The organism is Ruegeria hyattellae (assembly GCF_041537925.1).
Taxonomy (GTDB): Bacteria; Pseudomonadota; Alphaproteobacteria; order Rhodobacterales; family Rhodobacteraceae; genus Ruegeria_C.
In genome coordinates, this window is sequence record NZ_JBGOSH010000001.1 from 112,990 (window position 1) to 227,199 (window position 114,210).

Annotated in this window: 107 protein-coding genes and 2 pseudogenes (2 of these 109 cut by a window edge); 47 read left to right on the plus strand and 62 right to left on the minus strand. The window is 61.0% G+C overall.

The window, feature by feature from the left end; all coding sequences use genetic code 11:
* Positions 1–1,106, minus strand: the 5' portion of a protein-coding gene (gene mnmA / locus AB1E33_RS00535) for a tRNA 2-thiouridine(34) synthase MnmA (RefSeq protein WP_372575305.1). The gene continues 40 nt to the left of window position 1, outside the view; 1,106 of the gene's 1,146 nt are visible here — the first part of the coding sequence; the start codon lies at positions 1,104–1,106; its stop codon lies off the left edge, out of view.
* Between the two features lie 129 nt (positions 1,107–1,235).
* Between mnmA and sciP the strand changes: the two genes are divergently transcribed.
* The 4 genes from sciP to recG all read left to right on the plus strand — a co-directional run bounded on the left by sciP (position 1,236) and on the right by recG (position 6,784).
* Positions 1,236–1,526, plus strand: a complete 291-nt coding sequence (gene sciP / locus AB1E33_RS00540) for a CtrA inhibitor SciP (protein WP_372575306.1) — start codon at positions 1,236–1,238, stop codon at positions 1,524–1,526.
* An 87-nt stretch (positions 1,527–1,613) separates the two neighbouring features.
* Positions 1,614–2,330, plus strand: a complete 717-nt coding sequence (ctrA, locus tag AB1E33_RS00545; RefSeq protein ID WP_372575307.1) for a response regulator transcription factor CtrA — start codon at positions 1,614–1,616, stop codon at positions 2,328–2,330.
* Between the two features lie 114 nt (positions 2,331–2,444).
* Positions 2,445–4,697 (plus strand): NAD-dependent DNA ligase LigA, encoded by a 2,253-nt coding sequence (gene ligA / locus AB1E33_RS00550; protein ID WP_372575308.1) that lies wholly within the window; start codon positions 2,445–2,447, stop codon positions 4,695–4,697.
* Positions 4,694–6,784, plus strand: a complete 2,091-nt coding sequence (gene recG, locus AB1E33_RS00555) for an ATP-dependent DNA helicase RecG (RefSeq protein WP_372575309.1) — start codon at positions 4,694–4,696, stop codon at positions 6,782–6,784. The genes ligA and recG overlap by 4 nt, the downstream gene beginning before the upstream one ends.
* Positions 6,785–7,335: 551 nt before the next feature.
* Here recG and AB1E33_RS00560 read toward each other — a convergent pair.
* Both AB1E33_RS00560 and AB1E33_RS00565 read right to left on the minus strand, forming a co-directional pair.
* Positions 7,336–7,977, minus strand: a complete 642-nt coding sequence (locus AB1E33_RS00560) for a MarC family protein (RefSeq protein WP_372575310.1) — start codon at positions 7,975–7,977, stop codon at positions 7,336–7,338.
* Between the two features lie 56 nt (positions 7,978–8,033).
* On the minus strand, positions 8,034–8,486 hold the full coding sequence (locus tag AB1E33_RS00565; RefSeq protein ID WP_372575311.1) for an iron-sulfur cluster assembly scaffold protein: 453 nt from the start codon (positions 8,484–8,486) through the stop codon (positions 8,034–8,036).
* Between the two features lie 67 nt (positions 8,487–8,553).
* Here AB1E33_RS00565 and hisI point away from each other — a divergent pair, with 67 nt between their 5' ends.
* Complete coding sequence (gene hisI, locus AB1E33_RS00570; protein WP_372575312.1) at positions 8,554–8,913, plus strand: phosphoribosyl-AMP cyclohydrolase; 360 nt, start codon at positions 8,554–8,556, stop codon at positions 8,911–8,913.
* A gap of 5 nt (positions 8,914–8,918) precedes the next feature.
* Here the strand turns inward: hisI and gluQRS are convergent, their stop codons facing one another.
* From gluQRS to AB1E33_RS00590, 4 genes are all read right to left on the minus strand, one after another.
* Positions 8,919–9,758 carry a tRNA glutamyl-Q(34) synthetase GluQRS gene (gene gluQRS / locus AB1E33_RS00575; protein WP_372575313.1) on the minus strand — a complete coding sequence of 280 codons (840 nt, stop codon included), beginning with the start codon at positions 9,756–9,758 and terminating at the stop codon, positions 8,919–8,921.
* Positions 9,755–10,369, minus strand: a complete 615-nt coding sequence (locus AB1E33_RS00580) for a class I SAM-dependent DNA methyltransferase (RefSeq protein WP_372575314.1) — start codon at positions 10,367–10,369, stop codon at positions 9,755–9,757. The genes gluQRS and AB1E33_RS00580 overlap by 4 nt, the downstream gene beginning before the upstream one ends.
* Positions 10,370–10,391: 22 nt before the next feature.
* Positions 10,392–11,747 carry a methylenetetrahydrofolate--tRNA-(uracil(54)-C(5))-methyltransferase (FADH(2)-oxidizing) TrmFO gene (trmFO, locus tag AB1E33_RS00585; RefSeq protein WP_372575315.1) on the minus strand — a complete coding sequence of 452 codons (1,356 nt, stop codon included), beginning with the start codon at positions 11,745–11,747 and terminating at the stop codon, positions 10,392–10,394.
* Between the two features lie 260 nt (positions 11,748–12,007).
* Positions 12,008–12,793: an enoyl-CoA hydratase gene (locus AB1E33_RS00590; RefSeq protein ID WP_372575316.1), complete on the minus strand. Its 786-nt coding sequence runs from the start codon at positions 12,791–12,793 to the stop codon at positions 12,008–12,010.
* Between the two features lie 57 nt (positions 12,794–12,850).
* Between AB1E33_RS00590 and AB1E33_RS00595 the strand changes: the two genes are divergently transcribed.
* Complete coding sequence (locus tag AB1E33_RS00595; protein ID WP_372575317.1) at positions 12,851–13,294, plus strand: PaaI family thioesterase; 444 nt, start codon at positions 12,851–12,853, stop codon at positions 13,292–13,294.
* 57 nt (positions 13,295–13,351) lie between these two features.
* On the opposite strand, the gene AB1E33_RS00600 is transcribed toward AB1E33_RS00595, so the two are convergent.
* Complete coding sequence (locus AB1E33_RS00600; protein ID WP_372575318.1) at positions 13,352–13,579, minus strand: DUF1127 domain-containing protein; 228 nt, start codon at positions 13,577–13,579, stop codon at positions 13,352–13,354.
* Positions 13,580–13,676: 97 nt separating this feature from the next.
* Here AB1E33_RS00600 and AB1E33_RS00605 point away from each other — a divergent pair, with 97 nt between their 5' ends.
* Entirely contained in the window at positions 13,677–15,089 is a 1,413-nt protein-coding gene (locus AB1E33_RS00605) for an aminotransferase-like domain-containing protein (protein WP_372575319.1), read from the plus strand.
* Positions 15,090–15,093: 4 nt separating this feature from the next.
* On the opposite strand, the gene AB1E33_RS00610 is transcribed toward AB1E33_RS00605, so the two are convergent.
* A complete protein-coding gene (locus AB1E33_RS00610; protein ID WP_372575320.1) occupies positions 15,094–15,459 on the minus strand; it encodes a nuclear transport factor 2 family protein in 366 nt (121 codons plus the stop codon).
* A 239-nt stretch (positions 15,460–15,698) separates the two neighbouring features.
* On the opposite strand from AB1E33_RS00610, the gene rplM reads away from it, so the two are divergent.
* The 4 genes from rplM (at position 15,699) to AB1E33_RS00630 (ending at position 18,267) form a co-directional block, all read left to right on the plus strand.
* Positions 15,699–16,157, plus strand: coding sequence for a 50S ribosomal protein L13 (gene rplM / locus AB1E33_RS00615; protein WP_372575321.1), 459 nt, complete (start codon positions 15,699–15,701; stop codon positions 16,155–16,157).
* A gap of 6 nt (positions 16,158–16,163) precedes the next feature.
* Positions 16,164–16,649: a 30S ribosomal protein S9 gene (rpsI, locus tag AB1E33_RS00620; protein WP_372575322.1), complete on the plus strand. Its 486-nt coding sequence runs from the start codon at positions 16,164–16,166 to the stop codon at positions 16,647–16,649.
* A gap of 188 nt (positions 16,650–16,837) precedes the next feature.
* On the plus strand, positions 16,838–17,206 hold the full coding sequence (locus AB1E33_RS00625) for a group I truncated hemoglobin (RefSeq protein ID WP_372575323.1): 369 nt from the start codon (positions 16,838–16,840) through the stop codon (positions 17,204–17,206).
* Positions 17,203–18,267, plus strand: coding sequence for an adenylate/guanylate cyclase domain-containing protein (locus AB1E33_RS00630; RefSeq protein ID WP_372575324.1), 1,065 nt, complete (start codon positions 17,203–17,205; stop codon positions 18,265–18,267). The genes AB1E33_RS00625 and AB1E33_RS00630 overlap by 4 nt, the downstream gene beginning before the upstream one ends.
* A 24-nt stretch (positions 18,268–18,291) precedes the next feature.
* Here the strand turns inward: AB1E33_RS00630 and AB1E33_RS00635 are convergent, their stop codons facing one another.
* Genes AB1E33_RS00635 through metA form a run of 5 tightly spaced genes read right to left on the minus strand, consistent with a single transcriptional unit; the run spans position 18,292 to position 22,583 of the window.
* Positions 18,292–19,143, minus strand: coding sequence for a hypothetical protein (locus tag AB1E33_RS00635; protein ID WP_372575325.1), 852 nt, complete (start codon positions 19,141–19,143; stop codon positions 18,292–18,294).
* Positions 19,144–19,164: 21 nt separating this feature from the next.
* Complete coding sequence (locus tag AB1E33_RS00640; protein ID WP_372575326.1) at positions 19,165–19,779, minus strand: TetR/AcrR family transcriptional regulator; 615 nt, start codon at positions 19,777–19,779, stop codon at positions 19,165–19,167.
* On the minus strand, positions 19,772–20,641 hold the full coding sequence (ppk2, locus tag AB1E33_RS00645; RefSeq protein WP_372575327.1) for a polyphosphate kinase 2: 870 nt from the start codon (positions 20,639–20,641) through the stop codon (positions 19,772–19,774). The genes AB1E33_RS00640 and ppk2 overlap by 8 nt, the downstream gene beginning before the upstream one ends.
* 49 nt (positions 20,642–20,690) lie before the next feature.
* The gene (locus AB1E33_RS00650) at positions 20,691–21,638 is read right to left on the minus strand and encodes an alpha/beta fold hydrolase (protein ID WP_372575328.1); all 948 of its coding nucleotides are present in this window, start codon (positions 21,636–21,638) and stop codon (positions 20,691–20,693) included.
* Between the two features lie 6 nt (positions 21,639–21,644).
* On the minus strand, positions 21,645–22,583 hold the full coding sequence (gene metA / locus AB1E33_RS00655) for a homoserine O-acetyltransferase MetA (RefSeq protein ID WP_372575329.1): 939 nt from the start codon (positions 22,581–22,583) through the stop codon (positions 21,645–21,647).
* 130 nt (positions 22,584–22,713) lie between these two features.
* Between metA and AB1E33_RS00660 the strand changes: the two genes are divergently transcribed.
* A complete protein-coding gene (locus tag AB1E33_RS00660) occupies positions 22,714–23,292 on the plus strand; it encodes a hypothetical protein (RefSeq protein WP_372575330.1) in 579 nt (192 codons plus the stop codon).
* Between the two features lie 12 nt (positions 23,293–23,304).
* On the opposite strand, the gene AB1E33_RS00665 is transcribed toward AB1E33_RS00660, so the two are convergent.
* The 4 genes from AB1E33_RS00665 to guaA all read right to left on the minus strand — a co-directional run bounded on the left by AB1E33_RS00665 (position 23,305) and on the right by guaA (position 28,101).
* Positions 23,305–24,162 (minus strand): ATPase, encoded by an 858-nt coding sequence (locus AB1E33_RS00665; protein ID WP_372575331.1) that lies wholly within the window; start codon positions 24,160–24,162, stop codon positions 23,305–23,307.
* A 239-nt stretch (positions 24,163–24,401) separates the two neighbouring features.
* Positions 24,402–25,511, minus strand: a complete 1,110-nt coding sequence (locus AB1E33_RS00670) for an OmpP1/FadL family transporter (RefSeq protein ID WP_372575332.1) — start codon at positions 25,509–25,511, stop codon at positions 24,402–24,404.
* Between the two features lie 137 nt (positions 25,512–25,648).
* Positions 25,649–26,473 (minus strand): DMT family transporter, encoded by an 825-nt coding sequence (locus tag AB1E33_RS00675; RefSeq protein WP_372575945.1) that lies wholly within the window; start codon positions 26,471–26,473, stop codon positions 25,649–25,651.
* A gap of 53 nt (positions 26,474–26,526) precedes the next feature.
* On the minus strand, positions 26,527–28,101 hold the full coding sequence (gene guaA / locus AB1E33_RS00680; RefSeq protein WP_372575333.1) for a glutamine-hydrolyzing GMP synthase: 1,575 nt from the start codon (positions 28,099–28,101) through the stop codon (positions 26,527–26,529).
* A gap of 81 nt (positions 28,102–28,182) precedes the next feature.
* Here guaA and AB1E33_RS00685 point away from each other — a divergent pair, with 81 nt between their 5' ends.
* On the plus strand, positions 28,183–28,620 hold the full coding sequence (locus AB1E33_RS00685; RefSeq protein ID WP_372575334.1) for a GNAT family N-acetyltransferase: 438 nt from the start codon (positions 28,183–28,185) through the stop codon (positions 28,618–28,620).
* A gap of 9 nt (positions 28,621–28,629) precedes the next feature.
* Here the strand turns inward: AB1E33_RS00685 and AB1E33_RS00690 are convergent, their stop codons facing one another.
* A complete protein-coding gene (locus AB1E33_RS00690; protein WP_372575335.1) occupies positions 28,630–29,331 on the minus strand; it encodes a DUF2270 domain-containing protein in 702 nt (233 codons plus the stop codon).
* A 150-nt stretch (positions 29,332–29,481) separates the two neighbouring features.
* Here AB1E33_RS00690 and AB1E33_RS00695 point away from each other — a divergent pair, with 150 nt between their 5' ends.
* Positions 29,482–31,026 (plus strand): trimethylamine methyltransferase family protein, encoded by a 1,545-nt coding sequence (locus tag AB1E33_RS00695; RefSeq protein ID WP_372575336.1) that lies wholly within the window; start codon positions 29,482–29,484, stop codon positions 31,024–31,026.
* A 13-nt stretch (positions 31,027–31,039) separates the two neighbouring features.
* On the opposite strand, the gene AB1E33_RS00700 is transcribed toward AB1E33_RS00695, so the two are convergent.
* Positions 31,040–31,333: a DUF6477 family protein gene (locus AB1E33_RS00700; protein WP_372575337.1), complete on the minus strand. Its 294-nt coding sequence runs from the start codon at positions 31,331–31,333 to the stop codon at positions 31,040–31,042.
* Positions 31,334–31,571: 238 nt separating this feature from the next.
* Between AB1E33_RS00700 and AB1E33_RS00705 the strand changes: the two genes are divergently transcribed.
* Positions 31,572–32,693 (plus strand): DUF6456 domain-containing protein, encoded by a 1,122-nt coding sequence (locus tag AB1E33_RS00705; RefSeq protein ID WP_372575946.1) that lies wholly within the window; start codon positions 31,572–31,574, stop codon positions 32,691–32,693.
* 70 nt (positions 32,694–32,763) lie between these two features.
* Here AB1E33_RS00705 and AB1E33_RS00710 read toward each other — a convergent pair whose 3' ends face one another.
* Positions 32,764–33,312: a peroxiredoxin gene (locus tag AB1E33_RS00710; protein ID WP_372575338.1), complete on the minus strand. Its 549-nt coding sequence runs from the start codon at positions 33,310–33,312 to the stop codon at positions 32,764–32,766.
* Positions 33,313–33,562: 250 nt separating this feature from the next.
* Between AB1E33_RS00710 and lipA the strand changes: the two genes are divergently transcribed.
* Complete coding sequence (gene lipA / locus AB1E33_RS00715; RefSeq protein WP_372575339.1) at positions 33,563–34,519, plus strand: lipoyl synthase; 957 nt, start codon at positions 33,563–33,565, stop codon at positions 34,517–34,519.
* Here the strand turns inward: lipA and AB1E33_RS00720 are convergent, their stop codons facing one another.
* The gene (locus AB1E33_RS00720) at positions 34,520–34,726 is read right to left on the minus strand and encodes an alpha/beta hydrolase family protein (RefSeq protein WP_372575340.1); all 207 of its coding nucleotides are present in this window, start codon (positions 34,724–34,726) and stop codon (positions 34,520–34,522) included. It abuts the gene before it with no gap.
* Between the two features lie 266 nt (positions 34,727–34,992).
* On the minus strand, positions 34,993–35,532 hold the full coding sequence (hpt, locus tag AB1E33_RS00725) for a hypoxanthine phosphoribosyltransferase (protein WP_372575341.1): 540 nt from the start codon (positions 35,530–35,532) through the stop codon (positions 34,993–34,995).
* 74 nt (positions 35,533–35,606) lie between these two features.
* Between hpt and AB1E33_RS00730 the strand changes: the two genes are divergently transcribed.
* On the plus strand, positions 35,607–36,053 hold the full coding sequence (locus AB1E33_RS00730) for a type II toxin-antitoxin system RatA family toxin (protein WP_372575342.1): 447 nt from the start codon (positions 35,607–35,609) through the stop codon (positions 36,051–36,053).
* A 36-nt stretch (positions 36,054–36,089) separates the two neighbouring features.
* Positions 36,090–37,385 (plus strand): MmgE/PrpD family protein, encoded by a 1,296-nt coding sequence (locus AB1E33_RS00735; protein WP_372575343.1) that lies wholly within the window; start codon positions 36,090–36,092, stop codon positions 37,383–37,385.
* Positions 37,386–37,451: 66 nt separating this feature from the next.
* Here the strand turns inward: AB1E33_RS00735 and AB1E33_RS00740 are convergent, their stop codons facing one another.
* From AB1E33_RS00740 to AB1E33_RS00755, 4 genes are all read right to left on the minus strand, one after another.
* Positions 37,452–38,633: an ammonium transporter gene (locus AB1E33_RS00740; protein ID WP_372575344.1), complete on the minus strand. Its 1,182-nt coding sequence runs from the start codon at positions 38,631–38,633 to the stop codon at positions 37,452–37,454.
* A gap of 180 nt (positions 38,634–38,813) precedes the next feature.
* Complete coding sequence (locus AB1E33_RS00745; protein WP_372575345.1) at positions 38,814–39,293, minus strand: CinA family protein; 480 nt, start codon at positions 39,291–39,293, stop codon at positions 38,814–38,816.
* Positions 39,290–39,787, minus strand: a complete 498-nt coding sequence (locus AB1E33_RS00750; protein ID WP_372575346.1) for a phosphatidylglycerophosphatase A family protein — start codon at positions 39,785–39,787, stop codon at positions 39,290–39,292. The genes AB1E33_RS00745 and AB1E33_RS00750 overlap by 4 nt, the downstream gene beginning before the upstream one ends.
* A complete protein-coding gene (locus tag AB1E33_RS00755; protein WP_372575347.1) occupies positions 39,784–40,917 on the minus strand; it encodes a bifunctional 2-C-methyl-D-erythritol 4-phosphate cytidylyltransferase/2-C-methyl-D-erythritol 2,4-cyclodiphosphate synthase in 1,134 nt (377 codons plus the stop codon). The genes AB1E33_RS00750 and AB1E33_RS00755 overlap by 4 nt, the downstream gene beginning before the upstream one ends.
* A 238-nt stretch (positions 40,918–41,155) precedes the next feature.
* Between AB1E33_RS00755 and dusB the strand changes: the two genes are divergently transcribed.
* The 5 genes from dusB (at position 41,156) to ntrX (ending at position 48,324) form a co-directional block, all read left to right on the plus strand.
* Positions 41,156–42,085: a tRNA dihydrouridine synthase DusB gene (gene dusB / locus AB1E33_RS00760; protein ID WP_372575947.1), complete on the plus strand. Its 930-nt coding sequence runs from the start codon at positions 41,156–41,158 to the stop codon at positions 42,083–42,085.
* Entirely contained in the window at positions 42,082–43,164 is a 1,083-nt protein-coding gene (locus AB1E33_RS00765; RefSeq protein WP_372575348.1) for a two-component system sensor histidine kinase NtrB, read from the plus strand. The genes dusB and AB1E33_RS00765 overlap by 4 nt, the downstream gene beginning before the upstream one ends.
* Complete coding sequence (locus AB1E33_RS00770; RefSeq protein WP_372575349.1) at positions 43,164–44,531, plus strand: response regulator; 1,368 nt, start codon at positions 43,164–43,166, stop codon at positions 44,529–44,531. Before AB1E33_RS00765 ends, AB1E33_RS00770 begins: the two co-directional genes overlap by 1 nt.
* Before the next feature lie 99 nt (positions 44,532–44,630).
* Positions 44,631–46,916: a sensor histidine kinase NtrY-like gene (locus AB1E33_RS00775; RefSeq protein WP_372575350.1), complete on the plus strand. Its 2,286-nt coding sequence runs from the start codon at positions 44,631–44,633 to the stop codon at positions 46,914–46,916.
* The gene (gene ntrX / locus AB1E33_RS00780; RefSeq protein ID WP_372575351.1) at positions 46,909–48,324 is read left to right on the plus strand and encodes a nitrogen assimilation response regulator NtrX; all 1,416 of its coding nucleotides are present in this window, start codon (positions 46,909–46,911) and stop codon (positions 48,322–48,324) included. The genes AB1E33_RS00775 and ntrX overlap by 8 nt, the downstream gene beginning before the upstream one ends.
* Before the next feature lie 14 nt (positions 48,325–48,338).
* On the opposite strand, the gene AB1E33_RS00785 is transcribed toward ntrX, so the two are convergent.
* The gene (locus tag AB1E33_RS00785) at positions 48,339–48,824 is read right to left on the minus strand and encodes a hypothetical protein (protein ID WP_372575352.1); all 486 of its coding nucleotides are present in this window, start codon (positions 48,822–48,824) and stop codon (positions 48,339–48,341) included.
* 96 nt (positions 48,825–48,920) lie between these two features.
* On the opposite strand from AB1E33_RS00785, the gene trkA reads away from it, so the two are divergent.
* The 4 genes from trkA to hflX all read left to right on the plus strand — a co-directional run bounded on the left by trkA (position 48,921) and on the right by hflX (position 53,473).
* Positions 48,921–50,297 carry a Trk system potassium transporter TrkA gene (gene trkA / locus AB1E33_RS00790; protein ID WP_372575353.1) on the plus strand — a complete coding sequence of 459 codons (1,377 nt, stop codon included), beginning with the start codon at positions 48,921–48,923 and terminating at the stop codon, positions 50,295–50,297.
* Positions 50,297–51,832: a TrkH family potassium uptake protein gene (locus AB1E33_RS00795; protein WP_372575354.1), complete on the plus strand. Its 1,536-nt coding sequence runs from the start codon at positions 50,297–50,299 to the stop codon at positions 51,830–51,832. The genes trkA and AB1E33_RS00795 overlap by 1 nt, the downstream gene beginning before the upstream one ends.
* 130 nt (positions 51,833–51,962) lie before the next feature.
* The gene (gene hfq, locus AB1E33_RS00800) at positions 51,963–52,202 is read left to right on the plus strand and encodes an RNA chaperone Hfq (RefSeq protein ID WP_008204623.1); all 240 of its coding nucleotides are present in this window, start codon (positions 51,963–51,965) and stop codon (positions 52,200–52,202) included.
* Complete coding sequence (hflX, locus tag AB1E33_RS00805) at positions 52,202–53,473, plus strand: GTPase HflX (RefSeq protein ID WP_372575355.1); 1,272 nt, start codon at positions 52,202–52,204, stop codon at positions 53,471–53,473. The genes hfq and hflX overlap by 1 nt, the downstream gene beginning before the upstream one ends.
* A gap of 155 nt (positions 53,474–53,628) precedes the next feature.
* Here the strand turns inward: hflX and AB1E33_RS00810 are convergent, their stop codons facing one another.
* The 4 genes from AB1E33_RS00810 to hemB form a co-directional block, all read right to left on the minus strand.
* A complete protein-coding gene (locus AB1E33_RS00810; RefSeq protein WP_372575356.1) occupies positions 53,629–54,024 on the minus strand; it encodes a nuclear transport factor 2 family protein in 396 nt (131 codons plus the stop codon).
* Between the two features lie 67 nt (positions 54,025–54,091).
* Positions 54,092–56,554 (minus strand): penicillin acylase family protein, encoded by a 2,463-nt coding sequence (locus AB1E33_RS00815; RefSeq protein WP_372575357.1) that lies wholly within the window; start codon positions 56,552–56,554, stop codon positions 54,092–54,094.
* Positions 56,555–56,687: 133 nt separating this feature from the next.
* Positions 56,688–57,260 (minus strand): lipid-binding SYLF domain-containing protein, encoded by a 573-nt coding sequence (locus tag AB1E33_RS00820; RefSeq protein ID WP_372575358.1) that lies wholly within the window; start codon positions 57,258–57,260, stop codon positions 56,688–56,690.
* 138 nt (positions 57,261–57,398) lie between these two features.
* Entirely contained in the window at positions 57,399–58,397 is a 999-nt protein-coding gene (gene hemB, locus AB1E33_RS00825) for a porphobilinogen synthase (RefSeq protein ID WP_372575948.1), read from the minus strand.
* A 126-nt stretch (positions 58,398–58,523) separates the two neighbouring features.
* Between hemB and AB1E33_RS00830 the strand changes: the two genes are divergently transcribed.
* Together AB1E33_RS00830 and mfd are read left to right on the plus strand one after the other, a co-directional pair.
* On the plus strand, positions 58,524–59,045 hold the full coding sequence (locus AB1E33_RS00830; RefSeq protein WP_372575359.1) for a component of SufBCD complex: 522 nt from the start codon (positions 58,524–58,526) through the stop codon (positions 59,043–59,045).
* Positions 59,046–59,066: 21 nt separating this feature from the next.
* Positions 59,067–62,525, plus strand: coding sequence for a transcription-repair coupling factor (mfd, locus tag AB1E33_RS00835; RefSeq protein WP_372575360.1), 3,459 nt, complete (start codon positions 59,067–59,069; stop codon positions 62,523–62,525).
* A 12-nt stretch (positions 62,526–62,537) separates the two neighbouring features.
* Here mfd and AB1E33_RS00840 read toward each other — a convergent pair whose 3' ends face one another.
* From AB1E33_RS00840 to AB1E33_RS00855, 4 genes are all read right to left on the minus strand, one after another.
* Complete coding sequence (locus tag AB1E33_RS00840; protein WP_372575361.1) at positions 62,538–64,205, minus strand: tetratricopeptide repeat protein; 1,668 nt, start codon at positions 64,203–64,205, stop codon at positions 62,538–62,540.
* Between the two features lie 51 nt (positions 64,206–64,256).
* Entirely contained in the window at positions 64,257–65,465 is a 1,209-nt protein-coding gene (locus tag AB1E33_RS00845; protein ID WP_372575362.1) for a multidrug effflux MFS transporter, read from the minus strand.
* Between the two features lie 75 nt (positions 65,466–65,540).
* Positions 65,541–66,203 carry a DsbA family oxidoreductase gene (locus AB1E33_RS00850; RefSeq protein ID WP_372575363.1) on the minus strand — a complete coding sequence of 221 codons (663 nt, stop codon included), beginning with the start codon at positions 66,201–66,203 and terminating at the stop codon, positions 65,541–65,543.
* Positions 66,200–67,708 (minus strand): class I adenylate-forming enzyme family protein, encoded by a 1,509-nt coding sequence (locus tag AB1E33_RS00855; protein WP_372575364.1) that lies wholly within the window; start codon positions 67,706–67,708, stop codon positions 66,200–66,202. Before AB1E33_RS00855 ends, AB1E33_RS00850 begins: the two co-directional genes overlap by 4 nt.
* A 64-nt stretch (positions 67,709–67,772) precedes the next feature.
* Between AB1E33_RS00855 and AB1E33_RS00860 the strand changes: the two genes are divergently transcribed.
* A complete protein-coding gene (locus tag AB1E33_RS00860; RefSeq protein WP_372575365.1) occupies positions 67,773–68,396 on the plus strand; it encodes a helix-turn-helix domain-containing protein in 624 nt (207 codons plus the stop codon).
* Between the two features lie 6 nt (positions 68,397–68,402).
* On the opposite strand, the pseudogene AB1E33_RS00865 reads toward AB1E33_RS00860, so the two are convergent.
* Positions 68,403–68,630: pseudogene (locus AB1E33_RS00865) on the minus strand (aquaporin family protein); the annotation flags it as partial.
* 36 nt (positions 68,631–68,666) lie between these two features.
* Positions 68,667–70,484 carry an extracellular solute-binding protein gene (locus AB1E33_RS00870; protein ID WP_372575366.1) on the minus strand — a complete coding sequence of 606 codons (1,818 nt, stop codon included), beginning with the start codon at positions 70,482–70,484 and terminating at the stop codon, positions 68,667–68,669.
* 399 nt (positions 70,485–70,883) lie between these two features.
* Between AB1E33_RS00870 and AB1E33_RS00875 the strand changes: the two genes are divergently transcribed.
* Together AB1E33_RS00875 and AB1E33_RS00880 are read left to right on the plus strand one after the other, a co-directional pair.
* Positions 70,884–71,657: a 3-hydroxybutyrate dehydrogenase gene (locus AB1E33_RS00875; RefSeq protein WP_372575367.1), complete on the plus strand. Its 774-nt coding sequence runs from the start codon at positions 70,884–70,886 to the stop codon at positions 71,655–71,657.
* A 57-nt stretch (positions 71,658–71,714) separates the two neighbouring features.
* Entirely contained in the window at positions 71,715–72,740 is a 1,026-nt protein-coding gene (locus AB1E33_RS00880; RefSeq protein WP_372575368.1) for a patatin-like phospholipase family protein, read from the plus strand.
* Here AB1E33_RS00880 and AB1E33_RS00885 read toward each other — a convergent pair whose 3' ends face one another.
* From AB1E33_RS00885 to AB1E33_RS00900, 4 genes are all read right to left on the minus strand, one after another.
* Complete coding sequence (locus AB1E33_RS00885; protein ID WP_372575369.1) at positions 72,741–73,421, minus strand: DUF502 domain-containing protein; 681 nt, start codon at positions 73,419–73,421, stop codon at positions 72,741–72,743.
* A gap of 77 nt (positions 73,422–73,498) precedes the next feature.
* Positions 73,499–74,413 carry a pseudouridine-5'-phosphate glycosidase gene (locus AB1E33_RS00890; RefSeq protein ID WP_372575370.1) on the minus strand — a complete coding sequence of 305 codons (915 nt, stop codon included), beginning with the start codon at positions 74,411–74,413 and terminating at the stop codon, positions 73,499–73,501.
* Positions 74,410–75,303: a PfkB family carbohydrate kinase gene (locus AB1E33_RS00895; protein WP_372575371.1), complete on the minus strand. Its 894-nt coding sequence runs from the start codon at positions 75,301–75,303 to the stop codon at positions 74,410–74,412. Before AB1E33_RS00895 ends, AB1E33_RS00890 begins: the two co-directional genes overlap by 4 nt.
* Positions 75,304–75,352: 49 nt before the next feature.
* Positions 75,353–76,150 carry a DUF4198 domain-containing protein gene (locus AB1E33_RS00900; RefSeq protein WP_372575372.1) on the minus strand — a complete coding sequence of 266 codons (798 nt, stop codon included), beginning with the start codon at positions 76,148–76,150 and terminating at the stop codon, positions 75,353–75,355.
* Between AB1E33_RS00900 and AB1E33_RS00905 the strand changes: the two genes are divergently transcribed.
* The gene (locus AB1E33_RS00905; protein ID WP_372575373.1) at positions 76,149–77,303 is read left to right on the plus strand and encodes a HupE/UreJ family protein; all 1,155 of its coding nucleotides are present in this window, start codon (positions 76,149–76,151) and stop codon (positions 77,301–77,303) included. The two genes, AB1E33_RS00900 and AB1E33_RS00905, sit on opposite strands and share 2 nt — an antisense overlap.
* A gap of 2 nt (positions 77,304–77,305) precedes the next feature.
* Here AB1E33_RS00905 and AB1E33_RS00910 read toward each other — a convergent pair whose 3' ends face one another.
* Positions 77,306–77,926 carry a thiamine phosphate synthase gene (locus AB1E33_RS00910; protein ID WP_372575374.1) on the minus strand — a complete coding sequence of 207 codons (621 nt, stop codon included), beginning with the start codon at positions 77,924–77,926 and terminating at the stop codon, positions 77,306–77,308.
* A 172-nt stretch (positions 77,927–78,098) separates the two neighbouring features.
* Here AB1E33_RS00910 and AB1E33_RS00915 point away from each other — a divergent pair, with 172 nt between their 5' ends.
* From AB1E33_RS00915 to AB1E33_RS00925, 3 genes are read left to right on the plus strand one after another with little or no spacing between them, the layout of a single operon-like run.
* On the plus strand, positions 78,099–78,845 hold the full coding sequence (locus AB1E33_RS00915) for an RNA methyltransferase (protein WP_372575375.1): 747 nt from the start codon (positions 78,099–78,101) through the stop codon (positions 78,843–78,845).
* Between the two features lie 60 nt (positions 78,846–78,905).
* Positions 78,906–80,051, plus strand: a complete 1,146-nt coding sequence (gene ctaA / locus AB1E33_RS00920; protein WP_372575376.1) for a heme A synthase — start codon at positions 78,906–78,908, stop codon at positions 80,049–80,051.
* 2 nt (positions 80,052–80,053) lie between these two features.
* Positions 80,054–81,523, plus strand: coding sequence for a carboxypeptidase M32 (locus AB1E33_RS00925; protein ID WP_372575377.1), 1,470 nt, complete (start codon positions 80,054–80,056; stop codon positions 81,521–81,523).
* A gap of 140 nt (positions 81,524–81,663) precedes the next feature.
* Here the strand turns inward: AB1E33_RS00925 and AB1E33_RS00930 are convergent, their stop codons facing one another.
* Positions 81,664–81,882, minus strand: coding sequence for a DUF1059 domain-containing protein (locus AB1E33_RS00930; RefSeq protein ID WP_372575378.1), 219 nt, complete (start codon positions 81,880–81,882; stop codon positions 81,664–81,666).
* Positions 81,882–82,211 (minus strand): annotated as a pseudogene (locus AB1E33_RS00935) (GFA family protein); the annotation flags it as partial. The gene AB1E33_RS00930 and the pseudogene AB1E33_RS00935, both read right to left, overlap by 1 nt.
* Positions 82,212–82,434: 223 nt before the next feature.
* Here AB1E33_RS00935 and AB1E33_RS00940 point away from each other — a divergent pair.
* Together AB1E33_RS00940 and AB1E33_RS00945 are read left to right on the plus strand one after the other, a co-directional pair.
* Positions 82,435–83,325: a LysR family transcriptional regulator gene (locus AB1E33_RS00940; RefSeq protein WP_372575379.1), complete on the plus strand. Its 891-nt coding sequence runs from the start codon at positions 82,435–82,437 to the stop codon at positions 83,323–83,325.
* A 267-nt stretch (positions 83,326–83,592) separates the two neighbouring features.
* A complete protein-coding gene (locus AB1E33_RS00945; protein WP_372575380.1) occupies positions 83,593–83,937 on the plus strand; it encodes a hypothetical protein in 345 nt (114 codons plus the stop codon).
* Positions 83,938–83,967: 30 nt separating this feature from the next.
* Here the strand turns inward: AB1E33_RS00945 and AB1E33_RS00950 are convergent, their stop codons facing one another.
* Together AB1E33_RS00950 and gyrA are read right to left on the minus strand one after the other, a co-directional pair.
* Positions 83,968–84,855, minus strand: coding sequence for an AEC family transporter (locus AB1E33_RS00950; protein WP_372575381.1), 888 nt, complete (start codon positions 84,853–84,855; stop codon positions 83,968–83,970).
* A gap of 140 nt (positions 84,856–84,995) precedes the next feature.
* Positions 84,996–87,722 (minus strand): DNA gyrase subunit A, encoded by a 2,727-nt coding sequence (gyrA, locus tag AB1E33_RS00955; RefSeq protein ID WP_372575382.1) that lies wholly within the window; start codon positions 87,720–87,722, stop codon positions 84,996–84,998.
* Positions 87,723–87,915: 193 nt separating this feature from the next.
* Between gyrA and AB1E33_RS00960 the strand changes: the two genes are divergently transcribed.
* Positions 87,916–88,185 carry an usg protein gene (locus AB1E33_RS00960; protein ID WP_372575383.1) on the plus strand — a complete coding sequence of 90 codons (270 nt, stop codon included), beginning with the start codon at positions 87,916–87,918 and terminating at the stop codon, positions 88,183–88,185.
* A gap of 10 nt (positions 88,186–88,195) precedes the next feature.
* On the opposite strand, the gene AB1E33_RS00965 is transcribed toward AB1E33_RS00960, so the two are convergent.
* Together AB1E33_RS00965 and AB1E33_RS00970 are read right to left on the minus strand one after the other, a co-directional pair.
* The gene (locus AB1E33_RS00965; RefSeq protein WP_372575384.1) at positions 88,196–89,758 is read right to left on the minus strand and encodes a caspase family protein; all 1,563 of its coding nucleotides are present in this window, start codon (positions 89,756–89,758) and stop codon (positions 88,196–88,198) included.
* A gap of 111 nt (positions 89,759–89,869) precedes the next feature.
* Positions 89,870–90,823 (minus strand): radical SAM protein, encoded by a 954-nt coding sequence (locus tag AB1E33_RS00970; RefSeq protein WP_372575385.1) that lies wholly within the window; start codon positions 90,821–90,823, stop codon positions 89,870–89,872.
* Positions 90,824–90,994: 171 nt separating this feature from the next.
* On the opposite strand from AB1E33_RS00970, the gene zwf reads away from it, so the two are divergent.
* The 8 genes from zwf (at position 90,995) to AB1E33_RS01010 (ending at position 102,126) form a co-directional block, all read left to right on the plus strand.
* On the plus strand, positions 90,995–92,446 hold the full coding sequence (zwf, locus tag AB1E33_RS00975; protein ID WP_372575386.1) for a glucose-6-phosphate dehydrogenase: 1,452 nt from the start codon (positions 90,995–90,997) through the stop codon (positions 92,444–92,446).
* Positions 92,443–93,114, plus strand: coding sequence for a 6-phosphogluconolactonase (gene pgl, locus AB1E33_RS00980; protein ID WP_372575387.1), 672 nt, complete (start codon positions 92,443–92,445; stop codon positions 93,112–93,114). Before zwf ends, pgl begins: the two co-directional genes overlap by 4 nt.
* Positions 93,115–93,123: 9 nt before the next feature.
* Entirely contained in the window at positions 93,124–94,728 is a 1,605-nt protein-coding gene (pgi, locus tag AB1E33_RS00985; protein ID WP_372575388.1) for a glucose-6-phosphate isomerase, read from the plus strand.
* A gap of 169 nt (positions 94,729–94,897) precedes the next feature.
* Positions 94,898–96,517, plus strand: coding sequence for a long-chain fatty acid--CoA ligase (locus AB1E33_RS00990; RefSeq protein ID WP_372575389.1), 1,620 nt, complete (start codon positions 94,898–94,900; stop codon positions 96,515–96,517).
* Positions 96,518–96,794: 277 nt separating this feature from the next.
* Entirely contained in the window at positions 96,795–97,763 is a 969-nt protein-coding gene (locus AB1E33_RS00995) for a TAXI family TRAP transporter solute-binding subunit (RefSeq protein ID WP_372575390.1), read from the plus strand.
* Positions 97,764–97,864: 101 nt separating this feature from the next.
* A complete protein-coding gene (locus tag AB1E33_RS01000) occupies positions 97,865–100,477 on the plus strand; it encodes a TRAP transporter permease (RefSeq protein WP_372575391.1) in 2,613 nt (870 codons plus the stop codon).
* Positions 100,474–100,905 carry a universal stress protein gene (locus AB1E33_RS01005; protein ID WP_372575392.1) on the plus strand — a complete coding sequence of 144 codons (432 nt, stop codon included), beginning with the start codon at positions 100,474–100,476 and terminating at the stop codon, positions 100,903–100,905. Before AB1E33_RS01000 ends, AB1E33_RS01005 begins: the two co-directional genes overlap by 4 nt.
* A gap of 75 nt (positions 100,906–100,980) precedes the next feature.
* A complete protein-coding gene (locus tag AB1E33_RS01010; protein ID WP_372575393.1) occupies positions 100,981–102,126 on the plus strand; it encodes a fatty acid desaturase in 1,146 nt (381 codons plus the stop codon).
* 4 nt (positions 102,127–102,130) lie between these two features.
* Here the strand turns inward: AB1E33_RS01010 and AB1E33_RS01015 are convergent, their stop codons facing one another.
* The 13 genes from AB1E33_RS01015 to AB1E33_RS01075 all read right to left on the minus strand — a co-directional run.
* Entirely contained in the window at positions 102,131–103,840 is a 1,710-nt protein-coding gene (locus AB1E33_RS01015; RefSeq protein WP_372575394.1) for an ABC transporter ATP-binding protein, read from the minus strand.
* On the minus strand, positions 103,837–104,799 hold the full coding sequence (locus tag AB1E33_RS01020) for an ABC transporter permease (RefSeq protein WP_372575395.1): 963 nt from the start codon (positions 104,797–104,799) through the stop codon (positions 103,837–103,839). Before AB1E33_RS01020 ends, AB1E33_RS01015 begins: the two co-directional genes overlap by 4 nt.
* Positions 104,796–105,773, minus strand: coding sequence for an ABC transporter permease (locus AB1E33_RS01025; protein WP_372575396.1), 978 nt, complete (start codon positions 105,771–105,773; stop codon positions 104,796–104,798). The genes AB1E33_RS01020 and AB1E33_RS01025 overlap by 4 nt, the downstream gene beginning before the upstream one ends.
* A gap of 48 nt (positions 105,774–105,821) precedes the next feature.
* Complete coding sequence (locus AB1E33_RS01030; RefSeq protein ID WP_372575397.1) at positions 105,822–106,427, minus strand: hypothetical protein; 606 nt, start codon at positions 106,425–106,427, stop codon at positions 105,822–105,824.
* Positions 106,424–106,813: a hypothetical protein gene (locus AB1E33_RS01035; RefSeq protein ID WP_372575398.1), complete on the minus strand. Its 390-nt coding sequence runs from the start codon at positions 106,811–106,813 to the stop codon at positions 106,424–106,426. The genes AB1E33_RS01030 and AB1E33_RS01035 overlap by 4 nt, the downstream gene beginning before the upstream one ends.
* Positions 106,814–106,898: 85 nt before the next feature.
* Positions 106,899–108,464 (minus strand): ABC transporter substrate-binding protein, encoded by a 1,566-nt coding sequence (locus tag AB1E33_RS01040; protein ID WP_372575399.1) that lies wholly within the window; start codon positions 108,462–108,464, stop codon positions 106,899–106,901.
* A gap of 128 nt (positions 108,465–108,592) precedes the next feature.
* Positions 108,593–109,321 carry an amino acid ABC transporter ATP-binding protein gene (locus tag AB1E33_RS01045; RefSeq protein ID WP_372575400.1) on the minus strand — a complete coding sequence of 243 codons (729 nt, stop codon included), beginning with the start codon at positions 109,319–109,321 and terminating at the stop codon, positions 108,593–108,595.
* Positions 109,321–110,157 (minus strand): amino acid ABC transporter permease, encoded by an 837-nt coding sequence (locus AB1E33_RS01050; RefSeq protein ID WP_372575401.1) that lies wholly within the window; start codon positions 110,155–110,157, stop codon positions 109,321–109,323. The genes AB1E33_RS01045 and AB1E33_RS01050 overlap by 1 nt, the downstream gene beginning before the upstream one ends.
* Before the next feature lie 7 nt (positions 110,158–110,164).
* Positions 110,165–110,980: an ABC transporter substrate-binding protein gene (locus AB1E33_RS01055; RefSeq protein ID WP_372575402.1), complete on the minus strand. Its 816-nt coding sequence runs from the start codon at positions 110,978–110,980 to the stop codon at positions 110,165–110,167.
* Between the two features lie 25 nt (positions 110,981–111,005).
* Complete coding sequence (locus AB1E33_RS01060; protein WP_372575403.1) at positions 111,006–111,539, minus strand: DUF4329 domain-containing protein; 534 nt, start codon at positions 111,537–111,539, stop codon at positions 111,006–111,008.
* Between the two features lie 61 nt (positions 111,540–111,600).
* Positions 111,601–113,181 (minus strand): ABC transporter substrate-binding protein, encoded by a 1,581-nt coding sequence (locus tag AB1E33_RS01065; RefSeq protein WP_372575404.1) that lies wholly within the window; start codon positions 113,179–113,181, stop codon positions 111,601–111,603.
* A gap of 148 nt (positions 113,182–113,329) precedes the next feature.
* The gene (locus tag AB1E33_RS01070; protein ID WP_372575405.1) at positions 113,330–113,881 is read right to left on the minus strand and encodes a pyridoxamine 5'-phosphate oxidase family protein; all 552 of its coding nucleotides are present in this window, start codon (positions 113,879–113,881) and stop codon (positions 113,330–113,332) included.
* A protein-coding gene (locus tag AB1E33_RS01075) for a lipocalin-like domain-containing protein (protein ID WP_372575406.1) crosses the window boundary here: on the minus strand, positions 113,874–114,210 show its 3' end. Its footprint extends 701 nt past the window's final position; the window shows 337 of its 1,038 coding nt (coding positions 702–1,038); its start codon lies beyond the right edge, outside the window; the stop codon is at positions 113,874–113,876. Before AB1E33_RS01075 ends, AB1E33_RS01070 begins: the two co-directional genes overlap by 8 nt.

Here is a 114,210-nt window from a genome sequence, read left to right on the forward strand (position 1 = left end):
CTGCCACCGGTTTTATAGAACACACAGGCCTGACCCGGCGAGATACCTTCCTCGGCGCTCAGCAATTCGACCTCGGCGGTGGTGTCGCTCAGCGGTCGGATCACCGCCTCGCGCGGGGGGCGGGTCGAGCGGACCTTGACCGAGACATGCCATTCGTCGCGGCTGGTGAACGGTTCATCCCCCAGCCAGTTGATCTCGCGCACCGGCACCGTGCGGGTGGCCAGCAACTCTTTCGGCCCGACGACGACCTGTTTGGCATCCACATCCAGCTTGACCACGTAAAGCGGTTCGCTGAGGCCCCCAATGCCCAATCCCCGTCGCTGACCGATCGTGTAGTGAATGACACCCTCATGGCTACCCAGCACCCGGCCATCGGCATGCACGATCTCGCCCGGTTCCGCGGCGCCGGGGCGCAGCTTTTCGATCACGCTGGCATAGTTGCCATTGGGCACGAAACAGATGTCCTGACTGTCGGGCTTGTCAGCCACGGCCAGACCATACTGGGCTGCCATCTCGCGCGTGGCATCCTTGGAGGGCAGGTGGCCCAGTGGAAAGCGCAGATAGTCCAGTTGCTCGGGCGTGGTCGAAAACAGGAAATAGGACTGATCGCGGTTGGCATCCTCAGCACTGTGCAGTTCCGGCCCGTTCGGTCCCATCTTGCGCTGGATATAGTGACCGGTGGCCATGCAGTCGGCCTCAAGATCCTTGGCGGTTTCCAGCAGGTCCTTGAACTTCACACGCTCATTGCAACGGATACAGGGCACCGGCGTGGCCCCGGCAAGGTAGCTGTCGGCGAACTCGTCGATCACCGCGTCCTTAAAGATGTTCTCATAATCAAGAACGTAGTGGGGAAAGCCGCGTTCCTCGGCCACCCGGCGCGCATCGTGAATGTCGATGCCCGCACAGCAGGCACCTTTTTTGGCCAAGGCCGCGCCGTGGTCATAAAGCTGCAGCGTCACGCCCACCACGTCATAGCCCTGATCGGCCAGATAGGCAGCCACGACCGAGCTGTCGACACCGCCCGACATGGCCACGACCACCCGTGTTTCCGAGGGCGGTTTGGCGATGCCAAGCGAATTCAGTTGTGTGTCGTTGTCCAGCGCCATCGGGCGACTCCTGCGGATCGGTGGAAGACCGGCAGAATATAGGAAAATCCTAGATACTCTCAAGAGGTGGTTTCATGCGCCGTTAAGTATGCTGCGCGACAGTTTATGGGCCAAAAAGGGGATAAGGTGATGTTTCTACGCAAGGTTGAAGGACCGAACTCGGTCACGCTGCCGGACGGCTCGATCATGACACGGTCCGATCTGCCGCCGGCAAATACCAGCAGATGGGTTGCATCCCGCAAATTCGCGGTCGTGCGGGGCGTGCTTTATGGTCTGATCACGCAATCGGAGGCGCAGAAAGCCTATGGGTTGAGCGAAGAGGAATTCAATGGCTGGGTTGCCGCCGCAGCAACCCACGGAGAGGACGCTTTGAAGGTCACAGCATTGAAAAAATATAGACAACTTAAGGTTGATACATGATAGTTTTATTATCGGTAACGTTGGATTAACCATTTTTGTCCACGGTGAACCCGAGAGCGAGTTTCTGTAGAACACGGAGAGCAGTGCATGCGCATACTTCTGGTCGAAGATGACCCAACAACTTCGAAGAGCATCGAACTGATGCTGACCCACGCCAACCTGAACGTCTATGCGACGGATCTGGGTGAAGAAGGGATCGATCTGGCCAAGCTCTATGATTACGATCTGATCCTGCTGGACCTCAATCTGCCCGACATGGAAGGGCATGAGGTGCTGCGGCAGCTGCGCATGGCACGGATCGAAACGCCGATCCTCATCCTGTCCGGTGCCGATGACACCGAAAACAAGATCAAGGGCTTTGGCTTTGGAGCGGATGACTATCTGACCAAACCGTTCCACCGCGAAGAACTGGTGGCACGCATCCACGCGATCATCCGCCGGTCCAAGGGGCATTCGCAGTCGATCATTCAGACCGGGCGAATCGCGGTCAACCTGGATGCCAAGACGGTCGAGGCAGATGGTCAGCCGGTTCATCTGACCGGCAAGGAATACCAGATGCTGGAACTGCTGAGCCTGCGCAAGGGCACCACGCTGACCAAGGAGATGTTCCTCAACCATCTCTATGGCGGAATGGATGAGCCGGAACTCAAGATCATCGATGTTTTTATCTGCAAGCTGCGCAAAAAGCTAAGCATTGCGACCGATGGCGAGAATTACATCGAAACGGTCTGGGGCCGCGGCTATGTGCTGCGCGATCCGCAGAATGACAGCCTGACGGAATCGAAACTGGCCGTCGGCGCCTGAACATCCCCCGGCCGCCCGTCCAGAGCGGTCCCACCACTCACACGCAACGTCTGGACCTGACGATGGCCTCGTCCTAACACTTGTGACCGAAACCACAAGCGGCGGGGCGGGGCCATGTCCGATACACAATCAGTCGACACGCTGACACAAAAACAGGCGCGTGATGAACTCGCGCGGCTCGCCCGGTTGCTGGAGCGTGCGAATCAGGCCTACCATGTCTCCGACGCGCCCGAGATCAGCGATGCGGAGTATGACGCGCTCAAACACCGCAACGCTGCGATCGAGGCGCGGTTTCCCAAGCTTAAACGCAAGGACAGCCCCTCGGATCAGGTTGGCGCGCGTCCGGCAGAGGGGTTTTCAAAGGTCCCCCATGCGGTGCGGATGTTGTCGCTGGGCAATGCTTTTGATGACGAGGATGTGAGCGGCTTCGTTGCATCGATTCGAAAATATCTGGGGCTGTCGGGTGACACTCCGCTGAGTTTCACCGCCGAGCCCAAGATCGACGGGCTATCGTTGTCGCTGCGCTACGAAATGGGCAGGCTGGTTCAGGCGGCAACGCGTGGCGATGGTGAGGTCGGCGAGAATGTTACCGCCAACGCACTGACCATTGAGGATATTCCCGCGACCGTCACCGGCGCGCCGGATGTGCTGGAAGTGCGGGGCGAGGTCTACATGACCCATGCTGATTTCGATGCGTTGAACGCCCGACAGGAACAGGAAGGCGGCAAACGCTTTGCCAACCCGCGCAACGCCGCAGCGGGCTCTCTCCGGCAACTGGATGCGAAGATCACCCGCGCCCGCCCCCTGAAGTTCTTTGCCTATGCTTGGGGCGAGATTTCGGCGCCCCTCGCTCAGACGCAAATGGCGGCGATTGAACGTCTGCAAACGCTTGGGTTCCAGACCAACCCGCTGACCCGGCTCTGCCGGTCAGTGCCTGATTTGATCGCCCATTACCGCGAAATCGAAGCGCAGCGCGCAACGCTGGGCTATGACATCGACGGTGTGGTCTACAAGGTCGATGCGCTGGATCTGCAGGCGCGGTTGGGGTTCCGCTCGACCACGCCTCGTTGGGCGATTGCGCATAAATTTCCCGCCGAACTGGCCTGGACCCGGCTTGAGGCGATCGACATTCAGGTGGGTCGCACCGGCGCGCTCAGCCCGGTCGCACGGCTGCATCCAGTGACGGTGGGTGGCGTGGTGGTCTCGAACGCGACCCTGCACAACGAGGACTATATCGCGGGCCGCGATGCCACCGGGGGCGAGATCCGGGGTGGCAAGGACATTCGTGTTGGCGACTGGGTGGAGGTCTATCGCGCCGGGGACGTGATTCCGAAAGTGGCCGATGTTGACCTGAAGAAGCGCTCGAAAGCTGCTGTAAAATATCAATTTCCTACACAATGCCCCGAATGTGGCAGCGAGGCGATACGCGAGGAAGGCGACGCGGTGCGCCGCTGCACCGGGGGGTTGATCTGCCCCGCTCAGGCCGTTGAAAAGCTGAAACATTTCGTGTTGCGAAAAGCCTTCGATATCGAAGGCCTGGGCGCCAAGCAGGTCGAAATGTTTCATGGTGACGAGACCCTGCCGATCAACACGCCTGCCGACATCTTCACGCTTCAGGCCCGCGATGCGCAGAACCTCGGCAAGCTGAAGAACCGCGATGGTTGGGGGGACACTTCGGCCAAGAACCTCTTTGCTGCGATCGAGGAAAAGCGCACCATCCCGCTGGCGCGGCTGATCTTTGCCCTCGGCATCCGCCATGTGGGCGAGGTCGGCGCACGTGATTTGGCGCTGCATTACCGGGACTGGGACGCGATGGCCGATGCTGTCGACACGGCGCGCCCGGCGGCGCTGGCCCATCGCGCCGCCAATGCCGCCGAAGAGGCCGAGCGGATTATCGCGATGGACGCTGGACGCCGGGCGCAGATCAAACAGGCCCGCGATGCCGCAACGGCCAGATGTGATGTTCCGGACGCAGCCGCCATCGCCTGGGGTGATCTGACCGGGATCGACGGTATCGGTGCCACCCTGGGCCTGTCGCTTTCCGATGCATTTGCCAACACCGAAGAACGTTCCGCATTCGACGACTTGCGGGCGCATTTGACCATCGTGCCACCCGAAGCCCCCGCCGCAGAAAGCCAGGTCGCGGGCAAGACCGTGGTCTTCACCGGCACGCTGGAGAAAATGACCCGAGCCGAGGCCAAGGCGCGGGCCGAGGCGCTAGGGGCCAAGGTCTCAGGCTCGGTCTCGGCCAAGACCGATCTGCTGGTGGCGGGGCCGGGGGCCGGGTCAAAGGCCAAGAAAGCCGCCGATCTAGGCATCGAGACACTGGACGAGGATGGCTGGCTGCACCTCATTGGCGACGCATGAGCGGGCGCCCCGAACAGCTGTTCCCGCTATTTGCGGGGCTTGAGACCCTAGAGGGTGTTGGGCCCAAAACCGCGCAACTACTGACACAGGCCGAGATCACCGCGCCGCGCGATATCCTGTTCTCGCTGCCTTATGCGGTGGTGGACCGCAGGCGGCGCAACAGTATCAAGGGGATCGATCTGCCCGCGACACTGACCGTCGAAGTGACCGTTGGAACGCACCGCGCTCCGCGCAGTCGCGGTGGGGCGTACCGTGTGCATGTCGAGGACGAAAAGGCGGACTTCCAGCTGGTCTTCTTCCACGCGCGCGGCGATTACCTGAAACGGGTGCTGCCGACAGGATCGCGCCGGGTGATCTCGGGCAAGCTGGAACTGTTCGACGGAATGGCGCAGATGGTGCATCCCGACCATATGCTGCCGGTGGAAGAGGCAGGAGATATCCCCGATTTCGAACCGGTCTACCACCTGACGCAGAGCATCACGCAAAAGACCATGTTCAAGGCCACCCGGGCTGCGCTGGAACGCGCGCCGCACCTGGATGAGTGGATTGATCCGGGTTTGAAGGAACGTGAGGGCTGGAGTGACTGGCATGCCGCGATCGAGGCCGGGCATGCCCCGCGCGGGCTGGATGACATACTGCCGCACGCCCCCGCAAAGGCACGGCTGGCTTATGATGAGCTGTTCGCCCATCAGATGACGCTGGCGCTGGCCCGTCGGCGCGAGCGCAAGGGGCGCGGTATTTCCAGCATCGCCACCGGCGCGTTGCAGTCGCGTGTGCTCGCTAGCCTGCCGTATAGGTCTACTGATGCGCAGACCCGCGCCATCGCCGAAATCTCGGAGGATATGGCGGCAGAGATTCGGATGAACCGGCTGCTGCAGGGCGATGTGGGTGCGGGCAAGACGCTGGTGGCCTTCATGGCGCTGCTGGTCGCGGTCGAGGCGGGCGGGCAGGGTGTGATGATGGCCCCCACCGAAATCCTTGCCCGCCAGCACTTGGAGGGGCTGCGCCCGTTGGCCGAAGAGGCGGGCGTGGTTCTGGAGATTCTTACCGGACGCGATAAGGGGGTGGACCGGCGCGGCAAGCTCGACGCGCTGGCGCGGGGCGACATCCAGATCCTGGTCGGCACCCATGCGGTGTTTCAGGAGGATGTGCGCTTTGCCGACCTGCGCCTGGCGATTGTCGATGAACAGCACCGGTTCGGCGTGCGTCAGCGGATGGAACTTGCAGAAAAGGGCTTGGGCGCGGATGTGCTGGTGATGACGGCAACGCCGATCCCGCGCAGCCTGTCGCTGGCGCAATATGGCGACATGGATGTCTCGATCCTGGATGAAAAGCCGCCCGGTCGCAAACCGATCAAGACCGCCGTCATAAGTACGCAGAACTTGGATGCGGTGGTTGACCGGCTGCGGCAGGCCATCGCCGAAGGGCGGCAATGCTATTGGGTTTGTCCGCTGGTCGAGGAATCGGAACTGGTCGATCTGACCTCGGCTGAAGACCGGTTCAAACGCCTGCGCGCGGTGCTTGGCGAAGGGGTTGTCGGCCTTGTGCATGGTCAGATGCCGCCCGCCGACAAAGACGCGGCCATGGCGGCGTTTCAAAGTGGCGAGACCAAGGTGCTGGTGGCCACCACCGTGATCGAGGTGGGGGTCAACGTGCCCAATGCAACGATCATGGTGATCGAACGGGCCGAGATTTTCGGTCTGGCACAGCTGCACCAGCTGCGCGGCCGGGTTGGGCGGGGTGAGGCCGAATCGACCTGCCTGCTGATGTATCAGGCTCCGGTCAGCGAAAGCGGACGGCGCCGACTGGAAGTGCTGCGCGAGACTGAGGACGGTTTCCGCATCGCTGAAACCGATCTGGAGATGCGCGGCGCGGGTGACCTGATCGGCACCGCGCAATCGGGGCTTCCAAAGTTCCGCATCGCCGATCTGGAACGGCAGGCGTCTCTGATGGCGATTGCGCAGCGGGACGCACGTGCGTTGCTGGAAGCAGACCCGGAGTTGGCAAGCGATAGAGGGCAGGCGGCGCGGGTTCTTCTGTGGCTGATGCGGCAGGATCAGGCGATCCGATTGATATCGGTTGGGTAAGCCCCGTCCCTGAAACCGTCCGGGGGACGGTTTCAGGGGCGAATGGGCGGAGCACCGGAAGCGGGCCGAGTTTGCAAACTCCAAAACATCATGGTTTCAATGAGTTGGTGAATTCTTTCACAAAATGTTCGCGAATGTTCTCATAAAGTTCTTTACAAAGACTTTCAGAAATGAGAACAAAAGGTCAACAAATGCCTGAGAACTGAGCCGGAGGTGACCCATGCTGACCCAGATCAAAACTGCGCTGACCCGTTCCCGCAATACCATCCTGCAAGATGCGTTGGGTGCGGCCTCGCTGGTTGTGATGCTGATGGTCGCCTTGCACATGCCCGGCCTCTGAACCCTATCTGCCTGCGATCTCGTGCCGAGGCCCCTGCATCCTGTTCGATCCCGATGCAAAGGGTGACCTGCCTGTCCTTTACCCTATAGGGGGATGTCCCGTTCCCCTGCCGGGCGCTTCGGTCCCAACACGAGAGACGCATTCCTGCCGCCGCCCTCTCCCGCCCGGGAGGAGCGGCGGTTTTTTTTGTGAGGAGCGCGCTCGGCGCGACCTATAGCTCACCGGTTTGAATGATGTCGAGCAGCGCAGACAGTACCGCATTGGCCGCGACCGAGGCCAGAATCATGCCCATCACCCGGCTGACAATGGCCGATCCGGCATGGCCGATCACACGGATGATCGGTTCAGCGAACAACATCAGAACATAAGCCACCGCGATGACCGCCACCATGACCAGCGCGGTGATCCCCTGGTCCACGGGGCCATAGCGGTTGTTGTCGGTCAGCATCACCACCGCCAGCATTGCGCCGGGCGAGGCCAGTGACGGCACCGCCAGTGGAAAGATCGCCGGGTTTTGTTTGCGACGTACTTGGGCGGATTTGTCGGCCTCGACGATCTTGGTATCGGTCTCGACCTTGCTTTCGCCAAAGATCATGGTGAGCGCAAAGAGGAACAGCACGATGCCACCCGCAACCTGAAAAGAGTTCAACCCGATATCCAGCGCGTCGATCAGTAGCTGGCCCAGCACCAGAAAGAACATCAGCACGCCCACGCTGACCATCGCCGCCTGGAGCGCGGTGCGGCGGCGGGTGGCGGCGTCGATTCCGGCAGTGACAGCAATGAAGACGGGAATGGTGCCGATCGGGTCGATCACCACCCACAAGGTCACGAAACGGTCCAGCAGATCTTCCAATACATCCCCTCCGATATTGGTCCGACGTTAGCCAAGGGTGAGGGGCAATGCCACCGTCAGGCGCAGTTTGCCTGTTCGGCCTGCGCCATGGCCTCGGCTGTGGCCTCCAGCGCCAGCATGATCGAGGCATGGCGATTCTTGTATTCACGCGCCGGGATCAGTACCTCAAGCCCGTCAAAGGGGGCGTCCGGGGCAGGGCCGTCCTGCTTCAGCATCATCTTGAGTTGATCGCGGGCAGTTTCCACCTGTTTGCGGGTGGTACCGATGATGGCCGACCCCACCACCGAAGCAGAAGCCTGGCCAAGCGCGCAGGCTTTCACATCCTGCCCGTATTCAGCGACACGCCCGTTCTTCATCATAACATCGACCGTCACGGTCGAGCCGCAAAGCGGCGAGCGTTTCTTGACACTGGCATCCGGCTCGGCAAGGCGGTCCAGATGTGGGATATCTGCGGCCAGCGCCAGAATGCGGCCTGAATAAAGCTTGATCAGATCGGTTTCGCCGGACATGGCTTTCCCTCGTTGTACGTTCCCCATACATAGTGGGCGCGTTCCGGGATGCAAAAGGTTTTCGCAGATGGATTTCGACCCCAAGACACTGACCTACAACGCCGACGGGCTGATCCCCGCCATCGCACAAGATGCCAGCAGTGGCGAGGTGCTGATGATGGCCTGGATGAACGAAGAAGCCGTGCGACAGACGCTGGACACGCGCCGGGTCACCTATTGGTCGCGCTCGCGGCAGTCGTTCTGGATCAAGGGCGAAAGCTCGGGCAATGTACAGGAACTGGTCGATCTTCGGGTGGATTGTGACCGCGACTGCCTGCTGGCGGTCGTGAACCAGACCGGTCCTGCCTGCCATACCAACCGGCGCAGCTGTTTCTACACGTCGGTGAATGACGGGAGTGAGCGGGAGCTGATGACGCCGATGGCGTGAGGCACCTATAGCCCGACCATCCGACGAATCTCCTGTGACGTGACACCCTCGGCGCGGTACTTGGCGATGGCGCGGGCGTCGTCGCGTTTGGCAAGCCTCTTGCCCTGATCGTCACGGATCAGGCGGTGATGATGATATTCGGGCGTCGGAAGGCCCAGCAACCCCTGCAGCAGGACCTGCAGAAAGGTGATCTGATACAGATCCTCGCCCCGGATAATGCGCTTGATCCCTTGTGCTGCGTCGTCGACCACCGAGGCCAGCACGTAAGAGACTGTCTCAAGCTCCTTCCGACCCAGAACCGCATCACCGGTCTCGGCAATCAGGCGGTCGGGGTCCAATTGATGCGAACCGGCATGTTTCGCGCCGGTCTCGGTGAAACCGGGCATCTCGATGCTTTGGACCGCCACGCGCATGTTGAGCCGCAGCGCGTCGCCCGTTTTGCGGTCACTCATCGGACGGTGGCGGCAGGTACCGGGATAGACGCCGGGGGCCAGCGGCGCGCCCTCCTGCGGGGCCGAAAGCGCTGCGCGGATATCGCTGCGAGCGCAGGAGCAGGGAAAGATCAAGCCGCGTTCGGCCAACTGTGTGAGCGCCGCGTGGTAGACTTCCAGCTGATCGGATTGTCGTAACACCGGCTCCTCCCATGTCAGGCCGAGCCAGCTGAGGTCCTTGTAGATCAGCTCCTCCCATTGCGGGCGGGCGCGGCTGGTGTCGGTGTCCTCGATGCGCAGCAGAAACCGGCCGCCTGCGGCGCGCGCTATGTCATGGGCCAGAAGCGCCGAATAGGCATGGCCCAGATGCAGCGGTCCGGTGGGCGAGGGCGCGAAACGGGTGGTGAATGTCACGCCTTTTCTAGCACGTAGACGTCGGCGCCCATATCCTTGCCGGGTAGGTGGGGGCCGTATTCGCGAAACAGCAAACGCGCGGCACCGCAATCGAGCCATTCGTTCAGCTTGCCGGTGAAATGCCGGTCGGCCAGCGCGTGGTCATTATAGGAAAACGCCAGCATCCCGCCGCGCCCCAGCGCGTTCATCAGCAGGTCAAACGTGGCGGGCGGGGCCGCCCCGGTGCCCAGAACACCGATGGCGGTGATCGCCTTGTAGGCCGCTTTGGCCAGGGGTTCGGGATCGTGCAAGTCCAGCACGTCCAGCGCGCGATAGGCGGCTTTGGCACGCGCGCCCTCCAGCATCTCCGGCGACGGGTCCATGCCGTCGATTACCTCGAACCCGGCGCGCCGCAGGGCGAGGCCGGACAGGCCGGTGCCGCAGCCGAAATCAAGGATCGGCGTTTGCGGTTCAGGCAGTTTGACCCAGAGCGCGTCGGCAACACGGCCGGGCGTGACATAGCCGTTCTCGCTCACCTCGGCTTCATAGCTGGCGGCCCATTTGTCGTAATGGTCGCGGGTTTCGTCGGTGGTGCTGAGCCCATAGGTCTTGTCGAGGAATTTTTCTGACATAAGACAAGAATAAGCGCGCGGATCACGCCGCGTCCAGCGCGCATTGCTCCAGCCAGCCCTGCCAGGCCGCCTTGGCGCGATCGGTATAGGCCTTGTAGCGGTCCTTGCGGCCGCGACGGCCGCCCTTGAGACCCTCGACCGGGCGGAACAGGCCGAAATTGACGTTCATCGGCTGGAACGTCTTGACCTCGGCACCACCGGTGATGTGATGGATCAGCGCACCCATGGCGCTGTCTTGTGGGGCGGTGGGCAGGGCGTGACCCAGAATGTCTGCCGCCGCCAACCGCCCGGCCAGCAGACCCATGGCCGCACTTTCTACATAGCCCTCGACGCCGGTGATCTGCCCGGCAAAGCGGATGTTCGGACGTGAGCGCAGCCGCATCCGGTCATCCAGCAGGGTGGGGGAGTTTATGAACGTGTTGCGATGAATGCCGCCCAGCCGCGCGAAACTGGCGTTTTCAAGCCCGGGGATCATCCGGAACACATCCGTCTGCGCGCCGTATTTCATCTTGGTCTGAAAGCCCACGATGTTGAACAGCGTGCCAAGTGCGTTGTCGCGGCGCAGCTGCACCACTGCATGGGCTTTCACATCAGGTTGATGGGGGTTGGTCAGGCCCACGGGCTTCATCGGCCCGTGGCGCAGGGTCTCGCGGCCGCGTTCGGCCATCACCTCGATCGGCAGGCAGCCGTCGAAGTAATTGGCGGTTTCGCCCTCGTGGAATTCGGTCTTGTCAGCGGCCAGCAGCGCGTCGATGAACGCCTCGTACTGGTCGCGGTCCATCGGGCAGTTGAGATAGGCGGTGCGTTCCTCTTCGGTGTCGCCCTTGTCATAGCGCGACTGCATCCACGCCTTGTCCATATTGATGCTCTCGGCATAGACGATGGGAGCGATGGCGTCGAAAAAGGCCAACGCCTCGGCTCCGGTCTGGGCCCGGATCGCCGCGCCAAGGGCAGGCGACGTCAGCGGGCCGGTGGCGAATATCCACTGGCCGGTCTCGGGCAGCTCGTTGATCTCTTCATATGAGACGCTGATATTGGGATGTGCGAGCAGCCGTGTGGTGACGGTTTCGGCAAAGGGATCGCGATCCACCGCCAAAGCGCCACCCGCCGGCAAGCGGTGCTGATCAGCGCAAGCCATGATCAGGCCACCCGCCGCGCGCATTTCCCAATGCAGCAAGCCGACGGCGTTTTGTTCGTCATCGTCGGATCGGAAAGAGTTGGAACACACCATCTCACCCAGATTGCCAGTCTGATGGGCAAAGGTGCCGACCTTTGGCCGCATCTCATGGATCACGACCTGAACGCCCATTTCCGCCGCCTGCCAAGCCGCCTCGGACCCGGCCATGCCGCCGCCTACGATATGCAATATCTCTGTCATGGCCTGCCACATAGGGCAGGGCGCGCGCGGACGCAACGCTGCCAGCTACCGTCAGAACCGAATTGTCAGGAGGAGGAGGATTTGGGGTCGCTGCGGCGGGAATGTCGAAGTCAGCGAGAGAACTGACCAGGAGGGACCTTCCACCTACAACGACCCAAAACTATCCTTGGCTTTCGCCATGCCCAAGCATTGACACAGTCTTGCCCAGATTAAAAGTGCGAATATCGAAACAATGCTAAAAAAAATGTGAGACGTTCCCTTTATTGGCTCCAATCGGGGGGTCTTTTTTCGATAAAGGCGGCAATACCCTCTTCGGTATCACGATGCAGCATGTTTTCAACCATGACGTTTCCGGTGTGGGCATAGGCCTGATCCAGCGGCAACTGAAGCTGCTCGTAAAAGGCGCGTTTGCCAATTTTCACAGCCACACCAAGCTTTTGGGCCAAGGTCTGGGCCAGCACGTTGGTCTCGTCGGCCAGCCTGTCGGCAGGCACGGCGCGGTTGATTAGCCCCAACTCGGCGGCGCGAGCGGCGTCGATGAACTGGCCGGTCGTGAGCATTTCGAACGCCTGCTTGCGAGGGATGTTGCGGGTGAGGGCGACCATAGGTGTTGAACAGAACAGGCCGATATTGACGCCATTGACCCCGAATCGGGTGTCCTCGGCGGCGATGGCCAGATCGCAGGTCGCCACCAGCTGGCAACCAGCGGCAGTGGCGATGCCATGGACCTGCGCGATCACCGGTTGCGGGATCGACTGCACGGTCATCATCATGTGCGCGCAGCGGTCGAACAGATCCTTGAAATAGGCCTTGCCGCCATCCTCGGACTGTCGGCCCGCCGTCATCTGCTTCAGATCATGGCCAGCGCAGAAGGCCTTGCCCGCACCCGACAGGATCACCGCGCGCACAGTCTTGTCCTCGGCGATCTGCTCCAGCGCGTCTTGCAGCGCGGCCAGCATCTCGTCCGACAGCGCATTGAGTCGCTCGGGCGCGTTCAGGTGCAGATGCGCCACCGCATCTTTGTCATGTCGTTCCAAAATTGCCATCTTGTCCTCACCCCTGTTCCGGGCCAACTCTATGCGGCAGCAGGGCGGAGGGGAAGCATGTCACTGAAGATGAACAAGGAAGAACTCGCGGACTACCTGGCCGAGGTCTTTCCGCAGGTGCGCGAGGATTTTGCGATTGATGCCCTCTCCGAAGATTGCGTGACAATGCGACTGCTCACGGCAAACCGGCATTTGCGACCTGGTGGAACGGTGTCCGGCCCGTCGATGTTCGCGCTGGCCGATGTCAGCGTCTATGCGATCGTGTTGGCACGGCTGGGGCGGCAGGCGTTGGCAGTGACCACCAATTGCTCGATGGATTTCATGCGCAAGCCGCGCAGCGACGTGCCGATGATCGCGCAGTGCCGGTTGCTCAAGCTGGGGCGCAACCTGGCGGTGGGCGATGTTTTGATCCTGTCCGAGGGCAGCGATGCGCCGGTGGCACGCGCCACGATGACCTATTCGATCCCGCCCGTTGGCTCCGCCGCCGCCCGCGCGGGATAAAAAAGGCCGGGCTAGGCCCGGCCAGTCGGTAAGTCCCGGATCGGGACGGGGAGTTGGTTAGATATCCCAGAAGGGACGGGCCGTTTCCCTATGCGCCTGCCACCGGGTCAGACCAACATCGGACAGAAGCCGGTCATCAAGATAGCTGAGATTGACGCGGGTGCGGCGTCGTTGTTCCCACCGTGTCACGGTCGCCGCAAAACGGACCGCCAGGGCGGCCATCAGCGGCAGCCGGGGGCTGGCGGTGAGAAGCGTCAGGGCTGGGTTCTGCGAAGCGTGTGTCATGATGGGTTCCTTTCAATTGTATTGACACAATGCGGTAGTTAGAGGATATGATGTATGGGTACATTCTGTATTGTGTCAAATCAAAGGAAAGATTGTAATGGGTACAATTTGGCCCGAAACCCTCCCGCGCGAAAAGGGCCCCAAGTATAAACTGGTGGCCGACACAATCAGAAAATCAATTGAAGACAAGGTGTTGAAGCCCGGCGCCAAGCTGCCTCCGGTGCGTGAACTGGCGTATCAATTGAGCATTACACCCGGCACCGTCGCGCGGGCCTATACGATTCTGACCGATGAGGGATTGTTACAAGCCGAAGTGGGACGAGGTACATTTGTGGCGTCGCCACGGACGGATCAGGTGGATGTCGCGCCCATAGAAGTGGATGTGATCGCCCATAACAGTGATGGCACGGACGCCCATACCGTCAACCTGTTTTCGCCGCATCTGCCAAGTGTCGGGCAATCCGCGCTGATCCGGCAATTGCTGGGCGAGATCGCGCAGGACCCGCCCTCGGGCCTGATGCATTATCCCAGCCGTGCCGGCTCGCTGCCGGCACGACGAGCTGCGGTGCAATGGCTGTCACGCGCGCCGATTGGGCATGTCAAGGAACGCGACGTTGTTCTGACCAATGGCGGTCAGAATGCCATTTCCCTCATCATGCAGGCGGTTCTGCGAGGCAGGCGCCCGGCGATCCTGGTAGAAGAACTGTCCTACCCCGGTTTTCGGCGGGCCGCCGATCTGTTGCGCGCCGAGGTGGTTCCGGTTGCTATGGACGAACACGGCGTCATCCCCGAAGCTCTGGAGGCCGCCGCGCGTGCCCATGATGCGCAAATCTTTTGCACCTCACCCGAAGTTCACAACCCCACCTGCCTTTTCACACCCCTTGAACGACGCGAGGCATTGGTCCGGGTTGCCCGGCAGCGCGATTTCTTTATTCTCGAGGATGATTGTTACCGCCACATGCCTGCCGATGCTCCGGGCTTTCGCGTGCTGGCGCCAGAGCGGTCCTGGTTCGTGACGTCGATCTCCAAGTCCATCACGCCCGCGCTGCGCATCGGGGTCGCGGTGGCGCCGGACGGGCAAGTTGCCGATCTGCGCCGGGCTGTCGAACACGGCTTTTTCGGGCTGGCCACACCGCTGGTCGACCTGACCGCAAAACTGCTCGCCCATCCGCAACTGGAAAGCATGCTGGAAGAGCTGCAGCGTGTGACTGCGGACTACATCAAGGCAGGTGTGAATATTCTGGGGGCCTATCAGTTGAACTGGCGGTCGCCGGTGCCGTTTCTGTGGCTGACCCTGCCCGAGGGCTGGCGCGCGGCGTCCTTCTGCCGTGCAGCTGAGGCAGAGGGTATCCAGATCCGCTCGGCCGAGGAGTTTGCCTGCCGCACCACGCGAACCCCGCACGCCGTGCGGCTGGCGGTGAATGCCGGGGTCAGCCTCGAGGCGTTCGAGACCGCCATGACCCGCCTGCGGCATCTGCTGGACAACCCGCCCGAGCGGATAGGCGTCTGACTTTTCACCCCAGCGCCTCCGGCTCACCAAAGAAACCCACCAATTCGGCGATCTGCCCCTGCGCGTTCAGACGGGCGAAATCACGACCTGCAATCATGACCGTACCGTCACCCGCCACCATATGCCATGTAAAATGGATCATGCCGTGATGCTGCTGCGGCGCGCTGGTCAGGTCCACACGACCGCCGAACTCCGCCAGAACCTTGCCGATATGGTCGCTCAGCACGTCGCGCCCGGTCACATCTGCGCTCGGATCGACATAGCGGCCGGTCTCGGCGAAACAGGCCGCGAGATGTGCAAGCCGCGTGTCGGGATCGCTTTCCCGCCACGCCGCGCCGTACCTGGCGAGGGTCTCATTCAGTGATGTCATCTGGGCCTCCGACATCGGTTCCTCTGGTGTGCTGGCCTGTAGTCTACAGGCGAGACAGGAAAATAGGGTGACAATCGTGGGGTAAAATAATACCTATTTTATAACCTTCTGTTAACATTGTAAAAAATAAGGCTTGGGTGTATTGACCCGCATATCCGGTGAGTCTAAACCCCATCCATCGAATTCGGGCCGCTCCGCAAGGGGGCGGTCTTTCACTTCAAACAGGACCTAGACCTGCCATGAAAACCTATTCTGCAACACCTGCAGACATCGACAAGAAGTGGATCCTGATCGACGCCGAAGGCGTTGTTCTGGGCCGTCTTGCCTCGATCGTCGCCATGCGCCTGCGTGGCAAGCACAAAGCGTCGTTCACCCCGCATATGGACATGGGCGACAATGTCATCGTGATAAACGCTGACAAAATCCAGATGACCGGCAAGAAGCGTGAAGAAAACTTCTACTGGCACACCGGCCACCCGGGCGGCATCAAGTCGCGCACCAAGCAGCAGATCCTCGAGGGTGCACACCCCGAGCGCGTTGTGACCCAGGCGGTCAAGCGCATGCTGCCGGGCAACCGTCTGGCTCGCACGCAGATGACCAATCTGCGCGTCTATGCTGGTACCGAGCATCCCCACGAGGCGCAAAGCCCCGAAGTTCTGGATGTCAAATCCATGAACAAGAAAAACACCCGGAGCTAATGACCGATGGCTGATCAGATCAATACTCTCGAAGAGCTGAGCGCCGTCGCAGGCGTTGAAACCGTGGCCGAAGAAATCGTTGCGCGCGAGCCCGTGCGCGATGAGCTGGGCCGCTCCTATGCCACCGGCAAGCGGAAGGATGCGGTTGCCCGTGTCTGGATCAAGCCCGGTTCCGGCAAGGTGACCGTGAACGGCAAGGATCAGGACGTGTATTTCGCTCGCCCCGTTCTGCAGCTGATCCTGCGCCAGCCGTTCCAGGTGGCCGGTGTCGAAGGCGAGTTCGACGTTGTCGCAACCGTCAAGGGTGGTGGCCTGACCGGTCAGGCCGGTGCGGTTAAGCACGGTGTCTCGAAAGCGCTGCAGCTTTACGATCCGTCGCTGCGTGGCGCTCTGAAAGCTGCTGGCTTCCTGACCCGCGACAGCCGCGTCGTTGAGCGTAAGAAATACGGCAAAGCCAAAGCGCGTAAGAGCTTCCAGTTCTCCAAGCGTTAAGCCTGAGCAATCCGACCATTTCGAAAGGCCGTGCAGAGATGCGCGGCCTTTTTTGTTGTTAAGATGGGGAGCCCGGCGGCTGCAACCGGAAGGTGAAAATCCGGCAAATGTGCAAATTGTTTAACATTTTGCGCGAAGTGACCTATCGTTGAGTTTCAATTCCGGGCGGTTGGGTCAGGGCATCATCGATGGCGCAGTCAATCTACGAAAAGCATGGTGGCTTCAAAACCGTGAGCCGGGTCGTGCTGCAATTCTATGAAATGGTGCTCGATTCCGATGAGATCGGCCATCATTTTGACGATGTCGACATGCCACGCCTGATCGATCATCAGACCAAGTTCATTTCATCGCTTCTTGGTGGACCCGCCTCATTTAGCGACGACCGGCTTGAGGTGGTGCACCGGCCGCTGGGCATCACCCATGACCATTTCGATGAGGTGGCGCGGCTCTTGGGGCAGGCTCTGCTGGACCATGGTATGTCACCAGATGATGTCGATACCGCAATTGCCGCGGTCGAAGCCAAACGGTCGATCATAGTGACGCGCGAGGCAGGATGAGCATTTCTGCCATTAACGAGCACCTCTTGCGGGCCATAGGCGTGGGCGTTGCGCTGGCGCGGGCCTCGGATCTGCAGCTGGTCTTTCACAACGAACCTTTTGCGGAATGGTTCGGCGTCCCGGACACCAACGCCACATTGACGGCGGTTCTGGGCGAACTTGACCCAGAGGCATTGGAACAGGTGTGCGAAACCGGCCAGCGCTATTCTGCCGAGCTTGAGATCAAACCGCGTCGCCGAACGCTGATCTTTGCGGTCAATATCTCGCTGTCCAGCGGCACCGAGGAACCGCTGCTGATCATCGAATGTCAGAACATCACCCGCATCCGCGAGCTGGAGACCATGATCGACAGCTACTCGACCATGGTCGAGCGCAACACCCGCGAGCTGGAGCGCGAGAAAGAGCGGGTCGAACGCCTGTTGCTCAACCTCATGCCGCGCTCGGTTTATGAAGAATTCAAGACCTTCGGCGTGGTCACCCCGCAGCTCTACAAGAACGTCTCGGTGGTGATGCTTGATTTTGTCGATTTCACCGAATTCGCCGCCAAGACCGATCCGACGATCACATTAGGTGAATTGAACGATATCTTCACCGCTTTCGACCGGATCGTCGAGCAATATGGCTGCGAGCGGATCAAGACCATCGGTGACGCCTATCTGGCGGTCTCGGGCATGCCGGACGAAACCCCCGATCACGCCACGGCAGTGGCCCATTGCGCGATCCGTTTCCTGCGCTATCTGGAGCGGCGCAACGAAAGTCACCAGCATAAATGGCGCGCCCGGATCGGTCTGGGGTCGGGGGCGGCCGTCGGCTCGGTCGTTGGGATCCAGAAATACGTCTATGACGTTTTTGGCCCGGCGGTGAACATGGCCGCGCGGCTGCAGATATTTGCCCACCCGATGAAGATCGTGGCGCCGGAGACAATGAAATACGATCTGATCGACGAGTTTCAGGTCTCCGATATCGGGATGTATGACATCAAGGGCATGGGTGAGATGGACCTGATCAATGTCAGCGCCGATCTGCGCGCGCAACAGGCCCGCTCGCGCTTTCAGCCCTGAGTTCAGGCTTGACGACCGGAACACTCACCCCTCCAAGACCTCGCCCATTGGAATGCAGGTGTCGTTAACAATCTGAAACTGCTGCAAATTATATAGTCCGACCCAGCCGATTGCGCCCGCCAACCCTTTTACGATTCGAATGTTGACCTTGTCTGCTTGCTTGAGCAGCTCACGCAATTGGTCGGATGTATCGGTGAACAGCGCCTCGCAGGCAAGCTCAAGGTCAACAAGATCATAGGGAGTTTTCGTTTCACCGCGCCGTCCGAAGTTGACGGTAATTTCGCGCTCTTCGGGCTGCTCGTAGTTAACCGGGGCCCAACCTGCCAATTGTCCCGGATAGGCCCAGTGAAAGATCATCTGGCCATCGGTTGTCCGGCATGTGCCGCTCTCAACCGGCACCGGGTGCTTATCGGTCAGTTCCCCGTTCTCTGCGCCGATGAACCGAAATCCAACGCGGTAGATGTCATCGCGCGATACCCCGTCGGGCGGGGCGGGAAGCCGCCTAAGCACTGCGCCGCAAAGTGCGCGCAGCATCGAGCCATCAATGTTGTACGTTTCTCTCTCGCCGCCCCTTGGAGGCAGAATGACCATTTTCATATCCAAAGCACTTTCACCCAGAAACTGCGTCCAGCTGGGATCGTAGCTTTGCAACTTGATGTCGCTGGCGACGTATTGCGGTCCCTTTGGACCCAGAGCACTTGATGGGCCGCGAACGACCAGAAAATGAATCGCGAGACAGATCAGAATACCCAGGGTTCCTCCAAACAGGAGTTGCCAGAATGGTTGGGTTTGTCTTGGTAGTGGTTGAGAGGCGACATGGGTCGATCGCGCTCCATACTCCGCGTGTCCGCCGTCCCACGGATTGTTGGAAGTCATACCGTTGCTTGTCCCTAGAGTTCAATCATCAGGCGAAATCAGCCCCAGACCGCGCAGGTAAATCCCCACACCCGATTCCAGCAGGTCTTCGGGCGGGAAGGGCGAGGCGGTGCCGGTGTTGCGGGCATAAAGCTCGACCACGCCGTGGCTCATCGCCCAGATATGGGCGCTGACCATCGAGGCGGGGGGGCGTTTTTCCGGCGGGATATGTTCCGACAGGTCTTGGGCGGCCTTTTCCAGTACTGCCTTGGCGCGCGCGGCAGCGTCGGCCAGCGCGGGCGTACGGTTGACCGAGATGCCGCTTTCGAACATTGCAATGTAGTGACCGGGATGCTTGCGGGCAAAGGCGAGATAGGCGCGGCCCGTCGCCTCGAAGGCCGCCAGCGCCGAAGGCTGGCCCTTGTCATAGGCGAACTGCATCAGGTCGGCGAACATCTCGAAGCCTTGCCGCGCGGCCTCGGCGATCAGGTCCTCGCGTCCCTCGAAATGGCGATAGACCGCCGCAGGGGTCACGCCTGCGGTCTTGGCGGCCTCGGACAGCGTGAAACCGGTCGGGCCGCGCGCCTCGATCAACACCAGCGCCCCTTCGATCAGAGCCTGTTTCAGGTTGCCGTGATGATAGCCGCGTTTAGCCATCCCAGATCTCGGGTCCCCCGCAGATCTTGTTATCGACCGAGCCAAGCGCGTCCGCGTCCTTGTCGTCGTAACCCAGCCCGTGCAGCACTGTCTGGATCGCCGCGATCCGAGCTCGGCGCTTGTCGTCCGAGCGCACGATGGTCCAGGGTGAAAAGCCGGAATGGCTGCGGGTCAGGGTTTCGCTGATGGAACTGGAATATTCCTCCCATTTGCCAAGGCCCTGCACGTCGATGGGGCTGAGTTTCCATTGCTTAAGCCGGTCGGTTTCGCGGTCCCGGAACCGGCGCAGCTGTTCGCCACGTCCCACGTTGAGCCAGAATTTGAACAGCTTGATCCCGTCATTCACGAGGCCCTCTTCCAGTGGCAGGACCTGGCGGAAGAACCGCTCGCGTTCGTCATCGCTGCAGAAGCCGAACACATGCTCGACCACGCCGCGATTGTACCAGCTGCGGTCAAAGAACACGATTTCACCGGCCGAGGGCAGATGTTCAACATAGCGCTGGAAATACCATTGGCTGCTTTCGGTATCCGAGGGTTTGGTCAGCGCCACCACCCGCGCACCGCGCGGGTTGAGGTTTTCGCGCAACCGCTTGATGGTACCGCCCTTGCCGGCGGCATCGCGCCCTTCGAAGATTACCGCGACACGCTGCCCGCTCTCCTTGACCCAGGACTGTAATTTCACCAGCTCGATCTGCAGCGCCTCCATCTGCTTGTCATAGGCTTTGCGGCCCATGCGTTCGTCGTAAGGGTAACTGTCGGTGATGATGTCGTCCTTGGCGGCTTTTTCCAGCGCTTTGCGCAGATGGCCCGGCGCGTCGTCAGCGATGAACTTGGCGATTTCGCCCTTGTTTTTGCGAGACATTCCGGGCCTCCTGATTTGCTCGTACACGCACTATGGAATGTTAAGGGGCTTAACGCAAACCCGCCCGTTCCGCCGCGCGATCAATCGCGTCAACCACTTCGGGGACCGAGACATGTTGTGGCATGTGTCCCACGCCCTGAAGGCTTGTAAGCGTGGCATCGGGAATCTGCTCGGCCAGCGTCTGCGAGTGGATTTCCAGCCCCACAACCGTGTCATCGGTGCCATGCACGATCTCGGTGGGCACCGAGATTTCGTGATAATGCGGGGCCAGTTCCTCGATCTCGCCCAGCAGGTTGTAGCGTTGCAGCGCGTTGGCGCGCAGCGAGTCGCGCCGCAGGCTGAGGCTGGGGCCGAAATGATCGGCGTAATCCTCGGGCATCGGGTTCGGAGCGAAGACATCGACAAAGGTATCCTCGACCACGGATTGCGGCACATAGGCCGTGATCAGAGGGTTCACCACTGCTGCGCCGATGGGATTGGCTGTAAGCTTGTAGAAAAGTTCCAGCTCGGTATCCCAGGGATTGGACGCCCCTGCAATCGGCACCAGAGCGGCCAGATTGTCGGGATGTTCCACCGCCCAGGCCAACGCCACCGCACCGCCATAGCTTTGGCCCACCACGATGGGTTTGTCCGCGCCAAGCTGCTGCGCGGCTTTCATCAGTTGTGTTGCCTGTTCGGTGATCGTCGCGCCGTTGGGGTTGAGCGGATCGGAATAGCCCAGACCGGGGCGGTCAAAGACGATGACCCGGTAGCTTTCCGCCAGCGCCGGGGCAAGGCGGTAGGTCATGTCGTTGGTGTTGCCGTTCGAACCGTGAATCAGCACCACATCGGGGCCGTCTCCCATCACCTCGGCATGGACCTGATGGCCGTCCACCTGCAGCAACTCACCGCGGGGCGGATGGCTGGCCTCGGCCTGTGCCTCACTGCGATTGGCGAGCCACAGGGTCAGCGCCCAGAAGGCGCCAAGAACAAGCAGGATAATCACCAGCACGCGCATCTCCGGTCAGGCCCTCAGATCGGTGGAGGTAATGCCAATACGGCTGATGTCAAAGGGCGTGGTCTCGTAGATTTCGCTGATCCAGTTGCCATAGAGCAGATGCGCGTGGCTGCGCCAGCGGTTCTGCGGAACCTGCAAGGGGTCGTTATCGGGATAGTAGTTCATCGGCACATTGATCGGCGTGCCATTGGCGACATCGCGATCATATTCCTGTTTCAGCGTGTCGCTGTCATATTCGAAATGGTTGAAGATATAGAGCGCGCGGTGCCCCCGGTCGCGCACCAGACAGGGGCCAACCTCATCACTGCCCAGCAGAGTGCGCAGACCGTCTGCCGCGTCGATTTCTTCCTGTTTCATTTCGGTCCAGCGGCTGACCGGGATGAAACACTCATCTGAAAACCCGCGCAGGAAGGACGAGGCGGGTGCCAGATTGCGATGCCGGAAACAGCCGAATGCCTTGGCATCCAGCATGTGTTTCCTGACGCCGTGGAAATGGTTGATCATCGCCATGCCGCCCCAGCAGACGCCGAAGGTGGAGTGCACATTGGTCTGGGTCCAGTTCATCACCTCGACCAACTCGTCCCAATAGGTGACGTCGGTGAATTCCAGATGCTCGATCGGCGCGCCAGTGATGATCAGACCGTCGAATTTTTCGTCCTTCACCTCCTGAAAGGGGCGATAAAATTCGGCCATATGCTCGGCAGCAGTGGTCTTGGTGCGATGTTCCGACATGCGGATCAGGTTCAGCTCGATCTGCAGAGGGGTCGCCGCGATCAGGCGCGCGAACTGGTTCTCGGTCTGGATCTTCTTGGGCATAAGGTTGAGCAGACCGATGCGCAGCGGGCGAATATCCTGACGCGCTGCCTGATCCTCGGACATGACCATGACTCCCTCGCGGCTGAGGACGTCGAAGGCGGGCAGGTCTGCAGGGATCTTGATGGGCATGATGCGTGCTCTTTTGCGGGTGTGTCTGGGCTAGATAGTCCGGGTGGGCGGTGGTGCCAAGCCTCGTTATGCTTGACAGCGTGGCGCTGTGGCCCCTCAATCAGGTGCAGACCGGCAGGAGGGGACCGGAATGAAAAGACTGGGTTTTTTGGCGCTGATGCTGTGTGCGCCACCTGTCCTTGCGCAACAAAGTGATCCGATGGCGCTGCAGCGCTGTATTTGGAGTTGCCTGGCGAACTCTCCGGGGGCCCACAGCGCCGTCTATCACCAATGCGTGAGCAGGCTCTGCACAGAGCCGCAATATCAGCCGCAGGTGGTGACACCGGCGCCGATGGCGCCGGGCTGGTCGGCGGGGATGGCGGCGGATGGCCAGACATGGTCGGCCGGTTTGGCCGTCCCGGATGGTGGCGGGCAGGGGTTTTATTTCCAGTGTATCCCGGGGCGCGACAGCTATTTGATGCTGTACGGTCTGAAGGCACGCGAAGGGGTGTTTCAGCTCAGCATCGATGGCCGCGTCTATCCGCTGGCCTTTCACGGCAGGCGCGGGGAGTTGACCAGCGATCTGCCCGCGTCGGCCCCGTTTCTAAATCTGCTGGGACAGGGCCATGCGCTGAGCATAGTGGACCCTGACGGGGCGTACAGGGCCAGCTACAGCTTGCTGAACGCGCACGGCGCAATCTGGCAGGTCCGGGCAGCCTGCGGCGGTTGAGGGCGACTTGCCCTAGTGTTGCAGCGATGAGGCGATCAGCGCCTCGAAATCCATCGCGTCGCGCACCGTGGCCACCTGATTGGTGGTCAGCGTGAGGCCCCAGTTCCGCGCCATCGCTTCGTATCGCGGCTGCCGATGCGCCAGCGCCTTGGCATAGGTCCAGCGCACGAAGGCATTCGGGTCCACCGCATCGGGCGCACAGCCCTGTTCGGACAGGTAGCCCTCCCACATCTCAGTTAGGAACTCGGCCTGATACGACATCGGCTTGGGGTCCTTGTCGAAGCGGCGGATCAACTCGTCGGTATGGGCCTCATCGCCCTTGAGCCAGATCATCAACGTGTCCTTGGCAAGCTCCGACAACACGTGATCCTTCGGATCATCGGGATCGACCCATTCGCAGATCGACCCGCCGGTGTCGCAGATAAAGTTGGGATACCCATACAGCCGCTCGGCCCGGTCGATGAAATAGGGCGTATCCAGCAGCGCGTGGATCTCGGCCTGGCGAAACTGCTCTTGTCGGCGGCGGTACTCGGTGATGGCCAGACCGCCCAGGTCGGGATTGCCGGGCTTGCCCAGATAGGCCGAAACCGGGGTCAGGTTCTGGAACGAGATGTTCGAGCCGATATAGATCGAATCCGACAGCAGAAGATCGCGCAGAAACGGCACTTTCATCGCCTGAGCCTTGGCATTATCGGTGATGTATTCGCCCATGTAGCGCGTGCCGATGCGGTAATCGATCGAGTAGTGGAACCAGTTGCCACCCGAGCGCAGGATGTTGCTGAGATGGGTCTTGCCCAACCCGGACATGCCGAAAAACAGCACCTTCTTACGCGGCGCGTCGCGCCAATCCTGAGCCGAAGAATAAAGCATGTTCAGCAGTCCCGATCTTTTTTCCCTAGCGCCCGTGTCATGATCCCTGATTCAGGCCACATGCTCTACTCTTTTGTTTTGGCGCGCAATTTGTTCCAAATACCGTTTCACACTGTTTTGGATTGCGCTCTTGCTAGAGCGATGCGCGGTCTGGGTCAATCTTGCGTAGGCAAACGTCTGGCCACAAAAAAACCCGCCGGTGGCTCCGGCGGGGTCGGCTACTTCACGCTAGGTTTATTTCAGGAGTTTCCCAGCGCGTAAGTCACTTGGAAACCAACGCTCCATGCGTGGTTGCCGGAAAAATTGCCCCGAAGACCCGGACCAGCACCATCAGTCGTTGCATCACCGATGTCCGTGTATCGCACGCCGCCCGAAATTTTTGCATTTTCAAGAGAGTATGTCCCACCCAGACCGATGCTCCAGTACCCGTCAGTGGGACCCAGATTTGATACCGGTTCGTCTTCTGAGGTTTCATAGCCGATCGTGATAGCTCCTGAGAATTCATCCGAGAACCTGCGGCCCACACCTAAAGTGTATGAGATCGTCGAATTGGAATATCCAACCAATTCACCGGGTGCATAATTTGGAGGGGAGTAGGAAAGCTGTGGCCAATCCACCCACCTTATTGTCCCAAAAACAAGTGTGTCTTGAGCGACACCCGTCTGGAAGTCCAGGTTCACCGACTGCGGAGTAGAAATCTCGGACTCTGACTTTGCGTTCAAACCAAGAGAGTTGGTTTCAGTCTGCGAGAACGTGTGATCAATCTTTGAGTTGTAGGTCAGCGCGACCCGCGCCGCAATTTCAGGCTTTTCCCACGCTGCACCAATCACATAACCAAAATCCACAGGGTTGTCGGTGGAAACTCGGTATCCAGCAACAATGGGCACAGTCACATCAGAATCAACGCGTTGCGCGCGTATACCACCATAGGCGCTGAATCCGCCCTCGAACTTGTAGCGCGCCAGTGCGGTGAGCGCCTGAGTGTTTGCTTCTGCCTTCAAGACACTTTGTGCCGCGCCGGGTACAGGGTTCTGCGACAGGAAATAGCTCGATGAATACTCGACGTGAGCACCGTAAGGTTCGTCGTATATCAGTGCGATATCCCACTTGTCGTTAATGGCTTTCTTGTAAGCTAAATGAGGAGCGAAGAAGCTTTTGCCAACATTGCCTGAATCGGTTCCTGCGAGCGAGCCGCTGACGCTGGGCGACGTGTATGACAGCGCAAACTGCACAGCGTCACCTTCCTCGAACAGAATGTTGATGCCCTGACCGCTTCGATCAAGCCCTCCCGCCGAGAGCAATGTGGGTGAAAGCGTCGCCGCAGCGAGCGCAATGAGTGGTTTTTTCATGACCTGTGCTGTCCCTGTTTTTTGCGGGTTTTTTGCGAGTTCTATTGTTAACGCAGTGTTGGCTAACAGAACGTAATTTTCACGGTCAACTCTGACCTAACGGCAAAGTTTTCAGATATGTGACGTATCTGCGTCAGTTACGTTAGGGAATTTTTAACGTTTACATAGTTCGCGACAAGGATCAGGCCTCCGCCGATAAATACCCAGATATCAACGGGTTCGTGATAGAATAGCGCACCGACGATAGCGATAACGGGCAGCCGCGCGAAGTCGAATGGAACGACGATTGTTGCAGGGGCAATATTGAGCGCTTTGGTCAGGCAAAAATGCGCCGTCAGACCGCAGATTCCGATCAGAATCAGCCATGGCGCAGTCGCTGTTGTGGGCAGGGCAATCTCCGCGTCATAGCCTGAGGCCAACAGGCCTAGAAGCAGCTGCATACTGGTGAGCCAGAACAGGATGCTGCCGATACCTTCACGCCGGGTCAGCCGCTTGGTTGCAATCATCGTGAGCGCGAAGAAAACCGCGCAGCTTGCTGCGGTGACCACACCGGCGTTCAGCGACGCCGCCCCGGGCCGCGCGACAATGAGGATGCCGAGAAACCCTAGCCCGACGGCAACGGCCTTTGCACCGGTGATCCGTTCTCCCAGCAACAACGGCGCCAGAAGGATCACCCAGAGCGGCGTGGTGAATTCAAATGCAAAAAGCTGCGCCAGCGGGATCAGCGGCAGCGAATAGAACCACAGGTTCTGCCCGGTGAAATGCACCAGGTTTCGCGCTAGGTTCAGTCCCAGGTGCTTGCGGCTGACCCGGTGCCAGGTGCGGGTCCAGGTGAGCACTGCGCAGACGATGATCACGCCAACTAGGCTGCGATACATCATCATCTCGAACGTGTCATGAGTGCTGGCCGCCGCGCGCCCAGCGACCGCCATCAGTGTGAATGATGTGATCGCCCCTGTCATCCAGAACGCCGCGCGCAGGACTTGCGAAGCCTCTTCGGACCGGGTTTGTGCGGTTACTCCCACTCGATCGTGCCGGGCGGTTTCGAGGTGATGTCATAGGTACATCGATTGATGCCCTTGACTTCATTTATGATCCGGGTGGCTGTCTCGCCCAGGAAGTCGTGGGTGAACGGGTAGTAGTCAGCGGTCATGCCGTCGACACTTGTGACTGCGCGCAGGGCGCAGGCATAATCATAGGTGCGCCCATCGCCCATCACGCCTACGGTGCGCACCGGCAATATCGCCACAAAAGCCTGCCAGATCTCGTCATAGAGACCATGCTTGCGGATCTGGTCGATATAGATCGCATCCGCTTCGCGCAGGATCTCGAGCTTCTCGCGGGTGATCTCGCCGGGGCAGCGGATGGCCAGACCGGGGCCGGGGAAGGGGTGGCGACCGATAAAGCTCTGCGGCAAGCCCAGTTCACGGCCCAGCGCGCGGACCTCGTCCTTGAACAGCTCGCGCAGCGGCTCGACCAGTTTCAGGCCCATCTTCTCGGGCAGGCCACCGACATTGTGGTGGCTCTTGATGGTGACCGAAGGGCCGCCGGAAAAGCTGACCGATTCAATGACATCGGGGTAGAGCGTGCCCTGCGCCAGAAACTCGGCGCCATCGATCGTGTCGGCGTGTTTCTGGAACACGTCGATGAACAGCTTGCCGATGATCTTGCGCTTGGTCTCGGGGTCGGATTGCCCATCCAGCTCACCCAGAAACAGCTCGGTTTCGTCGGCATGGATCAACTGGATGTTGTAATTGTCGCGAAACATCGTGACGACTTCCTGCGCTTCGTTCTTGCGCAAGAGTCCGTGGTCGACAAACACACAGGTCAGCTGGTCTCCGATCGCTTCATGGATCAGGATCGCCGCGACCGAGCTGTCTACACCTCCGGAGAGACCGCAGATCACACGTTTGTCGCCCACCTGCGCACGAATCTGTTCGATCATCTGCTCGCGATAGGCGCCCATGGTCCAATCACCGCTGAATCCGGCAAGGCGCACGAAATTTTCGTATAGTTTGGCGCCGCGCGGGGTGTGATGCACCTCGGGGTGGAACTGCACGGCATAGAAATTGCGGGCCGCGTCGGCGGTGATCGCATAGGGCGCGTTGGGCGATGTGCCATAGACCGCAAAGCCGGGTGCCAACTTGCTGACATGGTCGCCATGGCTCATCCAGACCTGTTCATCACCGTCGGCGAACCAGCCATCGAGTAGCGGCAGCGTGCCCTCGGAAGTTACAAAGGCGCGGCCGAACTCCGCCGTGCCACCACCACCCGATATCTTGCCGCCGTCGACCTTGCCGCCCAGTTGCTGCATCATCACCTGCTGGCCGTAACAGATGCCAAGGATCGGCACGCCGTAGTCAAAGATCTCTTGCGGGGCGCGGGGCGATCCCTCGCGTGTGACGCTGTCGGGGCCGCCTGAAAAGATCACAGCTTTCGGGGCCATTTGGCGCACGAAATCCATCGTCACCTTTTGATAGGGGTGGATCTCGCAATAGACGTTCAGCTCGCGCAGGCGGCGGGCGATCAGCTGCGTGACCTGGCTGCCGAAGTCGATGATAAGAAGGCGGTCATGGGATGTCTGGCTCATGGGCCAGCTACTAGGTTGCGGTGCTGGCAAGCGCAAGAGATTTCGGGCAGATTGAGGCCCGTGCAACAGGAGGGTGCCGCCATGTCCGGCATTAGATTACGATCCGCCAAGCCTGCTGATCTGCCCGAGCTGGAGCGAGTCATCACGTCTGCCTATGCCGCCGAACGTGCCCGCTTGAGCGGTATCCCGGATGTAACAGATGGGTTGGACGCGCATATCCGCGATGACATCGTGCATATTGCGGATCGGGCGGGTCGGATTCTGGGGGTTATCGTCTTGATCCGCAAAGATGCGGCCCTGCTGGTCGCCAATCTCGCAGTCGCTGCCGAGGCGCAGGGCGCGGGCATCGGCGGCCGCCTGATGCAGATGGCCCAACAGGCCGCTGGCGAGATGGGATATGACCGGCTGACCCTGCGAACGCATCGGGGCATGACCGCGACGATTGACTTCTATGCGGCGCGTGGCTGGATTGAAACCGGCCGTGCCGGCGATACAATCACCATGCGCAAACAGCTCTAGCAGAGACCGTCAACCCATCGAGGTCGTGTTGCCGGTCTCTCGATGACCGGCGCTATGAGCGTCCGAGCGATAGCTCCATATCGCCAGAGACGACCAAAGCAGCAAATAAACGATCCCTGCACCGATCAGAACTTCGCCCGAAATCGGCCCGACATTGGCGCGATCAATCGCTTGAGCCAGGCTTTCCGCCGGCTCTGGATGCACGGCGATCTTGCCTGCGAAGGCCATGCTTTGGATCAGCAGAATCCAAAGATAGTTGCGTCGAATGCGCCGCCCTATCGCCGTCAGCATGCTGACATGATATCGAGGATACATGTAATCTTCGGCCAGAACCTTTTGCCAGTTCTCTTCCATGTGCAAATCGCCGTCATAAAGAAGCGGCGCATAGAAATGCGTCTCAAGCCACCGGCATCTGGCGCGCCAGACGTTGAAATAGCGATAACGTCGGGCCTCGAGCATCAGAAACAAGATTATGAGAACCCCAACCAGAACCAGTGGCAATGGTGACGCCTCGGGTGCGGCAAACGAAATCGACAGGGCGACGCCTAACGTGACTACGGCCCAGTTCGTAGTCGTGTCGAGGCGCGTGCGCCAGATTGTGCTGCGATAGACTTCGCCGCGGTAGAGGTGGGCTACTGCGCCGATCTCGGCGGCGTTCAGGTTCTTTCGCTCGGTCTTTGGCGGGGAAATCTGATCGGTCTCCGATGGCATGACGTCATAATGTCAGGTGTTCGAAACAGGTCAAACAATATCGGGCAGGTCCACATGTCGCTTTTCCCCCTAGAGCGCCGCAATCTTTCGGCGTGCGAACCGCACCAGCAGTTAGAAACGAAAGGAAAACGTAGTTTAGGGGAAATACCCATGGCAGAAGCAGCAGCGCGCCGCAGGGGCCGGGGCGGCGGCGGGGCCGCGCGCCGGGCCGAACGTTCGGTGGTGAAAATCGAGACGGCAAAATACATCGAGCGGAACATCCCGAATTTCGAGGTGCTCACCGAAGAGGCGCTCGATATCATCGAGGCCAACGCCGAAACCGTGCTGGAAGAGATCGGCGTCAATTTCGTCGACAACCCCAAAGCGCTCGAGCGCTGGCGCGAGGCCGGGGCCGATGTCGATGGCGAGCGGGTGCGTCTGCCGCGCGGACTGGCGAAAAAACTCTGCGCCACTGCCCCGCGCGAATTCACTCAGCATGCACGCAACCCCGAGAAATCGGTGGTGATCGGCGGTCGCAACCTGGTGCTGGCCCCGGTTTACGGCCCACCCTTCGTGCGTGATGCCCAAGGCGGGCGCCGCTATGCGACGATGGAGGACTTCAGCAAATTCGTGAAGCTGGGCTACATGTCGAAGTGGCTGCACCATTCCGGCGGCACGGTTTGCGAGCCCACCGATGTGCCGGTGAACAAGCGCCATCTGGACATGCTGCACGCCCATATGACACTCAGCGACAAGCCTTTCATGGGGTCGGTCACCGATCCCAGCCGAGCGCGCGATTCGGTCGAGATGTGCGAGATTCTGTTCGGCAAGGAGTTCGTGCAGAACAACACCGTGATGACCTCGCTCATCAACATCAACTCGCCGATGACATTCGACGATGTGATGATGGGCGCGCTTGAGGTCTATGCCACCAGCAATCAGGGCTGCATCATCTCGCCCTTCATCGTGGGCGGTGCGATGGCGCCGGTTTCGGTGGCGGGCACGCTGACACAGGTGCTGGCCGAGGTCATGGCGGGCATCGCCTATAGCCAGCTGATCCGTCCCGGCGCGCCGGTGATCTTCGGGGCGTTCGTATCCTCGATCGACATGAATTCAGGGGCGCCGACCTTCGGCACGCCCGAGGCGTCCATGGTCACTTATGGCGCGGGGCAGCTGGCCCGGCGTCTGGGTCTGCCGTTCCGCTCGGCAGGCTCGTTCTGCGGATCGAAACTGCCCGATGCGCAGGCGGCCTATGAGACGGCGAACTCGCTGAATATGGGGCTGCTGGCCGGGGTGAACTTCATGTTGCATTCCTGCGGCTGGCTGGAAGGCGGGCTGGTCGCTGATTTCGAGAAATTCGTGATGGATGCCGATCAGTTGGGCGTGTTGCACGGGCTGGCCAAGGGCGTGTCCGTCGACGAAGAGGCACAGGCCATGGATGCGATCCGCGAGGTCGGCCCCGGCGGTCACTATCTGGGCTGCGCCCATACCCAGGCCAATTTCAAATCCGCGTTCTGGAAATCGGGGCTACTGGATTACAAGCCGTTCGAGACCTGGGAGGAAGAAGGAGCGCGCGACACGCGTATGTTGGCAAGCGAGCGGGTCGAGTTCCTGCTGGCCAATTACCAGCAGCCCGGCCTCGACCCGGCCATATCCGAGGCGCTTCTGGCCTATGTCGCCGACAAGAAGGCCTCGATGCCCGACGCCTTCATGTAAGACTGCCCAGATCCTAGAGCGTGGCGTGGCTAGCCTTGAGCAGCTGCGCCTCGCCCATCATCGCGATCAGCAGATCCAAGTGACGGATGACGGAATAGCCCGCATCGTCACTTCGGCGGCGTTCGTCCAGATCTCGCTCCAACTCCATCAGACGCATCAGCGACGCGGCCGGGCGCGGCAGTGTGCCATAGCCCAAGATGCGCGGCAGGTGACGGTCGCGCCGGTATTCTTGCACGCCATGGCGGGCCGCCCGGATCAACAGGCGCGGGCGTCTGAGCGTGGAAAGCATGGTGGTCAGGTCTTGCATGGTCTGTTTCTCCAGGGTTTTGGGCGTCTTTCCCCTTTTGTTGCACAACTTTGACGAGTGTTGCCGGGTTGGCACTCGCACCGTTCTCTGGGTTCAGTCCTGTTTATCAATTTTAAACGATCGTTTCCCCAGGCGTTCGTCCTTAACAAACAGGTAACAAATGCTCCCATAGGTTGATTTTGTTTGTCAGGGGACGTTGCGGGGGAACCAAGGGGTGACAAAATAAGGGTTAGATATGATGAATGACGGGTCCGGTTTTTTTGTTCCGGTTTGGGTGCCTGAATGCGCCCGGCGCTACCTGGCGCATACCGAAGCAGGACATTCCATCCGAGAACTGGCACGCGGGGCAGGGTGCCACGCCTCCACGGTTCTGAGACAGATTCGCAAGGTTGAGATGCGTCGGGACGATCCGCTGGTGGACGCGGCACTACAGAGCCTGGCCTCGTCGCATTTCCTGCTGCGGTCCAAACCGCAACCGACCGACGCGCAATGGGGAAACGATCCAGACACTGCCGAAGAGAAACCTGTCGACAAGGCAATGTTCGATCACGAAGCGGCGCGGGTGCTGCGGCGGCTTTGCGAGACCGGAGCAGTTCTGGCTGTGGCCGAGGACATGGACAAGGCGGTCGTCGTGCGCGACAGCGGCCCGGCGGGCAACACGCGCACCGCCATAGTTGCCGCCGCGATTGCCCAGGCGCTTGCGTTGAATGACTGGATTTCCTGCGACAAGCCGGGGCGGATCTGCCGCTATCGGATCACCGCCGCCGGGCGGGCCGCCCTTGGTCAGTTGCTGGCCGAGGCCGAGAACCGCGCCCGCCGTGCGCGCGAAGACGGCTTGGCAGAGGCGCAGGCGATATTCACCGGGCCGGGCAACAGTGCAGAGGTCGAACTGTCGGGACAGGCCGGGTCGCGCCGCAAGATGCGCTATGGGATGGCTGAAAGCCCGCTTGCCGCGCTGGCACGTCGCAAGGATCGCAACGGCAAACCGTTTCTTGCCGAGGATCTGGTACGCGCCGGCGAGCGGTTGCGCGAGGATTTCGAACTGGCGCAGATCGGTCCCAATGTCAACCAAAGCTGGGAGGGGTTCTTGACCGGGAAATGCGGCGGCAACCGGCCGGGCGATCCGGTCAGCAGCGGGTCCTCGACGGCGCGAGACCGGGTGGCGCGCGCGCTCAGCGATCTGGGGCCGGGGCTGAGCGAGGTGGCGCTGCGTTGCTGCTGCTATCTCGAAGGGCTAGAGCTGGCCGAAAAACGCCTGGGCTGGTCGGCGCGGTCGGGCAAGATCGTACTGCGCATTGCCTTGCAGCGGCTCATGCGCCATTACGAGATGGCGTGCGAGGCGGATGCCATGATCGGCTGAGGCCCGCGCTTCGGTTAAAATACAAAGGTCCGCCAGATGGCGGGCCTTGTTTTTTGCTCTGTGTCAGGCGTTACGCCAGTTCCAGCTCTTTCTGCTCGACAAGATGGGCCAGAACCGTTTCGGGCGACGAGACGCCATAGGGGTCCTCGGGGCAGTTGTCCATCAGGCCGGGCTCTTCGAACCAGGCCTCGACCAGGCCATCCTTGACGATGGCCGCGTAGCGCCAAGAGCGCATGCCGAGACCCAGATTGTCCTTGTCGACCAGCATACCCATCTTGCGGGTGAACTCGCCCGAGCCATCGGGGATGACCTTGACGTTTTTCAGCCCCTGCGCCTCCGCCCATTTGTTCATGACGAAGCTGTCGTTGACCGACAGACAGTAGATGTCATCGATGCCCTGCGCCGCGAAATCGGCGTGGCCGTTTTCAAAGCCGGGCAGTTGGTAGGTCGAGCAGGTCGGGGTGAACGCGCCGGGCAGCGAGAACAGAACAACGCGCTTGCCAGCGAAGTAATCGGCGGTGGTCACATCCTGCCAGCGGAACGGGTTCGGGCCTTCGATTGCCTCATCGCGAACACGGGTGTGAAAGGTAACGTCGGGCAGTTGGGTTCCGGATTTCATCTGCGATCTCCTCATCGGGACTGTTTTCCCGGCACGATTAAAATGATTCCAAACCGGTCACAAGGTAATCTTTCTGCAAATGCGCAGTATAGATATTAGTCAATAAACCAGTATGTTATCTAAATCATTCTGTCGAATATGCTGCGCATGCGAAATAGTCACGCATAGCGGCCATGCAGCACTGGCTGTTTGTCTTTGTGCGGACTATGGTATGCACAATCAAGCTGACCCTAGGTGAGGACGCAAGACCGTGCGCGATCTGAAAATCCCCGAACAACGCCACCCCGAAAAGGCGCATCGTCCGGACAATGCCCAGCCCAAGAAGCCAAGCTGGATCAGGGTCAAGGCGCCCGGCGGCAAAGGCTATGCCGATACCCACAAGATCATGCGCGACAATAACCTGACGACTGTGTGCGAAGAGGCCGGTTGCCCCAATGTCGGCGAATGCTGGAGCCAGGGGCACGCCACCATGATGATCATGGGCGAGATCTGCACCCGTGGCTGCACTTTCTGCAACATTGCCACCGGCAAGCCCGACACGCTGGACGCGTTCGAGCCGGGCCGGGTGGCCCATGCGGTGCAGAAGCTTGGCCTGAACCACGTGGTGATCACCAGCGTCGACCGCGACGACCTGGAGGATGGCGGGGCCGATCACTTTGCCCAGACCATCCGCGCCGTGCGGCACCGCAGCCCTGCAACCACGATCGAGATTCTGACGCCGGATTTCATCAAATGCGACGACAGCGCGCTGGAAGTGGTGGCCGAGGCCAAGCCGGATGTGTTCAACCACAATCTGGAAACAGTGCCGGGTCTTTACCCCGAGGTGCGCCCCGGCGCGCGCTATTTCCACAGCTTGCGGCTGTTGCAGCGGGTCAAGGAACTGGACCCGTCGATCTTCACCAAGTCCGGCATCATGGTCGGGTTGGGCGAGGATGCGCAGGCGGTGCGGCAGGTGATGGACGACATGCGCGCGGCGGATGTGGATTTCCTGACCATCGGCCAGTATTTGCAACCCACGCCGAAACATCACCGGGTGGACCGCTTCGTGACACCTGATGAATTCGCCACCTATGAAAAGGCGGCCTTCGGCAAGGGGTTCCTGATGGTCTCGGCGACGCCGCTCACGCGGTCCTCCTACCATGCGGGCGACGATTTCGCCCGGCTGCGTGCTGCACGCGAAGCGCAACTGGGCAGCGCAGGGCGCTGATTACAGGGTCTCACGCAGCAATTGCACAACTTCGTTAAAGGCCCGTTCGGTTACAGGGAGGTAGCCCGCGATGCTGTTGCAGGGGTGTACCAGATCAGGTTGCTGGCGGATTTCGGTCTTTGTGCCGGCCTGTTTGCGCTTTTCACCGTAGGCTAGCCCTTCGTCGCGCAGCAAATCGCCCCCGTGATCATCAAGACAGCGGGGCAAGCGCCCTCGACATCACCAAAAAGCGGCGACGCCATGGAATTTAACATGTCCGCGTCACTTGATCATGTACAGAGGATAGCCGAGATCACCGTTGGTCTGTTCGTCAACTGGAGCAGGACGGAATTCACCCAATGAATTTATCTGGCGATGATGATGTCCCGCACTCTGGTCGAGCCCGCTTTGACCGCACCCGAGTAGGATCGGACGGCGTTGCAGGACGTGGGCTTTGACATTCTGATTACCAGCTTTCGACCGGCAGGGGCAGACTAGCCGGTAAATCGCACCTTGCCGATGAAGGGCAGGTTGCGATTGCGTTGCGCATAGTCGATGCCATATCCCACGACGAACTCGTCCGGGATCTCGAACCCGATCCAGTCAGAGCGGAAATCGACCTCGCGGCGGCTGGGCTTGTCCAGCAGGGCGATGGATTTCAGCCGCTTCGGCTGACGGCTTTGCAGTAGCTTGGTGACATGGTTCAGCGTGTGGCCGGTATCGACGATATCTTCGACCACCAGCACGTCGCGCCCTTCAATTGCGCCACGCAAGTCCTTGAGAATGCGCACTTCTCGGCTGCTTTCCATCGAATCTCCGTAAGAGGACGCCTCGAGAAAATCCACCTCGATCGGCAAGTCCAGTTCCCTCACCAGATCGGCGATGAAGACAAAACTGCCACGCAACAGCCCCACGACCACCAGCTTGTCCGTATTGCCGAACTCTTCGGTGATCTTGCGGCACAGCTCCTCAATCCGGGCGGCGATGGCCTTGGCCGAGATCATCTCATCTATCACATATGCGCGGTCGTTCATCGCTGCCCCCTTGATCTTTTGCGCCCAACATACGACATCACGCGCCATTGTCATGCAAGAAGACGCCCTATCCGATGCCAACCCATTCCGAGACCAGACGCCTGCCATTTACCGCCCAGCAGATGTACGATCTGGTGGCAGATGTGGGGAAATACCCCGAGTTTCTGCCCTGGTGCGCGGCGGCCCGGATGCGGCGGACCTATGATGATGGCCGCGCGCGGGTGCTGGAAGCGGATCTGGTGATTTCGTTCAAAGTGTTCCGCGAGAAGTTCGGCAGCCGGGTGACGCTGTTTGATACCGATCACCGGATCGATACCGAATATCTGGACGGTCCGTTCAAATACATGAAATCCAACTGGTCGTTTGCGGATGCGCCCGAGGGTGGCTGCGATGTGTCTTTCCACGTGGATTTCGAATTCAGGAATGCGTTGCTGCAAAAGATTATTGGCGTGGTCTTCAACGAGGCGATGCACCGGATCGTGCGCGCCTTCGAAGAACGTGCGCAGGTGCTCTACGGATAGGCTTTACCGCACGCGAGTGGGCGCTAGACTGCGCTCATGACCAAACTGACATCCGAACTTGCCGGGTTTGCCACCGGTCCCATCACCACAACTGCTGCGGCGCGCCTGATCACCGCCTTGTCGGTCCTTGACTGGTTTTCGGTAGGCTGCGCAGGCGCTGAGGAGCCGGTGTCGCGGATCATTCGGGACATGGTCCTGTCCGAGGGAGGGATGGGGCAGGCGCATCTCTTTGGAGGCGCTGCCGTGCCCGCACGGGCGGCAGCACTGGTCAATGGCACCGTGTCCCATGCGCTGGACTATGACGACACACATTTTGCCCATATCGGCCATCCTTCGGTTGCGGTGATCCCGGCGGCCCTGGCCCTGGGCGAGTTGCACGAATTGCCGCTGGTCGCAGTTCAAGAGGCCGCGCTGGTCGGGATGGAGCTGTCGATCCGCGCCGGTCTCTGGTTGGGGCGTGGGCATTACCAGACCGGGTTTCACCAGACCGCGACCGCCGGTGCCTTTGGCGCGGCGGCGGCGGCCGGGCGGCTCGTTGGTTTGACACCGGACCAGATGGCACAGGTGTTTGGCCTGGCCGCAACCCGCTCGGCGGGTCTCAAGGCGCAGTTCGGCACCATGGGCAAGCCTTATAACGCCGGCATCGCCGCAAGTTGCGGGGTCGAGGTGGTGCAACTGGTGCAGCGGGGGTTCGTCGCTAATCCAAACGCGATGGAGGGGCCGGCCGGCTTTGGTGCCACCCATCACGGCGCGGATGATCTTGACGCGGCGCTGGACGGGATCGGACAGACATGGTTGTTCGAAGGCGTCAGCCACAAGTTCCACGCCTGCTGCCACGGTCTGCATGCCGCGTTGGAGGCGGCGCGCAGTCTCGACATAGCCGAACCGGAAGTGGCCGAAATGGCGGTCAAAACCCATCCGCGCTGGATGAGCGTGTGCAATCAGCCTGCGCCTGACACCGGGCTGGGCGCGAAATTCTCCTACCGCACCGTATTGGCGATGCGGGCGCTGGGATATGACACAGCACGGCTCGACAGCTATTCCGAAAGGGTTTGCGCCGATCCCAGGCTGCAACGCCTGCGCGATCACATCACTGTCGAGGCCGACGAGACCCTGACTGAGACACAAGCTCATCTGAGCGTGCTGCGCCGCGACGGGCAACGGCTGGAGGCCAGTCACGACCTGTTGGAACCGCTCTCGCTCGCCAACCGCGAGGAACGGGTGCGCGCCAAGTCGGCCAAGTTGATCGGCGGGCAGATGAGCGATGAGATCTGGTCGCTGCTGCGCACCGGTGGGTCGGCGGCCGAGCTTGCCACGCGGATGGCGGAATAGCAAAAGCGGGCCTCGCTCGAGACCCGCTTTCCGGCCGCTTCCGGCCTGACGCAGCAAAAGGTGGGCTCAGCTGGTCATGTCGTAGGCGCGCTCTCCATGTACCGAGAGGTCGAGCCCGTTGGTTTCCGTCTCGGCGTCTACCCGCAGCGGCGTAACCAGCGCAACCAGTTTTACCAGGATGACGGTCGCCACCACGGTGAACAGCCCGACAATGGTCAGGCTGCCAAGCTGCGCAGCCCACGCACCCTGACCGAAGACGGCGATCATGATGGTGCCAAAGATGCCGCCCACGCCATGCACGGCAAAGACATCCAGAGTGTCGTCGATTTTCAGCAAGTTGCGGACCAGATTCACCGCTTCCTGACACAGGATACCGGCGACAAACCCGATGATCAGCGCCTCAATCGGGCCGACAAATCCACTGGCAGGGGTGATCGAGGCTAGGCCTGCGATGGTGCCGGTGACCAGACCTACCATCGAGGCCTTGCCGTATTTGATCTTTTCCCAAAGCGCCCAGCTGAGTGAGGCGGTCGCGGCCGAGAGATGAGTGACCGTCAGCGCCATTGCCGCGCCGCCATCTGCGGCCAGTTGCGAGCCGCCATTGAAACCGAACCAGCCAACCCAAAGCATCGCCGCTCCGATCATCACAAAGCCGGGGCTGTGCGGCGGTGTGGTGTGGTTGCGGCGCGGACCTAGGAAGACGGCGATCACAAGCGCTGCCAGACCGGCAGTTTCATGCACTACGATACCACCGGCAAAGTCGCGCACGCCGATTTCGCCAAAGATGCCGCCATCAGAAAGGAACCCGCCGCCCCAGATCCAATGCACCACCGGCGCATAGACCAGCAGCATCCACAGGCCCGAGAAGGTCAGCACAAATCCAAAGCCGATGCGTTCAACATAGGCACCGACGATCAAGGCGGGTGTGATGATCGCAAATGTCATCTGGAAGGCAAAGAACAGAACCTCGGGCAGGGTTCCTGCCAGCGTCTCGGGCGTGATGCCAAGCAGGAAGATCTTGTCCAGCCCGCCCCAATAACCGCTGGTTCCGCCGCCGAACGCGATCGAATAACCCGCTACGAGCCAGAGAATGCTCATCAGACAGGCGATTGAGAAACAGTGCATGAACACGCTGAGCACATTTCGGGCGCGCACGAGGCCGCCATAAAACAGCGCCAGTCCCGGCAATGTCATGAAGAGGACCAGCGCGGTTGCCACGATGATCCAGGCTGTGTCGGCTCCGTTCATGAACCGATCTCCTTTTCTGCCTGCGCGCGATGCGAGTGCATCGCTGGTGTGTGATGTTGCAGGCGTTTCAATCGGAGGAACGGTGGGGAAAAAAGAGGCAGAGGGCAGAAAACCAGCCCATTTTGCACGCTTTTTGTACAGTGGTTAAAAATTGGGCGGCATTCGGCGCGGGTGGGTCACTTATTGATCGCTGCGCAAAGCGGCCTTTCCCAGACAGGCCAGCGCGTGATCGCGCGAGGCCTCGCGCACCTTGTCGCGTCCCAGCGCGCCGAATTCGATGGTTTCAGTGTGGGTCTGCGCGGTTTTGGCGGCGATACCGAAACAGACGCGCCCCTCGGGCTTGAACTCGGACCCGCCGGGGCCTGCGATACCGGTGATCGAGACGGCAATGTCCGCCGTGCTGTGCGCCAGTGCCCCCTCGGCCATCTCTGCCGCCACCTCTTCGGACACCGCGCCATGGGCGGTGAGCGTTTCGGCGTTGACTCCCAGCATCCGCTGTTTGGCGGTGTTGGAATAGGTGACGAAGCCGCATTCGACCACGTCCGAACTGCCCGCAATGTCGGTCAGCGCCGCGGCAACCATGCCACCGGTACAGCTTTCGGCGGTGCAGATGCGCAAGCCTCGCGCGCGGGCAAGGGCCAGAAGCGCTTCGGCGGTCAAAGCCCCAGTACCCCATGTGACAGGAAGGCCAAAGCCACAACACCGATGGCGGCGAATACCCCGGCGATCAGATCGTCCAGCATTACGCCCAGCGGATCGCCCCGCCGGTCGGCCCACCCCACAGGGCCGGGCTTGGTGATGTCGAAGAGGCGGAAAAGCAGGAACGCCGCGATCCAGCCGGGCCAGAGCGCCGAGATATCCAGACCGTGCGCCCAGGCCGGGGCCGACACCGCCCAGAGCGCCACGAACTGCCCGGCCACTTCATCGATCACGATCTCGGACGGGTCGTGATCGTCGTTGTCCTTTGTCATCACATGCGTCGCCCAGTTCCCGATCAGAGCGACAAGCAACGTTGCCAGAAACAGCAGAGGAAAACCGCCCAGCAGATGCAGAACCCAGGCCATTGGCAGGGCTGCCAGCGACCCCCATGTACCCGGCGCGGGGCGCAGATAGCCGACGCCGCCCACGGTGGCGATGATCCGGGCCAGCCTCATGATCGTACCAGACAGGCGGTGGCGAGTGCAGCAATACCTTCCTCGCGCCCGGTGAAACCCAGCCGCTCCGAGGTGGTGGCCTTGATCGAGATCTGATCGGGTTCCAGCCCCATGATCCGCGCCATTTCCGTTTGCATATCAGCGGCATGGGGCCCGATCTTCGGGTGTTCACAGACCAAGGTGCAGTCGATGTTGGCAATCCGGTAGCCGCTGTCACCGGCAAGCCTCACCGCGTGGGTAAGGAAAATCTCGCTCGCGGCGCCTTTCCATTGCGGGTCCGAGGGCGGAAAGTGCCGCCCGATATCGCCCTGCGCCAGTGCGCCATAGATCGCGTCGGTGACCGCATGCATGCCCACATCGGCATCGGAATGCCCCTGCAGCCCGCGCCCATGCGGAATGGGGAGACCGCACAGGATCACATGATCGCCCGGCCCGAAGCGGTGCACGTCATAGCCATTGCCCAGTCTCACATCCATGTCGCGTCCCAATATCCTTTCTGCGCGGGCGAAATCCTCGGCCCGCGTGATCTTCAGATTGTCTGCCTCGCCCGGTACGATGGCAACCTGCGCCCCCGCCGCGCGCGCCACTTCGACATCGTCGGCAGCCTCACCCGAGCGGACCTCATGCGCGGCGCAGATCAGCGCATAGTCGAACCCCTGCGGGGTCTGCGCCGCATAAAGCCCGGCACGGTCACGCGTGCCCTCGACAACCCCTTCCGCGCCTGACCAGAGCGCATCGGTGACCGCCAAACCCGGTGCGGCGGCATCGTGACTTTCGAGCGCCTCCAGCACCGCTCGAATGAGTGCCGCAGTTACACAAGGCCGCGCCACATCATGGATCAGCACCCGCGTTACGCCGCGACCTTTCAACGCCTGCAAACCATTACGCACCGAGTCGGCGCGCTCGGCACCACCCTTGGCAAGCAGCAAGTCCGAAGCGCCGAACTCGGCCCAGGCTTCGGAATCGTCTGGTGGCAGGACCAGCACCAGATGCGCGATCTCGGGCAGGCGGAAGCGGTCCAGCGTCCAGTCGACCACGCGCCGACCCGCCAGCGGGCGCCATTGTTTGGGCAGCCCGCCACCGGCCCGGCGTCCGCGCCCGGCGGCAACGATGATGGCGGCAGTTGTCATGGGCGCTGTGCTCCTGCTGGGGTCGGGGTCTGTTTAGGACCAGAGAGGAGCAAGGGCAATCACTCCGATCATCTGCTTAAAAATTGTGCAAACGGATTTACGGCAGGGCATTATCGGGCCTGTTTTCTTGTGCATTTCACAGGGTTTCGATACCACCAAGAAAAATGCACAAGGATTGGGCAAAGTGACCCTGCATCTTGCCGACAAACACATCTCGCCTCCGGTGATTCTGGCCCCGATGGCCGGAATCACCGATCGCCCGTTCCGCGATCTGGTGATGCGCTTTGGTGCCGGGTTGGTGGTGAGCGAGATGGTGGCCAGTCAGGAGATGGTGCAGGCCAAGCCCGGCGTCCGTGAACGCGCCGAGATCGGCGCCGACGTGGAAAACACCGCCGTTCAGCTGGCAGGGCGCGATGCCGCATGGATGGCCGAGGCGGCGCGGCAGGTGGCCGACCGGGGTGCGCGAATCATCGACATCAACATGGGCTGCCCGGCCAAGAAGGTGACCAGCGGCTATTCCGGCTCGGCCCTGATGAAAACCCCCGATCACGCGCTGAGCCTGATCGAAGCGGTGGTGGGCGCCGTGGACATACCCGTAACGCTCAAGACCCGGCTGGGCTGGGATGACCAGCTGCTGAACGCGCCAGAGATCGCCAGCCGGGCTGAGGCGGCAGGCGTGCGGATGATCACCATTCACGGGCGCACGCGGTGCCAGTTCTACAAGGGCCATGCCGATTGGCAGGCGATAAGTGCCGTGAAACAGGCGGTTGCGATCCCGGTTGTTGCGAATGGGGATATCGTCGATCTGGCTTCAGCCCGGATCGCGCTCAAGTGTTCTGGCGCGGATGGTGTCATGGTTGGGCGTGGCGCACAGGGGCGGCCCTGGCTGCTGGCGGAAATCGCGGCGTCGCTGGGTTCTTCCGCCTATCCCGACATTCCAATCGGTCAGGCGCTGGGTGATATGGTCTGTGCGCATTACGAGGCGATGCTGGGCTTCTACGGGTCCGAGCTGGGCCTGCGTGTCGCGCGCAAGCATCTGGGCTGGTACATGGACCGGGCCGGAACGTCCGCCGCACAGCGCCGCCAGGTCCTGACCAGCAGAGATTCGGATGAGGTACTGCACCTGCTGGCATCGGCGCTGGACGTGTCGGGGGAGCAGGTCGCATGACCCCGGATCAGACCCTCTGGGCCTCGCTGCCGGTGCCCGCCTTCGTGATCGACGCCGAGGATCGGATCGAAGACGCCAATTCCGCCGGAGAAGGGTTTCTGAACGCCTCGGTGAAATCGGTGGTGGGTTCGCCGGTCTGGGATCAGATCGCCATCGACGCCCCGATCGAAGAAGCGTTCGACCGCGCCCGAAACAACGGCACGCCTTTGTTCGTCAACGATATCGACGTCGGTACCGGCAGCCGCGCACCGTTGCAATGTGCCTTGCAGATAGCGCCAATGCTAGGCCTGCCGGGCAAGATGCTGATGCTGATCTCGCCCCGCGAACTGGCCGGGCGCATGACCCAGAGCCATACGGTGAAATCCGCCGCGCAATCGGCCATCGGCATGGCCGAGATGCTGGCGCACGAAATCAAGAACCCGCTGGCGGGGATCACCGGGGCGGCGCAGTTGCTCAGCATGAACCTGGCCCCCGAGGATCTGGAACTGACCGATCTGATCGTGGCCGAAAGCCGTCGCATCGTGAAATTGCTGGAGCAGGTCGAGCAATTCGGCAATCTCAGGCCGCCGGATTTCCGCCCCGTTAACATCCACGATGTGCTGGACCGGGCGCGGCGCTCGGCCTTGCTGGGCTTTGGTGCGCAGATGAAGATCATCGAGGATTATGACCCCTCGCTGCCGCTGGCACTTGGCGATCCCGACCAGTTGCTGCAGGTGGTGCTGAACTTGTTGCGCAACGCCTCCGAGGTGGCCGAGCCCAAGGGCGGGACGATCCGGTTGCACAGCTATTTTGAACATTCCTTCCGCCTGCGCCGCAGTGACGGGACCGGTCAGTCGCTGCCACTGCAGGTCGAGATCATCGATGACGGGCCGGGCTTGCCCGAAGATATCCGAAACGACGTATTCGACCCGTTCGTATCCGGGCGCGAGAACGGCACCGGGCTGGGGCTGGCGCTGGTGAGCAAGATCGTCTCGGACCATAACGGATGGATTACGGTCACATCGGTTCCTGGGCGAACTGTGTTTCGGCTGTCGCTCCCCCAGGTGCCGCGCAGCCATGACTTAGAGGAGAAGACCTGATGGATGGCACCGTTCTTGTCGCCGATGACGACCGCACGATCCGCACGGTTCTGACACAGGCGCTGACGCGGGCAGGGTGCAAGGTGCATGCCACCTCGTCGCTGACCACGCTGATGCGCTGGGTGGGCGAGGGCAAGGGTGATCTGGTGATCTCGGACGTGGTCATGCCGGATGGCAACGGGCTGGAGATGCTGCCCAAGATCAACGCCGACCGGCCCGGTTTGCCGGTGATCGTGATCTCGGCGCAGAACACCATCATGACCGCTATTCAGGCGGCCGAGGCGGACGCCTATGACTACCTGCCCAAACCGTTCGACCTGCCGGACCTGATGAAACGCACCGCGCGGGCGCTGGAGCAGCGCCGCCGCAGCCCGGCAGAAGCGCCGGCAGATGACGGCGCGCGCCCCGAGGAATTGCCACTGGTCGGGCGGACGCCTGCGATGCAGGCGCTCTACCGGTTGGTGGCGCGGGTGATGAACACCGATCTGCCGGTGCTGATCTCGGGCGAAAGCGGCACCGGCAAGTCCCTGATCGCGAGGGCGATTCACGACTTCTCGGACCGGCGGACATTGCCCTTTGTGACCGTCACCGCCGCCGACCTGCAGGATCTAGAAGGCCCCGCACGGGTGCTGGCGCGGGTCAAGGGTGGCACGCTGCTGATCGACGAGGTCTCGGATATCGAGGATGAGATCCAGGCCCGGATCGTGCGCATGATGGATGCGCCCGGCGATCACGTGCCCCGTTTCATGGCGACCAGCCAGGACGATCTGGCCTCGGCGATGGAAAATGGCCGGGTGCGGCAGGATCTGTATTACCGGCTCAGCGGCGCCACGGTGCAGGTGCCCGCGCTGCGCGAACGGGTCGACGACATTCCGCTGCTGGCCGAACATTTCCTGGGCCGGGCCGAGCGCGATGGCGCGCCCAAGCGCTGGCTGAGCGAGGACGCCCATGAGCTGGTCCGGGTCTATTCCTGGCCCGGCAATGTGCGCCAGTTGGAAAACGCGGTGCGGCGGTTGGGCCTGACCAGCCGCGCCGATGAGATCACCCGAACCGAGGTTGAGTCGGTGCTGGGCAGCCAGCCCGAGGCCGAGCCAGCCCTTGGCGGCGGTGATTCCGAGAAGCTTTCAGCTTCTGTCGGGCGGCATTTGCGGCGTTATTTCGACCTGCATGGCGGGATGCTGCCACCACCCGGCCTTTACCAGAGGATTCTGCGCGAAGTCGAAGGCCCGCTTATAGAAATCGCGCTGGACGCGACTGGTGGGAATCAGGCGAAATGCGCCGATCTCTTGGGGATCAACCGGAATACGTTGAGAAAAAAGATCTCGGATCTCGATATAAAGGTGACACGCAGACGCAAACTGATGTAATATCGCCACACAAACCGTGGCAATCAGGTTTCGGCCTGGGAACGACCACGAGATATGGCGGTACGTCGCTTCGGCGACACATCAGAATGAGGGTAGCAGGTGGCAACCTGGTCACAGCACGGGCCAATTCCATCCCTGAGTCAGTGGAGAAAGTCCCGAAGGGCCCGGAATTTCGGGACTTTGGGTCTTGTTGTGCTTGGCCCGGTACTGACGCTGGCCACCTATCTGGTGATCGGTCCGTTCGAGTTGGATGTCTCAGCACCGACGCTGCGGCTAATCCTGCTGACCGATCTTGTCTATATTCTGGTTCTGGCCGCCCTTGTGCTGGCACAGGTCGGGCGACTGGTGGCGGCACGGCGCGCGAAGTCGGCAGGCTCGCGGCTGCACTTGCGTTTGATCGGTGTCTTCACCTTTCTGGCGCTGGTGCCCACCGTGACGGTGGCGGTCTTTGCTGGCCTGACGGTGAATATCGGGCTTGAGGGCTGGTTCTCGGACCGGGTGCGGCAGGTGGTCGGAAATTCGCTAGCCGCTGCCGAGGCTTATGAGGCCGAGCATCGCGAAGACCTTAGCCAGGACGCGCAGGCGCTAGGGCGGTTCCTGGATCAGGCACGATCGATCGACTTCTACATCAATGACGGGGAATTGCGCGAAGTGCTGTCGCGGGGTCAGGCACAGATCCAGCGCGGCTTGAAAGAGGCCTATATCATCGACGGCACCGGCGGGATCCGGGTGCGGGGCGATCGCTCGTACCTGTTTGATTTCGAGGCGCCTACGCCCGAACAGGTGACGCAGGCCGAAACCGGCGGCGAGTTGATCGTGCAGGACTGGGACAACAATGAGTTCCGCGCCATCGTACCGCTCTTTGCCTATCTCGACCGCTATCTCTATGTCAGCCGCGAGGTGGATGGCGAGATTCTGAACCTGCTGGACGACACCAAGGAAACCGTGCGGCTTTATCAGCAGCTGGAGAGCGAACGGGGCAGGGTGCTTTTCGAGTTTGGCCTGCTTTATCTGGGCTTTGCGCTGATCCTGATCCTGGCGGCGGTATGGCTGGGGCTGTGGTTCGCCGAACGCCTGTCGCGCCCGGTAGGTCGGCTGACCACGGCGGCGCAGCGGGTCGGCGCTGGTGATCTGGGCGTGCAGGTGGTCGAGGAAAAAGGCGATGACGAGATCGCCATGCTGGGGCGCTATTTCAACCAGATGACCCGACAGCTCAAGGGCCAGCGCGACACGCTCTTGGAAAACACCCGCCAGATCGAAAGCCGCCGCAGGCTGTTTGACTCGGTGCTCAGTTCGGTGACCTCGGGCGTTGTCGGGCTGGACCCCGATGGCTGTGTGACCTTCGTGAACCGGTCCGCCGAACGGCTGCTGGACTGGTCCGGCGACGACCAGAACCCGGCCATCGGCGTTGCCGTGCCGGAATTTCTGCCGCTGTTCGAGGCGCTCAGGGGCGGTGGTAACGAGACTGCGCAGGGTGCCGTGAAAGTCACGCGAAAGGGCCGGGCCGAGAACCTGCTGGTGCGCATGGCGACGCGGCGCGGCGAAGATGGTCGGCTCGAAGGCTATGTAGTCGCCTTTGACGATGTCACAGATCTGGTCAGCGCCCAGCGGATGGCGGCCTGGGGCGACGTGGCGCGGCGCATCGCGCATGAGATCAAGAATCCGCTGACCCCGATCCAGCTGAGCGCCGAGCGCATCAAGCGCAAATTCTCGCGGCAACTGGATGAGGCCGATGCCGACACGCTGGTGTCGATGACCGATGTGATCGTCCGCCAGACCAACGATCTGCGCCGCATCGTCGACGAGTTCTCGAAATTTGCGCGGATGCCCGAACCGGTGCGCCGCGAAGAAGACCTGACCCAGATCGTTCGCGATGCGGTTCTGCTGCAGCAGACCGGGCAGCCGGATGTGAAGGTATCAGCGACTCTGCCCGATGGACCGGTGATGAGCGATGTGGACTCTACCATGCTGAGCCAAGCCTTGACAAATCTGATCAAGAACGCGGGTGAAGCAATTGAAACATTGAAGAAAAAAGGCGCACCCAAAAATCTTGCGCCGGAAATTCAGGTGACGTTGAACGACATGGGCGATGGCTACCAGATTACCATTGCCGACAATGGCATTGGTCTGCCGGAAGACCGCGCGCAGCTGTTCGAGCCGTACGTGACCACCCGGGACGAGGGCACCGGGCTGGGCCTGCCCATAGTCAAAAAGATCATCGAGGAACATGGGGGCAGTCTGGCGCTGGAAGATGCGCCGCTCTTTCAAGGACAGGACCATTTTGGCGCAATGGCCGTGATCCGACTTCCCGGGCCCGAGGCGGCCCGCAATTCCGCGCCAATCAGGCAAACAGGACAGAAAATGAAAGCGGGGCAAGATGAGTGATATTCTGATCGTTGACGACGAGCGCGACATTCGCGAACTGGTGTCCGACATTCTCGAGGATGAGGGCTATGCGACCCGTCTGGCGGGCAATTCCGATGACTGCATGGCAGCCATCAATGCCGAACCTCCGGGGTTGCTGATCCTGGATATCTGGCTGAAGGACAGCCGGATGGACGGGATCGACATCCTGAAGGCCGTCAAGCGCGACAACCCCGATATCCCGGTGGTCATCATTTCGGGACACGGCAATATCGAGATTGCAGTCGCCGCCATCAAACAGGGTGCCTATGACTTCATCGAAAAGCCGTTCAACATCGATCAGCTGATGGTGGTGATCCGCCGCGCGATGGAAACTTCACGTCTGCGCCGCGAGAATAGCGCGCTCAAACGCCGCGAAGTGACCAATGCCGACATGATCGGCAATTCGGCAGCCTTCCGCTCGATGCTGGGACAGCTAGAAAAGGTTACACGTTCCAACGGTCGCGTGATGCTGAGCGGCCCGGCGGGATCGGGCAAGGAAATCGCCGCACGCTTCGTGCACGCGCAGTCGAACCGCGCCAATGGCCCCTTTGTCACCGTGAACTGCGCCGGGGTCGAGCCCGAGCGGGTCGAAGAGGTGCTGTTCGGCCGCGAAACCGCCGAACGCGGGGTCGAGCCGGGCCTGCTGGAAGAGGCCCATGGCGGAGTGGTTTATTTCGACGAGGTGGCGGACATGCCGCTGGGCACCCAGTCCAAAATCCTGCGGGTGCTTGTCGATCAGCAGTTCCAGCGCGTCGGCGGATCGGACAAGGTGCGGGTCGATTTGCGGGTGATCTCTTCGACCAACAAGGACCTCGAGGAAGAAATCCGCGCCGACCGTTTCCGCGAAGAGCTGTTCCACCGCCTCAACGTGGTTCCGATCGACGTGCCGCCCCTGGAAGAGCGGCGCGAGGACATTCCACTGCTGGCTGAGCATTTCATCGAGATGTGCCACGAAACGCAAGGCCTGACGCCGCGCGCACTCAGCGACGAGGCCGTCGCGCTGATGCAGACCATGGCTTGGCCTGGCAACGTGCGCCAGCTCAAGAACCTGATCGAGCGGGTCCTGATACTGGGCGACAGCACCGGCCCCATCGAGGCGCGCGAGTTGCCCAGCGAGGAAGAGCGCGAAAGCGAAGAGGGCCGCGTGGTTCTGTCCGGTGCGCTGGCAACGCTGCCCCTGCGCGAGGCGCGCGAGGCGTTTGAACGCGAATACCTGCTGACCCAGATCAACCGCTTCGGCGGCAATATCAGCCGCACCGCTTCGTTTGTCGGCATGGAACGCAGCGCGCTGCACCGCAAGCTCAAATCACTGGGCGTGGTGACCTCGAACAAGGCGGGCAGCCGGGTTGCCCATGTGGATGAAGAGGTGACCGAGGCCGCGGAATAAACCGCGGCCCGGCGTCAGCCACCCGTGCTGGCGATCTGGGGCGTGACGATCTGGTAGCTTCGATCGTCGTTGCGGACGAAGCAGGAATTGCTGGATAGCTGCGGCAAGGTTGTCGTGCGGCCTGGCGGAACCTGCGACTTTACCGACTGGCTGCAGGCCGGAATGCTGACTGGCTGATAGCCCTTGTCGGCCATGCACAGGTCCAGAACCTTCGCCCGCAGCGTCTTGTTCGCGTCAACGCTATAGACCGGACCGGGTGCCCAGTAACTGTTTCCGCGCCAGCACTGGCCGCGATTGCAGTACCGGTCTCCGGGATAATAGACCGGCGGAGCCTGGCGGATCTGCGTGTTGACCGGAACCTCCTCCAGCGCCTGCACTTCGCAACGGGTGGTGTCATTCTGCTGGCGGGTGACCGAAACCCCGGGCTGGTAGTAGAGAGATAGCGGCCCGCATCCTGCAAGCATCATCCCAAACAGCGCAATCCGGATCAGCGTTTTCATAGGCTTACTGTGCCGCAGCGTGGCGGGCCTGACAATTCAATTGACCATGTTTTGGGCTTCTGTCATTCAGAAATCCGGCATGAAGGGACCAGTGCGATGAAGGTCATCATTTGTGGGGCCGGGCAGGTTGGCTGGCAGATCGCCCGCCATCTGTCTGGCGAGTTGAACGACGTGACCGTCGTCGACAACAATCCCGATCTGGTCCGGCGTGCCACCGAAACGCTGGACGTTCAGGGTATCTCGGGCTTTGCCAGCTACCCGGATGTGCTGGATCGGGCCGGGGCCGGGGACGCCGACATGATCATCGCAGCCACCCATTCCGACGAGGTCAACATGGTGACCTGTCAGGTGGCGCATTCGGTCTTTGGCATCCAGCGCAAGATTGCGAGGTTGCGGTCTCAATCCTATCTGACCGCAATCTATTCCGACCTCTACCGCCGCGACCATCTGCCGATCGATGTAGTGATCAGCCCCGAACGCGAAGTGGCCGCCGCCGCGATGCGCCGCCTCTCGGCGCCCGCCGCCTTCGATACCGAACTGTTCATGGAAGGCGACGCGCAACTGCTGGGCATTTCGGTCGACGAGGACTGCCCCGTCGTGAACACGCCGCTGCGGCAATTGACCGACTTGTTCTCGACGCTGCGCACCATCGTGGTGGGGATCCGGCGCGAGGGTACGCTGTTCGCCCCGGAACCGGGCGACCAAATATTTACCGGCGACGAGTGCTACGTCTTTACCCATGTGGACGATGTCGAACGCACGATGGAGGTATTCGGCAAAAAGCACGGCAAGCAAGACCGGGTGGTCATCGTCGGCGGCGGCAATGTCGGGCTGGAGGTCGCCAGCACGCTGGAACAGCACAAGACCCGCATTCGCGCCAAGGTGATCGAGCGGGACCGCAAATGCGCCGAAGTGGCTGCCGAGGCGCTGGAGCGCACCATCGTTCTGAACGGTGACGGGCTGGACGCCTCGTTGTTGGCCGAGGCCGGGATCGCCCGTGCCGACGCGATGCTGGCGGTGACCGATGACGACAAGACCAACCTGCTGGCCGCCGTGCGCGCCAAGTCCGAGGGCTGCCCGTTGGCCATCGCATTGATCAACGACCCCACGCTGGTGCCGCTGATGACCCCGCTGGGCATCGACGCCTATATCAACCCGCGCGCCACCACGGTCAGCTCAATCCTTCGCCATATCCGTCACGGGCGGGTGCGACAGGTTTATTCTATCGGTGACGCCGAGGCCGAGGTGATCGAGGCAGAAGTATTGTCCACCTCGCCCATGGCGGGCCAGAAACTGCGCGACATCGACTTCCCTGAAGGTGTCCTTGTGGGCGCGCTGCGCAAGGGCGACAAGGTCGTGCGGCCCTCGGGCGGGATGCGCATTGACGAGGGCGACACGATTGCGCTCTTTGCCATGGCCAAGGACGTGCCGGAGGTCGAACGCCTGATGCAGGTTTCGATCGACTTTTTCTGATGCCGCGCACCGCACAGAAGATCAGCCTGGTGCGGCAATTGCCGCTGTTTCTGCTGATCTGGGGCATTGCCTCGCTGTTGATGTGGGTCCCGGCGGTGATGGCGCTGATGCAGGACGACCACGACGTCTCGCGGTCGTTTTTCTATTCGGGCATCGTCGGGCTGACGGTGGTCACAATGATCTCGCTGGCGTTGCAGGGTCGCCAGTCGCGGCGTGGCACATTGGGTCAGTTGCTGGCGCTGATGGCAACATTCGCCTTGTTGCCGCTGTTTCTGGCGGTGCCATTTCACGACGCACTGCGCACGACGAGTTTTCTGAACGCCTATTTCGACATGGTCAGCGCGATCACAACGACGGGCGCGAACCTCTTCACCGAACCCGGACGGCTGGCACCCTCGCTGCATCTGTGGCGCGCGCTGGTGGCGTGGATGGGCGGGCTGGTCATGTGGATTTCCGCCGCCGCCATCTTGGCACCGCTGTCGCTTGGCGGCTTCGAGGTGACTGCGCGCGGTCAGCCGGGACGCGCCGTGCCGGGTGCCGCGCAATCCGAACGCGCCGACCCGCGGGGCCGGCTGATCCGGATCAGCCGCACGCTGGCACCTGTCTACCTGGGGCTGACGGCGGTGGTCTGCGTGTTGCTGCTGATCGCGGGCGAGGCGCAGCTGACCGCGATCTGCCACGCCATGTCGATCCTGGCGACGTCGGGGATCTCGCCAGTGGGGGGAATCGCCGGGTCGACCTCAGGCATCACCGGCGAGGCGATCCTGTTTCTGTTCATGTTCTTTGCACTGTCGCGGCTGACATTTTCCAGCGACACCGCCACCAGCGGTCATGCGCGGCTGGATCGGGACCCCGAGTTCCGCATTGGCGTGGCCATCGTCGTCGGTCTGCCGCTGCTGCTGTTCCTGCGGCACTGGCTGGCCGCCTTCGAGTTCGACGCGGTGGCGGATCTCGAATTTGCCCTGCGCTCGCTTTGGGGGTCGATGTTTACTGTTTTGTCCTACTTGACCACGACCGGATTTGTCAGCGCCGACTGGGAAGAGGCGCGGCAATGGTCTGGTCTGGGAAATCCCGGTCTGATCCTGCTGGGCCTTGCGCTGATCGGGGGGGGCGTGGCAACTACCGCAGGCGGCGTCAAGCTGTTGCGAGTATACGCCCTTTACCTCAATGGTTACAGAGAGATGGAGAAGCTTGTTCATCCATCCTCGGTCGATTCCGGCGACAAGGGAAACCGTCGTATCCGGCGCGACGGAGCGTTTATCGCCTGGATTTTCTTCATGCTGTTTGCCATCTCGCTGGCGGTTGTCAGCGCCTTGCTTGCGGCCTTTGGCCTTAGCTTTGACCAAGCGCTGGTACTGAGCATCGCCACGCTGTCGACTACTGGACCGCTGATCGAAATGTCGGGTGAAATCTCGATCCGGCTGGTGGAACTGAACGGCTGGGCCAAGCTGATCATGTGTCTGGCCATGGTGGTCGGCCGGCTTGAGACGCTGGCGATCATCGCGCTGATCACACCCGACCTGTGGCGCAATTGAACAGTTTTGCCACGGCTCACCCATTGTTAATTTTTCGTCTAGAATATCCCTTCCCGGCACTCCATACTTGACCTAGAGGGAGCGCGTTGGTCCGCAGCGCGTCGCAAGAACAAAGGCGAGAACAGAATTAATGGCTTCGGACAGACAGAATCTTCAGGATGCCTTCCTGAACCATGTAAGAAAAACCAAAGTTCCAGTCACAATATTCCTGATCAACGGCGTGAAACTGCAAGGTGTCATCACCTGGTTTGACAATTTCTGCGTGCTGTTGCGCCGCGATGGTCAGTCGCAGCTGGTCTACAAGCATGCGATTTCCACCATCATGCCGGCACAACCGATCAGCCTTTACGAGGGCGAAGACGCCTCTTGATGGAGCATGAGAGGGCGCGCACCCGGGCTTGGGTGCTGCATCCCGATATTCGATCAGACGCAGACCGCCGACCACCCGAACCGGCGCTTGAAGAGGCTATCGCACTAGCGGCGGCCTTGCCCGATCTGGATGTGATCGGTTCCGGCGTGGTGCGCCTTGCAAAACCGCAACCCGGTTATCTCTTTGGGTCGGGCAAGATCGAGGAACTGGGCGCCGCTCTGAAAGCCGCCGAGGTGGAATTGGTGCTGATCGACGGCCCGCTCAGCCCGGTGCAACAGCGCAACCTGGAAAAGGCGTGGAAGGTCAAGATACTCGACCGAACCGGGCTGATCCTCGAGATTTTCAGCGACCGCGCGCGGACCCGCGAAGGCGTGTTGCAGGTTGAAATGGCGGCCCTTTCTTACCAGCGCACGCGGCTGGTGCGGGCTTGGACCCACCTGGAACGGCAGCGCGGCGGGCTTGGCTTTGTGGGCGGCCCCGGCGAAACCCAGATCGAGGCGGACCGGCGTGCCATCGACGACCAACTTGTTCGGCTGAGGCGGCAATTGCAGAAAGTGGTCAAAACCCGCGAGTTGCACCGCAAGGCGCGCGCCAAGGTACCATATCCCATCGTGGCTCTGGTGGGCTATACCAACGCTGGCAAATCGACGCTGTTCAACCGGCTGACCGGAGCTGAAGTGATGGCCAAGGACATGCTATTTGCCACGCTCGATCCCACCATGCGGCGCGTGCAACTACCGGACGGGCCGGAAATGATCCTTTCGGATACGGTGGGTTTCATCTCGAACCTGCCCACCGAACTGGTCGCTGCCTTCCGCGCCACGCTGGAAGAGGTTCTGGCCGCTGATCTGATCCTGCATGTGCGCGACATCAGCCATGGAGAGTCCGAGGCGCAGGCGGCAGATGTCGAGGAAATCATGACCTCGCTTGGCGTTGAAGGGGATCGCCCCGGACTGGAAGTCTGGAACAAGATTGACCAATTGCCCGATGAACTCCGTAACAGCGTTCTGGTCCGGGCAAACCGCGAGGAGGGGGTCTTCGCCATTTCGGCGGTGACCGGTGAAGGGATCGACGCGCTGCTTGACCGGATCGCGGTTGAGCTGCAGGGCGCGCGCCATGAAACCGTGCTGCGGCTGGGCTTTTCCGACGGTCGCAAACGCGCATGGCTGTTCGAGCAGGACCTGATCCAGAGCGAGAAACAGACCGAAGACGGGTTCGAGATCATCGTGCTCTGGACCGGCAAACAAGAGGCCCAGTTCGCGGCGCTTTGATATCGGCGCGCAAGCTGGTCCGAAAACCGTCTTATACTATTTGGATCGCGCATTAGGGCACTTCGCAAAAGAATTGAATTACCTGACGTTGCCTGAAATCGGAGGTTTCAACGCGCCAAGTGATGCCGGGCGCCACAAGTTTTTCGAGCAGTGCCTTAACGCCCCTCAATTTGGCGCTGGTGGTCGTCGGGGTCGAACCAGATATGGGCCGAGCGGATACGTAGTTCGGCGTCCATCTCCCACTCTTCCCAGCCCCGTATGGTGACCTGATTGGCGGTCTCGGCATGGGTACCTTGCAGCGTCCAGGCAAAGAGCGCATGATCGCCTGCCTTGCGCATCGTATCGCAGCTCATGTCGAGATCGGGGAACTCGGTAAAGAACCCCTTTGCAACCTCCGCCACCGCAGCCTGACCGACCAGCGGCGCGCTGCGGCAGATGGTGATCTGGCCACCGGGCGCGAAAAAGCTGGCCACATAGTCGGGGTTGCCGGAACTCCAGGCCAAGGCATAGTTCCGCGCGAGATTTTGCAGTGTGTCCTGGGCTGTGGCCATCGTGGGAGTCTCCTTGCCTTAACACCGGCGAAACTATGCCAAACGGGTGCGCCGCGTCCAGACGGGCTTATTGCGGGATGAGCGTGGTCACGCCGACGGAGGCCGCCCGCGCCAGATCGGCATCCAGCGACATCGGGATGTATTCACCCCGTCGCCAAAGCTGGGCCTGATCGTCATAGTGACGGGATAGGAAATGGCCCGATTGGCCGGTGGAAATGACAAAGACCGAACTGTCGGGATCGGCGAAATCATAGACGCCTCGGAAACCGGCGCCATGCACGTTCTGGAACGGGGCAGGGTCCTCGCCGGATGTGCGGCCCCGTTGCAGTGTGTTGTCGCCGCCGCTGGTCGATTGTCTGATGTTCACGAAATAGCGCAGCACCGGAACCTTTCCCAGGATCGGGTGGTCGTGGGTCGCCTGATGCGCGTCGCCCCAGCGCAGGCTTTCGAGCGCGGTGCCATGGGTCTCGGCAATCCAGACCAGCGCATCGTCCAGCGCCAGGCGGGCAATCTCTGTGCAGCTTTCGACAGGCGCGCTCTGACTGACGTCGCACCAGACCGAGGCCCCGTCGACATCGCGGTAGACCCGTTCGATGAACAGCGGATCGACATGTTTGTACTCATCTGCAAGCGGCCCAAGCTCATCCTCGATCAGACGCTTTTGCAGGGCGCGCAGCCAGGCGGCATAGATCAGCGGTTCGGGAAGATGCTCGTTCATCTCGCCATTCCAGTCGGCCAGCAGCGAGAGGGCGATCTGGCGCTGGCGTTCGGGCGTGCCCTCGGGCGCGGCCTCGCCTGTGAACCACAGATCGGCGCCGATCAGCGGCAGCAGCGAGCGGGCGGTGAAGCTGACCGGATCGAGCTGCGCCTCGATGAAACTGTCGCGGGTATGCACCTGCCGCGACTGCATCAAGCGTTCCCAGCGGTTCACCCGCTGTGTGTCGCCCCAGCTATGAGAGACATGGTTTGGGAAGGGACGGTCGACCGTCTTGTTGTTGGTGTTGCCCAGCAAACCGCCGGCTGGCGACAGGAATGCGGGGTTGGTCTCGTAGGGCATGCGCCCCTGCCAACGGTTTTCGGGACGCCAACCCTGGCTTGGCATTCGCCCCTGGCTCTGGTGGCGCGCGTCGCGACGGGGGATCGCGCCCACGGTCTGCATCGCAACCGTTTCCCGGTCGGCCAGTGTCAGGTTCTGCGACGGCGCGATATAGCGTTCCCCGGCCTCGATCGCCTGCGCCACGGTCTTGGCGCTCATCAGCGCGATGGCGGCGGACATGGTCGTGTCCTTTGGGCTGAGCGCGGTCCAGGCCAGTGACACCACATGTCCCGGCGGGGTTATGGCGCCCAGATTGTACAGGCTGCCGGGAAGCACCGGGCCATTCTCGGTCCAGCGCAGGGTCAGGGTGATCGGGGCGGCGTTCTTGATCTGGATGATCGAGGGGCGGTTCTCGAACGGTTTGTAGCCATCGGGGGTCAGGTATTGCTCGGGGTCGTCGGGGTTGAGCTGTTCGATAAGGAGGTCCTGATCGTCCACATAAGATGAGGTGATACCCCAGCCGAGATAGTCGCTGCGCCCGGTCAAAACGGCCGGGATACCGGGAATGGTGCCACCGATCACCCCGCCCGAGGTCAATTCCAACCGCGCCAGATACCAGGTCGACGGGGCCGAGAAGCCCAGATGCGGATCATTGGCCAGCAGCGTTCCACCGCTGGCCGAGCGGGTGGGATCAGCAGCCCAAGCGTTCGAGGCGCCGGCAAGTCCGCGTTCCGGCACTGGTGAGACCGGATCGGTCGCGGGACGCGTGTCCGAGGCATAGCGGGGCAGGCCTTGGAACAGCGCCGAATATTCCGGCAGCGCGGCAATGCCGGTACCGGGCGCGTCGGGTAGAATGTCCCTCAGCCGGTCAGGATCGTTCAGCATCAGAGAGGTGCGGGCGCGTAGCACCTCTTCCTCCAGGTGGCCGGATAGTTGCAGCGCCATCAGCTTGATCATCGCAATGCTGTCGGCGGGGTGCCAGGGGGCCATCGGGGTTGGAAACAGGAACATCTCGGGCGCGCCACGGCCCAGCGACTCTTCGTTTATCTGGGTCAGGCGTGCATTCACGCCGGCAGCATAGGCGCGCAGCGCCACCATCGTCTCTTCGTCCTGAACCTCGACCGAGAGCTGTGCCGCGCGGTAGAGATCGAGCCGGCGCAACAGCCGGTCAATCCCGACCGTCCGGTCCCCGAATACCTCGGATAGGCGGCCCTGCACCGTGCGGCGCATCACCGTCATTTGCCAGAGGCGGTCCTGCGCATGGGCAAAGCCGAGGCCGAAATAGACATCCGCGTCACTCTCGCCGAAAATATGCGGTACATTGGCGTTGTCGCGCACGATCTCGACCGGCGCGCTCAGGTCTGCCACGGCAACCTCGCGGTTGTAATCGGGTCGGGACTGGCTGGCCAGGAAATAGACCAGTGCGATACCTGCCACGATCAGCAGGATCAGTCCGGTGGTAATCCGAAGCAACCAGCGAAAGATCAATCTCATGGGTGTCCCGTGCCTTCTGGATTCCGGATTGGGGCCAAACTAAATCAAGCGACAGGGGGCTGAAAGTCCGATTCCTTGAGAAATCCGACCGTGTTGACCGACGGAGACATAGCCCCGCCGGTAGAGCCAGGCATCAGGGGATGATGCGGGTGTATTTGGTGCCCTCGACCGTGGCGCCCAGCAGCAGACCGGCCTGCCCAAAGACCGCCGCGATCACCGGCGAGGTTGTGGTGGTGGTGGTGGCAGAGAGCTGTTCGCCCTGATCGCCGACCACATAGGCCAGATCAGCGCCTGCCTCCCATCCTTTGGAGCGGCGGAAGCTGCCCAGCGCGTCCTCGGTCATGAAGAACAATACGGTGGCATATTGCGCCGCGCCGATCTGCAGGCCCGCCGTGCCTTTGACGGTCTGGTAATAGTCGACGGTGACGCCATTGACCCGCAGCGCACCGCGCCCGTAGGCACCGCCAAAGCCGAAACCGGCTTCGGTGATCAGCGGCATCACCAGGATGCCATTGGCCTTGTTGCCTATCTCGACGGTGTTTGGATACTGGTTGTACAGCTCCTGCAGGGTCGCATCGACGCGGGCGTCGATCACGGCGGCGTTGGAGTTTCCGACGCCATTGCCGCAGGCGGCAGTGACGGTTAGGCCAGCCATGCCAAGGGCAAAGCCGCGACGGCTCAGTCGTGGGGATTGGGTACTGCTCATTTTCTCTGTCTCTGTAGTTGCCTGATAAGCCGGTTTGTCCGGTCTTGCGGCAAGCATACGCACAATGTCGGGCGCTGTCACCTTGTTCATGACAGCCCCGGGCGAGATACCGCCCGGAAAATCACATAAATTGAAGGGTTAGCCCTGCAGGATTCGTGCGACTTCCGGCGCGAAATAGGTCAGTATCCCGTCACATCCCGCCCGTTTGAACGACATCAGGCTTTCCAGCATGGTCTTTTCACCGTCCACCCAGCCATTCTGTGCCGCAGCCCTGATCATCGCGTATTCGCCGGACACCTGATAGGCATAGGTCGGCGCGCCGAACATGTCCTTGGCGCGGCGGCAGATATCCAGATAGGGCATGCCCGGCTTGACCATCACCATATCCGCGCCCTCGTTCAGATCGCGGGCGATCAGGCGCATGGCTTCGTCGGAATTGGCCGGGTCCATCTGATAGGTCTTCTTGTCGCCAGTCAGCGCGCCTGAAGCCCCCACCGCATCGCGGAAGGGGCCATAAAAGGCACTGGCATATTTGGCGGCATAGCTTAGAATCATCACGTTTCGGTGAGCGTTGGCCTCAAGCGCCTGACGGATTGCGCCGATGCGTCCATCCATCATGTCGGATGGTCCGATGATATCGGCGCCCGCCTCGGCTTGCGCCAGTGCCATTCTGGTCAGCGCCTCGACGGTTTCGTCATTCACGATCTCGCCATCGACCACATAGCCGTCATGACCGTTGATATTATAGGGGTCGAGCGCCACATCGGTCATCACCGCGATCTGCGGAGCCGTTGCCTTGACCGCGCGGATCGCCCTATTGCTGAGGTTGTCGGCGCTCCATGCCTCGGCGCAATCCTCGGTCTTCAGTGCCGGGTCGGTGTAGGGAAAGATGCAAATTGCCGGGATGCCAAGCGCCTGCGCCTCGGCCGCGGCCTGCGCGATCCGGTCGACGCTGCGCCGCATGACGCCGGGCATCGACGGCACCGGTTCTTCGATCCCCTCACCATCGCGCACGAAGACCGGCCAGATCATGTCATCCACTGTCAGGACATTCTCGCGGACCAGCCCGCGAATGGCCTGCGACTGCCGGGCGCGGCGGAACCGGGTGATCGGAAACGGGGCGGCGATGGGTTTCATGCGGCGATACTCCTTGCGCAACTTCGCTCTGGGTGGCATGGAATTGTCCCGGTCTCAAGGGTGGCAATCAATCGCCCGCCATGGCAAAGGCACCGGGACAAGAGCTAGAGGGCAGGGGTAAGACGGTTGGACTGGTACAACTCGATCTTCGAGATGATCGACATGCGGAGCTTCTCGAACCTCTGGTTCTGGATTGCACTTGCGGTCATGTGGTCTACGGCCAGCCACTGGGTGATGGGCATTCCCTTTGACATGGTGACCCGCGCACGCCGTCTGGGTGGACAGGCCGAGCGCGACCTGAACGACATCACACGGATCAATGTGAACCGGCTGCTCTATATCACCGACGTATCCGGGTTGTGGATATTGGGCATCGGGTGTTTTCTGCTGTCCGGGATGGCGATGCTTGGGTTCTATTATCGGGTCGAATTCGCGCAGGCCCTTTTCCTGCTGGGGTTTCCGATGTCGGTTGTCGGGCTGGTCAATCTGGCAACGGCGCGCAAAATCCACGCGCAGGGCGCACAAGGACGGGACATTGCCCGTCATCTCAACCGAAGCCGGATCATCATTCAGGTCATCGGCATGATCTCTATCTTTGTAACCGCGCTTTGGGGCATGGCTCAGAACGTCTCCATCGGTGTCTTCTAGTTTGGGGAAAGGACCTAAAGCATGCAGGCAGCGGATCACGTTCTGGTTGGCGGAGCCCCCGAAGGTTATGACGCGCAGCTGATCCTGCGCGAGATCGCGCGCGCGGATGCGCCGGTTTGCCATGTCGCCCGCGATGACAAGCGTATGGAGGCGATGCGCGCCGCGCTGAGTTTCCTCGCCCCTGACATGCCGGTCTTTGTCTTTCCCGGCTGGGATTGCCTGCCTTATGACCGGGTCTCGCCCAATGCAGAAGTCTCTGCCGCGCGGATGGCCACGCTGGCCGCCCTTGTACACCAGATGCCGCAGCGCTTTGTCCTGCTGACCACGCTGAACGCCGCCAGCCAGTGGGTTCCGGCACGCGCGCTGCTGCGCGAGGCGGCCTTTAGCGCGCAGGTCGACCGGCGTATCGACGAAGAGGCGTTGCGGACCTTCCTCGTACGCATGGGTTTCACCCAGAGTCCCACGGTGATGGAGCCCGGTGATTACGCCGTTCGTGGCGGCATCATCGACATCTACCCACCGGGGGAAAGCGGCCCGGTGCGGCTGGACCTGTTCGGTGACGTGCTGGATGGTGCGCGCCGCTTTGATCCCGTGTCGCAACGTACCACTGAAAAGCTCGAAATGGTGGAACTGGCCCCGGTCAGCGAAGTGATCCTGGACGAGGCCGCGATTACCCGCTTTCGGCAGAATTATCGGATCGAGTTCGGCGCGGCGGGCACCGATGACCCGCTCTATGAGGCGGTCAGCGCCGGGCGCAAGCATCAGGGAATGGAACACTGGCTGCCCTTCTTTCATGAAAAGCTGGAGACCTTGTTCGACTATCTGCCCGAGGCCACGATCACGCTGGATGATCAGGTCACGCCTGCACGGTTGGCGCGTTGGGACAGTATTCAGGACCAATACGAGACCCGCACCCACGCGCTGCAGAACCGCTCGCGTATGGACAGCGTCTACAAACCGACGCCTCCGGGACTGCTTTATCTCGATGACAGCTCCTGGACCGTTGCCGTTGCTCCGCGTCGCGTGCTGCAATTTAACCCGCTGCCGCAGGCCAGCGGACCGGGTGTAATCGATGCGGGAGGGCGTATCGGGCGCAACTTCGCGCCAGAACGACAACAGGAAAGTGTCAGTCTTTTTGGGGCATTGGCGGCACATATTCAGGCGAAACTGGAGGACAAACCCGTCCTGATTGCCTCTTACTCCAAAGGCTCGCGCGAGCGGCTGACCGGTCTGATCGAAGATGAAGGCCTGGCAGAGGCGGTTCCGGTCCCCAACGGCACCCGGATCGGCATGCGTGGATTGCATCTGGCCGTCTGGGCGCTGGAACACGGGTTCGAGACGCCCGAGATGGTGGTGATCTCGGAACAGGACGTGCTGGGTGACCGGCTGATCCGCGCACCCAAGAAACGCCGCAAGGCCGAGAACTTCCTGACCGAGACCCAATCGCTCAGCCCCGGCGATCTGGTGGTGCATGTGGATCACGGGATCGGCCGTTATCAGGGCATGGAGGTGGTGACAGCTGCCGGGGCCGCCCATGAATGTCTGCTGCTGGAATATGCCGAAGCGGCCAAGCTGTATCTTCCGGTCGAAAATATCGAATTGCTGTCGAAATACGGCCATGACGAAGGCCTGCTGGACAAGCTGGGCGGTGGTGCGTGGCAGGCCAAGAAAGCCAAGCTCAAGGAACGCATTCGCGAGATGGCCGACCGGCTGATCCGTATCGCCGCCGAACGCGCCCTGCGCAAGGCCCCGATGCTCGATCCGCCCGCCCATGCCTGGGAAGAGTTCTGCGCCCGCTTTCCCTATCAGGAAACCGACGACCAGTTGCGCGCCATTGGTGACGTGATGGAGGACCTGCATTCCGGCCAGCCGATGGACCGGCTGGTCTGCGGCGATGTGGGCTTTGGCAAGACCGAGGTTGCGATGCGCGCGGCTTTTGTTGCCGCCATGTCCGGCCTGCAAGTGGCGGTGATCGCTCCCACCACTTTGTTGGCGCGGCAACATGCGGCCGGTTTTTCCGAGCGGTTTCGCGGGTTTCCCTTGGAAGTCAGGCAGTTGTCGCGCTTTGTTTCTGCGGGCGATGCGCAAAAAACCCGCGAGGGAATGTCGCGCGGAACGATCGATATCGTGATCGGCACCCATGCGCTGCTGGCCAAGGGCATCCGGTTTCAGAACCTTGGCCTACTGATCATAGACGAAGAGCAGCATTTTGGCGTCGCCCACAAGGAACGGTTGAAGCAGTTGCGCAGTGACATCCATGTCCTGACGCTGACCGCGACTCCGATTCCACGCACACTGCAGCTCAGCCTGACCGGTGTGCGTGACCTGTCGATCATCGGCACACCGCCTATCGACCGGCTGGCAATCCGCACTTATGTCAGCGAGTTCGACGCCGTCACCATCCGAGAGGCCCTGCTGCGTGAGCACTATAGAGGCGGGCAGAGCTTCTACGTAGTGCCCCGCATTAGCGATCTGCCCGAGATCGAGGCGTTTCTGACCGAACAGCTGCCCGAGCTGACCTATATGGTCGCCCATGGCCAGATGGCTGCCGGAGAGCTCGATGACCGCATGAACGCCTTCTATGACGGAAAATACGACGTGCTGCTGGCTACGACCATCGTCGAATCCGGCCTCGATATCCCGACCGCCAATACGATGGTGATCCATCGCGCTGACATGTTCGGCTTGGCGCAGCTTTATCAGATCCGGGGGCGCGTGGGCCGCTCAAAAACCCGCGCTTATGCCTATTTGACCACCAAACCCCGCGCCAGGCTGACGGATACGGCCCAAAAACGCCTGCGCGTTCTGGGTTCGCTCGACACGCTGGGGGCCGGGTTCACACTGGCATCCCAGGACCTTGATATCAGGGGGGCGGGCAACTTGCTGGGCGAGGAGCAATCCGGCCAAATGCGTGACGTGGGCTATGAGCTTTATCAATCGATGCTTGAAGAGGCGATCGCCAAGATCAAGGCGGGCGAGATGGAAGGCCTCAGCGAAGCCGACGACCAATGGGCACCGCAGATCAATCTGGGCGTACCAGTGCTGATCCCCGAGAATTACGTGCCCGATCTGGACGTGCGACTTGGCCTCTATCGCCGCCTGTCTTCGCTTTCGAAGAAAGTGGAACTGGAAGGGTTTGCAGCTGAACTGATTGATCGGTTCGGCGCTTTGCCGAAAGAGGTCAACACGCTGCTACTGGTGGTGCGCATCAAGGCAATGTGCAAGCGCGCGGGGATCGCCAAGCTGGATGGCGGCCCGAAGGGGGCCACGATCCAATTCCACAACGACAAATTCGCCTCCCCTGAGGGTCTGGTGGATTTCATCCAGAACCAGAGGGGCCTCGCCAAGGTCAAGGACAACAAGATCGTCGTGCGTCGCGATTGGACAAAGGAAAGCGATAAGATCAAGGGCGCCTTTGCGATTGCCCGCGATCTGGCCGAAAAAGTGGTCGGGGCGCGGAAAAAAACCAAGACCGCCTGATTGGGATTGCGATCAGGCAGTCTCTGCGGTCATTGCTGCCTGAGCACAGAAACACGACGCCGCCACCGAGCGGTCGGCGCGGGCCAGAGCAAGATCAAGTCTCTGTTTTACTTGAATTATTTCAATGCTTTCCCCGCGTGCCTTCAGGCAATCATGCAGGCCCTTCAGGCTCCAAACATTGTCGGGATGCACAGTGGCGCGGCTAAGCTGCCCGCCGAGGCCAAGGTCTTCGCGATAGACCGTTTCGGCCTCATTCGTGTGGCCCTGTTCGAACAGCAGCGCCCCGAGCGCGTGGCGGGTGGGCTGCATCCAACCCCAGGGCTCGTCATAGGGCAACCCGTCGTCAAGGGCGACCGAGGCGCGTAGATGGGCAAAGGCGGTCTCGAAATTTTCCTTGCGGTACTCGATTTCCCCGCGCAGCATTTCTGATGCGATTTCAAGCAGGTGGACAACCTTGTTATTGTGTAGAAGCCTGGTGTGGGGCACCCGCGCGCGGGCAGCGTCGAACAGATGTTCCTCGGCCTCTGAGGCAGGTACGTCACCCGTGGCTGCATGGGCAATGGCGCGCGCGTAATGCACGGTTGCCGTGACGGTCCGGTAAAGATCCGGGTCCTCAGGCAGTTCCAGCGCCTTGGCGCGCTCCCATTGGCCAAAACGGATCAGGATATGCGGTTCCATCGCCATGTAGCTTTCGAAGAAATCCGCCATGGGCGGGCTTTCGATGCGCAGCATCTCTTCGGGCGTCGTCTCCCATATGCCGCGATTGGCCTCAAGCGCAGGCTGTATTTGCCCAAGGAAAAGAGCGCCGTAGAGGGCGAAGTGATAGTTGTGCTGGCGGTAGCCGGTATAGATGTTGAACGCACCTTCGCGTTCGTAATACTTCAGGTCGGCGACCACCGCCTGCCGGTTCCAGCGCACCACGTTCTGGTAGTGACCGCAGAGCACGTCGATATGGGTCGGCATATGCACCAGATGCCCGGCATCGGGCACCAGTGTGCGTAGAATATCCCCGGCTTTCAGGGCTTTTTCTGGCGTCGGCGACATCTCCATCAGGTGGATATAGAGATGCAGCAATCCGGGATGAGACATCGCCGACGGGTCGTCACGCATGGCGGTTTCGAGAGCCTCTTGCGCCTCAAGCGTTGCCGCGCCCTCAGCCGGGACACTGTTGCGCAGGTCCCACATCTTCCACGGGGTCATGTTGAGCAGGCTTTCAACATAGATCGTGCGCAGGTCCAACTGATCAGGGCAGGCAGCGAAGGCCGCGCGCATGGCATCGGCAAAATCGCGATCCCAGGCCTCCATCTGTTCGATCGGTGTACGCTGTGGATAGCGTGCAGGCAGGGCGTTGATCAGTTGTGTTTCCAGTTCGGTGCAGCCCTCTAGCCGCGCCAGTGCCTCTTGCGTGGCATCATAGGCCTTGGCCAGCGCCCGCTCGCGCCCACCTTGATCCAGCAGCGCCCAGGGCAGGTTGTAATTGGGACCGGCGGCATAGGCGACGCCCCAATGGGCCATGGCGCAATCCGCGTCATGCTCCAGCGCGCGCTCGAAACATGCAACCGCCTCGTCATGGTTATAACCATAGGTCCAGACCAGCCCCCGATCGAACCAAAGCTGCGCGTCCTTTGAGCGTGTGCTGATCCGGCAGCTATGCGTGCCGAGGTCGTAATCATATGACATGGTGGCCCCTCCTGCGGGGCAGGATAGGTCAGGCGCGCGATTTCGCAAAGCTCAGGCGACAACGCGTTGTTCCACCCGTGCCATTTGCAGCATGAGCACGAAAGCCAGCACTGACATGGTGAAGATGGCCGCAGTCAGCGGCAGCAATGTGCCATCGAAGAACAGCCCGATCGGGGCTGCGATCAGCGCCGCAAGCACGGTCGAGATCGCCCCGATGACCGAGGCGGCCATGCCCGCGATATGGCCCATCGGCTCCATCGCGATGGCGTTGAGATTGCCCAGGGTAATACCGACCATGCCAAAGACGCTGGCCTGCCAGAAGACGAAGATCGCAAAGCTGGTCATGTCGGACAGTGCCATGCTGCTCAGCAGTAGAACGCCGCCCGACAGCACGATCTGCGACCCCAGTGCCCAGGTCACCAGACGGCGCATGCCCAGCCGCACGACCACCGCCGCGTTCAACAGGCTGGCCGTGCCCGAGACCAGTGCCACCGCGCCGAACCAGAAAGGGAATGTTTCTTCGCGGTCGAAGATCACGTCATAGACCGGTTGCACCATGGTGAGCATGGTGAACAGGATGCCCAGGCACAGCGTCTGCGCCGCGATCGACAGGCGGACGGTGGGATTGCGGAACATTTCTTGCACCGCGCCCCAGAGCAGCGGTGCGCGGAACGGACGGCGGTTTTCGCGCGGCAAAGGCTCGTCCAGCCGCAGGCCCATCCAGGTCACCATGATGCAGGCAAACACCACAAAGGCGGCAAAGACACCGCGCCAGCCGGTGAGGGCGATGATACCGGCACCCAATGCCGGTGCGACCGCGGGAAAGAGCGTGAAGATCATCATCGCGATCGACATGATCCGCGCCATCTGGCGGCCGGAATAGAGGTCGCGCACCACCGCCACCGCCACGATTCGCGGGGCGGCGGCACCGATGCCCTGTAGCACACGGGCGGCCAGGATGGTCTCGAGCGAGGTGCTCGCCCAAGCCAGAGCCGCCGCCAGAACGTAGAGCGCGACACCGGCATAGATCACCGGTTTGCGCCCGAACGCATCCGAGAGCGGACCGGTGAAAAACGTGCCGATCCCCATACCCGCCACAAACGAGGTCAGGATCAGTTGCGCTCGGTTTTCCTCATCGGGGCTGAGCTCGCGGGCGATCTCGGGCAGGGCGGGCAGCATCGCGTCGATGGAAAAGGCGATGGTAGCGAACATCACGCCAACCAGCGCGATGAATTCACCTGTCGAGATCCGGCTGCTCATCAAAATGCTCCTTCTCCGCACGCGCTATCACGCGGATGGGATCAGGGCCATAGACGTAATCGCACAGCTGTTGTGCTACCGCGCAGCCTCCGTTTCAAGCTGAGACTTGATCTCGTGAATGACTTTTCCCCACAGCTCGGGAGGTTGCGCGCCGGGCACCGCGTGCTGGCTGGCGACGATGAAGGTCGGCACCGAGGTCACGCCCATCTTGCGCGAATGGCCATCGCGCGCAGCGATATCCTCGCGGTCGGCATCAGATTGCAGCAGTTTCAGCACCACCGAGGCATCCATACCAATCCCGTCCGCGATATCGCCCAGAACCTCATGGTCTCCGATATCGCGCCCGTCGACGAAATAGACCTTGAACAGCGCATCGACGGCTTGGGTCTGCTTGCCCTCGATCCCCGCCCAGTGGATCAACCGATGCGCGTCCATCGTGTTGGGGGTACGGGTCATGGCGTCGAAATTGATGGTGAGGCCAGCTTGTTCGGCATGGTCGACCACCGGCGCATAGGCTTTGATCGCGCCCTCCTTGCCGCCGAACTTGCCTTCCAGATAGGCGCGGCGGTCCATGCCCTCGGCAGGCATATCGGGGTTGAGCTGGAACGGGTGCCATTCGATGACAAAGGGATGGTCGGGCACCGCCGCCAGCGCCTTGTCCAGATGGGTCTTGCCGATATAGCACCAGGGGCAGATCGGGTCGGACATGATATCGAGCTTGACGGTAGTCTGGGTCATGGGGTCGGTACCTTGAAAAGCGCCGGCAGCGCACGGCGGAGAAGCTTGCCATTGCCGCCCATCGGCAGCTCGGGCAGGTGTACATAGGCGCGCGGTTGCTTGTACCGGGCGAGACGGTTCTGCACATAGGTCTGCAGGGCAGTTTCGTCCAGCTTTTCGGGGCCGGTATAGAAGGCGGCGATGATGAAGGTGTCGGCTTTGACCTGCACGGCGGCAGCGCCGGACTGGGTGATGCCGGGATGGCGGTTCAGCACCGCTTCGACCTCGACCGGAGAGACCCGGTAGCCACCCGCGTTCATCATGTCGTCATTGCGGCCCAGATACGCGATGCTGCCATCTTCATGCATTACACCCTGATCACCGGTCAGGAACCAGTCGCCCTGGAATCGGGCCTTGGCCTGTTCCGGTGCGTTCAAATAGCCTAGCATCAGGCCGGGGTCAGAGCGATGGATGGCGATTGTGCCTTCTTCACCCATCGCGACGGGACCCTTCGCACCCAGCATCGCGATCCGGCGGCCGTTTTGGGGGCGGCCCAGCACATCACCCGACGCCGGGTGACCCGGGCAGGAAGAGATGAAGGTGGAACATTCGGACATGCCATAGGCCTCATAGAGTTCGGTTCCGGTTGTTGCATTCCACTTCTCGTGCAAAGCGGGCGACAGCTTTTCCCCGGCGCAGAGCCCGTGGCGCAGATCAGGCAGGTCAGGCAGCGCGACCTGCTGCAACATCTTGCGGTAAACGCCTGGTGCTGCGGCAAAAATCGTCGCCTTGTGGTCACGCAGCAAAGCGGGCAGATGTTGGGGTGCGGTTCCGGCGGCAGGGATGAGCGCGGTACCGCCGATGGCCCAGGGATCCATCAGCCCGGTGCCCAGCGTATAGGTCCAGTTGAACGCGCCTGCGTGGCACAGGCGGTCCTCTTGCGTCAGCCCGTACCAGCCCTCGACCATCATCTGCCGGGCCCAGATCGCGCGATGGGCATGGGCTACCGCATAAGGTTTGCCGGATGTACCCGAGGTATAGACCACATAACCCATCCGATTTGGATCGCCCATCTCATAGGTGGCGGCCGACAGGGCACGCATGGCCTGCAGATCGTTCAGCGGAATGGTCCGGTCATGCGGCGCGCAGGCGACGCCCGGATCACGCAGCACTGCTGACGGGGACAGGTCCACGATGATTTTGGCGGTTTCGGCTTCGGTCAGTTGCGACGAGGTTGGTACCGGCACGATCCCGGCGGCGATGGCGCCCAGATAGGCGATGGGGAAATCGACCGTATTACCCAACCGCATCAGAACGATCTCTCCGGGTCGGATGCCACGATCCAGCAGGCCGGTGGCAGTGCCGCGAATGGCACCCTCAAGCTGGCCATAGGTCCAGTCCTGAATACCCAGCACGGACAGCGCCACCTTGTCGGGCAATGCCTGCGCGTGACGCATCACAAAAGCGGCAAGGTTGAACGGGGTCGGGCAGGGCGGCGGCGGCCCTTGATCGAAAATCGCTAGCATGATGTTTGGCTATCTTGCGTGAGCGCGCGTTGCAAGCGGTGCGCGCCGCTCCTATACAGGCGCAATGAAACCGCAGGACCCAAAATCACTGATCCGAATCGCACGCGAAAGCGGGGCCGAGGAAAGTTCGGAACCGCTGGACCTGGGCGCGCGGGTGCGCGAGCTGCGCAAGGCGCAGGACTGGACGTTGGAACAGGCAGCCAAGCAGGCCGGGCTGGCGCGCTCGACCCTCAGCAAGATCGAGAACGGGCAGATGTCACCCACATATGACGCGCTCAAAAAGCTGGCGGTGGGTCTGCGCATTTCGGTGCCGCAGCTCTTCACTCAGCCGGAAAAGGGTCAGGCCAACGGGCGAATGTCGGTGACCAAATCCGGCGAAGGGTCGGAACACGCCACCGCGACCTATGAGCATGAATTGCTGGCCGGTGCCCTGACAAAAAAGCAGATGCTGCCCTACCGCGCGCGGGTCCGGGCCAGGTCGATGGAAGAATTCGACGGCTGGGTGCGCCATGACGGCGAAGAATTACTCTATGTGCTGACCGGGGTGGTCCGGCTTTATACCGAATTCTACGAGCCGGTTGAAATGCGCCGGGGCGACAGCGCCTATTATGATGCCACGATGGGGCATAACGTTGTCTCGGTCAGTGAAGAGGATGCGACGATCCTTTGGGTGACATCGCTGGCCTGAGGCGGGTCAGCTTTTGGCGTCGCCGGTATCATCGCTGGCAAACAGCCAGTTCAACACCACATTTCCGATGAAAACGGCAATGATCTGCATCACGATGAACATCGGAATATGGCCGGGTGAGATGCTCGCGAACGTGTCGGTGAAACCGCGCGCGATGGTCACAGCCGGGTTGGCGAAGCTGGTGGACGATGTGAACCAGTAGGCCCCAATGATATAGAGCCCCACCAGTGGCGGTCACGTCATGATTCCGATGGAATCGATCTGAGGCCGTCAGTTGGCCTCATACCACCAGACATCGGGCATGTATTGCGGCCCGTCACCATAGATCGGCAGTGCCTCGGGGAATTTCATCTCTTTGATATGAGCAATGCGCCCGACATCGAAATTCCAGAACGGAATCACATAGCGCCCGCTGGTCAGGATACGGTCCAATGCACGGGTTGCGGCGATGAAATCCTCGCGTGACGTTGATGTCAGCATATGCTCGATCATCGCATCGACAGCGGGCGAGGCTACACCCATCAGGTTGCGCGTCCCCGGCGTGTCGGCGTTTTCGCTGCCCCAATAGAGCTTTTGTTCGTTCCCCGGCGACAGCGACAAGGCGCGGCGGTAATAGGTCACGTCGAAATCAAGTTCGTTGGTGCGCGAGGTGAATTGCGCATCGTCCACCTTTTCGGCGGCGATCTCGATGCCCAACCGTTCCAGCGCGCGGGCAAAGATCTCGATCGCGGTCTCGCTTTCCTTGTCAGCCTGGCTGATCAGGATGTTGAATCGCATAGGCGTGCCGTTCTGGTCCTGCAACACACCATCTGCCACGGTCCACCCAGCCTCTTCCAGCAACGCGGTGGCCGCCCGGATGTTGCGGCGATTGCGCTCGCTGCCATCGCTTTGCGGCAGCTCGTAGCCCTCCAGCGCGCCCGGCAGCAACTCATCGGCAAAAGGGTCCAGCAGCGCGCGCACAGGGCCTTCGGCCGGGCCCGGCTGCAGCGCAAGCTCGGAGCCCGAGAAATACGAGGTGATACGCGGTTGCGCGCCCCCGGTGATGGTGTCGTTGATGAATTCGAAGTTGAACGCATGCAGCAGCGCCTCGCGCACACGCCAGTCATCGAAGGGCGGTTTGCGGGTGTTCATCACAAAACCGGTGATGCCCGAAGGTTTCAGATGCGGGATTTCGGTTTTGACCACATCGCCGCGCTGCGCGGCAGGGAAGTTGTATTGCGTGGCCCATCTATCGGCATTGAACTCGCGCACTGCTGACAATTGGCCAGCCTTGAACGCCTCGAACAGCACGGTCTGGTCACCGAAGAATTCCAGCCGCATCTCGTCATAATTCATCGTGCCGCGCCGAAATGGAATATCGGCACCCCAATAATCCGGGTTGCGTTTAAAATTGACGTAACGGCCCGCTTCATAGCTGTCGATCACATAAGCGCCTGAGCCGATGGGAGTATCCTGTAACTGCGCTGCGGCGAAATCCTTTCCTTCCCATTGCGCTTTCTGCAGGATCGGGCGCATCCCGGCGATCAGGGCCAGTTCGCGGTCCTCGGTGTTGAAGGTGATCCGCACCTTGCGCGGTCCGGTTTCCTCGATGCTGGTGATCTTGCCCCAGAGCCCGCGATACCGCAGATGCCCCTCGGTGCCGAGCGTCTGGTAGGACCAGATCACATCCTCGACCGTGACCGGGCTGCCATCAGAGAATCGGGCCTCTTCCCGCAGGGTGAATTCGACCCAGGATCGCTCCGAATCGGTCTCGACCGATTCGGCCAGAACCCCGTAAAGCGTGAACGGTTCGTCCCAGGATCGGCCCATCAGACTCTCATGCGTCCAGAAGCGCAATTGCCATGGAACGGTGCCTTTTTGCACAAACGGATTGAGACTGTCGAAGCCGCCAGTATTGCCAAAGACCACCCGCCCACCCTTGGGGGCGTCGGGGTTGGCATAGGGGAGCGACACAAAATCCGGTGGCAGCTCTGGGGCGCCATACATAGCTATGCCATGTGCCGATTCTGCATCCACAAGTTGTGCAGCAAAAATGAGGCCGATTCCGGCACTTAGCGCACGCATCCGGGGGGCGTAATCCTGTAGCATTTTAGCAACAATCCTGCTCTGGCCTTATTTTGTTATGCTTTGAGCGTAGCGGTGGATTCACGTCTTTTCAAACTTTTAGCTTGGATGCCGCAGCGGAATTGCTTATAAAGGTGTCACTGCTCGATAGGTTTCTTGCCTGTATGAAACCTGCCTCAATAACTTAACGCCCGCTTCGTGCGGGCGTTTTTTTTGGCGGTTATGGGATCGGGGCGGAACTGGCTTGTTCACTGTTATAGCCCGGTTTTGACGCTTGATTTTGCGGCATATTGTCAGGCTGCACAGGAACCTGCCTACGTTTTTGAAGCCGGGCCTCATTTCACCGCAACTTCCCCGTTTTCTTTGCAACTGCAGCATGGCAGGCTGCGCCGCAAACAGATCGCATGTACAAGAGGATGAGCCATGACCTTATCGGGAAAGACCGCCGTAATCACCGGATCGAATTCCGGTATCGGATTGGGGATCGCATGGGAGCTGGCACGCGCGGGTGCGGATGTAGTTCTGAACTCGTTCACCGACCGTGACGAAGATCATGCGCTGGCGCAGCAGATCACGGATGAGACCGGCACCAAGGCGCGCTATATCAAGGCCGACATGTCGAAGGGTGACGAGTGCCGTGACTTGATCGGGCAGGCGGGGTCCTGCGACATATTGGTGAACAATGCGGGCATTCAGCATGTCGCCCCGATCGACCAGTTCCCGGTCGAGAAATGGGATGCAATCATCGCCATCAACATGAGTTCGGCCTTTCACACGACCGCCGCCGCTCTGCCGATGATGCGCGAGGCAGGCTGGGGCAGGGTTGTCAATATCGCCTCGGCCCACGGGCTGACCGCCTCGCCCTTCAAGTCGGCCTATATCGCCGCCAAGCATGGTATCGTGGGCATGACCAAGACCGTCGCGCTGGAGACCGCGCAGGAGCCGATCACGGCGAACGCGATCTGTCCAGGCTATGTACTGACCCCGCTGGTCGAGGCGCAGATCCCCGACACCATGGAGAAATACAACATGGGCCGGGACGAGGTGATCAAGAAGGTAATGCTGGAGCGTCAGCCGTCGAAAGAGTTTGCGACGGTCGAACAACTGGGCGGCACCACCGTGTTCCTGTGTTCAAATGCCGCCGCGCAGATCACCGGCACCACGATTTCGGTGGATGGCGGCTGGACCGCATTGTGAGCCAGTTTGAGGGGGCCAGCCCCGGAATATTCCTGGCCATATGAAGGAGCGGATCAGGTGAAGCGGATCAATCTTGCGCTACAGGGCGGTGGCGCGCATGGGGCGTTCACCTGGGGGGTGCTGGACCGCATTCTGGACGAGCCGGATGTCGAGGTTGCGGCGATCACCGGAACCTCGGCGGGGGCGCTTAACGGCGCGGCGTTCAAGTCCGGCATGGTCGCGGATGGGCGCGACGGTGCGCGGCGCAATCTGGATGAACTCTGGCGTCGGATGGGGGCGGTGGATGATCTACGGCTCTCGGGCTGGATGTCGGCGCTTGATCCCGGCCATCTGGCGCGGACGATCGAATATTCGCTGCCATTCTCAGTCGCGGACACCTGGTCCCGGATGGTGTCGCCCTATGCCTATGGTCCGTTTTATTCCAACCCCTTGCGCGGGGTTGTTGATGGGTTCGACTACACGACTGTCTGCGCGGATGAAGGGCCGGATCTGTTCATCTGCGCCACCTGCGTGCGAAGTGGCAAGATTCGTGTGTTCAAGGGCGAAGAGATTAGCACCGACGCGATTCTTGCCTCGGCCTGTCTGCCCAGCATGTTTCAGGCGGTGAAGATCCACGACCCGAAAACCGGCCGCGACGAGGCCTACTGGGATGGCGGCTATACCGGAAATCCGGCGCTGTTTCCGTTGTTCCATGAGGAACTGCCCAGCGATGTGGTGATCGTCAATATCAACCCGCTGGAGCGCGACGAACTGCCGGTCACACCACAGCAGATCCAGAACAGGATCAACGAGATCAGCTTCAATTCGTCGCTTTTCCGCGAGTTGCGGGCGATCAATTTTGTCCAGCGCCTGCTAGCAGACGGAACACTGACGGCGGGGAGCATGAAGCGAGTTCTAGTGCATATGATCGCTGATGACGAGTTGATGAACGAGCTGTCGGTGGCGACAAAGATGGTTCCCGCACCGCCAATTCTGCACCGATTGAAAACAGCCGGGCAAGAGGCGGCAGATCAGTTTCTGTCCAAACACAAATCCGATCTGGGCACGCAAAGCACCGTTAATCTGGCTGAGATGTTTAGCTGATTATTCCTCGGGCGGCTGGCTGGGGTCCTTGCCGTTGGGATAGACGAGGCCGGCCGAGATCACCAGCTTGGCGGCTTCCTCGACGCTCATGTCCAGAATGATCACGTCTTCGGCGGGAAAATAGAGCAGGAAACCCGAGGTGGGGTTGGGCGTCGTGGGGACAAAGACGCCCAGCAACTGGCCGCCGGTTTCGGCGCGCTGTGCCACTTCACCCTTGGCCGGGATCGAGACAAAGCCGATGGCCCAGATCCCCCGGCGCGGATACTGGATCAGGCAGGCTTTTTCGAAGCTGCGCTCAGTCTGGGCGAACACCGTTTCCGAGATTTGCTTGATGCCGGAATAGACCGACCGCACCACCGGCATCCGGTCCACCATGCTTTCGGCGATCTGAATGAGCGAGCGGCCGATGAGGCCTTTGGCGATCCAGCCCACAAAAATCGTGAAAATCAGGAAGATGATGACACCGACACCGCGCAGGTTGATGCCGATATATTGTTCGGGGCTGATCGTGCTGGGCACCAAGGGCAGAACCACGCCGTCGATCCAGCCGACCACACTCCAGATCAGCCAGAGGGTCAGCCCGACCGGCGCGATCACCACGATGCCGGTCAGAAACGACGCGCGCAGCCCGGCCAGCAGACCGGGGCGTCGGTGGGGTTCTTCGTCAAATGGTGTATTCATCTTCGTTCCGTCCAGCCCGCAGGTTAGTTAAGTCTTTCTGATCGCGGTAACAATGGGGCAGAACGGTTTCAGAGGGCTCAGCCGGTGATTTCCGACAGGGATCGGGCGATATTCGCCGCCAGACGGGCATTGTTTCGTACCAGCGCGATATTGGCGGTCAACGACCGGCCCCCGGTGCGTTCGAATATCCGTTGCAGCAGATAGGGCGTCACGGCCTTGCCGGTGATTCCATGGGTGTCGGCATCCGCCTGGCACTGGGCTATGATCGGGGCCAGTTCCTCGGCCGGGATCTGATCCTGGATCGGGATCGGGTTGGCGACCAACTGCCCGCCCGGCAGGCCGAGGGCCGCACGGGTGGCATGGGCGCGGGCGATTGTGGCGGCATCATCCATGCGCAATGGTGCCTTGAGGGGCGACTCCACGGACCAGAACGCCGGGAACGCGTCCTGTCCATGCGCGATCACCGGCACGCCGAGGGTTTCCAGGACCTCCAGCGTCTTGGCCAGGTCGAGGATCGCCTTGGCCCCTGCCGCAACAACTGTAACCGGCGTTTGCGCCAGTTCGTTCAGATCGGCGGAGATGTCGAATGTGGTCTCGGCCCCCTTGTGGACACCGCCGATGCCGCCGGTGGCAAACACTTCGATCCCGGCGCGATGGGCGGCGATCATGGTGGCGGCCACCGTGGTGGCTCCAGTGCCTCCGGTGGCGATGCAGGCCGCCATATCGGCGCGCGACAGCTTTGCCACGCCATGCGACTGGCCCAGCGTCTGCAACTCATGCGCCTCAAGCCCAACATGCAATTGCCCCTCAAGCACCGCGATGGTTGCGGGGACGGCCCCGGCATCGCGGATATCCTGTTCGACCTGCGCTGCCACCTCGATATTCTGCGGATAGGGCATGCCGTGGGTGATGATGGTGCTTTCCAGCGCCACGACGGGTTTGCCAGAGGCGCGCGCGGCGGCCACCTCAGAGGAATGTCGGATGTCGATCACAGCGGGGTCTCTCCTGAAACATAAGTCGCGGCGGCGAGCAGCGCACGGTTGAGCGCGGCTTCGCGGCCCGCACCTGTCGCCTCGGCCGCGATATGCGCGGCCATGAATGTGTCGCCTGCACCGGTCACGCGGGTGACCAGCACTGCGGGCGGGGTCTGGGTGATTGCGCCGCTAGCATCGGCCTCGGTCGCGGACTCGCCGCCATCGGTCACCAGTACCCGCAGCGCACCGCGTGCCAGCAGCGCCTGTGCGGCGGTTGCAGAGTCTGTGAACTCGGTCTGGCACAGCAGCCCGGCCTCTTCGAGATTGACGTAAAGCGTGGCGCGGGCGTTTTGCAGGAACGGCAACAGGCGCTCGGCCTTGCCGGGCGAGGCCGGGGCCACGCGTAGATCGGCGCGCGCAAAGGCCGGGTTTTTCGCGATCTCTTCAAGCAGCGATAGCGTCAGGTTCCCATCGAGTGCGACCAGACCATCATAGGGGTTGGCACGCGAGCCCAAAGCGCCACTTTCCATCGGACGCAGGATTTTCGCTCCTGCCGCTTCCAGCGAATGGGCGTCGGCTATGGCGGCGATCAACCCGTTTGCGCCCTCGACCGCCATGTAGCGATCTGTCGGCAGATCTTCGGAGCGGTAGATATGGCCGGTTTCCATCCCCATTTGCGCGCAGGCTTTGATCAATTCGTCGCCTTCGGCATCGCGCCCGATCGTGGTCAGCAGGGCCGGCGTCATGCCAAACCGCACCAACGTCATCGCGATATTCATCGCCACACCACCGGGCAGGCGGGTGATGCGTCCCGGCACGTCCGACCCCTGCCGCATGTGACTGGCCGAGCGCCCGATCACATCCCACAGAACCGACCCGATACATAGAATATCCGTCTGCTGCGTCATGTCTGCTCTCATGCCCAGAAATCGCCTGCGGTGCAAGGGCCGCTGACGCTCAGGGCACCGCGAATGTCAGCGACGCCCAGAGGCTTTCCCAGACCGCTTCCTCGGGCCCGTCATAAGAACGCAGCCGGACGGCATCCAGCAGGTAGCTGTGGCCGGATGCCACCGGAATCACGGCGCGCCCCTGCGCATCGGTGCGGATCAGCGAGATGTGCACAGTGCCATCGGGGGCGCTGTCGAATATTTCGACCTGTGCATCCGATTGCGGTTTTCCCTGGTAGTAGAGTTGCACCGTAACCCCATCCGCGAGTGGATCAGTATAGGGGTTGGTCAGGGCGACGAACTCGGTTTCCATGCCGCTGCGGGTGTCAGCGCCCTCGCCGATGCCGACTGCGACCAGCGACTTGGCATATCGGGTATAGACTTCGCGAAACCCGTCCAGAGGCAAGCCGCGGGCCAGATGCCTTTCGCGGATGTCGGGAAAATCCTTTTGATCGGCAAAGTCCTGGAATTTTTGCCAGTCCTTGTAGTCGAGCGTGTCGAGCGCGGTTTGGTGCAGGATGACCAACAGACCGTCCTGATCGGGCTGCGTGCTCAACGCCGGAATGTCGCCAAGACGGCCTTCATAGGGCATTGCCCCGTCTCCGTATCGCAACTCGAAACGGGCGAAGCGATTGGGAAAATAGGCCTGAGGTGTGCCCTTCAGTTTCTGCCCGACCCGCAGCTGCGCCGTCAGCTCTGCGCCGGTTTCGACTTGAAACTTGGACGGTTCGATCCAAAACTCATGCGCAAGGCCAGGTTGGGCAAAGACACAAGCCAAAACAAGGGCGAGCAGGGGGCGGCGGATCATGGCAGAGACCTTTCACGGGATATGTCTCAGGCTGCGCCTGCTGGTGCTGCTGTCAAGCCTTTGCTGGCTGTGCCCGTTTCTGGGCCCGCCCGCTCAGGCCCACGAGGTAACGCCAAGCATTGCCGATTTCTCGGTCAGCGAGGGTCAGCTGACCATTGAATTCCGGCTGAATGTCGAGGCGTTTCTGGCCGGGATTGATCTGGACGGGATGAGCGACACGGACGAGTCCGATCTGTCTGCCCGCTATGACAGCTATCGCGCCATGGGTTCTGCAGAACTGGAGCCGCTGGTGCGCGAGTTCGCGATCGGCTGGATCGAAACGTTGAGCATCGATGTGGGCGGGCCGGTGGACATGTCCTTTGAAGGGGTGCGCATACCGGTGATCGGCGACACTGACCTGCCGCGTGCCTCGCATCTGCTGTTTGCCGGGGATGTTCTTGCTTCCGCTCGCGACTTCCGGATGACATGGCCCGGCGGTGCCGGAGATCTCGTCCTGCGCCAGCAAGGGGTCGAGGCGCCTTACACCGGCTATCTGAAAGGTGGCGAAAGCAGCCCGGCTATCGCGCTTGCGGGCGGTGCGGCGCTTGGGCCATGGGCGACGTTTCAGTCCTATATTCCGATCGGGTTCGAACATATCCTGCCCTATGGGATCGACCATATCCTGTTTGTGCTGGGGCTGTTCTTTCTCAGTCCGCGCCTGCGCCCGCTGGTCTGGCAGATCAGCGCCTTCACGCTGGCCCATACGCTGACGCTGGCATTGGGGACATTGGGAGTGGTGCAGGTGCGGCCCGAAATCGTCGAGCCGCTGATCGCACTGTCGATCGTGTTTGTGGCGCTGGAGAATGTCTTTGTCCGGCGGCTATACCCGTGGCGACCGGTGGTGGTGTTCGGTTTTGGCCTGCTGCACGGGCTGGGCTTTGCCACCGTTCTGGGTGAATACGGGTTGCCCGCGGCGCAGTTCATCCCGGCGCTGGTGGGATTCAATATCGGGGTCGAGATCGGCCAGCTGACAGTGATCGCCATCGCGTTCCTGACAGTCGGTCTGTGGTTTCGCGACCGTAGCTGGTATCGTGGCCGGATCGCCATCCCGGCCTCGTTGGTGATTGCCGGGATCGGGGCGTATTGGTTTGTCGAGCGTGTTTATCTAACTTAAAATCAACCCATTGCAGCGACAAGCTGTTGTAGATGCGCCAGCGGATCTTCGGCTTCCCAGATTTCCTGACCAATGCCAAAAAAGTCGGTCTGTGAGGCAAGCTGGCGGACCAGATCCTCGGTCAGGCGACCCTCGGCCACGACGGGCACTTCGATCATTTCCGACCACCACTGGAACAGGTCCGGTTCGGCAAAGGTGCCATCGCCCAGGGCGGTCGCGCCGAGCGGGCCGAAACTGACATAATCGGCGCCGGCCTCGCCTGCAGACATGCCGTCATGGCGCGAGACGCCGCAGAAACTGCCCACGATGGCGTCGGCGCCCAGTTCCTTTCGGGCCGCACGGACCGAGCGGGCGGCATCGCTGAGATGCACGCCATCCAAGCCCAGCCGCTGTGCCATCAGCACGTGATCCGATATCACCAGCGCGATATCGCGGGCATGAGCCACCTCACGCAATGCGTCTGCCGTGCGAGCGATATGGTCTTCGTCGCCGCTGGACAGGGCCAGACGAATGCAGGCGATCTCGGCCCCGTCGAGAACCCGCGCCAGTTGATCGGGAAACTGCTGCGAGTCGATTTCGGGCGGGGTGATCAGGTAGATCTGCGGCTGCTCGGGGCTGTCCATGATGGCGGTCCTTCAGGTCTTGGTTTCGGGCCGTTTACTGGATTGCGGGTGCGATGGGAATATCAAAGGCGCGCTGCCGGGCAAGCTGCGGCCTGCAGGACGAAACGCCGATGCCAGCTTGCGTAACCTGCGCAGGCGCTTTAGAGCGGGCGCGGCCTTGCAGGAGTGAGACATGCCCAGCGAAAACCCCCAGCCCGCCTTCGTCCTCGTGCGCCCGCAGATGGGTGAGAATATCGGGGCGGCGGCGCGGGCGATGTGGAATTTCGGGCTGGACCGGATGCGCATCGTTGCCCCGCGCGATGGTTGGCCGAACCCCAAGGCGGTGGCCATGTCCTCGGGTGCGGGGCGGTTGCTGGATGAAGCGCAGCTTTGTGACGATCTTCCCCGCGCGCTGGTGGACTGCACCTTTGTTTTTGCCACCACCGCGCGGCAACGTGGGTTGACCAAGCCGGTGCTAAGCCCCGAAGCGGCGATGCAGATGGCCGCCGAAAAGATCGCGGCGGGGGAAAAGATCGCCGTGCTCTTTGGGCCGGAACGGGCCGGGTTGGAAAATGACGATATCGCCAAGGCCAATGCCATCATCTCGGTACCGGTGAACCCGGAATACGCCTCGCTCAACCTCGGTCAATGCGTGTTGCTGGTGGCCTATGAGTGGATGCGCCGGACCGGGGATGTGGTGCATGAAACCACCGATCTGGGAAAGGGCGACTGGGCGACCGGGCAGGAGATCGAGAAGCTGGTCGAGCATTACGAGGAGCGGCTGGAGGAGGCCGGGTTCTTCTATCCGCTCGCCAAGGCTGCAAACATGAAGCTGAACCTGCGCAACCTGTGGTCGCGGATGCGGATGACGCGGGCCGATGTGCAGATGTTGCACGGGATCATGCGGCAGATGGTGCGCTGGAAAGAACGCGGCGACTGACGCTGGACCTTCCCGCCGCAGCACCCTAGCTTGCGGCCAGACACGGAATATGAGGGCGAGATGAGCGGAAAACGCAGCATCTTCGAAGAGGTTTCGGACGACAACAAGCAAGAGTCCGTGCAACCGGGCATGATCGACCGCGGACGCGGCGGTGCGCGTGGTGGCATTCGCGCTTGGTTGATGGTGCTCTTTGCGTTGGTGGTGGCGATGATCGTGGTGGGCGGGCTGACCCGGCTGACCGATAGCGGGCTGTCGATCACCGAATGGCGTCCCGTCACCGGAGCCATTCCGCCCATGTCCGAGGTCGAGTGGCAGGCCGAGTTCGACAAATACAAGCAGATTGATCAGTGGCGTATCCAGAACAAGTGGATGGAGCTGCCGGATTTCAAGGAAATCTACTGGTGGGAATGGGGTCACAGGCAGTTGGGTCGCGTGGTCGGTCTGGTCTGGGCTGTCGGGTTCCTGGGCTTTCTGGTCTTGCGCAAAATCCCGACCGGCTGGACGGGTCGTCTGATCATTCCCGGCGCGTTGGGTGCGGTGCAGGGAGGCGTCGGCTGGTGGATGGTTGCCTCGGGCGTGACGCAGGGCGAGGGGATGACTGCGGTCGCCAGCTACCGCCTGACACTGCATCTGGGGCTGGCTTTTGTCATTTTGGGTGTGCTGGGCTGGTATATCTTCCAGCTGGGACGTGAGGAACGAGAATTGATGCAGGCGCGCCGCGCGAAAGAGGCAAAGCTGTTCTCGCTCTCGACGGGCCTGATGCATTTCGCCTTCTTGCAGATCCTGCTGGGCGCGCTGGTTGCAGGGATCGATGCCGGACGGTCCTTTACCGACTGGCCGCTGATGGGCGGGCAGATCCTGCCGCCGGATGCGACGGTGCTGGAGCCGATTTGGCGGAACCTCTTTGAAAGCCCCGGTCTGGTGCAGTGGATTCACCGTGTTGCGGGGTATCTGCTGCTGATCTTTGGCATCGTTGTTTGGCGACGTGGCCGGTCCAGCGCCCATCCCCAGACCCGCTTTGCCTTCAACGCGGTGCTGGCCGGGCTGTTGCTGCAGGTGGTTCTGGGCGTCATCACCGTGATTTATGCCGCGCCCTGGCAGATCGCCATTGTGCACCAGTTGATGGCGGTTCTGGTCTGGGTGCTGATCCTGCGGGCGCGGTTCCTCTGTGCCTATCCAGTTTCCACCTCTGTTCGGGGAATTTGACCATGACGGCCTATGACGAGTTGATGGCTTATCAGCGCGAGACAACCGCGCTTGGCATGATTGCGGGCCGATTGGGCTGGGATCAGGAAACCGTGATGCCACGCGGCGCAGCCAGCCAGCGAGGTGAGGAGATGGCCGCGATCGAGGCGGTGCTGCATGGCCGCCGCTCGGACCCGCGCGTGGGCGATTGGTTGGCCAGTGCCGAGGCCCCGGATGAAGCAGGCGCCGCCCAGCTGCGAGAGATCCGCCGCGCCTATGAGCGCACGGTCAAAGTACCCGCTGACCTTGCCAAACGCATCGCGCAGGTAACGTCCGAGGCGCAGGGAAAATGGGCACAAGCCCGCGCCGATGAGGATGTGGTGGCTTTTCTTCCGGTGCTCGAAGAGGTGGTAGCCCTCAAACGCGAAGAGGGCGCGGCGCTGGCCTCGGGTGGGGATGTCTATGACGCCTTGGTCGAGGATTATGAGCCGCATACGACTGCGGCTCAGATCGGCGCGATCTTTGATGCGATGCGGCCCCGGCTGGTCGATCTGCGCGCAAGGCTGCTGGCGCGGCCCATGCCTGCGGGGGTGGAGGAGACCTTCGAGGAGGCCAAGCAGATGGACCTCACCCGTCTTTTGGCGCGGGTCTTTGGTTATGACATGGACCGGGGCCGGTTGGACAAGGCGGTTCACCCGTTCAGTTCGGGGTCCGGCAATGATGTGCGGATCACCACGCGCACCAGCCTGACCGACCCGTTCAACTGCTTCTATTCAACCATTCACGAAGTCGGCCACGCCACCTATGAGCAAAACATCGACCCGGCCTATTTGTTGACGCCGCTGGGGCAGGGTGCCTCTATGGGTGTGCATGAAAGCCAGAGCCGGATTTACGAAAACCAGTTGGGCCGCTCGCGCGCCTTCACCGGCTGGCTCTACGCGCAGATGCGCGACAGGTTCGGGGATTTCGGGATCGCGGATGCAGATGCCTTCTATGCTGCCGTCAATCGCGTCCATAACGGGTACATCCGCACCGAGGCGGATGAGGTGCAGTATAACCTGCACATCATGCTGCGCTTCGATCTGGAACGGGCGCTGATGCAGGGTGATCTGCAGGTCAGTGATCTTGAGGTCGCCTGGAACGACCGGTTCAAGGCCGATTTCGGTTATGCGGTCGACACGCCCTCGAATGGCTGTCTGCAGGATGTGCACTGGTCCGTCGGCCTTTTTGGCTACTTCCCGACCTACAGCCTGGGCAATGTCTATGCCGGGTGCCTTTATGAAGCGCTGCGCCGGGCGGTTCCCGATCTGGATACGCAATTGGCCACTGGAGACAGCTCCGGCGCGACAGGCTGGCTGCGCGACAACCTACAACACTTCGGCGGGCTCTACGCGCCGCGCGATGTGATCAAGCGGGCTAGCGGTATGGAACCGTCACCCGAGCCACTGCTGGGCTACCTTGAAACTAAGTTTGGCGGGATTTATGGGCTTTGAGGCTTGCGCCTGACGCAGGCCAAAGGTCCGCTGAGCGGATTTTGCTGCCGTTCGTTGCGTGCTTGCTCATTGCTTTCATTCCGCCGTAGTTACCACCGGAAAATTGGCGTTGGTCGAGGCAATAGGCAATTCCTGAAAGCTCACACCGACACCTTACAATCCACTTCGACCGCCACGATCAGGGAATTAAGATATTCTCTAGTATCCTGATCCCAGTCATCGGAATTTTCGCCGTGGGCGAGCCGCGCGTGGTGACCGATCATCTCCAAAAGTTCTTCTTTGGTGTTGGCGACAATGGATGCCGGGCAGGCCTCCATCCCTTCGCAGTGGCGGCATGAGTATGAGTAAGCTTTGGTCATCATTCTTCTCCGGTGATGCGTCCTGGCATTCCGTCGTAAAGTCGGAAATCCTCGTTGTATTTCACCCAGTGAAGCCGGTCCTTGAGGAAGACGTGGGTTTCGGGTGTGATCGAATTGGGATCGTCCAGCGTGGCGATCATGATCGCGAGATCGTCCCACCCCTCACCACGAAAGGTCATCGGCGAACCGCAGGTGCTACAAAACCCTCGGTAAATTCCCGGCGAACTTTGGTACTCGGTGGTCTTTTGCCCTAAAAATTCAACGTTCTCCGGACTCACACCGAACCAACTGGAATAGGGGCCGCCTGTGGCCCGGCGGCAATCATCGCAATGGCAATTCCCGGCCCAATTGTGGGGTGCCTTGGCTCTTTAGCGAATGGCGCCACAGCGACAGCCACCTTGAATTGCACTTTCCTTTTCTGGCATTGCTCCAACCCTTCTTGTTAGAAAATCTGTGTGAAGTTGATTGGTTTCATCGGTGCCATCCAGCGTTGACCAAATACTTGAACAATGCCATTCAAGAATTCATGAATAATGTTAGAAAAACTAACGAATGAACTGGCGCGACCTACCTTCACTGAATGCTCTGAAGGCCTTCGCCGCTGTGGCGGAACACGGCAGCTACTCGAAGGGCGGCGCGGCGCTTAACGTCACCCACTCCGCCGTTGTCCAACAAATCCGCTCACTGGAACGCGACATCGGCACGCCTCTAGTCCTGCGTGAAGGGCGCGGAATCGCCTTGACCGAGGAGGGACGGCGACTGGCCCACGATCTCGCCGAAGGCTTTCGCAAGATTGGCGCGAGCGTCGAAGCCCTGACCGAAGACGTCGAAACACGGCCCGTTCAGGTCACCATGTCTCCGGCCTTTGCCACCAAATGGTTGATGCCCCGCCTGTCAGACTTCCAGACCCGACACCCGGAAATCACCCTGCTGTTGAACCCTACGGGCCGTTTCATCGAACTCAAGCCCGGCGGCGTGGACGTCGCAATCCGATACGCGCGCTACGATCGGATGATCGACCCTGTGGACACACTTCTTGACCTGGACCTTTTGGTTGTGGGCCGCCCGGAACTCCTTCGTGCTCCCGAAACCCTAAATGCCCGCGATCTCCTCCACCGCCCTTGGCTGCAGGAACTAGGCACGCAAGAAGTTGCCGATTGGTTCGCGCGGCACGGCGTGGAAATGCAGCCGCCGCCACAAATCTCTCATATGCCCGGAAACCTGATCATGGACGCGGTCAAGCGCGGGGACGGCATAACCTATACGGTTCGCGAATGGGTCGAACAGGATATCGAGAAGGGAGACCTGATTGAGCTGTTTCTGGAGAGAAGTGCCGGGCAGTTCTACATCCATACTCTGGATCTTCCACAGCGTGCCTCTGTTCGCACATTTATCCGTTGGCTATGCCGACAATCGAATGCCCAGAAGCGTATTGAAAGGTAGAGCATTTCCTAGCGTCTAGACCGTCTGCTCTGGGTTCGGACCAGACATTCAGTTCCGGTCTGACCAAACACCGTCCGAACTCATCCACCAAAAGACCCTCATTGTGATATCTTTCACAGAAACAATCAGTGCGCTGTGGTAATCATTGTTTGGCAAGGTGTCGACTGACGGCATAAAGTTTCAAGAAAAAGGTCATTTTTTGAAGCAATATTGCGCGATCTGTGCCACACTTGTCTTGTAGTAGTGAGTAAATAGTGCGGTGTTGTTATGTTACATTCAAATCCTATTCCGTCTGGGCCGCAACCTGCGTCCATAGACTGCGAAACGGCGATCCTGATCCGGTCCGTCTTCCTTCCCATTTTCAATCGCGTCTCAAGTTGGACGGCGCTGATTGATGAGATGCAGGCCAGGGAATACAGCCTTGCCTTCCGGGGCGGGACGTTCTCGATCATTGATGACCGGAACGGCAAACGACTGTGCGGATTGCGTTTCCTCGGGTTGAACATGCAAGAGCTTGTCGCACGGATGGGACGGCCGAAAGTGGTCGTGCGTTCCGGACGTGACGCCGATGGTGAACTGATGCGCGATCCAGCGGAACTCCCGCAGAACTGAGATGTTACGCCAGAGCCGGAACAGGCTGCCTCAAATCCAGTAGGTCAGCGCAATCGGCAGCACCAGAATGGTGGCGAGCGTAGACACGAGGATGAACCCGGCAACATCGGGTCCGTATTCCGGCATATGCTGATCGATGAAGAGATAGGTCGCGACGGATGAGGGCATCAGGCAACACAGCATAAAGGCCCCGCGCTCAGCCCCGGTAAAGCCAAAGACCGGCACCAGAAGGCTGGCGATGGCCACCGCCATGATCAGATGTAGCAGCGTCAGGACCACCGACCGCCAGAGGGCGCCCACCTTGAGCGTCGCCAGCGTGTGGCCCAATGTCAGCAGCATCAACGGGATCGACAGACCGCCCAGAATGTCAAAGGATTTCTCGACCGGAGAGGGCAGGGTCTGACCTGTCGCCATCAGCCCAAGCGAGATGATCACCGCATAGATGATGGGCGAGGTCAGCAGGCTTTCTAGCGAAAAGCTCCCGGCGGGGATCCACATGCCGATCGTAAAGACGCTGACCAGTACCACCACGACAAAGGCCATCGTATAAGCCATGCCCGCATCGCCGAAGGCCAGCAGCGTGATCGGCAGGCCGATATTGCCCACATTGGAATGCATCAGCGGCGTCAGAAAGGCCCGCACAGGCAGGCGCATGGCCTTGAGAACCAGAAAGCCAAGGATGCCGAACCCTGCAACCACCAGAGAAGCTGCGGCGAGCATGTCCAGAAAGGACCCCACCGCGATCTTTGTGCTCGAAAGATGCGAGATGATCAGGGTTGGATACCCGACCTTTGCCACAATTCCGCCGACGACCTTGTTGTCGAACGGCGCCTTGATCACCGCCAGCCACCAGCCGACCCCGGCGCAGATCATCACTGGTAGAACCACATTCAGGACATGCAGGAAGAGCTGTTCCAAATCTCACCTTGTTTCAACCGCTACCCAGGCGGGTGCCTTGCCAACCTTCCTGAATGGCGTCGAAACAACAAGAAGTTCAGGCGGTATTTGCGGAACAAGCGCCATTTAAGGCGCTTGCCCAAGACGTGTCGGAGCGCTTTTTAGGCGTCGGTTTCGTCCTCGGCCTGTTCTGCGATCCAGGCGACACTGACGACCTCTTCGCCCTTGCCGGTGTTGAACACCTTGACCCCGCCGGCAGAGCGCGAGCGGAACGAGATACCGTCAACCGGCACCCGGATCGACTGGCCCTTGGATGTGGCCAGCATGATCTGATCATCCAGTTCCACCGGGAAGGACGCCACCAGCGCGCCGCCGCGCATGGCCTTGTCCATCGCCGCCACGCCCATACCGCCGCGTCCGCGCACCGGGTAGTCGTGCGAAGAACTCAGCTTGCCGGAGCCACCGGAGGTGATGGTCAGGATCAGCATTTCAGAGGCCGACATCTCGGCGTATTTCTCCTGGCTGAAATCGCTGCTGGCAGCAACGCCGTCATCCTCGCCGTTGTCATCATCGGTCAGGCCCGCAACGGCGCGGCGCATCTTCAGATAGGCGGCGCGGTCCTCGGGACTGGCTTCGAAATGACGGATCACCGACATCGATACGACGCGGTCACCATTGCTGAGCCTGATGCCCCGCACCCCGGTCGACTCGCGTGAGTTGAAGACCCGCACATCGGTGGTACGGAACCGGATCGCGCGGCCGGAATTGGTGACCAGCATCACGTCGTCCTCATCCGAGCAGATGCGCGCGTTTACCAGTTCCACCGCTTCGGGCAGCTTCATCGCGATCTTGCCGTTGCGGCGGACATTGGTGAAGTCAGACAGCCGGTTGCGCCGCACGTCGCCTGCGCTGGTGGCAAAGACCACCTGCAGGTTTTCCCATTCCTCATCGGGCACATCGACCGGCATGATCGCTGCGATCGAGACGCCCACCGGGATTGGCAGGATGTTGACAATGGCCTTGCCCTTGCCGGTTCGCCCGCTCAGCGGCAGACGCCAGGTCTTGAGCTTGTAGACCATGCCGTCAGTGGTGAAGAACAGCAATTGCGTATGGGTGTTGGCCACGAAGAGGGTGGTGACCACGTCTTCTTCCTTGGTCTGCATGCCCGACAGCCCCTTGCCGCCGCGTTTCTGCGACCGGAAATCGGCGAGCGGGGTGCGTTTGATATAGCCACCGCTTGTCACGGTCACGACCATATCTTCGCGCTCGATCAGGTCCTCGTCGTCCATGTCGCCCGACCAGTCGACGATCTCAGTGCGGCGCGGCACGGCGAATTGGTCGCGCACCTCGCGCAGTTCTTCGGCGATGATGTTCATGATGCGCTCGCGCGATCCCAGAATCTCAAGGTATTCCTTGATCTTGCCAGCCAGTTCTTCCAACTCGTCGGTGACTTCCTTGACCCCGATCTGGGTCAGGCGCTGCAGACGCAATTCCAGAATGGCACGGGCCTGGGTTTCCGACAGGTTATAGGTGCCATCCTCATTCGCGGTATGGGTCGGATCGTCGATCAAGTCGATGTATTCCAGGATCGGCTGGGCGGGCCAGCGCCGGGTCATCAGCTTTTCCCGAGCCTCAGACGCGTCAGCCGATTGCCGGATCGTTGCCACGATCTCGTCGATATTGGTAACCGCTACGGCCAAACCACACAGGATATGGCTACGCTCGCGCGCCTTGCGCAACAGAAACGCTGTGCGGCGGGCAACAACCTCCTCGCGGAAGTCGATGAACGACGTCAGGAACCGGCGCAGGGTCAGCTGCTCGGGGCGACCACCATTCAGCGCCAGCATATTGCAACCGAAATAGGTTTGCATTGACGAGAAGCGATAGAGTTGGTTCAGCACAACCTCGGGCGTTGCGTCGCGCTTCAGCTCGACGACAACGCGAACGCCGTTTCGGTCGGATTCGTCCTGCACATGGGCAACGCCTTCAATCTTTTTCTCGCGCACCTGTTCGGCGATCTTTTCGATCATCGAGGCCTTGTTCACCTGATAGGGGATCTCGTCCACGACGATGGCGTAGCGATCCTTGCGAATCTCTTCGGTGCGGGTCTTGGCGCGGATGACGACACTGCCGCGTCCTTCCAGATAGGCCTTGCGCGCGCCTGAGCGGCCCAGCATCACGCCTCCTGTGGGGAAATCGGGGCCGGGCACATATTCGATCAGTTGCTCTGATGTCAGGTCCGGATCGTCTATCAGCGCCAGCGTGGCGTCGACAACCTCGCCCAGATTGTGCGGCGGGATGTTGGTGGCCATGCCGACGGCAATACCGCCGGCGCCATTGACCAGCATGTTCGGGAAGCGAGCGGGCAGGACAGTCGGTTCCTTGTCCTTGCCGTCGTAGTTGTCCTGAAAATCGACCGTGTCTTTTTCGATATCGGCCAGGATCGCGGCGGCGGGCTTGTCCATCCGCACTTCGGTATAGCGCATCGCCGCCGGGTTATCGCCATCCATCGAACCAAAGTTGCCCTGACCGTCGAGCAGCGGCAGCGACATCGAGAAATCCTGCGCCATCCGCACCAGCGCGTCATAGATCGCGCTGTCCCCATGCGGGTGGTATTTACCCATCACGTCACCGACCGGACGCGCCGATTTGCGGTAGGATTTTTCATGGGTATTCCCGGTCTCGTGCATCGCATAAAGGATGCGCCGGTGCACCGGTTTCAGACCGTCGCGCAGGTCGGGAATGGCACGGCTGACGATCACGCTCATCGCGTAATCGAGATAAGATGTGCGCATCTCGGATTCGATGGAAACCGTCGGCCCGTCATAGACTGGGCGTTCAGGCGGGGTTTCATCCATGTTTTCAGGAGTTTCTGGCGTGTCGCTCAAGTGGTCTGCCCGATCTTCATTCTGGGTCTATATCTTGTGGCTGCACCTTATCAGAGAGCGCATATAGGGTGCAAGCGGCGTGATTTGTGACGCAAAAAGCGCAGTTCACGTTGCGTTAACATATTGTTTTCCGGAAAGATTAACCATTTTCGTGCTATCATGGGGGGACCACAGCACAAACTGGAGGTCTTAGATGGAGAGAAGTGAAACAGAGTTGATGCTTAAAGGGTACGGGCTGACCACGGCGGAATTTTTCTACCACATGCCTGATTATGTCCATGTTCTGAATACATTTATTTGGCAAGAATACGATCTGGCGCCAGATCACCCGAAGCTCTTTGAATTCGTGGAATTCTGGCAGCGAGAGATTGAAGGCCCGCTGCATTCGGTGCGGTTCACGCATCGCAAGATGATTTCGCCGGGGGAATGGCGGAATGTGAAGGGGGAATTCTACGTCAACTGACGCGCACGCTTCAGCCCACGCGCCAGGCATAAACGGCACATCCGGTGGAGCCGTTGGCGGTGAAGCTGTTGCCATCCGGCGCAAGCCGACCGCGCCATGTCACCGTGATGCCGGGGAAATAATCGGTCCCTGAAAGCTGGCTTTCGTTCAGATAGATCACGGTATTGGCCTTCTGGCCCAGTGAATCCGCCAAGCGGCCATTGTACTTGTTCCCGCCGGCAGGCGAATAGCGGACCTGTCCCGTCACGTTGACCACGAGAGCGCAGGTTGCTTTGTAATTCCAGATTCCCGCCATACTCAGCGCAGTGGTCTTCGGGGTCGGGGCGGGTGCGGGCGCCACCGCGACCTTGCAGATCGTGCCGCTATGGCCCTGCAACTCTTCCAATGCATGGGCCGTTCCCAGGTCATCCGCGCCCAGATCGGACCCGCTTTCACGCAGATAAGCGCTGAATGCCCGTTTCGTTCGGCGTCCGGCGATCCCGTCAGCTCCACCCGCACTGCACCCCAGCGCATTCAGCGCCACTTGCGTGTCGCGCATGACATTGCGCCGGTCGGTCACCACCGGTGCAGCAGCCGCCTCAACCGCTTCCGTGTCCGCCTGACGGGAAACGGGGGCGGTGTCGACCTGTGCCAGCGACTCGCGCAGTTGCAGCGCAACCGTGTAGCTGTAATCGTCCGAGTTCGCCTTGTAGCGGTTGAGAAAGCTGTCCAGAGCGTTCACCGTGCCGACTGAGCGCGCCAGTTCCAGATCGGCGCGCATGTCGGTGTCGGGCAGGGCGCTTGCCACTGGTGCAGCTATGGCGGCGTTGGTGAAATAGAACTCCCCCAGCAATTCGTCGTAATAGGCAGGCACCTGACGGTGCTGCACCGAATTGGCCAGGTCGCGAACCTCAATACGCAGGTCCGAAACCAGCACGCGCAGTTCCAGCCCCGGTTTCGAAAGACGCGGCAGTAGCGCGCGGGTAAAGACAGAGTTCTGCGCCTCGTCCCTGTCATGCAGCCGGTCCAAAGCCATCTGACCCGCACCTGCCGAGAAGATCACGAATGTGCCCTGCGGTGCCGCAATCCGGCCCAGACCCCGTGTGCCGCCGATGCTGCGGCCCTGAACGGTTTCGAACGGGTTGTCGCGGCAGGCGTCGATCACTGCGATGGCGGTGCGTGCACCGGTCTTGCGCACCCGGTCCAGCAGGTTCGACAAGGCAATGGACTCGGATTTCACGAAATCGCTCTCGCCACTGGAGGGCGCGACAATATCGGTGGGCAGCAGGTAATTCTCGCCGTCGATTTCCACGCCGTGACCCGCATAGAACACGAAAGCGGTGTCGCCGGGTTGCAGTTTCGAAGTGAACTCCGAGATGCGGCGGTTCATGCCGCGCCGGTCCTGATCGATGGCCTCGACTGTATCGAACCCAAGCCCGCGCAGCTTTTCACTGACCGCGCGTGCGTCAGCGCCGGCCTTTTCCAGAACAGGCACATCTGAATAGCTGTCATTGCCAATGACCAGAGCAAGCCGGTTCGCGGCCAACGCGCCATGGGGCAGCAAGCCCAGCAGCAGGATAAGAACATAGCGCATGACGAATTCCTTGTAATCGACGGGCACGAAAGGTTTGGGCCTGCCTCGCACTATACGAATCCCTTGCCCGGGCGATCAGTGAATTTTGTCACAATGTAGAATTTCGGGCGCTCAGGCGGAACAGCTTGCCCCGCCCAGCACGCAGAATTTGGCGCAATGGGGATGATTCAGATGCACATCGCGCTCGGCCTCCTGCAGGGTTTTGCCCAGTTCGAACTCGGGCGAATAGGGCAACAGCGTGCAGGCCAGAACCGTGGGCGAGGATGCCCCCTTGCGCTTGACCACCATCCGCGAGCTTGCGCACATAACCTGATCGGGAGATTTGTTTAGGATGCCCCAGCAAGCAGTTGTAATCTCGGGTACTTCGGCGGTTTCATCCATCTCTGGAAACAGCACGGTCTGACCCGGATCGCTGGCATCGATGTCGAACCCGTGCGCCTGATAAAACGCGCCATAGCCCGCGCGGCTTTCCACGTCGCTGTCGCCCCAGACGGTACGACCGGCCACCGCCATGCGGACCCCGTTGTCGCGCAGCCAGCACATCCCTTCGAGGGTTTTTTCGAAACTGCCCGCGCCGCGTTCTTCGTCATGCAATTCGGGGCGATAATGATCGACCGAAATGCGCAGGGTCAGCTTGTCACCGTAGCGCGTGCGCAAATCCTGCAAACCGGCGCGCATGGGTTTTCGCATCATCGGTCGCATGGCGTTGGTGAGAATCAGCACCTCATAGCCGCGCGACAGGCAGGCCTCGGCCATTTCGATCATCTGCGGGTTCATGAAGGGCTCGCCCCCAGTAAACCCGATCTCGCGCACCGGCCAGCCGCGCCCCTCGATCTGATCCAGATAACCCGATACTTCAGCCGCAGTGATATAGACCAGTGCGTCATTGGTCGGGCTGCTGAGGATATAGCAGTTGGCACATTCGATATTGCACAGCGTTCCGGTGTTGAACCACAGGGTTTCCGGCCGTGTCAGTGCCACGCTGGCGCGCTGCGATCCATCCGCGGTGACATGCCTGTTCTGGAACTTGCCCGCATTCGCGGTTGGCTGCTCAAGGTCTTTCATGATTATCTTCCGGCGTGGTGAGTTGAATGATATCTACCGCATAGATGGGGATGGGGGAACGAAACGCCCCATCAGGTGACAGGTTTGTGATTGTTAGAGAAATGTCGTCTTTCGCAAATATTGTTGGCGCTAACATTGGACTTTGGCAAAGCGACGGATTAAGGACGGGTCATGGTATCGCGCGTCATCCCGGTCGAGCCCTTCGACCTCGTCATTTTCGGCGGCACAGGCGATCTTGCCCGGCGCAAGATCCTGCCCGCGCTCTATCGCCGGTTTCGCGCCGGTCAGATGCCCGCCGGATCGCAGGTGATCGGCGCGGCACGCGGGGACCGCTCGCTTGAGGACTATCGCGCATTCGTGCGTGCAGCGCTGATGGAGTTCGCGCTCGCTGATGCAGCTGAACACTTCGAGGAGGCGTTTCTCGATCTGGTACATTATGTGCAGATCGACGTGACGGGTGCCCAAGGTTGGGCTGAACTGGCTGAAAAACTGCAGCCCGGTCGCGTGTGCGCCTATTATTTCTCGGTCCGGCCGCGCCTTTTCGGAGCGCTGGCCGAACGCATACAGTCGCACGGACTGGCGACGCCGGACACACGGATCGTGGTCGAAAAACCCTTCGGCAACGATCTGGTCAGCGCGCGGGCGCTCAACGCCACGCTTGCCGCGCATTTTCAAGAGCGCCAGATTTATCGGATTGATCACTATTTGGGTAAGGAAACCGTCCAAAATCTGATGGCGATCCGATTTGGCAACATGATGTTCGAGCCGCTCTGGAACAGCCAGTATGTGGATCACATCCAGATCACCGTGGCCGAAACCGTGGGGGTTGGCGGGCGTGGCGATTATTACGACCGCGCGGGTGCGACGCGGGACATGATGCAGAATCACCTGATGCAGCTCTTGTGCCTGATCGCGATGGAGCCGCCGGCCAAATTCGACCCCGACGCGGTGCGCGATGAAAAACTCAAGGTGATCCGCGCGCTTGGTTTGGTCGAACCGCACCACATTGTGCGCGGCCAGTACGAGGCCAACGGCGATCTGCCCGGCTATCGCGGCGAGGTGGGCAATGAGCGCTCTTTCACCGAAAGCTATATCGCGCTCAAGGCAAATGTCAGCAACTGGCGATGGGCGGGTACGCCGATCTATCTGCGCACCGGCAAACGCCTGGTGGCGCGCTCCTCGGTCATCAACGTGGTATTCAAGGACGCGCCGCATTCGATCTTCGGTGAGCAGGCGGGGCGGCATGCCAACCTACTGTCCATCCGTCTGCAGCCCAACGAGGGCATTACGCTGAAGGTGACGATCAAGGAGCCGGGGCCGGGTGGCATGCGGCTGGTCGATGTGCCGCTGGACATGAGCTTTGCCGAGGCGCTGGGACCCGACAGTCAGAACGCGACCGATGCGTATGAGCGCTTGATCATGGACGTGATCCGGGGCAACCAGACGTTGTTCATGCGCGGTGACGAGGTCGAGGCCGCATGGGCCTGGACCGACCCGATCATCTCGGGCTGGACAGCGGCAGGTGATGTACCGAAACCATATGAGATTGGCAGCACGGGACCGGGCGACGCCGAACTGCTGATGAAACGCGACGGTCGCCAATGGCAGGGGATCAACCCATGAACCTGAGGGAATACGCGGATCGCGACATGCTGGCCATTGATGTGGCCAACATGCTGGCCGGAGAGCTTGAAACAGCGCTTTTGCATCATGACACCGTTTCGCTGGCAGTGCCCGGCGGCACCACGCCGGGCCCGATCTTCGACGTGCTCTGCGCCGCCGATCTGGAATGGGACCGGGTGCATGTGCTGCCCACGGATGAGCGGTGCGTACCTGCGGGTAGCGACCGTTCCAACGCGCGCCTGATCACCGAGCGGCTGCTGGTCAACCGGGCTGCACAGGCGCGACTCCTGCCGCTCTATGAACCCGCCGACGACCCCACAAATGTGCTCTCCGATCTCGAAGCGGGCATCGCGACGGAATTGCCGCTCTCGGTTTTGGTGTTGGGCATGGGGTCGGACATGCATACCGCTTCGCTGTTCCCGGGAATGCCAGGGCTGGCGGCGGCGCTGGATGCCCATGCACCTGCATTGGCTGTGGCGCAGCCCGAGACCCAGCCCGAAACCCGCATCACCCTGACCGCTCCGGTGCTGAACGGGGCGCTATCCAAACATCTGGTGATCTTCGGTCACGACAAGCGCGAGGTACTGGAACGCGCCAGAACCCTGCCCCCCGAAGAGGCACCCATTGCGGCGGTGCTTGACGGCATCACGGTACACTGGGCGGAATAGGACGATCTGATGTTCGAAGACTTGAGAGCGCTGAAATCCCGAACGGAGGCGCGCAGGATCACCGATCTGTTCGACGCCGACGCGACACGAGCAAGCCGGTTTTGCTGCGAAAGCTCCGACATGCGGCTGGACTATTCCAAGACGCAGATCGACGATGACATCCGTACCGCGCTGATTGCGCTGTGTGACAGCGTGGCGCTGGCTGACAAGCGCGAGGCCATGTTCTCGGGCGCGCCGATCAACGAGACTGAGGGCCGCGCTGTCCTGCACACTGCTTTGCGCAACCTCGATGGTGGTCCGGTCTCGGTTGATGGTCAGGATGTGATGCCTGAAGTTCTGGCAACTCTCGAACACATGCGGCGCTTTGCTGATGCGGTGCGCGGCGGTGCGTTGAAAGGGGCAGGTGGGGCCATCACGGATGTGGTCAATATCGGCATCGGCGGATCTGATCTGGGGCCTGCGATGGCGGTGCTGGCGTTGGCACCCTATCGTGACGGGCCGCGCTGCCATTTCGTGTCCAATGTCGACGGGGCCGATATTGCCGATACGCTACGCGGGCTTGACCCGACCCGAACGCTGGTGATCGTCGCCTCGAAGACGTTCACCACCATCGAGACCATGACCAACGCCCGCACCGCCCGCGCCTGGATGCGCGAGGGCGGTGGCAATCCCGCGAAACAATTCGCAGCGCTCTCCACCGCGCAGGATCTGACCGAAGCATTTGGCATCCCGGCGGATCATGTGTTCGGCTTTGCCGACTGGGTCGGCGGGCGATATTCGGTCTGGGGCCCGATTGGCCTGTCCCTGATGATCGCCATCGGACCGAAAGCCTTCGACGCGTTTCTTCGTGGCGGGCAGGCGATGGATCTGCATTTCCGCTCTGCTGAGTGGCATGAGAACATGCCGGTGATGCTGGCGCTGGTGGGCCTCTGGCATCATCAGGTCTGCGGCTATCCCAGCCGGGCAGTCCTGCCGTATGATCAACGGCTGTCGCGCCTGCCGGCCTATTTCCAGCAGTTGGAGATGGAATCGAACGGCAAATCCGTGGCGATGAATGGCGCCTCCCTGAGCGAACCTTCGGGTCCCATCGTCTGGGGCGAACCGGGCACCAACGGGCAGCATGCGTTTTATCAGCTGATCCATCAGGGCACCGGTGTTGTGCCGTGTGAATTCATGATTGCCGCCGAAGGGCACGAGCCGGACCTGGCCCATCACCACCGCCTGCTGGTCGCCAACTGCTTGGCCCAGTCCGAGGCGCTGATGCAGGGCCGCTCGCTGGACGAGGCCCGCGCGCGCATGGCGGCCAAGGGTCTGACGGGCGACGAGTTGGAGCGGCAGGCGCGGCACCGGGTCTTTGCAGGTAACCGGCCCTCGACCACACTGATCTATCCGCAACTGACCCCGTTTGTGCTGGGCCAGATCATCGCGCTTTATGAGCATCGCGTCTTTGTCGAAGGGATGATCCTTGGCATCAACTCCTTCGATCAGTGGGGCGTTGAACTGGGCAAGGAACTGGCCACCTCGCTGGGTCCCATCGTCGATGGTGAGCAGAGCGCGGAGGGCAAGGATGGCTCGACCGCCGGGCTGGTCGATTACGTGCTACGCTATCGCTGAGCATTCTTCCATCTTGTCAGGTCTGCATACGCCCGGCACAGTGCGGGGCGCGGGAGGAGAGACAGCGTGGCATTCGCTTGATGCGATGCGGCGACTGCTTTGCCCGTTTGGAGTGATGTGACACGACGGCCCCGGCAAAGGATGGGCCGCGGATTGGGAGGACACCACGATGCTCGGACAGATGATGACGCAACCTTTGCTGATTTCGTCCTTGATTGACCACGCCGAACGTTACCACGGCGAAGCGGAAATCTGGTCGGTTAACACCACCGGCGGGGTCGAGCAGACCGGCTGGGCGCAGGTGGCGGGCAATGCCCGGCGTGTGGCCTCGGTGCTGAGCGGGCAGGGGCTGGAACCACAAGCGCGGATCGCAACGCTGGCCTGGAACAACCGCCGCCATCTGGAAACCTATTTCGGCGTCTCCGGCGCGGGGTTCGTGCTGCATACGATCAACCCTCGGCTTTTCCCCGAACAGCTGGTCTATATCATGAACCATGCCGAAGACCGGGTGCTGTTGCTGGACGCCACCTTTGCGCCACTAGTGGCGCCGCTATTGCCGCAACTGGAAACAGTCGATCATGTGGTGCTGCTGGGGCCGCGCGACGAGGCGGCCGCAGCGCAGATACCGGGGCTGATATTCTATGATGAGTGGATCGCAGAGGGCGACCCTGAGTTCACCTGGCCGTCCTTCGACGAAAACACCGCGTCCAGTATGTGTTACACCTCGGGCACCACGGGCCATCCCAAGGGCGTTCTCTATTCCCACCGCTCGACGATGCTGCATAGCTTCGTGTCGAATACGCGCGACTGTATCGGGTTTTCGGCGCGCGATGTGGTGCTGCCGGTGGTGCCGATGTTCCATGTGAACGCCTGGGGGTCCCCCTATGCCTGTGCCATGTCCGGATCACGCATGGTGCTGCCCGGCCCGGGCCTGAGCGGTGAGGCGCTGGTGGGGCTGATTGATCGCTACAACGTCACGCTGGCCCTTGGGGTGCCGACGATCTGGCAGGGGTTGCTGGCCTATGCCCGCGGCACAGAGACCACGCTTGCAAGCCTGGAACGCACGGTGATCGGTGGATCGGCCTGTCCGCCCTCGATGCTTGCGGAATTCCGCGAGGATTACGGGGTCGAGACCATCCACGCCTGGGGCATGTCGGAAATGAGCCCGTTGGGCACCACCAACACGCCTCTGGCCAAACATGCCGACCTACCGGTCGAAGACCAGCACCGCCTGCGCGAAAACCAGGGCCGGCCGCCCTATGGCGTCGAATTGAAGATCGTCGATGATGACGGCCGTGATCTGCCCAATGATGGCGAAACACAGGGCGATCTGATGGTGCGCGGTCCCTGGGTGCTGGACAACTATTTCCGCAAACAGGACGAGGACCTGCTGCAGGACGGCTGGTTCGCCACTGGCGATGTGGCGACGCTGGATCCCGATGGCTATATGACGATCCGCGACCGGTCCAAGGATATCATCAAATCGGGCGGCGAATGGATCAGTTCGGTCGAGCTGGAGAACATCGCCGTGGCTCACCCGAAACTCGCCGACGCTGCGGTGATCGGCGTGCCGCATCCCAAATGGGATGAACGCCCCGTGCTTGTTGCGGTGAAGGACGAAGATCAGGAGCCCGCGCCCGAGGAACTGCTGCGCTATTTCGACGATAAGATCGCCAAATGGCAGATCCCCGATGCGGTTGTCTTTGTCGACACTCTGCCGCGCAATGCGACGGGTAAGGTCCTCAAACGAACCCTGCGCGATCAGTTTGCCGACGTGCTGGCCGGGTAACGAAATCCGGCGCGCCCGGAAAGGCGCATTACCGGCAGCGGGGAAATTCACGGCTTTGCGATCATATGTGAGGTCTGGGCCAAGCTTTGCCCTGCCAAGGCTTGACATCTTGTCGCGCCCGGTGACAGCTTGGTCCGCACTGGGAGCGTTAATTAAATCAAGTGCTTGGAATCGGTTGAAGAGGATCGGAAAGGTCCTGTAACCATTGAGGTCCGTAGAGGCGGGCCCGGATCGCACCTGATAACGCGCCCGCTAAAAAACACAGTGGGAGAAGTAAATGAAACATTTCGGAAAGCTGGGCCTTGCGTCGCTGGCGACCGCCGCCTTCATGGCTCCGGCAGCGATGGCCGAAGAATTCATCACCATCGGCACCGGCGGTGTGACCGGGGTCTATTACCCGACCGGTGGCGCGATCTGCCGTCTGGTAAACAAAGGCCGGAAGGAACACGGGATCCGCTGCTCGGTCGAATCGACCGGCGGTTCGGTCTACAACATCAACACCATCCGCGAAGGCGAGCTTGAATTTGGCGTTGCCCAGTCCGACTGGCAGTACCATGCCTTCAACGGCACCTCGAAATTTGAGGATGCCGGCCCGTTCGAAAACCTGCGTGCGGTGTTCTCGGTCCATCCCGAACCCTTCACCGTTGTGGCGCGCGCTGATTCCGGCGTCACCAATTTCGAAGACCTGAAGGGCAAGCGCGTCAACATCGGCAACCCCGGTTCCGGTCAGCGCGGCACAATGGAAGTGCTGCTGGAAGCCATGGGCTGGAGCACCGATGATTTCGAACTGGCGACCGAGCTGAAGGCGGCTGAACAGTCGGCGGCGCTCTGCGACAACCAGATCGACGCGATGGTCTACACTGTGGGTCACCCCTCGGGCTCGATCCAGGAAGCGACCACCGCCTGTGACAGCGTTCTGGTCAACGTGACCGGCGACACGGTCAGCAAACTGGTCGATGACAACTCGTTCTACCGGACAGCGACCATTCCGGGCGGCATGTATCGCGGCAGCGATGGCGACACCAACACTTTCGGCGTCGGCGCGACCTTCGTAACCTCGGCCGACGTTTCGGATGAAGCGGTTTATGCGGTTGTCAGCTCGGTCTTCGAGAACTTCGACGACTTCAAGAAGCTGCACCCGGCCTTTGGTCACCTCAAGCCCGAGGAAATGTCAAAGGACGGCCTGTCGGCCCCGCTGCATCCCGGTGCTGCGAAATACTACAAGGAAAAAGGCTGGATCGAATAAGATCTGCTGAAACGACGGGGCGCATCACTTGCGCCCCGTTTGCCCATCCGGGCCCAGAACCAGAACCGCCATCAAAGGCGGAGCGGACAGGGAGATGACGCATGGCCTCTGACACACAGGGCAATCGCCCGCTCAGCGAAGAAGAACTACAGGATCTGGTAGCCTCCTCGGATGCCGGTGCCCGCGATCCGGTTGGAAATGTCGGGCTGTTCCTCGCCATCGTGGCGGTGATCTGGTCAGTGTTTCAGGTCATTCTTGCCTCGCCTTTGTCCAACTACATCCTGCCCGGCAGCGTTGTGAACAACTCGCGCCAGATCCATCTGGCCTTTGCCATGTTTCTCGCGTTTTCCGCCTATCCTGCGTTGAAATCCAGCCCGCGCAGTTACATCCCCATCCAGGACTGGATCATGGGGCTGGCGGGCGCGTTCCTGGCGCTTTATGGCTATTTCTTCTACAACAAGATCGTTGACGCGGGCGGTCTGGCCGATGACGTCGACAAGTGGTTCGCGCTGGTCGGCCTGCTGCTGCTGTTCGAGGCCGCGCGCCGTGCGCTTGGCCCGGCAATGGCGATCATCGCGACGATTTTCCTGGCCTATGTCTTTTTCGGCGCGTCCTCGTGGGTCCCCGAAGTGATCCGCTGGAAGGGTGCCAGCCTGCAAAAGGCGATGAGCCATATGTGGATCACATCCGAGGGCGTATTTGGCATCGCACTGGGCGTGTCCACCAAGTTTGTCTTCCTCTTCGTGCTGTTCGGCGCGCTTTTGGATAAGGCAGGTGCGGGCAACTATTTCATCAAGATGGCCTTTGGCGCGCTGGGACACCTGCGCGGTGGCCCGGCCAAGGCCGCTGTTGTGGGTTCTGCCGCCACGGGTCTTATCTCGGGCTCGTCGATCGCCAACGTTGTGACCACCGGCACCTTCACCATCCCGTTGATGAAGCGGGTGGGTTTTTCGTCGGAAAAGGCAGGCGCGGTCGAGGTGGCCTCGTCGGTGAACGGTCAGATTATGCCCCCCGTGATGGGTGCGGCGGCCTTCCTGATGGTGGAATATGTCGGCATTTCCTATGTCGAGGTGATCACCCACGCCTTCCTGCCAGCGGCAATTTCCTACATTGCGCTGGTCTATATCGTGCATCTGGAAGCGGTGAAGCGGAACATGCCGACGCTGGGTGACCGCGTTGTCTCGATGGGTCGGACAATCGGTGGCATGGCCATCTTTTTCGTCGGCTTCGCGGCGCTTTGTTATGGGGTGCAATACCCGATCAAAGCCATCATCGCGGTGATACCGGGGGCGTCGGGCCTTGTGCTGTCAGCCCTTGTTGTCCTCGTCTACCTGTTGCTCTTGAAACTGGCCTCGGGGGTCAAGGATCTGGTTCCCGATGATCCCAATGCCAAAGAGGTCGAACTGCCGGTGATCGCCGAGATCTACAAGGCGGGTCTCTATTACCTTCTGCCGATCATCGTGCTGGTCTATTTCCTGATGATCGAACAGAAATCGCCGGGCCTGTCCGCGTTCTGGGCCACGACGCTGCTATTTGCGATCCTGCTGACGCAGAAGCCGCTCAAGTCAATCTTCCGCGGCGAAAACAAAACCGCCAATGCCTTCATGGAAGGCGTGATTGATCTGTGGCAGGGGTTGATCGATGGTGCGCGCAACATGATCGGAATCGCGCTGGCCACGGCCACCGCAGGCGTGATCGTGGGGACCGTTACACTAACCGGCGTGGGGCAGGTGATGGCCGATCTGGTCGAGTTCCTGTCGGGCGGTAACCTGATCGCCATGCTGGCGCTGGTCGGGCTCTTGAGCCTCATCCTCGGGATGGGTCTGCCGACCACGGCGAACTATATCGTGGTCAGCTCGCTGATGGCCGGTGTGGTCGTGGAACTGGGCGCGCAGGACGGGTTGATCGTGCCGCTGATCGCGGTGCACCTCTTCGTCTTCTACTTCGGGATCATGGCCGACGTGACGCCACCTGTTGGTCTGGCAAGCTTTGCTGCCGCTGCTGTGTCCGGGGGCGATGCGATCAAGACCGGTTTCACTGCGTTCTTCTACAGCTTGCGGACCGTGGCGCTGCCCTTCGTGTTCATCTTCAACACCGATCTCTTGTTAATCGATGTGACCTGGATGCAAGGGATATTGGTCGCGATATCCGCCACCATCGCCATCCTCGTCTTTACCGCTGGCACCATGGGCTATTTCCTGACCAAGAACCGCATCTATGAAAGCGTCGCGCTGATCCTTGTGGCCTTTGCGCTGTTCCGGCCCGATTTCTTCATGGATCGTATCTCACCGCCGTATCAGTTGATCGAACCAGCGGGTCTGGTTGAAGCGGTCGGTTCCGCCCCTTCGGGTAGCGAGATGCGGATGACGGTCGAAGGGCCCGATTTCGACACTGGCGAGATCAAGGAAACCACGCTGCAGCTCACAATTGGCGAAGAAGAGGGTGGTCAGGCCCGCGTTGACGCGCTTGGTCTGATGCTGCTGCCCGAAGATGGCATCGTGAAACTGGACGAGCCGCTCTTCGGCACACCAGTGGCCGATGATCTGGACGAGTTCGACTTCTATGCGGATGACCCCGTCCGTCTGATGACCGTCCTCGCCCCGCAAAGCCAGCCACCCAAGGAACTGGTCTTCATCCCCGCGCTGCTTTTCCTGGGCCTGATCGCCTTCCTGCAGCGCGGCCGTGCCGCAAGACAAACAGAGGTGACCGCATGACCCGCTCCGTTCTTTGTGCCGTCGATGCTGGCAAGCCCGAAAGCGATGCCGAGGTGCTGCGTCAGGCAGCGCGCCTGGCTGACCTGGATAATGCGCAGCTGGATGTCGTCACCGTGTTGCCGGATTTCGGCGAATCCTTTGTCTCGCAATTCTTTGAGCCGCAGCATCATGAGCACGCCATCCAGCAAGCGCAGCAGGCGTTGGAGGCTCTGGGCAAATCGGTGCTGGGCGAGGCGCGCAACGCCAAGGTGCGCCACGTGGTGGCGACCGGCTCGGCCTATCAGGAGATCCTGAATACCGCCGAGAGCGCAGGCAGCGACCTGATCGTGATCGGTGCGCATCGGCCTGACCTCAAGGACTACCTGCTGGGCCCCAACGCCGCGCGCGTGGTGCGGCATTCGACGGTGTCGGTCTACGTAGTGCGCTGAGCTGCGCCTATTCGGTCTTGCCTTGATCCGGACTCAGACGTCATTCTGGCACGGCTTCGAGTGTGGGGATGAGACATGCAATACCAACCTCTGTCCCAGGTCCGTGATACGCTGAAGGTCCAGTGGTACCGCTCGCGCATGCCGCCCGAACGGTTTCGTGCGCTGTCCCGGCGCAGCGACCGGCAGGGCTGGAAACAGGCGGGCGGGCATCTGGGCCTGTTCTGCCTGACCGGCGCCGCGACCTATCTGGCCTGGGCGCAGGGCCTGTGGCTGCTTTTTGTGGTGGCGCTGTTCTGTCATGGCACGGTCGCCAGTTTCTTTCGCGGCACTTCGACCCATGAGCTTGGCCATGGGACCGTGTTCGAGACCCGCTGGCTCAACAAGCTGTTTCTGTATCTCTTCAGCCTGATCAGCTGGTGGAACCCTTTCGACTATGCCGCCAGCCACACCTATCACCACCGCTATACGCTGCACCCCGAAGGCGACCGCGAAAACCTGCTGCCGCTGCATCCCAATGTGGGTCGGACATTCCTGTTGCAGCTGTTCACGATCAACCTGCTGACCCAGCCGGGGCGCACCTTTGGCAAGGGGGGACTGCTGTCGACGATCCGGATCACGATGCTGGACGCCTTGGGCAGGCTCGGTCCTATCGACATCCCCGCCAATGAGTGGCTGCAGGCCCTGCATCAGGATCAGCCCGCTCAGCATCGCCGGTCTATCTGGTGGTCGCGGACGCAATTGGCCTTTCACGGCGCGGTGCTAGCGCTGGCGATTGCGACCGGGCAATGGGTTCTGCCGCTGATCCTGACCGTGCCCAGCTATATCGCCAACTGGCTCAGCTATTTCGTGGCACTTCCCCAGCATTGCGGACTGATGGAGAATACCACCGATTTCCGCAAAAGCACCCGCTCGATCCGCCTGCCGAAACCTGTCGAGTTCCTGTACTGGCACATGAACTGGCATACCGAGCATCACATGTATGCGGGCATCCCTTGCTACAACCTGCCGGCGTTGGCCACCGAGATCAGCGATGACATGCCCGAACCGCGCAGCCTGCGCGGGGCCTGGCGCGAAATGCTCGACACATGGGAGCGGCAGAAGTCGGACCCGGGTTACGCCTTCGACACACCTTTGCCCGCCACGGCAAAAACCGAGCGGCGGCGACCAGCAGAGCAGGGCGAGGCGTCGATCGGAGACCTCGCACCTGACGAGCTGACGTGACGGCTCAGCTTTCCGCCACGAGATTCTCGGTGGACAAGTCATCAAGCCTGGGCATCAGCTCCAGCAACTCGCGCGCATAATCTGTCTGCGGATTGGCGAACAACTCGTCGGTGGTCTGGATCTCGGCGACCTTGCCGCCCTTCATCACCGCGACGCGGTCGCACATCTGACGCACCACCGGCAGATCGTGCGAAATGAACAACATCGTCAGGCCCAGATGCTCCTGCAGGTCCTTGAGGATGTTCAGAATCTGAGCCTGAATTGACACGTCCAGCGCGCTGGTGGGCTCATCACAGATCAGGAACCGGGGCTGAGTCGCTAGCGCCCGGGCGATCGATATCCTTTGCCGTTGCCCGCCGGAGAACTCATGCGGGTATTTCACTGCGGCCTCGGCCCCCAGGCCGACCTGGTCCAGCAATTCGCGCACGCGCGTGTCGATGGCACCGCCTTCCAGCAGGCGGTGGTGGCGGATCGGTTCAGCCACGATGTCATCCACCCGCATGCGCGGATTGAGCGATGAATAGGGGTCCTGGAAGATCATCTGGATGTCCTGACGATAGGCGTTCAGCGCCGCCTTGTCGCTCAGGTCACTGACCACCTGTCCGTCAAACGTGATGCGGCCTTCGTCGACGTCGTAAAGCCCCGCGATCATCCGCGCGACCGTGGACTTACCCGAGCCGGATTCGCCCACTACACCGAACACTTCGCCCGGTTTGATATCGAAACTCACCGAATCCACGGCGGTGAAATACTCCCGATCCCAGGGCAGCAGCCCCTTGCGCAGCAGAAAGCGCTTGGTGATGCCTTCAATCTGGAACAGCGGTTTTGACATGTCATTGTCGGTCTTGGGCCAGTTCCGCGCCAGATCCTCAATGGCAAAGCGGGTTTCGCGCCCGCCGTAGCTGATCTGTGGAAAGCGGTGCAGTTTCAGCGTCGGGCGCGGCACGGCGGCGATCAGCGACTTGGTATAGGGGTGCTGCGGGTTGCCCATGATCTCATGGGTGGGGCCACTTTCCACCGGTTCGCCGTCATACATCACCGTGACCAGATCGGTGGTTTCGGCGATCACGCCCATATCATGGGTCACCAGAATCACGCCGACCTGACGTTCGCGCGCAAGCTCCTTGATCAGGTCGAGGATCTGCGCCTGCACCGCAACATCCAACGCAGTGGTGGGCTCGTCGGCGATGATGACATCGGGGTCCGAACAAAGCGCCAGCGCAATCACCACCCGTTGTCGCATACCACCAGAAAATTGATGCGGATACTGATTGAGCCTCGCATCGGGGTCGGGGATGCCGACCCGGTCGATCAGATCACGGGCACGTTTGGTGGCCTCGGACTCTGAAATGACGTGATGGGCCAGAATGGTCTCGACCAGTTGTTCCTTGACCGTAAAGAGTGGGTTGAGCGAGGTCAGCGGGTCCTGAAAAATCATCGAGATGCTGCGCCCGCGCAGTTTGCGCATCTCTTCGTCATCCAGCCCGCTGATCTGGTCGCCTTTGAAACTGATGACGCCGGCGGTGATATGGCCGGGCCGTTCCAGCAGCCCCAGCACCGCCGCGCCGATGGTGGATTTCCCGGCCCCGGATTCGCCCACCAACCCGTGGATCTGGCCGGGCTCGACCGTAAGCGAGGCATGATTCACCGCCCGGAACACCTTGCGGCGGGTGGGAAATTCAACGGTCAGGTCTTTGATATCAAGTAAGGTCATCGCAGCTTTGGATTCAGGGCGTCGCGCAGCCAGTCGCCCAGCAGGTTGACGGAAAGGGCAAGCGCCAGAAGGGTGACGGCGGGAAAGAACAGGATCCACCACTCGCCGGAGAACAGGAACCCCTGACCAATGCGGATCAGGGTGCCCAGCGAGGGCTGGGTGGGTGGTGCGCCGACGCCGAGAAAGCTCAGCGTCGCTTCGGCGATGATCGCCAGCGCCAGCGAGATGGTCGAGATCACCAGCACTGGCGACAGCACGTTGGGCAGGATATGGCGGAACATGATTGGCAGCGAGCCGCGCCCGATCAGCCGCGCGGCCTGCACATATTCCTTGTTCTTTTCGACCAAGGCGGCACCGCGCACCACGCGGGCGAACTGCACCCAGTCCGACAAGGCGATGGCGATGATCAGCACCCAGATCGCCATCTGATTGCGGTATTCCGGCGGGGTGAAACCCTTGGCGATGCCAAAGATCAGCATCGCGACCAGAATCGCCGGGAAGGTCAGCTGTACATCCGCGACCCGCATGATGAGGGTCTCGACCCAGCCGCCGACATAGGCCGCAACAAGGCCAAGGATCACGCCGATGATCATCGCCAACAGCACCGCCGAGATTCCCACGAAAAGCGAAATCCGCATCCCATAAAGGATGGTCGAGAATACATCGCGCCCCTGATCGTCAGTGCCCAGCAGGAAGGTTTCCTGCGTGAACGCGTTGGGCTGACCCGGTGGGGTGAAGCCGTTCATCAGGTTCAGCGTTGCAGGGTCAAACGGGTTATGCGGCGCGATCCAGGGTGCAAAGAGCGCGGCCAGAAACAGCACTAGCACAACCAAGAGCGCCACAATGGCCACCGGCGAGTGGCGGAACGCGTAGACGAAATCGCTGTCCCAGAACCGGGCCAGCCGGGATGGGGCAGAGGCAGTTGGGGCAGGGGCGGGTTTTGGAGTTATGTCGCTCATGCGGTCCTCCCGTCGATGCGCAGGCGCGGATCGATGGCGTAGTAAAGCAGATCAACGATCAGGTTGATTGAGACGAACATTACCGAGATCAGCATCAGATAGGCGGCCATCACCGGGATGTCGACGAACTGGATCGCGTTGATGAAGAGCAACCCTACGCCCGGCCACTGGAATACCGTCTCAGTGATGATCGCAAAAGCGATGATCGAACCCAGTTGCAACCCCGTCACCGTTATCACCGGCACCAGCGTGTTCTTCAGCGCGTGGCGGAAGTTGACAACCCGGTCGCTCAGCCCGCGGGCACGGGCAAAGCGGACATAATCGGCGCGCAGCACCTCGAGCATCTCGGAACGGACCAACCGCATAATCAGCGTCATCTGATAAAGCCCCAGCGTGATCGCGGGCAAGATCAGCGCTTTGAGACCTGATATTGTCAGAAACCCGGTGGACCAGTTGCCGATCTTCACCGTCTCGCCGCGGCCGAAACTGGGCAACAGGTCCAGTTCGACCGAAAAGACATAGATCAGCAAGATTCCGATCAGGAAGGTGGGCAGAGAGACCCCGATCAGACTCACCGTCATGATGGCATTTGCGGCAAATCCTTGTCGTCGGATCGCGGTGAAAACACCCAATGCTATGCCCAGCGAGATCGCCAGAAACCCTGAGACTGCGGCCAGTTCCAGCGTGGCCGGCGCGCGTTCTGCGATGATGGTCGAGACCGGACGGCCCTGCCGGTAGGAGACGCCGAAATTGCCCTCGACAGCGCCTTGCAGGAATTTGAAATATTGCACCACGAACGGCTTATCGAGGCCCAGATCGCTTCGCAACCGCTCGATATCGGCCTGGGTGCGTTCCTGCCCCAGCATGTTGTCGATCGGGTCGCCGACAAAGCGGAACATCGAAAACGCGACCAGCCCGACCACGAGCAGGACGATGACGGACTGGAAAATACGGCGGAGAATGTAAGTTAGCATTCCGGAGAATGAATATTACAGCACTCCGGTGGTCAAGCTGAAAACCGCTCAGAGCAACCTGCGATACAAAGGCCAGACAAGACAGGCCCGTCGCATGGCAGCCAGAAACCGCCAACCCTTGATCCGGTCATTGACCTCTTCGGCATAGATCGCCGAATAAAGGTCGGGCGTTTTTTGCCCGGTGATCCTGTCATCGGATTGGAAACCTGCCCAAAATGCGGATTTGAACACTTGCGCCGGCCATAGGCGGCTTTTGGGATCTTTCGCGTCATCATAAAACAGCGCGCCCAGAAATGTAGAGATCGCCCCGACGATCAATGTTGTGACTGCGGTGCGCTCGTCATCGGGCAATGGGTATGCGGACCCCTGGCCTGCGAATACACCGGGCAGCCAAAGCGAAAATGCGAACCCGATCCGCGTTGCAATGGCGATCAGGGCAAAGAGCCCGAACCACCAGAGGAAAATGAACAGGGTGCAGAGCGGCATAAGCCGAGGCAGCGTCCATTGCCCGATCCAACGCAGGACCAGCGTTGTCAGCAACACGAGAAACAGCACCAAGGTCATACCCCAATTGGGGTCCTGAAAGTGCATATACGCGCCGGTCAATGACGCCACAAAAATCAGCAGCAGATCCAGTGCATGTTTCTTCGTCATGGCGCGATCTTATTGCCGTGTTTGTCGAAGACATGCTGCGGATTGTGATCGCACCGCAACACCGCCTTGCCAGCAGCCGTAGTGCCCGGATGCAGATCGCTTGGCGGGCGCCCAAATGTGCACCCTTTGAAGACCTTGCGGACGATCCCCGAAATACTGCCCATGGCCTGCGCCTTCAATTGCCCGCCCGTCAGGTCAGGCGTGCCAAAATTCTTGAACTTGTCGGACAGGCCGGGGATCGGCACGGCCCGGCCACCATCGGTTCTGCCAAGCGCCTCGCTGGCATGCAGGGCCTCAAGCAGTTGCATATCCGAATCCATCCGGATCATCATCAGCTTGAGTTCATCGGGGTTCAGATCGCTGTCTTCGCGGAATTCAAGATCCATGAAAATACCTCAAAACAATTGCGCAAAATGCGTGCGCGCAGTCCCGAGATTATCACAAATGCAAGGGTCCGAGAAGCGAACCGGGTCAGTTCACACTCACCCAGCGCAGGATGAAGAAATTGTCGGGTCGCTGGGTCAGTTCGACAGTGCTGCGGGTGCCCCAGACCAGCGGTTGCACGTAAAGCGGCACATAGGTGTGTTCGTCTTGGATGATCTGGGTCACCTCATCCAGCATCATCTGACGCTTGCCCGCATCCAGTTCGGACTGGATCAGGGGCAGCAATTCGTCGACCCGCGCATTCGAGAAGCCACCGAAGTTCCAGCTGCCCAGTTTCTTATCGGGGTTGGGCGTGGTGACCAGAAACCGGATCGGATGCTCGGCGTCGAAGGTGCCCGGGCTCCAGCCCAGCAGGTACATGTCGTAATTGTCTTCGCGCAGTTCCGGCCAGTAATTGCGGACCGGCATCGCATCCAGTTCGGCATTGATGCCGATCTGGGCAAGCATGCTGACCACGGCCTGACAGACCGCCTCGTCATTCAGATAACGGTCATTGGGGCATTTCAGCCCGAATGAGAACCCGTCCGCATAGCCCGCCTCGGCCAGCAGCGCCTTGGCTTTCTCCACATCAAATTCAGGCCGATCGGCATGGGCGGCGGAATAGCCGCTCATCGCCGGGCTGACCAGTTGCGAGGCTTCCTCGGCATTGCCGCGCATGATGGTGGAGAGGATGGCGGGCACGTTGATGGCATGGGCCACCGCCTGCCGCACGCGGGTATCGCGGAACGGGTTTGGTTGACCTGCATCGTCGCCGTATTTCAGCACTTCGGCCTCATGCGGGAAGCCGAGCATGATCACCCGCGCTTCGATGCCCTGAATGATCTCGACCTCATCGCTTTCCTTGAGCCGCGCGGCATCCTGAATGGGCACCGGGTTGATCATGTCCACATCCCCCGACAGCAGTGCCGCCACGGCGGTGGCGGGGTTCTGGATCGGCGTGAACTCGGCCTGGGTGATGTTATGCGTGGCCTCGTCCCACCAGCCCTCAAAAGGCTCAAGCACCGTGCGCAGGCCGGGCTCGCGTGCTGTAACCTTGAAGGCGCCAGTGCCATTGGCGTTCAGCGTCGCATGGTTGCCATTGTCCTTGTCGGGCAGGGTGGCCGCGTTTGCCTCGGCCCAGCCGCTATCCATGATCATCCAGTTGGCGATCGAGCCGGGGAAGATCGGGTTGGGGCCATGGGTCAGGACATCGATGGTGTAGTCATCAACGATTTTCACCTCTTTGACCGGGGCAAACCAGCTATTGGTATCCGCCACCTCGTTCGAGGCGCGTTCATAGGAGAACAGCACATCCTCAGCGGAAAAGGCGCTGCCATCATGAAACGTGACCCCCTCACGTAGATTAAAGCGCCATCCCTCGCCGTCGCCGATCGGTTCCCATGACACTGCCAGCGCGGGTTCGACATTCATGTCCTGATCGCGGCGAACCAGCCCCTCGTAGACATTGTTCAGAAAGCCCAGCACCGGGGCGGAGTTGACCGCGTGCGGGTCCAATGTCTGCGGATCTGTGGTCGAGGCCCATTTGAACTCGGCGGCCTGCGCGGCCCCGGTTGCCAGCAAGACCAGCCCAATGGCGGAGGATCTGAGGAACATGGCGAAAACTCCCTGATGGTATCGCAAACATGTTTGAGGATTTAACGGGCGGCGTAAAGGGCAAGCATGTTCAATCCCGCGGCATCGGGCCGATCGGCGTAAAAGGCGCTTGCAACAGCCTTGTCGGCTTAGAGAACTGCGCTCAGAAAGGCTTGCGTTCTGGCCTGTTGCGGGGCGCCGAAGAGCTGCTCGGGCGGGCCTTGTTCAAGGATGCGGCCATCGGACAGGAAACAGACCTTGTCGGCAACCTCGCGGGCAAACCCCATCTCATGCGTGGCCATCACCATGGTCATGCCCTGCGCCTTGAGCTGGCGCAGCACGTCCAGCACCTCGCCCACCAGTTCAGGATCCAGCGCCGAGGTGATCTCGTCGAACAGCATGATCTCGGGTCGCATGGCCAAGGCGCGGATGATCGCTACGCGTTGCTGCTGGCCGCCCGAAAGCTGGTCGGGATAGTGCTGCATATGTTCGGACAAACCGAATCGGTCGAACAGTCCGGCGATGTCCGGGCGCAGTTGATCGCGTGACAGCCGTTTGATCCGGCGCGGGGCCAGCATCACGTTTTCTTCGGCCGTCATATGCGGAAACAGGTTGAAGCTCTGGAACACCAGACCGATGCGCTGGCGCACCGGTTGGGGGTCACGCTCGGGGTCCGAGATATCCTGCCCGTCCAGTTCGATGAAACCGTCATCGATGGGTTCCAGCAGGTTGATGCAGCGCAGCAGGGTGGATTTACCCGAACCCGACGCGCCGATCAGGCAGACCATGTCCCCCTCGTTCACCTCCAGATCAAGACCGTCGATCACCGGCTTGTTCCCAAAGGATTTCTGCACGTTACGCAGCACCAGATGCGTCATCAACTGCGCGCCCTGTTCTGTTTTGCAATCAGGTAATCTGCATAGCGCGTCGCGGGGATCGTCACGCAGAGAAAGATGATCGCGGCCACCACATAAGGCGTGAAATTGGCCAGCAGCGACTTGAATACGCCTGCCTGGCGCAGAACCTCGACCGGGCCGATGAACGAAAGCAGCGCCACGTCCTTTTGCAGCGCGATGAACATGTTCATGTTGGCCGGCACCACCCGGCGCAGCGCCTGCGGCAGGATGACAAAGCGCATCGTGTCGGATTTCGACATTCCCAGCGACAGGGCGGCGGCGCGTTGCGAGGCGTGAATGGACTCGATGCCCGAGCGGTAGATTTCCGCCACATAAGCCGAATAGGTCAGGATCAGCGCCAGTGAGCCCCAGATATAGGGCGAGTTCCACGGCCGTGGCAGGCCCAGCCCCGGCACGCCGAAGCCGATCAGATAGACCACCAGCACCACCGGCACGCCGCGAAAGATATCCGTATACAGGATCGCAAACAGCCGCAGCGGATAGAGTGCGGGATTGCGCACGTCACGGCAGAGCGCGATTACCAGCGCCCAGACCGCGATCAGCGGCGCGCACCAGGCAAAGATCGCCACGTCCAGCAGAAAAGCCTGCACCAGTTTGGGGAAGGTTCTAAGGAAGACTTCTCCGTTGAAGAAGCTTTCCTGCACCGCCTCCCATCCCGGTGCCAGTGGCACCAGAACAACGATCGCCCCAATGACCAGAAGCGTCGAGAGCGAGGCGATCACGATGCCGCGTCGGCGGGCGCGCGTCTCGTGAAGCTCGCGCCGAGTCTTGCCCGGCGCTGCCGGGGCCAGTGTCATTCCGCGCTCATTTGATTACGGGAACACCAGTGTTCTGGGCCAGCCATTCATCTTCGAGAAGGTCCATCTTTCCTTCGCTGGTCAGTTCGGCCAGCGCGGCATCGACGCATTCCTTCAGCGGGTTATCCTTGGTCATCAGCATCCCGAAGCGATCAGGATTCAAGGTCCGGTCCGCCGGGAACTGACCAAGCAGGACCCCGTTGTCGAGCGTCACTGCCGACAGATAGAGCGCGGTCGGCAGATCGAACAGCGCGGCATCGATCTGATTGGATTTCATCGCCTCGACCACATCGGCGTTGTCATTGTAGAGCAGCGGATCGGAGTCCGGACCGACCAGATCCTGCAGCATCGGCACTGCCGTGGTGCTGGCCTGCGCCCCCCATTTCAAGGTCTTGAGCGACTCGAATGTCGGCGTTGCCCCGCCCTCGACGACGGGTTTCGTCGTCAGAACCGCCATTGCGGCGGAATAGTAGGGGGCCGAAAAGTCAACTACCTTCGCGCGATCCTCGGTGATCGAGAATTGCTGCAGATTGACGTCGAAATTCTTGGCACCGGGCTGAATCGCCTCGTCGAAGCTGGTGCGCACCCACGCAACCTGATCGCTGGAAAAGCCCATCTTCTTGGCCACGGCATAAGCCATCGCGGCCTCGAAACCGCTGCCGTTGGAGGGGTCGTCCTCCAGTACCCAGGGGAAATACGCCGGGTTGCCGGTGGCGATGGTCAGGGTGCCCTCGGTCAGGGTCTTGCCAGTGGCACAGGCGTTCTGGGCCAGTGCGGAACCGGCGCTCAGGGTCAGGATGGCGGTCAGGGTCATCAGGCGCATATCGGGTCTCCTTGGGTTGGGCGTGTCACTCGGTTTCGCGCAGGTCGAGCTCGTGCAGAGTATAGAAATCAGCGACGGGCGTACCACCGTTTGGATCATAACTTGGGTCCTGAGGCAGGCAACCGGGGCCGCATAGCAGCCGCGCGGTGCCCTCGATCCCGTCGATGAACCAGAATCGACCGCCCGGCGTCGCCACGTAGCCGTCCACGCCATCCTCCATATCAGCAACCACATCGGAGGAGGAGGGAACCTCACTGTCCACCGCGAGATCATGGGCGGCATGAGTGTGAAAACTGGCCAACGGCTGAACATAGGTCCCGGACGGATACTCGGGCCTGCAACTATCGGTGCCCCCGCGTCTGGGGTCCGAGATGATCAGCTGACCGTCCAGATCCTCACCGATGAAGCCGCAATACTCGCGGTTTTCTGCAAAGGACTCGGCCTGCAACACGCCCAGCATCTCATAGGCGGCGTCGGTCACGTCGACATATTGCGCCTCGGCGCGGCTGGCGCCAGTCAGGACAATGCAAAGGGCAAACAGGGCAAAAATCAGGGGCATCGAACACAATCGTCAAACGAAACGGGGCGCAAAGGCGCCCCGCTTACTTGTCAGGTTCACGTTACTGCATCGTGAAATATTTGATCTTCGGCGAATCCTCGGGCTCTACGATAGTGCCGACATTGGACTTCATGCCCCAATTCAGCACCTGGTGGTGGATCGGGATATAAAGCTGGTCATCCTGAACCACCTTCCAGATCTCGGCGATCATCTCGTCGCGCTTGGGCAGGTTGGTTTCCGAGGCCAGCGCCACGATCTTGGCGTCGAGATCCGGGTTGGTGTACCGGGTGCCGTTCCACGAGCCGTACTTCTCACCCTTGGTGTGGGTCAGGAAGTTGAAGATGTATTCCGAATCGTAGGTCGGAACACCCCAGCCCAGCATGTAGAAATCCGTTTCCAGATTGTTGATCAGCGGGAAGTGCTGCGCCTTGGGCTTGGCATCCAGGTTCACGGTGATGCCTATCTGCGCCAGCATGCCGACGGCGGCCTGACAGATCGCCTCATCATTGATGTAGCGGTCATTCGGGCAGTCAAGCTGGATCGAGAACCCGTCCGGGTAGCCCGCCTCGGCCATCAGCGCCTTGGCCCCTTCGATATCGGTCGAGGAGGAGCCATCCATGTCCTCATCCCAGCCGTTCACGAAAGGTGGCGCAATCATGCCCGCCGGGGCCGACTGGCCGCGCATCACCACCTGCTGGATCGCATCGCGGTTGATCGCCTTGGACATGGCCTGACGCACACGCACATCCGAGAGCGGGTTCTTGCCCTCGACATTGTCGTTGGAAAGATCCGCGTCGCCTTGGTTCATGCCAAAGAAGATCACCCGGTTTTGCGGCGCGGTGCGCACATCCAGACCGTCGGTGCCCGCGACCCGCTCTAGGTCCTGTACCGGCACGTCCTGAATGATATCCACCTCACCCGACAACAGTGCCGCAACACGGGTCGCGGGGTTCTGGATCGGGGTATAGATGATCTCGGTCACTTCCAGCGGAAACTCACTCTTGCCCCAGTAATTCTCGTTGGCCGCCAGAACCGTCTTCACATCCGGTTCGCGGCTGACAAGTTTGTAGGGGCCGGTGCCATTGGCGTTCTTGGCTGCGAACGTGTCTTCGCCGCCCTCATAGTCCTGAACCTTCACGGCGTTGTTGGCCTCGGCCCAAGCCTTGTCCATCATGAACATGTTGGTCAGGTTGTTGGGCATGATCGGGTTCGGACCATCGGTCTCGATCTCGACGGTGTACTTGTCGGGCGCGCGCACCTCTTTCACCGAGGCCAGCAACTCCTTGTAATCGCTGTCTGGCGTCATGGCGCGGTTGAGCGAGAACACAACGTCTTCACTGTCGAACTCGGCGCCGTCATGGAAGGTCACGCCTTCACGCAGTTTGAACACCCAGACATTGGGGTTGTCCTCGGACGGCCCCCATTCGGTGGCCAGCGAGGGCACCAACGTGCCGGAATGGTCGCGCATAACCAGTGTTTCCATGATCTGGTGCGCTAGAGCCGATGTCGGTCCTTCATTCTGGGCATGCGGGTCCAGCGTCAGCGAGTCGCCCGCACGCGCCCAGCGTAGCGTTTCGGCCGAGGCTGCTCCCGCCATCAGGGCGGTGGCGCTTGCCGCAAGCATGAGATGTCTGAGTTTCATGAATATCTCTCCCATTATCGTAGTATTGCCGGTTTTCCGGCTTGAACGCCCCGGCGCAGGACCGGGAGTCATGAGGGTATCATCCAAATCGGCGCGAATGTTGCAACGGGTGTTATTGGTTTTTCTGCAAAATTCGCATTCCCTAGGGTCAGGGCGATAGCCAATGGCCCGCCCAACCATCCGCCCGTTCGAAATTCGCGCGGCGGTGACCGGCCGGGTCGAGGCAGACCGACTCAATCCGCGACAGCGTGATGGCCAGCGCGGCGAAATGGGCCACGTCGGGCAGGATGGCCCAAGCATCCGACCGGTCGATCAAACTGCCGGGCGGCGGGACGTGGCCATAGGCCTCGCGCATGTGATCGGGCACCGCGTCCCAAGCCTCGGGGCTGCCTGGTGTCACCCAGGCGGTGCCGTTCATCCGCAACTGAACAAGGTCATCGGCCGACCACAGATGCAGCGCCACTTGCGGGTTCTGCCGCAATTGCCCCACTTTGTCCGACCGTTTGTCGGTATAAGCGGTCAGCTGACCCAATGCCCGGTCTACCTTTCGCAACACCATGATCCGCGACTGCGGCGCACCATTGCCATCCACCGTCGAGAGCGTGACATAGCGCAACGGCGAGCGTCCCTCAGAGATCGCCTGATCCAACAGCCCCCAGGCCTGATCCAGCGTTTCGGCCAGTCCCGGTGGGTCAGTCATAGCCCGTCATCTCCAGATATCCCTTGCCACCATGGCTGCCGATGACGCGCACCGGTCCCTCCCAATAGGGAAACGAGGTTGCCATCCAAGCCTGCGGGTTCAGTGCCTCGATCTCAACCGAAAGCGCCTTGTCGGGCACGCCCAACTGCCAGCGCGTGGGCAGATCGCGCCCCGCGACGGCGGTCAGATTCAGCGGCTCGACCGTGATCAGCCCGTCGGGCAGGGCCTTTGCCGTCCCATCTGCGTCGATCCAGGTGCCCGAGGTGAAATCGCCACGCCCGCCACGCAGCCGGAACGCCATCAGTCGCGTGCCATCGTCAAAGCTGAGC

Coding starts and splice junctions, on each gene's coding strand:
- AB1E33_RS01005 (WP_372575392.1), top strand. CDS start 100,474: ATGACCCGCTCCGTTCTTTGTGCCGTCGATGCTGGCAAGCCCGAAAGC.
- AB1E33_RS01015 (WP_372575394.1), bottom strand. CDS start 103,840: ATGACCTTACTTGATATCAAAGACCTGACCGTTGAATTTCCCACCCGC.
- AB1E33_RS00730 (WP_372575342.1), top strand. CDS start 35,607: ATGCCAACCCATTCCGAGACCAGACGCCTGCCATTTACCGCCCAGCAG.
- AB1E33_RS00820 (WP_372575358.1), bottom strand. CDS start 57,260: ATGAGCAGTACCCAATCCCCACGACTGAGCCGTCGCGGCTTTGCCCTT.
- AB1E33_RS00565 (WP_372575311.1), bottom strand. CDS start 8,486: ATGTCCGGCGAAACCGATCTGATCAAGCTTTATTCAGGCCGCATTCTG.
- AB1E33_RS00650 (WP_372575328.1), bottom strand. CDS start 21,638: ATGCGCGTGCTGGTGATTATCCTGCTTGTTCTTGGCGCCTTCTGGGCG.
- AB1E33_RS01035 (WP_372575398.1), bottom strand. CDS start 106,813: ATGGATCTTGAATTCCGCGAAGACAGCGATCTGAACCCCGATGAACTC.
- AB1E33_RS01045 (WP_372575400.1), bottom strand. CDS start 109,321: ATGACGCATCTGGTGCTGCGTAACGTGCAGAAATCCTTTGGGAACAAG.
- AB1E33_RS00640 (WP_372575326.1), bottom strand. CDS start 19,779: ATGGCTAAACGCGGCTATCATCACGGCAACCTGAAACAGGCTCTGATC.
- AB1E33_RS00945 (WP_372575380.1), top strand. CDS start 83,593: ATGTTACATTCAAATCCTATTCCGTCTGGGCCGCAACCTGCGTCCATA.
- AB1E33_RS01000 (WP_372575391.1), top strand. CDS start 97,865: ATGGCCTCTGACACACAGGGCAATCGCCCGCTCAGCGAAGAAGAACTA.
- AB1E33_RS00855 (WP_372575364.1), bottom strand. CDS start 67,708: ATGCTAGCGATTTTCGATCAAGGGCCGCCGCCGCCCTGCCCGACCCCG.
- AB1E33_RS00690 (WP_372575335.1), bottom strand. CDS start 29,331: ATGCCATCGGAGACCGATCAGATTTCCCCGCCAAAGACCGAGCGAAAG.
- hpt (WP_372575341.1), bottom strand. CDS start 35,532: ATGAACGACCGCGCATATGTGATAGATGAGATGATCTCGGCCAAGGCC.
- AB1E33_RS00895 (WP_372575371.1), bottom strand. CDS start 75,303: ATGACGCAGCAGACGGATATTCTATGTATCGGGTCGGTTCTGTGGGAT.
- AB1E33_RS00795 (WP_372575354.1), top strand. CDS start 50,297: ATGCCGCGCACCGCACAGAAGATCAGCCTGGTGCGGCAATTGCCGCTG.
- trmFO (WP_372575315.1), bottom strand. CDS start 11,747: ATGACAGAGATATTGCATATCGTAGGCGGCGGCATGGCCGGGTCCGAG.
- pgi (WP_372575388.1), top strand. CDS start 93,124: ATGTTCGAAGACTTGAGAGCGCTGAAATCCCGAACGGAGGCGCGCAGG.
- hemB (WP_372575948.1), bottom strand. CDS start 58,397: ATGAAACCCATCGCCGCCCCGTTTCCGATCACCCGGTTCCGCCGCGCC.
- AB1E33_RS01055 (WP_372575402.1), bottom strand. CDS start 110,980: ATGCGCCTGATGACCCTGACCGCCATCCTGACCCTGAGCGCCGGTTCC.
- AB1E33_RS00900 (WP_372575372.1), bottom strand. CDS start 76,150: ATGATCCGCCGCCCCCTGCTCGCCCTTGTTTTGGCTTGTGTCTTTGCC.
- AB1E33_RS00860 (WP_372575365.1), top strand. CDS start 67,773: ATGAAACCGCAGGACCCAAAATCACTGATCCGAATCGCACGCGAAAGC.
- AB1E33_RS00765 (WP_372575348.1), top strand. CDS start 42,082: ATGACCCCGGATCAGACCCTCTGGGCCTCGCTGCCGGTGCCCGCCTTC.
- AB1E33_RS00965 (WP_372575384.1), bottom strand. CDS start 89,758: ATGCGCTATGTTCTTATCCTGCTGCTGGGCTTGCTGCCCCATGGCGCG.
- AB1E33_RS00840 (WP_372575361.1), bottom strand. CDS start 64,205: ATGTCATATGATTACGACCTCGGCACGCATAGCTGCCGGATCAGCACA.
- AB1E33_RS01040 (WP_372575399.1), bottom strand. CDS start 108,464: ATGTTCCTCAGATCCTCCGCCATTGGGCTGGTCTTGCTGGCAACCGGG.
- AB1E33_RS00595 (WP_372575317.1), top strand. CDS start 12,851: ATGTCACTGAAGATGAACAAGGAAGAACTCGCGGACTACCTGGCCGAG.
- AB1E33_RS00815 (WP_372575357.1), bottom strand. CDS start 56,554: ATGAGATTGATCTTTCGCTGGTTGCTTCGGATTACCACCGGACTGATC.
- rplM (WP_372575321.1), top strand. CDS start 15,699: ATGAAAACCTATTCTGCAACACCTGCAGACATCGACAAGAAGTGGATC.
- AB1E33_RS00850 (WP_372575363.1), bottom strand. CDS start 66,203: ATGACCCAGACTACCGTCAAGCTCGATATCATGTCCGACCCGATCTGC.
- AB1E33_RS00705 (WP_372575946.1), top strand. CDS start 31,572: ATGAATGACGGGTCCGGTTTTTTTGTTCCGGTTTGGGTGCCTGAATGC.
- AB1E33_RS00635 (WP_372575325.1), bottom strand. CDS start 19,143: ATGACTTCCAACAATCCGTGGGACGGCGGACACGCGGAGTATGGAGCG.
- recG (WP_372575309.1), top strand. CDS start 4,694: ATGAGCGGGCGCCCCGAACAGCTGTTCCCGCTATTTGCGGGGCTTGAG.
- AB1E33_RS00870 (WP_372575366.1), bottom strand. CDS start 70,484: ATGCTACAGGATTACGCCCCCCGGATGCGTGCGCTAAGTGCCGGAATC.
- ntrX (WP_372575351.1), top strand. CDS start 46,909: ATGAGTGATATTCTGATCGTTGACGACGAGCGCGACATTCGCGAACTG.
- AB1E33_RS00580 (WP_372575314.1), bottom strand. CDS start 10,369: ATGTCAGAAAAATTCCTCGACAAGACCTATGGGCTCAGCACCACCGAC.
- guaA (WP_372575333.1), bottom strand. CDS start 28,101: ATGAGCCAGACATCCCATGACCGCCTTCTTATCATCGACTTCGGCAGC.
- AB1E33_RS00665 (WP_372575331.1), bottom strand. CDS start 24,162: ATGCTTTATTCTTCGGCTCAGGATTGGCGCGACGCGCCGCGTAAGAAG.
- sciP (WP_372575306.1), top strand. CDS start 1,236: ATGTTTCTACGCAAGGTTGAAGGACCGAACTCGGTCACGCTGCCGGAC.
- AB1E33_RS01050 (WP_372575401.1), bottom strand. CDS start 110,157: ATGACACTGGCCCCGGCAGCGCCGGGCAAGACTCGGCGCGAGCTTCAC.
- AB1E33_RS00905 (WP_372575373.1), top strand. CDS start 76,149: ATGGCAGAGACCTTTCACGGGATATGTCTCAGGCTGCGCCTGCTGGTG.
- ligA (WP_372575308.1), top strand. CDS start 2,445: ATGTCCGATACACAATCAGTCGACACGCTGACACAAAAACAGGCGCGT.
- AB1E33_RS00960 (WP_372575383.1), top strand. CDS start 87,916: ATGGAGAGAAGTGAAACAGAGTTGATGCTTAAAGGGTACGGGCTGACC.
- AB1E33_RS00700 (WP_372575337.1), bottom strand. CDS start 31,333: ATGCAAGACCTGACCACCATGCTTTCCACGCTCAGACGCCCGCGCCTG.
- AB1E33_RS00630 (WP_372575324.1), top strand. CDS start 17,203: ATGAGCATTTCTGCCATTAACGAGCACCTCTTGCGGGCCATAGGCGTG.
- rpsI (WP_372575322.1), top strand. CDS start 16,164: ATGGCTGATCAGATCAATACTCTCGAAGAGCTGAGCGCCGTCGCAGGC.
- AB1E33_RS00755 (WP_372575347.1), bottom strand. CDS start 40,917: ATGACAACTGCCGCCATCATCGTTGCCGCCGGGCGCGGACGCCGGGCC.
- AB1E33_RS00610 (WP_372575320.1), bottom strand. CDS start 15,459: ATGACATCACTGAATGAGACCCTCGCCAGGTACGGCGCGGCGTGGCGG.
- hflX (WP_372575355.1), top strand. CDS start 52,202: ATGGAGCATGAGAGGGCGCGCACCCGGGCTTGGGTGCTGCATCCCGAT.
- AB1E33_RS00770 (WP_372575349.1), top strand. CDS start 43,164: ATGGATGGCACCGTTCTTGTCGCCGATGACGACCGCACGATCCGCACG.
- AB1E33_RS00605 (WP_372575319.1), top strand. CDS start 13,677: ATGGGTACAATTTGGCCCGAAACCCTCCCGCGCGAAAAGGGCCCCAAG.
- dusB (WP_372575947.1), top strand. CDS start 41,156: ATGGCCGGAATCACCGATCGCCCGTTCCGCGATCTGGTGATGCGCTTT.
- AB1E33_RS00810 (WP_372575356.1), bottom strand. CDS start 54,024: ATGGCCACAGCCCAGGACACACTGCAAAATCTCGCGCGGAACTATGCC.
- AB1E33_RS00675 (WP_372575945.1), bottom strand. CDS start 26,473: ATGACAGGGGCGATCACATCATTCACACTGATGGCGGTCGCTGGGCGC.
- AB1E33_RS01030 (WP_372575397.1), bottom strand. CDS start 106,427: ATGACGAAGAAACATGCACTGGATCTGCTGCTGATTTTTGTGGCGTCA.
- AB1E33_RS00925 (WP_372575377.1), top strand. CDS start 80,054: ATGACGGCCTATGACGAGTTGATGGCTTATCAGCGCGAGACAACCGCG.
- AB1E33_RS00735 (WP_372575343.1), top strand. CDS start 36,090: ATGACCAAACTGACATCCGAACTTGCCGGGTTTGCCACCGGTCCCATC.
- hisI (WP_372575312.1), top strand. CDS start 8,554: ATGGATTTCGACCCCAAGACACTGACCTACAACGCCGACGGGCTGATC.
- AB1E33_RS01025 (WP_372575396.1), bottom strand. CDS start 105,773: ATGCTAACTTACATTCTCCGCCGTATTTTCCAGTCCGTCATCGTCCTG.
- AB1E33_RS00875 (WP_372575367.1), top strand. CDS start 70,884: ATGACCTTATCGGGAAAGACCGCCGTAATCACCGGATCGAATTCCGGT.
- AB1E33_RS00600 (WP_372575318.1), bottom strand. CDS start 13,579: ATGACACACGCTTCGCAGAACCCAGCCCTGACGCTTCTCACCGCCAGC.
- AB1E33_RS00590 (WP_372575316.1), bottom strand. CDS start 12,793: ATGGCAATTTTGGAACGACATGACAAAGATGCGGTGGCGCATCTGCAC.
- AB1E33_RS00625 (WP_372575323.1), top strand. CDS start 16,838: ATGGCGCAGTCAATCTACGAAAAGCATGGTGGCTTCAAAACCGTGAGC.
- AB1E33_RS01060 (WP_372575403.1), bottom strand. CDS start 111,539: ATGCCCCTGATTTTTGCCCTGTTTGCCCTTTGCATTGTCCTGACTGGC.
- mfd (WP_372575360.1), top strand. CDS start 59,067: ATGCAGGCAGCGGATCACGTTCTGGTTGGCGGAGCCCCCGAAGGTTAT.
- ctrA (WP_372575307.1), top strand. CDS start 1,614: ATGCGCATACTTCTGGTCGAAGATGACCCAACAACTTCGAAGAGCATC.
- AB1E33_RS00885 (WP_372575369.1), bottom strand. CDS start 73,421: ATGAATACACCATTTGACGAAGAACCCCACCGACGCCCCGGTCTGCTG.
- AB1E33_RS00710 (WP_372575338.1), bottom strand. CDS start 33,312: ATGAAATCCGGAACCCAACTGCCCGACGTTACCTTTCACACCCGTGTT.
- AB1E33_RS00930 (WP_372575378.1), bottom strand. CDS start 81,882: ATGACCAAAGCTTACTCATACTCATGCCGCCACTGCGAAGGGATGGAG.
- AB1E33_RS00740 (WP_372575344.1), bottom strand. CDS start 38,633: ATGAACGGAGCCGACACAGCCTGGATCATCGTGGCAACCGCGCTGGTC.
- AB1E33_RS01070 (WP_372575405.1), bottom strand. CDS start 113,881: ATGACTGACCCACCGGGACTGGCCGAAACGCTGGATCAGGCCTGGGGG.
- ctaA (WP_372575376.1), top strand. CDS start 78,906: ATGAGCGGAAAACGCAGCATCTTCGAAGAGGTTTCGGACGACAACAAG.
- AB1E33_RS00785 (WP_372575352.1), bottom strand. CDS start 48,824: ATGAAAACGCTGATCCGGATTGCGCTGTTTGGGATGATGCTTGCAGGA.
- AB1E33_RS00670 (WP_372575332.1), bottom strand. CDS start 25,511: ATGAAAAAACCACTCATTGCGCTCGCTGCGGCGACGCTTTCACCCACA.
- AB1E33_RS00970 (WP_372575385.1), bottom strand. CDS start 90,823: ATGAAAGACCTTGAGCAGCCAACCGCGAATGCGGGCAAGTTCCAGAAC.
- AB1E33_RS00660 (WP_372575330.1), top strand. CDS start 22,714: ATGAAAAGACTGGGTTTTTTGGCGCTGATGCTGTGTGCGCCACCTGTC.
- hfq (WP_008204623.1), top strand. CDS start 51,963: ATGGCTTCGGACAGACAGAATCTTCAGGATGCCTTCCTGAACCATGTA.
- zwf (WP_372575386.1), top strand. CDS start 90,995: ATGGTATCGCGCGTCATCCCGGTCGAGCCCTTCGACCTCGTCATTTTC.
- AB1E33_RS00845 (WP_372575362.1), bottom strand. CDS start 65,465: ATGAGCAGCCGGATCTCGACAGGTGAATTCATCGCGCTGGTTGGCGTG.
- AB1E33_RS00695 (WP_372575336.1), top strand. CDS start 29,482: ATGGCAGAAGCAGCAGCGCGCCGCAGGGGCCGGGGCGGCGGCGGGGCC.
- metA (WP_372575329.1), bottom strand. CDS start 22,583: ATGCCCATCAAGATCCCTGCAGACCTGCCCGCCTTCGACGTCCTCAGC.
- AB1E33_RS00910 (WP_372575374.1), bottom strand. CDS start 77,926: ATGGACAGCCCCGAGCAGCCGCAGATCTACCTGATCACCCCGCCCGAA.
- AB1E33_RS01065 (WP_372575404.1), bottom strand. CDS start 113,181: ATGAAACTCAGACATCTCATGCTTGCGGCAAGCGCCACCGCCCTGATG.
- AB1E33_RS00915 (WP_372575375.1), top strand. CDS start 78,099: ATGCCCAGCGAAAACCCCCAGCCCGCCTTCGTCCTCGTGCGCCCGCAG.
- AB1E33_RS00995 (WP_372575390.1), top strand. CDS start 96,795: ATGAAACATTTCGGAAAGCTGGGCCTTGCGTCGCTGGCGACCGCCGCC.
- AB1E33_RS01020 (WP_372575395.1), bottom strand. CDS start 104,799: ATGAGCGACATAACTCCAAAACCCGCCCCTGCCCCAACTGCCTCTGCC.
- AB1E33_RS01010 (WP_372575393.1), top strand. CDS start 100,981: ATGCAATACCAACCTCTGTCCCAGGTCCGTGATACGCTGAAGGTCCAG.
- ppk2 (WP_372575327.1), bottom strand. CDS start 20,641: ATGTCTCGCAAAAACAAGGGCGAAATCGCCAAGTTCATCGCTGACGAC.
- AB1E33_RS00750 (WP_372575346.1), bottom strand. CDS start 39,787: ATGAGGCTGGCCCGGATCATCGCCACCGTGGGCGGCGTCGGCTATCTG.
- trkA (WP_372575353.1), top strand. CDS start 48,921: ATGAAGGTCATCATTTGTGGGGCCGGGCAGGTTGGCTGGCAGATCGCC.
- pgl (WP_372575387.1), top strand. CDS start 92,443: ATGAACCTGAGGGAATACGCGGATCGCGACATGCTGGCCATTGATGTG.
- AB1E33_RS00685 (WP_372575334.1), top strand. CDS start 28,183: ATGTCCGGCATTAGATTACGATCCGCCAAGCCTGCTGATCTGCCCGAG.
- AB1E33_RS00990 (WP_372575389.1), top strand. CDS start 94,898: ATGCTCGGACAGATGATGACGCAACCTTTGCTGATTTCGTCCTTGATT.
- AB1E33_RS00940 (WP_372575379.1), top strand. CDS start 82,435: ATGAACTGGCGCGACCTACCTTCACTGAATGCTCTGAAGGCCTTCGCC.